Here is a 110,740-nt window from a genome sequence, read left to right on the forward strand (position 1 = left end):
TTTCACGATTAATGCTTCACTCGCTTCCGGTATGAACTCATCCCAATTCACCTCTTCGCCCTCTTCCGCACAGCGGATCAGATGATTCTCAACGGTAACCCGGCTCATATCGCGAAGCTCTGCTATTTGTGCCAAGGAGTGCCCGGCATGCAGCAGCGCAAGGGTCTGCAAGTGGCTGGCCAGCTCTGAAGTATCAGCCAGAAACGCAGCCTTCTCATCCTCGCTTACGACAGCTCCCCTATCTCTATCTATCTCACGAGATGCCGCTGCTTGATTGGAAGCCGCGGACATTGGCTGAGGACTCGCATCTACTAACGCTGATGAAGGCGACTCTCCTGCCGGAGCGCGGAATCCGCGGACGATCGAAATCACATCGGTCCCGTACTTCGCCACCTTAGCGGCTCCGACTCCTTTCACCGTTAGCAGCTGCTCGGTGTTGAGCGGCTGTCGATCGGCAATATCGCGGAGAGTGGCATCGAAAAACAGCATGAACGGCGGTACTTGCTCGCGTGCTGCCGTTACGCGGCGCCATTCCCGCAGCGCTTCGAACAACGGACTGTTCGCGGCGGCTTGAACCGTCGTCTTCCTCTTAACGGACGTGCTCCTTCTGCGCATCACCTGCACGCTGCCTTCCAGTACAGGAAGCGCCTCGGCAGTTAAGGATACAGTCGGATACTCACCGTCGCTAATTCTCATATAGCCTTCCGCCACAAGCCAATATAGCCAGTCCGTAATTTCTTTTTCGGGCCAATCGCGAAATAAGGCATAGGTCGACAGCCGGTCGAGACCCAGCTCCAATATCCGTTTCTCCCTCGATCCCTTCAGCACTTTGGCAGCTAATGATATTCCGAATCTCCCCTTCAGCCGGCCAACACAAGAAAGCGCCTTGCGAGCCTCCTCGGTCATATCCACCTTCTCAGTCTGATCCAGGCAATTGCTGCATTTGCCGCAAGGAGGGACATCAGCTTCACCGAAGTAACTGACAATAAATTGGAGGAAGCATCGATCGGTCCGGCTGTAGTGCATAATCGTGTACAGCTTGTTCAGCTGAATGGCCCGTCGTTCTGGATCGGCCGTCCCCCGTTCGATGAGGAAACGCTGCACCTGGACATCCTGGGGCTCAAACAGCAGCACGCATTCGCTTTCCTCGCCATCGCGGCCAGCGCGGCCTGCTTCCTGGTAATACGACTCGACGTCGCCAGGCATCTGCCAATGCACGACATAACGAACATTCGGCTTATCAATCCCCATTCCGAACGCATTCGTGGCCACCATCACTCTGACGTCGTCGAAACGGAATTTCTCCTGAGCGTCCGCTCTCTCCTCATCGTTTAACCCGCCGTGGTATTTACTTACGGAAATACCCTGCTTCTGGAGATCGCTGCAGACCTCCTCCGCCTCTTTGCGCGTCGCTGTATATACGATGCCCGACTGGTCCAGCCGCTGTTTCACATAATCACGCAGAAACTTCTTTTTATCGATACCGGTAACGACCGATAGCGACAGATTCGTACGGGCAAACCCCGTTATGAACACATTCGGCTCACGGAGTCCCAGCATGGCCGCGATATCACGCGAAACCTCGGGAGTGGCCGTGGCCGTGAAGGCAGCTACCGGCGGCCGATTCTCCAGCCTTCCGATCCAGCCGGCAAGCTGCCTGTAGCTCGGACGGAAGTCATGGCCCCATTGTGACACGCAGTGAGCCTCGTCGATTGCGATCAGCGGAATGTGCATTTGACTCGCCAATGACTCGAACATCGTACCGTCAAGACGCTCCGGCGCGACATACAACAGTTTATATACCCCTTGTGCAGTTTGGCGAACTACGTCCCGGTACGAAGCCGCGTCGAGAGAGCTGTTCAAATAAGCGGCCGATACCCCTAACCGGGACAAGGCATCTACCTGGTCCTTCATCAGCGAGATTAACGGTGAAACGACGATAGTCGTTCCCGGCTGCAGCATCGCAGGAAGCTGATAACAAACCGACTTGCCCCCGCCGGTCGGCAGAATCGCTAGTGTATCCTTTCCTTGAATCAGGCCTTCAATGATTTCGCCCTGTCCTTTGCGAAAGCTGTCAAAGCCGTAAACCTGCTTCAACAGCCGCTGCGCTTGCTCCATCATGATTCCAGCCTCCTTCTATCCCAAATAAATAACGAAGACCCTGACACCGATCGGTCAGGGTCTCATGTGCTTCACGAGTAATCTTCTATTTACCGTTAACTACCGCGATGACATTGCGCACGGAGTCCGCTGATTTCTCAAGTGCAGCCTTCTCGTCAGCAGTCAATTCGAGCTCGAATACTCTCTCGATACCATCGCCGCCAAGTACAACCGGAACACCCATAAATAAGTTGTTGTAGCCGTATTCGCCTTCCAGCAGCGCGATAACAGGAAGGATGCGTTTCTTATCTTTCAAGATCGCTTCGGTCATCTGAACAAGCGAGGCAGCCGGCGCATAATATGCGCTGCCGTTACCGAGCAGGTTAACGATTTCGCCTCCGCCAACGCGCGTACGCTGTACGATTGCCTCGATGCGATCTGCCGGAATCAGCTTCTCGATCGGAATACCGCCGACATTGGAGTAACGCACAAGCGGTACCATGTCATCGCCATGTCCGCCAAGCACGAAGCCGCGAACGTCTTCAGTCGAAACGTTCAGCTCTTGTGCGATAAACGTACAGTAGCGTGCTGTATCAAGTACTCCCGATTGGCCAATGACACGGTTCTTCGGGAATCCGAGCGCATTGTAAGCTACATAGGTCATCGCATCAACCGGGTTGGAGAGGATGATGACATATGCGTTCGGGCTTGACGCCTTGATGTTCTCGCATACGGATTTCACAATGCCAGCGTTTGTGTTTACAAGGTCGTCGCGGCTCATGCCAGGTTTACGGGCGATGCCTGCTGTGATGATGACAACGTCGGAATCTTTCGTATCCGCGTAGTCGGAAGTGCCGATGATAGTCGAGTCAATGCCTTGAACAGGCGTCGATTCCATCAAATCCAGTGCTTTACCTTTAGTCGGGTTCTCCAGCTGGGGAATGTCGACGAGTACAACGTCACCGAGTTCTTTCTGTGCTAGCATAAGCGCGGTTGTAGCGCCTGTAAAGCCAGCACCGACAACAGAGATTTTATTCCGTTTAATTGCCACTGCGAATACTACCTCCTAAAGATGTTTTGGATTCACTAAACGATCGAATCGAGGCGGAAAGCGGGGTTACAATAAGCCCCGCTTTCCGTTCCATATTCAGACCCTTCTATGAAACTACATATTTTTGATGATTTCGTCCGCAAATGCCGAACATTTCACTTCCGTTGCGCCTTCCATCAGACGGGCAAAGTCATACGTAACGGTTTTGTTGTTGATCGAAGCTTCCATCCCTTTGTAGATCAGGTCAGCCGCTTCCTGCCAGCCAAGGTGCTCAAGCAGCATAACGCCGGACAGAATGACCGAGCCCGGGTTTACAACGTCGAGGTCCGCATATTTAGGTGCAGTACCGTGTGTTGCTTCGAATATAGCATGTCCGGTCAGGTAGTTGATATTCGCGCCTGGTGCGATACCGATGCCGCCGACTTGTGCTGCAAGTGCATCAGAGAGGTAGTCGCCGTTCAGGTTCAGCGTTGCGATCACGTCAAAGTCTGTAGGACGTGTCAGGACTTGCTGCAGCGCGATGTCGGCAATAGCGTCTTTCACAATCAATTTGCCGGCAGCTTCCGCTTCCTTCTGAGCTTTGTTTGCCGCGTCCGTACCTTCTGCTTCTTTGATGCGGTCATATTGACCCCATGTGAAGGTTTGATCTGCGAATTCTTGCTCTGCGACTTCGTAGCCCCAGTTTTTGAACGCGCCTTCTGTATATTTCATGATGTTGCCTTTGTGTACGAGCGTAACCGATTTGCGGCCATGCTTGATTGCGTATGTGATTGCTGCACGTACCAGACGCTTGGAGCCTTCAGCGGAAACCGGCTTGATGCCGATGCCGGAAGTTTCGGGGAAGCGGATGTTCTTGGCACCCATCTCTTCTTGCAGGAACGCAATCACTTTCTTCACGGCATCTGAGCCTTCTTGGTACTCGATGCCGGCATAGATATCTTCTGTGTTCTCACGGAAAATAACCATGTCTACCAGTTCAGGACGTTTCACCGGTGAAGGTACGCCTGTGAAGTAACGAACCGGACGCAAGCAAGTATACAGGTCCAGCTCTTGACGAAGAGCAACGTTCAGCGAGCGAATTCCGCCGCCGATTGGCGTTGTCAAAGGTCCTTTGATGGCAACGATATATTCACGAATGGCTGTAAGCGTATCAGCTGGCAGCCATTCGCCGTAGTTGTTGAATGCTTTCTCGCCGGCAAACACTTCGTACCATGCGATTTTCTTCTCACCGTTGTAAGCTTTCTCAACAGCTGCGTCAAGAGCGCGCTTGGAAGCTTTCCAGATATCACGGCCTGTACCGTCACCTTCGATAAACGGAATGATCGGATTGTTCGGAACCTGCAGAACACCATTGTCGATTGTAATTTGTTGACCTTCGGTCGGAAGCGCGAATTTTTCGAGTTTCATGAATAAATCCTCCTTGGATATCTGTGGGATGGGATAAAGATACAAAGCATGCAAAAGCAGCTTTCCTGCCGCTAGAAGGGCCGGTAAGCATACTAATTCGAGAGGCGCCTGACATAGCACGACGGGAGCCAGCTGCACAGACAATCACCAAATGCGCGGACAACCCGTCTATATGAGGTATCTCAAGAAGTTAATAATTTGAATTCGTAAGCCTAGCCGCGTTGTGCGATCGGCGTTACTTTCTGGTTAACCGGTCCGACGTATTCGGCACGCGGACGGATGAGGCGGTTATTCTCGTACTGCTCGAGAATATGAGCGGTCCATCCCGATACGCGGCTGATCGCGAAGATCGGTGTGAACAAATCGCGTGCGATCTTCAATGTAGTATAGACGGAAGCCGAGTAGAAATCCACATTAGGCTTCAGCCCCTTCTGGCCGGTAACGATTTCCTCGATCTTAATGGACATCTCATAGAGCTCCATGTTGCCTGTCAGTTTGCCAAGCTCACGGGACATCTTCTGCAGATGCTTCGCGCGCGGATCGCCATTCTTATAGACACGATGGCCGAAGCCCATGATCTTCTCTTTATTGGCAAGCTTGTCGTTAATGACCGATTCCACATTGCCAAGCGTGCCGATCTCCTCAAGCATAACCATGACCGCTTCGTTCGCGCCGCCATGGAGAGGGCCCTTCAAGGCGCCGATTGCCGACGTTACGCCGGAGTAGATGTCGGAGAGCGTCGCTACTGTGACACGGGCAGCGAATGTCGAAGCGTTCAGCTCGTGGTCGGCATGCAGCACAAGCGCTTGATCGAGCGCCTTGACCGCCACTTCATCCGGTTCTTGTCCAGTTAGCATGTACAGGAAGTTGTGCGCAATGGATACGCCGGCTTTAGGCGCTACCGGTTCTTTGCCTTCACGGATGCGGGCAAACGCCGCAACGATCGTAGGCAGCTGAGCCTGAAGCTTAATAGCTTTGTTCAAGTTAGCTTCCGGCGACATATCATTGGCCGAAGCATCATAAAGAGCGAGACTGGACACCGCTGTGCGAAGCGCTGCCATGGAATTGGTATCTTTAGGATAGAGCTTTAGTTGTTCGAGTACTTGTGCGGGAATTGCTGCATATTCACCGAGCCGTTGGTTTAACCCATCCAGTTCGGATTGTGTAGGGAGCTTGCCGTACCAGAGAAGATAAGCTGTTTCTTCGAAGGAAGCATGTTCGGCAAGATCGTCTATATCAATACCACGATATGTCAGAACACCATCGATAATCGAGCTGATCGAGGATGTTGTGGCGACGATGCCTTCCAGACCTTTGGTTGCTGTCATGTCTCTCTCTCCTTTAACTTCAAATATTTCCATATTTTCTCAACAATAAATGGATTCGATTCCGTATCGTCCTTTCAATCATATCGGATTTTGATAACGAAGTGAACAAAAATGGACATAAAAACTCTTTATCGCCATCATAAAGTTTTTTTCTGTCGATATATGAGCAAGATTTTTCCCGAAAACGGTTAATTATAACCATGTTAAATCAATACTTTTTGCTGCGTGCCCCGAGTGTTACACTATTTATATAAAAAAATCAGTATGACGATATGATTACCGGAGGCGAATTCATGACTGAACAACGAATAGGCATCATCGATATCGGCTCCAACTCGATTCGGCTCGTCATCTACGAGCGAACGGGAAATGGGGCTCACCGTGTCATTGACGGCAGCAAGCGCGCAGCGCGGCTGAGCGAGCAAATCGACGAGCAGGGCAACATTCCCGTCTTGGCGGTCCGTGAGCTCGTTGATACATTGAACCACTTTCGTCTCATCTGCGCCCACCATCGAACCGCCCTTATACGCGCGGTTGCAACTGCTGCCATTCGGAATGCAGGCAACCGCAAGGAGGTATTGCTGCAGATCGAATCCGATACCAGCCTGCGGATTGAACTGCTGTCCGGAGAAGAAGAGGCCGGTTACGGCTTTCTGGGCATGATTAATTCGATGGATGTAAAAGACGGATTCCTCATTGATATCGGCGGGGGCAGCACAGAGGTATCGCTGTTTCGCGACCGTTCCCTCGTGCAATCCGTCTCGTTTCCATTCGGGTCAGTCAGCTTAACCCGCCGTTTCGGCTCGAAAGGCCTGCTGGAGGGCGATGAGCTGCGTGAGCTGGAAGCCTATGTTCAGGAAACCGCAGCACGTGAGCCATGGATCGGAGAGTCGCCCGGTCTCCCGCTCATCGGGGTCGGAGGAACCGTCCGCGCCCTCGGGAAGATCCATCAGGCCAAGCTTAAGTATACATTCCAGAGCAATCACAACTATCCGATTCCCGGGCAGGATGTCAACGGACTGTTCGATCAGCTGCGCAAGCTCCCGCTTAACAAGAGACGCCAGGTGCCTGGACTATCTAAGGATAGGCTGGATATAATCGTTCCCGGAATCGCCATCCTTCGGGTGCTCTATTCCATGATGCAGGCTGAGCATTATATCGTCTGCGGCTCCGGACTTCGTGACGGGCTTTTCTTTGCTACCCGGTTTCCAGAGCAGCCCCGATTGGATGATGTCCTCTCCTACAGTGTGAACAATTTGGCTGCCCTGCACCCGGAGGTGCCCCGGCAGCATGTCACGCATGTGAACCAGACTGCGCTCCTGCTATTCGATCAGCTCCAGCACCATCATCCTTTTCCCGATCGTGCACGGCTGTGGGTCGATACGGCTTCCATTCTGTTCCGAATCGGGACGAGCATTGACTATAACGACTATACGAAGCATACCTTCTATCTGATGATCAATTCGCATATCTACGGCTTGTCCCATCGCGAAACATTGCTCTGCTCCGCGATCGCATCCTACAAAAGCAAGAACCGCGCCAAACAATTGGCTTCGGTATATAAACCTCTGCTGGATGAAGCCGATGTGGCCTTGATCGGCATGCTCGGCACACTGCTTCAGCTTGCCGTCGCACTAGACCGCAGCGAGACCCAATCCATCGGGCGGCTGGAAATCGAGGTATCCGATGGGAAGCTGGTGCTGCAAGCCGTCCGGGCAGAAGGCTCCCTCGCAGTCGAACGCCAGGAGGTCAGTGCTCTTGCGGGTGAATTCAAGAAGGTATGGGGACTAACGCCTGTCCTACTGCCACCTGCTTACAGATAGCTTTTCCATCTTGGAATATCTTTAGCTTCCACTTGGCTGCGCATTGGCGATAGACCATTGCTGACCGGCACATAGGTGCCGCTCGGCTGCAGCTCGCGCGCCTTCACGTTATCATTAAGGCTCAGCTGAAGCATGTTGATCAGCATCTTACGCAGTTTAGGATCGAACACCGGGCACATCAGCTCGATACGGCGCGTCAAATTGCGCGTCATCCAGTCCGCGCTTGACAGATAGACCTCGTCATCCCCGCCGTTATGAAAAGCCATAATTCGCGAATGCTCCAAGTAACGGTCTACGACGCTGATGACCCGAATGTTTTCGCTTCTGCCGGGGACGCCCGGGCGCAAGCAGCACACACCGCGAACAATCAGTTCAATCCTCACCCCCGCTTGCGAGGCTTCGTACAGCTTATCGATCATCTCTTGATTCGATAAGCTGTTCATCTTCGCGATGATATGGGCAGGACGCCCCGCCGCGGCATTCTCCTTCTCCCGATCGATCAGACCGAAGAGCTTCTCCGTTAGTCCGGTCGGCGCCACGCCGAAGGCCTTCCACTCATAAGGCGCCGAATAACCGGTTACCTCATTAAAGAGTGCCGAAGCATCCGCTCCGATAACGGGGTGGGACGTAAACAACCCGAAATCGGTATATAGCTTGGCCGTATGGTCGTTATAATTGCCTGTCCCCACATGCACATATCGACGCAGCTCATCCTGCTCTCTGCGAACGACGAGCATTATTTTGGCATGAGTCTTCAGCCCGACCAGCCCATAGACGACATGACAGCCTGCCTTCTCCAGCTGCCTGGCCCAGGCGATATTCCGCTCCTCATCGAACCTTGCTTTTAATTCCACCACAACCGTCACCTGCTTACCGGCTTCCGCTGCCGTGGAGAGCGCCTGTACGAGCGCGGATTGACCGCTGACCCGGTATAGCGTCATCTTGATGGCCAGTACGTCCGGATCATTCGCCGCATCGGTGACGAAATCGTTCACCGCGTCAAATGACTCATAGGGATGATAGACAAGCACATCCTGTTGGCGGAGAACCGCGAACATGTCATCCGTTTCCTCGAATTCATACGGGTAAACAGGCTCCATCCGCTCGAAGCGAAGGGCATCGTACCCTTGAAGCGAACTCGCAAAGCGCATCAGAAAGCTAAGATCGAACGGTCCATCGATCTCAATACTATTCTCGCCAAGCTCCAGCTCTTCCTTGAGCAGCTGCAGCGCATAAGGATGCATATCTTTTCCGTATTCAAGCCGGACCGGCATTCCCCAGCGGCGGCGGCGCAGCTCCTTCTCGATTTCCTCGAGCAGATCCTCGGCACCCTCCTCATTCAACGTCAAATCAGCGTTGCGCGTCACTCGGAAAGGATGCACGGCAAGCGGAGTATATCCATTGAACAATATATTGATGTGGCGTTCGATCAGCTGCTCGAGCAGAACGAATTCCGCTTTCTTGCTCCCCGTCCGTCCAGGAACGGCGACAAAGCGCTGAAGGATCGATGGAACCTGCACAATAGCGAAGAGCGGCTCTTCTTCCGGCGGTTGATGATCTCTGTTTAGAAGGACGGCCAGGTAGATCTCCTTCGTATGCAGCAGAGGGAAAGGTCTGCTCTGATCGACAGCCATCGGCGTCAATACCGGGAAGACAATTTCATGGAAATAGCGGTCGATCGCTTTGGTCTGCGCTGCGTTCAATTCATCCACTCTTCGAAAGGAGATCCCTTCCTTGGACAGCCCCCGCATGACTTCGCGGAACGTCCGGTATTGATCCGTCACGATCTCAGTCGTCCGTTTGATCAGCCTCTTCCACAGACCTGCCGGCGTGTAGCCGGTAAAATCCTTTTTGGTGTAGCCAGCTTTCATTTGATCCTGTATTCCGGCCATTCGGACACTCATAAACTCGTCCAAATTGCTCGATACGATGGACAGAAATTTGACGCGTTCCAGGAGGGGGGTATTCGGATCCTGGGCTTCCTCAAGCACCCGCCGGTTGAATGCAATCCAGCTCAAATCTCGGTTGACATAGTGGGGCAATGACTTGTTCATCGGTAATCCTCCTAAGACATCGCATCGAAATAAGACGCTTCTTGTCTCATTATGCAGGATCTCTGTTCGGTTGATGTTAATGAATCGTAAATGGAGCGTAAACTGCGAATTTAACTTGCTTTTATTTGGCAATAAGACAGGCGTCAGTGATACAATATCATAGAGACGTTGTATAGGGGGGATGTTCAATGGATCGTACCGTCTGGCGGCGCACCGGCCGCGCATTACTCGTCCTTGTTGCGATGGCAGCGCTTATATGGCTCATTGTTTTCGTAACGCCGCTTGTATATCCGTTTATTTTCGGCTGGCTGCTGGCTTACATCATTAATCCGATCGTGAATGTCCTGCAGCGGAAGCTGAAGGTTCCAAGGTGGCTTGGCGTTACCTTCACCCTGCTCTTATTTGCCACCGCTATGCTCACCATTGTCTCGGCCCTCGTAACGCGAATCGTCGTCGAAATCATTCATCTGTCCAAATCGCTGAACAGCACGATCGATTGGTGGAAAAACGAGTTCGAACGGATTGTCGCTTCTCCCGAAATTCAAGACCTGATTGAGAAGCTGAACACCTTCTACAAGGAAAACCCCAACTACCAAGAAACGATTAACTCCCGCATATCCGACACCGCGAATTTACTGGCCAACAAAAGCTCAGGCATTATTAGTTTCTTCTTAAACGGTATCGTCAGTTTAATATCTTCGCTGCCTAATTTGGCCACGATCCTGATCGTCGTGCTGCTTGCCGCCTTCTTCATTAGTAAAGACTGGTACCGGCATCTCGCCAAAATGGTCGGCTGGTTTCCCCTTGGCATGCGCAAATCAACCTCTATTGTCTGGAACAACCTTCAGAAAGCATTATTCGGGTATGCCCGGGCGCAGCTTATTATGATTTCCATCACAGCCTTCGTCGTCACGATCGGATTAATGATCCTCGGTGTCGATTACGCCATCACCATCGGTATGCTGATCGGGTTCATCGACCTGCTTCCTTATCTCGGCGTAGGTGCCGCTATGGTACCTTGGATCGTGTACACCTTTATTTACGGGGACGTCTCTCTTGGCATCGGGTTGACCGTGCTTTACGGCATCATTCTAGTTGCTAGACAAATTCTCGAGCCGAAGGTGCTCGCCAGCAGTGTTGGGCTGGATCCGCTCCCCACCTTAATCGCCATGTTTGTCGGACTTAAGCTATTCGGCGTATTCGGGCTGATTGTCGGGCCGGTTTCGCTCGTTATTCTGGCCGCGGTTCATCGTGCCCATGTGTTTCGTGATTTGTACACGTTCGTGCTAAGAGGGTCGAAGTAATCCCGAAGACCATGGACCTCCAAGATGATTAGCGCCTGCGAATTGTGAACTGACCGGAGCGAAGCTTCTTCTCGATCCAACGGAGCATTATGGCTTTGTAGAATGGTCTTGTTAACGGGAAAAGCAGCGTTATGCCGATGATATCGGAGAAAAACCCGGGCAGCAGCAGGAGCAGGCCACCGATTAACACGCAGAGTCCATTCAGCATGGCATGTCCCGGAGGCTGGCCCGTCTGCATCTGACTCTGCACCTCTATGAGCGCTTTACGTCCCTCCAATCGGGCAAACTGGGCACCGGCGAAGCCGGTCACCAGAATAAGGAGGAATGTCATCCAGCCGCCGACGAGATGGCCCATCTGAATGATGCCCCACATCTCTACGGCAGGTATGATAATAATTGCGGCAATTAGCCATTTTAGCATCTTCTTGCTCCCCCCTTATTATATATTGCCCTTAGAGACGCGCTTCAGCAGGGCGTAGAGCTCCGGCAATGACTTATCAAGCCGAGAGGGCCGGAACTCCTTGTTCACCCATACGTGGCTTGTACCGCCCTGAACGAGCAGCTCGCCCGGAGGCCTCTGGCCCCGCCATTCAGCCGGGTATTCCTCGCCTTGCCGGATGCGCCGTACTTCGGAGCGGAACGACAGGCGAACCGGAGAAAATTGCTCGATCGTCGTACATATAAGCACGATATCATCATAACGTGCTGGAGATACATACTTACATTCCAGATCGACGACTGGCAGCAGCAGTCCCTCTCGTTCGATCTGCACATAGGGCATCCCAAGCTGTCTGACCAGCTCGGTCCTGCCGATTTCGAACCACGTCACATAATTACCGTGAAAGACGATACCCATCTGATCGGTTTCCTGATACCTGACCCTTATAGGATGCAAATACCAGACCGCTGCTTGATCTGTAACCGCCATGTAACCACAACCTTCGTTCGGACAGCCCATGGCCGCGACCGGCTGTTCCTTTTGTTTGGATGAAAGAGCAAGAAGAAACGGCTCGTCCGTTATCGGCGGCGACGCGAGTTTCTTGTTTGGAATCCTACACTGCCTTAAATTTGAACAAAAGCGACGGCACCTGCGCACCATCGCTTTCGTCATTATGCTATTCAAGTTTACAAGGTGCCTCGATTAGAGTACCCTGGCTTGTCCGGAATAAATAACGCCGACCTCGGCGTATACCGTAACTTCCATTCCATCCTGGAGCTGATCCAGGGCGTTGTGGACACCAAGAATGACTGGAATTCCAAGGTTAAGCGCAACAATCGCCGCATGGCTGGTTACGCCGCCTTGCTCGGTAATGACCGCGGCCGCTTTCTCCATCGCCGGCATATAGTCCTTATCTGTAGAGCCGGTAACGAGAATCGAACCTTGAGTCGTCTTCGCAACCGCTTCTTGCGCAGAGCGCGCTGTGACGATTTTGCCGGTTGCGCTTTGTGTGCCAATACCTTGGCCTTTGGCGAGCAGCTCTCCGATGGTATGAATCTTGATCAGGTTCGTCGAACCCGAACGGCCAACCGGGACGCCTGCCGTAATAATAACCGTATCTCCCAGCTTCACGATCCCGGAATCAATACCGCCGCGGACCGCAATATCGAACATCTCATCCGTTGTTTCGGCCGCAGTTCCTTGGACTGGAATAACGCCCCAGATGAGCGACAGACGGCGCATCACCTGCTCGATTGGCGTGACGGCGATTACAGGCGATTTTGGGCGGTACTTCGAAATCATCCGGGCCGTGTAGCCGCTCTCCGTCGAAGTAATAATAGCTTTGGCCTGCAAATCCAAGGCAGAGTTCGCGACCGCTTGACTGATTGCTTCGGTAACGGTAGTTTGCTGCGCGTTGGCTTGCTTCGTGAATATCTCGCGATATTCCAATGCCTCTTCTGCACGAACCGCGATTCGTGACATCGTTTGAACGGATTCAACCGGATATTTGCCTGCTGCTGTCTCTCCGGACAACATTATGGCATCCGTGCCGTCGAAGATCGCATTCGCGACGTCGCTTGCTTCCGCACGTGTTGGACGCGGGTTCCGCTGCATGGAATCCAGCATTTGTGTGGCCGTAATGACGGGTTTACCGGCACGGTTACACTTCTGAATCATTTGCTTCTGAACGAGCGGCACCTCTTCAGCTGGAATTTCCACGCCAAGATCACCGCGCGCCACCATCAAGCCGTCGGATACTTCGAGAATTTCATCAAGGTTATCCACGCCCTGCTGGTTTTCAATTTTGGATATAATCTGGACATGTCCCGCATTATGGCGCTCGAGCAGGTCGCGAATTTCCAATACGTCGCTTGCCTTACGAACGAACGATGCCGCAACAAAGTCAATCCCTTGTTCAACGCCAAAGACGATGTCGCTTGCATCCTTCTCGGTAATGCCCGGCAGGGAGATATGAACGCCGGGCACGTTAACGCCCTTCTTGCTCTTAATTGGACCGCTGTTCACGATGCGGCATACAATTTCCGTATCCTCTACAGATTCTACGGTCAATCCGATCAAGCCGTCATCGATGAGAATCGTCGAACCGATATGCACATCTGCAGGCAAATTCGAATAGGTTACGGGAATGCGATCCTTGTCACCAAGAATCTCTTCCGTCGTAAGTGTAATCGTCTCGCCCTGAATGAGCTCGATCGGCTCTTCTTTCAGCTTGCCAAGACGAATTTCCGGTCCTTTGGTATCCAGCAAAATGGCAACCGTCGTGCCAAGCTCCTGGCATGCTTGCCGAATGTTCTTGATCCGGTTGCCGTGCTCCTCGAAATCACCATGGGAGAAATTGAGGCGGGCAACGTTCATTCCCGCGTTGATCAGCTTCTTCGTATTCTCAAGTGATTCACTGGAAGGACCGATTGTACATACTATCTTCGTTTTACGCATGTGTAGTTTTTCCCTCCGTCTAACTATTACATCGACTTCACGTACATGATTCAACTATGGCCTGGATCTCGCGATCCGCAGGCCGGGTTATCTATTATACTTGACCAGAATCAACCGTTTCAAGCGTTTCTGGTAAATCCTGAATGATTTCAGGCTCCACAGCCTTCACAGGCTCCCGATATCTGCCGATTTTGCGGAATTTATTATAACGGTCCGTCACGAGCTCCTCTGAAGAGAGAGGTGTCAGCTCCTGAATATGACGCCATACCGCTTCTTTGATGAGCTCCGATTGCGAAGCGTAATCGCGATGTGCGCCGCCTTGAGGCTCGGGGATGATCTCTTCGATTACACCGAACTCGAGCAGATCCCCAGCTGTAATCTTCATAACCCCGGCCGCTTCATCTGCTCGGGATGCATCCTTCCATAGAATGGAAGCTGCCCCATTCGGCGAAATAACCGAATAAATCGCATTCTCGAGCATCAGTACCCGGTTGCCTACGCCCAGCGCGAGCGCCCCGCCGCTGCCCCCTTCACCAATAACGACGCAAACGATCGGAACGCCAAACGTTGCCATTTCGCGCAAATTGCGCGCAATGGACTCCGAGATGCCGCGTTCTTCCGCGGTATTGCCGGGATAGGCGCCCTTCGTATCGATAAAGGTAATGATGGGACGGCCAAACTTGTTCGCCTGCTGCATAAGCCGAAGCGCTTTACGCAGTCCCTCCGGATGCGGACTCCCGAAGAACCGGGCAATATTATCCTTCGTATCCTTGCCGCGCTGGTGACCGACAACCGTCACAGGCATCCCATTCAGCCTAGCTAGTCCACCAACAATCGCCAGATCATCCGCAAACAGGCGATCGCCGTGCAGCTCAATAAAGTCGGTGAATATCGACTGTATATAGTCAAGCGAAGTCGGACGCTGGTGGTGGCGGGCAATGTGCATCTTCTGAGCGGGCGTCAGCTCGCTGTACATCTCTTCTTGCAAAGCCTTACAGCGCTCCTCAAGCCGCGAAATTTCTTCCGAAAAATCGATCCCCGACCCTTGGCTAAGCTTATTTAACTCTTCGATTTTGTTTCGAAGATCGTTCAAAGGCTTCTCAAATGGCAGATCAACCGCCATAGGTCGTATCCCCCTTTACCGAATGCATGTCAACCAGTCTGGCCAGCAGTGATTTCAGATCCTTGCGGTGAACAACCTTGTCGAGTTGACCGTGCTGCAGGTTGAATTCAGCCGTCTGAAAATTGTCCGGCAGCTTCTGGCGAATGGTCTGTTCGATAACCACACGTCCAGCAAACCCGACAAGAGCACCGGGCTCGGCCAAATTAAAATCGCCAAGAGTCGCGAAGCTTGCGGAAACCCCGCCTGTAGTCGGATCAGTTACGACCGAGATATACAATCCGCCATCCCCTTGGAATTTAGCTAATGCTGCGCTGGTCTTTGCCATTTGCATGAGACTGATAATGCTTTCCTGCATCCGGGCACCGCTCGAGGTGGAGAAAATGATGAGCGGCAGCCGCTTGGAGTGTGCATATTCGATGGCACGTGTAATTTTCTCGCCTACGACGGAGCCCATGCTGCCAGCGAAGAAATCGAAGCTCATCACAGCGACGACGACCGGCAGTCCGCCGATCAAGCCTTCACCAGTAACGACCCCATCAAGCATGCCGGTTTTCTTCTTCTGCGCTTCAAGCTTAGCGGCATAATCCGGAAAACCCAGCGGGTCTTCCGACTCCATCTCGGCATCGAATTCATTCAAACGCCCGTCATCAAGCGTCATTGCGATTCGTTCCCAGGCATTCAAACGGAAATGATAGCCGCAGCTTGGGCAGACCTTTAAATTCTTTTCGATTTCCTTGCTGAATTGAATATTGCCGCACTGCGGGCATTTTGACATCAAGCCTTCGGGTATGTCCGGTTTGGTCCGCGTTTGCCCGGAAGGAATCGTCGCATATTTCTTTTTATGAAATAAGTCCTTGAACAAAAGAGACACCTCTTCGGGGAGCAGCAGGTATCGTTACCGCTGCGTATTCAAAATGTTGTTGAGCACTTCCTGTACTTCTTCCAACTCACCGGATGGAACCAATATTTCAAACTGCTGTTTGGATACATTAATCGGGCGAATTTTTACGAGAAACCCTTCTTGCGTCAGTCGATTTCTAATGCTTTCCGCGATTTTGGCCGTTGGCGCGATATAAATGACCGTCCACATGAAAGGTACCTCCTGAACATATTAGCTTGCTTGCCGGTATAGATTGATCGCATGCGCGCTGTGTTTTCTTAACATGATTTCCACGGTATCCGGGCATATGATGTCATAATGATATCATAAATGCTATTTTCATCGCAACGATGCACGCGGGTATGTTTGCAATCGCCCGGTACCGTGAAACTCCTGCTATAAGGCCGAGCGTTATGGAACGTCGGGAATCTGGTAACGGTTCGCTTTGGGATCCTTATGCGCAATGCGTGCCGATGCCGCGGCTGCAAGGCCGGCAATCAAATCGTCAAGAAAAACATGAACATGCTTGCCTTTCTCATTCAGCTTGCGAATAATGCCCGGCTTCACTTTATCTAAATAACCAAAGCTGGTCAGTCCAATCATGCCGTATACGTTCGTAATCCCTAGCGCAAGCGTCTCGTCCACGCCATACAGTGATTCATCCGCCTCCATAATCGCTTGCAGCGGCTGCGGCAGCAGCTTGCGCTCTGCCAGCTCATCTAGGGCGATTCCTGTGAATAATACGTATTGAACCTCGCGCTTCGCCAATACCGCCAGCACGCTTTCCGCACATTCTTCCAAGGTCAAATCGGCATTATACGGCCGCTGCAGCGAATAGACAATGTCCGCTACATCACCGACAGTCACGCCCCGGCTCAGCAGCCAATTTTCCATCTCGGACAACAATGATTCATCCCCCCGCATCAGCTTGTACGAGAGGATGCGACGTTCACCGTAAGCCGGAATTACGTCGAGCTCCCGCCCAAGCGGCGAAATGACGAAGGCCCCGCTTAGCAGCGGCATGACCACTTTCTTCGAGAGCTCCGTGTCTCCTAAATGTATGCGGACAGGGAGTAAGTTGTGCATATAAAATATCGTGTCGACGGCAAATTATTTCACCACCGCAGAGCCTTTTCCAAACAATGCCTCGATACGAGCAATCAGCTGCACCGACGGTTTGACCCGGTAAGCATCGCTGAGTGCGACTGTTTTCTGCTGCGATTCATAGAACAGCACCGTCTCAAGCGGGCCGTTATTTCCCGCCAGCAGCGCTTTAAGCTGCTCAAGCGCAGCCGCCTCTTCCCGGCCGGAGGCTATCTTGATGTACATCCGCTGCTGCCGCTTGCCTGAGCCTGCTGCTGCCGGTGCGGGTGCGGCCTCGGACCGCAGCCCCGCCGTGCTCGCCGGCGCTGACGGGCGGCCCCGACGCGCCGGCTGCTGCGCTGGCACAGCAGCGCCAGGCGCTTGCGCCAGAGGCGCACCGCCTCCGCCCCCGCTTCTGCGGGCGCCGGTCTGCGCCTCTGGCGCTGGAGCGCCGGCGCCTCGCGATGCCCCCCGCGAATTCGCCTGGCGCTGAAGCCGCTGGACCTGCTCTGCCAGGTTCAGGTCCGGGCGGCCGAGCGGGACGACGTCCTCAAGCAGCAGCTTGAAGTCGTCATCCTGATGCTGCACCGTCGCCAGCATAATGGCGAGGCTTCCCGGTTCGAGCAGTGACGCGTGACGCGTCCAGATCGTCGGGAAGGCTACGGCCTCGACGCGCATAATGCGATCCTCAAGCTCGAGGAACGCCATGGCCTGTCCTTTCTTCGTCGTGAAGCGCTTCGCCGACACGATCATCCCCGCAATCAGAGCCGATCCGCCTTCCGGAGCTTCAGCCAAGTCGACGAGTCTGTCAAGCGGAAGCTGCTCTAAAGTAGACTCATAATCATCCAATGGATGGCCGGACAGATAGAGCCCCAGCAGATCCCGTTCCAGCGCAAGAAGCTGTCCGGTCGTGAACGGCTGCACGTCCGGAAGCTCCACATCCCAGTTCTGAATCTCGTCAAAGCCGAACATCTCGAGCTGCAGCTCTTCCCGCTCCTTGCGCCACTTTGACGCTGCATCCACCGTCTCGTCTAGCGCTGCGAACAGCTGCGCCCGGTGTCCGGAGAGCGTATCGCATGCGCCTGCTTGAATAAGCGATTCCAGCACACGCTTGTTCACAACACGCAGGTCTACGCGCCGGCACAGATCGAGGAGACTGTCAAACGGTCGTTCAGCCCTCTCTTTCATAATGGACTCGATCGCCTGACTTCCGACATTCTTGATTGCAGCCAGTCCGAAGCGGATCGCTCCCCCCTTCGGCGTAAACGATATATTGCTTTCGTTGACATCAGGCGGCAGAACATCAATGCCCATTCTGCGGCATTCGTCCACATATTCAGCCGTCTTCCGCTGATTACCGGTTACCGAAGCGAGCATAGAGGCCATGAAGGGCACCGGATGGTTCGCCTTCAACCAAGCCGTCTGAAAGGCAAGTACGCCATAAGCAGCCGCATGCGCGCGAGGAAAACCATAATCGGCGAAGCGGACGATCATATCGTAAACCCGGTTCGCGTCGTCCTCCGAGAAGCCTTGTCCCAGACTGCCCTGCACAAAATGCGCCCGCTGCTCATCGAGCACCTCGCGCTTCTTCTTCGATACCGCGCGCCGCAGCAAATCCGCTTCTCCTAGCGAGAAGCCCGCCATCGATGAAGCAATCTGCATAATCTGCTCCTGATAGACGATGATGCCATACGTATCGGCGAGAATCGGCTCGAGTGACGGATGCGGATACTCGACCTCCACGATCCCGTGCTTGCCCTGGATGAATTTCGGTATGAATTCCATCGGGCCTGGCCGGTATAGCGCGACAACGGATACGATGTCTTCGAACTTCGTTGGCTTCAGCTCCCGCAGCACCCGGCGTATACCTGCGGACTCCATCTGGAAAATACCGGTCGTATCCCCATGACTAAGCATCTCGTATGTTAGCGGATCATCGTCGGGAATAAACCGAAAATCCACTGTAATCCCGTGCTGCCGCTTCACCCATTGCAGCGCCCGCTCCAGAATCGAAAGCGTCCGCAGGCCCAGAAAATCCATCTTCAGCAAGCCGACGGCTTCCAGGTGCTCCATCGAATATTGCGTTAGCGCCGTCTGCTCCGTGCCCGCCTGAAGCGGAACGACATGCGTCAGCGGCTTCCCGGAGATGACGACGCCCGCGGCATGAGTGGAAGCATGCCGCGGCATGCCCTCCACCTTCACGGCCATATCGAGCATCGCCCTCGTCTTCGGCTGGCGCTCATACGCCTCGCGGAGCTCGGAGCTGACACGAAGCGCTTCCTCCAGCGTCATGCCCAGCTGGCCGGGAATAAGCTTCGCCGCCCGGTCCACCTCCGCGAACGGCACGGCCATCGCTCTTCCTACGTCACGGACAGCCGCACGCGCAGCCAAGGTGCCGAAGGTGATGATCTGAGCGACATGCTCCTCGCCGTATTTGGCCGATACATAGGCAATAACCTCGTCCCGCCGTTCATCGTTAAAATCAATATCAATATCCGGCATCGAGATTCGTTCCGGATTAAGGAATCGTTCGAAAAGCAGCTTATACTTGAGCGGATCGACATCCGTAATCCGAAGCGTATAAGCGACCAGGCTTCCCGCCGACGAGCCACGGCCCGGACCGGTACGAATGCCTTGATCGTGAGAAAAGCGGATAAAATCCCATACGACCAGGAAGTAATCGTTAAAGCCCATGCTGTCGATAACAGAAAGCTCGTAGTTCAGCCGCTGCTCAGCACGCTCCCGGTACGAAGGATCCGATGTCCATTCGGGATTTCCCGCATAGCGGGCTTCGAGCCCTTCCCGGCACAGTGCGTTCAAATACGAAGCACTCGTCATTCCTGCGGGTATCGGACCGAATGAAGGCAGCAGCGTCCGCCCGAAGGTCAGCTCGAGCTGGCACTTCGCGGCGATCTCAACGGTTCGGGCAACGGCCTCGGGCGCCTGCCGGAACTGCCTCGCCATCTCATCGGCACTCTTCAGATAGAGCTGGTCGGTCAGAATCCGCAGCCTGCCCTCATCCTCGACGGTCTTCCCGGTTCCGATGCAGATGAGCACATCCTGGACCGCTGCGTCGGCGGCCTCGATATAGTGGACGTCGTTGGTTACCGTAAGCGGAATACCCGTCTCCTGCGAGAGCGCAATCATAGCTTGTACCACTTTCTTCTGATCAAGCAGCCCGTGATCCTGCAGCTCCAGGTAGAAGTCCTCGCCGAATATATCCCGGTACCGGATTGCCGCTGCATGCGCTTCCTCTGTGCGGTCGTGGAGCAGATGCCAGGAAACCTCGCCTCTTAAGCATGAGCTCAAACAAACAAGCCCCTCGGAGTAGGCGGCCAGCACCTCCATATCGATTCGCGGCTTATAATGAAAGCCTTCCAAATGGCCGATCGAGCATAGCTTCATTAAGTTCTGATAGCCGGTCTCATTCTTAGCCAGAAGAATCAGATGATACGTTGGATTGTCCTTCCGCGAGCCCTTCTCAAACCGAGAGCCCGCCGTCAAATAAACCTCGCATCCGATAATCGGTTTAATGCCGTGTTTCCTGCATTCTTTATAAAACGGAACGGCGCCGTACATGACCCCATGATCGGTCAGTGCCAGCGCCTTCATTCCAAGCTCTGCCGCCCGGGCGACAAGATTCCGGATGCGTGCAGCGCCATCTAACAAGCTGTATTCGCTGTGAACGTGCAAATGCACGAAATCGTGTGCGCCGCTCATGCATTCCATTCCTTCCTTCGATCGAAGCATCATTTTATACTAGTTTATCATATTGAAGGGCCTCGCGCCCATAGAATGAGATATGGAGGGACAAGTGTCCTCCTAAGATCCGCGAGGCAGGTGGTACCGATGTTCAATCCTTTCTTAACTTGGGCAATCATTGACTTCTTCATTGCGTTCGGGGTTGTATTCGGCGGCTCGATGCTGGCCGGCATCGGCTCCGTCTTCCTTCTTATGCCGCCGGCCTCCATCATGCTCAATACCGCTTCACAGCTTAAAATCTGGGCACTCGTTGCTGCTGTTGGAGGATCGATTGATCCCATGCGCGTCATTGAAAGCAATATTATCGAAGGACATCTGTCACCGGTTGCCATGCAAATCGGTTATATGCTGTGTGCCTTTCTTGGCGCCCATCTCGGCACGGAGCTCATCCGGTGGCTGTGCAGAGGGGCTGTCTGATCATGCGTGTGCCCCAATTTGAACGATACCACGCCTTTATGCAGGGAGCAGCCGGCTTCGTCATAGGGATGATCGTCGGCGCTATCGTTTATCATTCCATTTTCTTGGTGAACTTCGAAGCGATCAAGAACATGAACGGCCAGCTGGAGGAAAAGCTGAACCAATATGAAGAGGACATGAAACAACTCAAAAAGTTTAAAACCCAGCATACCGTCATCAAAAGCATATTACCCATTCTGGAGAAGGATTCAAAGTCCCCGCTCGATGAGCTGACCCAAACGGCTTTGAAGAAGGAGCTGAGGGATAATCTGACGGTCTTGATCGGCAGAAGCATCTACGAGATTGATTCCGACGCCAAGATGGCCCGGCTGCTGCTGAGCGGGAAGGTCTATGCAGATATTTATAAAAAAGATTACACTGTCGAGATCAAGACGATGCTTGTTGTCGATAATGTACTTCAGGTGTGGTTTAAAGCGAAGGTATTAGAGCGGTCATCCGGGTAATCAACTCCGCTTTCGCCAGATGTTCCACTCATGTTACAATGAGGCAGAATCCGTCCACTGCAAAGGAGCTGTACCCTTATTTATGGTTAACTCATTAAATTGGTTATTGGTAATCGGCGTATTCGCCTCCTTATTCGCGTCTCTCTTCTTCAGCTATAAGTCGCGCCGCGCCAGAGATGGACGCCAGCGCGGCATGAACGCCGCCAAGATGAACATATTTATGGGAGTTATGCTGATGCTCGTCGCGCTGTTGTTTATGCTCGTATACAGCGGTTCGACGGTTAAAGTGATTATCGGCACGCTCTTCATCGTGATCGGCTTGTTCAACTTGTTTGCCGGTCTGCGCAACCATAGCGTCTATCGATCAATGAAATAACTAAAGAGGCTGGCACGGCAAGAGGAGGAAGCCGATTGACTTAATCGGCCACCTCCTCTTTTCATTGCACTGCCGTTTAAAAAGGATCCATAAGCTGTGCCGTCAGCATGGCTTTGGCGGCCAGTCCGCTGGAGTCCGTCAATTCAACCTCCAGCTTCGCATTCTTACGGCTCATCTCCAGCAGCTTCGGCACGATCGCTACCTCGCTTTCCAGCTGCACCGGACGTACAAAATAGGAAGTGAGGCTTTCCACGATATGATCGCGTTTGCCCAGATCCCGAATCAGCCCGCGTGCCGCAAGCGTCATCAGCGTCACGATCACACCTTCCGAAATGGTGCCGAACGTTCCTGACATCTGGGGGGTAATCCTCCCTTTGTACACCCACTTTCCTTCTCCCGCAATTTCTGTCTTGGCAAAACCCGCGCTAATCAAATCATCGAACGTGTCGCCCGATTCGGATTGCCTTCCCGTATATCGCATCGCATCCAGCACTTCGCTGCGGCTTATGGCTGCAAGCAGCTTCCGGTTCTTGTCGACGATCGGCAGCAGCTCGATGCCTTCCGCCACCATCGTATGAGCAGCCGAAGCGATCGGAATGTTCAAAGCTGCGGTGATGAGATGCCGCGTCATCAGCTTGTCCACGAGCTGTCCTCCGGAAGCTCCCTCCGCATCCTTCATCGTCATCATCCCGACGACCCGCCCACGATCGTCCAGAACAGGAAATCGCGATCCCCCGTGGCGGGCTGACAGCTTATAGAAGTCGTCGACCGTTTCACCAAGGCGCATCGTCTCCACAGGCCTGCTGTAGGTAACGATATCCTCAACCAGCATAATTTTCTGCTTAATAAGCCGATCGAACATCGCCCGGTTAATCATCGATGCAACGGTATACGTATCATGCTTGGAGGAGATGATGGGCAAGCCCAGTGAGTCCGCCAGCCGATTGACGTCCTCGCTCGTTCCGAATCCCCCTGTGATCAGCACCCCGGCGCCCTGCTCCAATGCACAGCGATGCGCCTTCTCCCGGTTGCCGACAATAAGCAGGCTTCCAGCGTCAATATACCGGACCATCGCATCAAGCTCCATCGCGCCAATAACGAATTTATGAAGCGTCTTGTTGAGGCCCGTTGCACCGCCATATAACCGGCCTTCGACAATATCGGCCACTTCGGCGAAGGTTAGGCGGTCCAGCTTCCCCCGTTTCTTGCGTTCAATCCGGACCGTCCCGATTCGTTCCTTCGTGCTGACAAGCCCAAGCGTTTCGGCCTCTTTAATAGCCTTGTATGCCGTTCCTTCGCTGACGTCAAATTCTTCAGCCATGGAGCGCACAGACAGCTTGGTCCCAATCTTGAGCTTCCCGATATATTGAATGAGCCTCTCATGCTTCGTAAGCGCCTCGTACTCTTTGTCCTCGCTTGTCATTGTACATTCTCCCCTTTATCCAAAAGCGGCACGAACCTTACTATTTCTATCTTACCAGAAAGCCAGTCGTCCAGCAGACAGCAAGAGCCCGCAGAAGGCAAATTCACCATTTCTGCGGGCTGTTTGGAGTCGGAGTTTTCACTATTCTACGATGGAACGCAGTGAATCCGACATAATCCGATTCACGTCGTCGAAGATGACGCTAAACCGCCGCTCGGCTTCAAACAATCGGCTTACATGGGGGTTTAACGAAATGACCTCATACAGCTTGTTCATCTTCTCCATCTCGCCGGGGGACGGCTCTTCACCTGACATGATTTGCTGCTGCAGCTCCGCCTGCCGCTCGCGGAAATCATCCATCATCCGCTTCGCGTCAGGGTCAGCCTCCACAGCCTGAAGCGCGGCCTTGAGCGCCTTCGCCTCATCGCCTTGCTTCAGTGCTTCCGCTAATTCGTAAGCCTTGTCATACACATTCATCGTCATTCTCCTCCCGTATCCTATCCAGCCTTAAAAAAAGATGTATTATAGAGGACCTCTTACCTTCATTATAGCTGCTGCCGCCCTTCCCTAGCCATGTTATCCCGACTTCAAAATAAATTCAGGCTTATTCATGCGGAAAGAGGAGGCTGAGGCTAATCACCAAGGTATAGATGTCCTCATATGATAAATTAATTCGTGTAAATCACCCAAGGCCGCTAGCTATTCGTCGCCATCCCCCAGCTTGGAAGGAGATTCCCATGCTGAAATCAAAAATCGCCGTACAAGTGATCAGTTCAGGCATATTGCCCGAAGATACGGTCATGCTTGGCGAAACTTATTTGAAACAGCGGAAAATCCCGCTAGGCCAGCCGGTCACGCTGAAGTTCGGCGCATTGCGCCAACCCATTAAAGTCGTGCCGGTCGAAAAGTTCGACGGCATGCGCATCGGTCAAAGCTTGGCAAGACGAATGGGAATCTATTCTAACACGTCGCTTCGCCTCCAATACCGGAGCGATTCCGCCACACTAGCGCTCGGTCCTCTCATCGGCGTGCTTGTTAGCCGCGACGATCCCAGTATGCCGGATAAACCGTTTGGTTCCATCACGTTGTTTTGCAAGGAGCTCGTTGACGCATGTGTCGCACAAGGCGCTCATGTCTACTTCTTTACCCCGAATCATATCGGAGGGAACTTCAATACCGTCGAAGGCTGGGTTTACGCAGATGGCTGGCGCAAGGCTTCCGTGCCTGCCCCAGATGTCGTCAACAATCGGCTTACATCCCGTAAGCTGGAGAATAAGCCCAGCGTACAACATTTTCTGAAAGAAGTAAAATCCCGTTACAACACCGTCGTCTTCAACGAAAAGTTTCTGGATAAGCCGGAAGTATTCGAAGCACTGAAGCGGGACGCATCGCTTGTCAAATACCTTCCTGAATCCCATGTTCTCCGTAATTACACGATGTTGAAATCGATGTGCTCACGCTACAATACCGTGTTTCTAAAGCCGGTTCGCGGCAGTCTCGGGAAAGGTATCATCCGCATCTCAAGACAGGACAGCGATAATTATCAGGCGCATTATGCGACAGTAGGCGGTACCCGGAAGCAGCAGTTCTCCAGCCTGCTGAAGCTCTTCAGTTCCATTTCCGGCAAAATGAAAACCATCCGCTACCAGATACAACAAGGGCTGCAGCTTATCGACATCGGCGGGCGTCCCGTTGACTTTCGGGCACTCGTACAAAAGAACGAGACCGGCAAATGGTCGCTCACCTCAATCGTTGCACGTACGGCTGGCAGTCATCACTTCGTCTCCAACCTGGCTCGCGGCGGAACGCTCAGCACCGTCAAGGAAGCCGTCGCCAAGTCCAATTTGTCCGGATCTCAGGGTCATGATGCCCCAGCCCGGCTGCAGAGAGCTGCACTTGATATCGCCAAAGGAATCGATACGCACATCCCCGCCCATTTTGGCGAGCTGGGAATTGATCTGGCGCTCGATACCAGCGGCAAGGTATGGCTGCTTGAAGTAAATTCGAAACCGTCCAAGAACGACAATACCCCGCTGCAGGAGCAAAAAATACGGCCTTCGGTCCGCAATATGATCCGCTATGCGAGGCATGTGGCTAAATTCCAATAACTGGAACACTAGGCTCCACAAAACTTAAGCTTATGCTTCCGAAGTAAGTTTTGCTGCGAAGAGTATCTGGGGGCTATGCTCCACAAAACTTAAGCTTATGCTTCCGAAGTCAGTTTTACTGCGAAGAGTATCTGGGGGCTTATGCTCCACAAAACTTTTAGGAGGTTGCGATGAACATGACTCAGCAGAAATCCGCGATCGGCATTCTGGTCAGCGAACCGGCCGAAGATCTACCGATGGACGCAGGCGCTCCGGAAAGGATGCCGGAGAACAGCTTCTGCCGCGATTTATGCCGGCTTGGCCGAGAGCTAGGGCTGCTCGTATACGTGTTCTGGGCGTCAAGCGCCCAAGCAGCCTCCGGTACAATTCAAGGATTTGTCCATCGCCAAGGCAAGTGGAATGCTCAGGATTGCCCGCTGCCGGACTTCATTTATGACCGGACCTTATGTAAGAGTACCTCGGATCGGAGAATCCGCAGTGCGGTGCTCTCCACGCTCAAAGAGAATCACCCCTTCATTCTGCTGAACGGCGCGCTGCCGGGAAAGTGGGACGTGTATGAAGCCATGTATTGCGATGAGCTGCTCCGTCCGCTGCTTCCGCCTACGTATCGATATGAAGGCATAGAATCGCTGTCTGAGATAATGAGGAGCCACCAATCAGGCTTATTTCTAAAGCCTGCGGCAGGTTATCAAGGGCGAGGCGCTTTCCGGCTTGAACGCATCTCAGAGGGCTGTCGCATTGACGGGAGAAGCGGCAGCAATATGCCGCTGCATAAATCATTTGGCCATATGAACGACTTCACCCTCTGGTTTGACCAAATTGCCCATTCGGCAGCATATATTATCCAACCTTATTTACAGCTTACCGATCTTGACGGGTATGCATATGATATTCGATCACTCATCCAGAAGGATGAACGAGGTCGTTGGAACATGACTGGCTCCGCCCTTCGCCTAGGCGAAACAGGCAGCGTCACGGCTAATCTGCACGGTGGCGGCAGTGCACATGACGCGTTCAATGGGCTATCGAAGCGATTTGGCGCTGATCAGGCACGTGAGCTTCTCATCCGAATGAAACGAATCAGCGAGCGGGCGGCGGTATTATTGGAACAGCGATTCGGACGTCTTTGCGAGCTTGGGCTCGATTATGGCATTGAGCCAGATGGCCGGCTGTGGCTGCTAGAAGCGAATGCAAAGCCCGGCCGGCAGTCGTTTCAGGAAAACCCGGAAACCGCAAGGAACGCCGTTTTGCGCCCGCTTCAATACGCGCTGCTGCTGGCGAACAGCCGCACTCCCCTTTTTCAGTCGACCGTCCAAACATCCGTAGCAGCGCGATCGCGCTGATGCTGCAGCTGCTCGAATCCAGAGGAGATCCAACCAGGAGGTTCATCCATGAGTTTGACATCGTGTCACGTTCACTTCTCGCCGCATAGCGATAAAGTCATCCACTTGTCGGGTTCGCTCCTTAAATCGTTGAAACTGTCGGGAAAGAAGACGGTTCATCTAAGGCTCGGCAAGGAAACGATAACCGCGACGGTGAAACCCATCCAACGTCAAGGCCATCACCTGTATTTGTCCGCCGGAGTGCGTCAATTGATCCGGGTACCGAAGACGGGCAGCATCTCACTGCTGCAGGCGGCCGATAACGAAGTGAAGATCGGTCCCTTGGTCGGGGTATTAACCGACGTGGTCTCCCGTAGTATGGTCACACCATTCGGATCCCGCACCGGTTATATCAGACAGCTCTTGCGTATCGGAGAGAGCAAAGCCTACTTCTTCGCGTTTACACCACGCGACATCAACTGGCAGCAGGAGACGGTCAACGGCTATTTCCTGAACAGCCAGAACAGCTGGTATCGCAAGGTCGTCCCTCTCCCCGACGTTGTATATAATCGCTTGCCCAGCAGGCGGGCAGAAACGACAACCAGCATCGTGGGATTAAGAGAACGTTTCATTAAGAACAAAATTCCTTTCTTCAACTGGAGCTTCTTCGATAAATCGGATGTCTATAAAATGCTCGATCAGGATGTCGAAGCGTTAGAGCATCTTCCTGAGTCGGTCAACAATCCGAAGCCGGAGAAGATCAAGGAGATGCTGGAGAAGCATCAGTTCATCTACTATAAGCCGACTGCGGGCAGTCTAGGGATCGGTATATACAGACTGACCTATCATCCTAAACGGGGATATTTCGCACGTTACCGGCGAAATGGTTCGAATGTTCTTCTGCGTTTCACGAACTTTCAAAGCCTGATGCGGATGCTGCAGGCCAGGCACGGAAACGCGCTCGGTCGTTATGTGTGCCAGCAGGGAGTCAGGCTGATCGAAATCGACGGCTGCCCCATCGATTTCCGGTTTCACATGCATAAGAATGGCAATAACGAATGGGTTCCTGTCGGCATAGGAGCTAAGAAAGCCGGACGCGGCAGCGTGACAACCCATATCAAGAACGGCGGCACGCTGCTTACACCAGAGCAGGCGCTCAGTCGGACATTTGAAGGTAGCTCCGGTGAGATGCTTGAGAAGGCCAAGAAGATTTCCATCAAGCTGTCGGAGGCAATCGAGCGGAACTTCCCGCATACACTTGGAGAGCTGGGGCTCGATATAGGGATCGATAAAGACGGCAAGGTATGGATGTTCGAAGCGAATGCGAAGCCGGGAAGATCCATCTTCAGTCATCCGTCACTCCGCTCGCAGGGACGCGATTCCTTCACCCATATCGTCGAACACTGTATGTATTTGAGCAGGTTCAAGGGAGGCGGTAGTTGATGCCTATCGAACTCCAGGATCCGCAGGATGGGGTGGACATTCAAAACAAGCGTCCTGTGCTCGCTATCCTAACGATCGAAGACGACATCCAGCTGTTTCGGGGGAACCGCAGCAATTACGCCGATCTGATACGCATTGGCCGCGAGCATGGTTTCCTTGTCTACGTGCTGACCGTCAAACAATTGAAGCTCAAGCGTAAACTGCTCGAGGGCTACACTTACGAGGAGCAGACCGATACGTGGTCACTGCAGCAGTTTCCTTTTCCCGATTTAATCTATAACCGAATTCCGCTCCGCGAGGATGAGTTCCTGCCGAACGTCCGCCAGAAAATTGCAGCTTGTATGCGCAGTCCGCGCGTGCATCTGTTCAATCCGAAGTTCTTCAATAAATGGAGTCTATTCAAATGGCTGCGGCAGTCAAGAATAACGAGGCCATATATTCCAACGACACAGCGGATGTTGACCCGGGAAGGCCTGGCAAACATGCTGCGTAAGCATACGTTTCTTTATTTAAAGCCGGTTAGCGGCAAAGCAGGCAGAGGGATTATGACCATCAAGGTACATCCCGAGAGGTCACTCCCTTTTATGCTCAAAATTCAAGCAGATAAGAAAAGCCTTAGCTACAATTGCGGAAGTATACAGAAGCTCTGGGTGCGGGTGAAGAAGGAATGCGGCGGCGAGCGGTACATCGCCCAACAGGGCATCATGCTGGCCGCGTACCATGATCGGCGGTTCGATCTGCGCGCACTGGTACAAAAAAACCAGCGCGGCCTTTGGGACCTCTCAGGCCTTGGCGCACGCGTCGCTGGTTCACGCAGCATTACGACGCATGTACCGCGTGGAGGCAGTATTGAGGACCCGGAGAAACTGCTTGTCAGCGCATTTGGCCAAGATGAAGCGCGTAAACTGCTTGTGAAGGCACGCAGCACAACCCTGCTGATTGCCAAACAAATCGAACGCGGTTCCGGGTACACGCTCGCCGAGATGTCGATGGATCTTGGAGTTGACCAGCATGGCAACCTATGGTTTTTCGAAGCCAACGCCAAGCCAATGAAATTCGATGAGCCGGATATAAGAAAACTCTCGCTGGATCGCATCTTTCACTATGGCCGCTATCTAATACGAACAAAAACCAGATAATATCGAGGTGATCCCTTGGATTTCAAGCTGCTGCCCCCAACCCGTTGGCACGCTATGCGTGAGAAGCTGCTTGCTTTCGCAGGTCGTTATGGCAGCGGCCGCTTGTCTGCCGAAGGTCTGTCCCTGCTGCGTACGATTGCAGCTGTCGAGCCCATAACCAGTGCAAGCCGCAATAATCCCCATCGTATCCGCACCGCTGAACGACCAGCACCGCCCACCATCGCTGAGAACGGGTCGGCCGCTATCGCCATCGCCCTCGAAGCCGGCAAACTGGCCGGCTTCGCCTTTGCGGCGGACGCTGGCGAGCGCGCCTGCATCGTTGTGGTCCGCCCTGAGATGCGCGGACGCGGCGTTGGCAGCGCGCTGCTATCACAGCTGCGGCAGCATTACGGCCACCTCTCATGCAGCGTCGCCGCCGACAATCCGGCAAGTATGCAGATGTGCTTCCGTGCTGGAATGACAGCTGTCGGGATGCACCGCGGACCCACTGGCAAACCGACGCTTCGCTTTGAATTTAGCCGTTAAAGCCTTAGTTATACAAAGATGCGTTTTCCCTCGAAAAACGCTTTAGGAGGAATCCCCGTGGGATTGCCCGTGCTCGGGATACTGACCCTTTATTTGAATGATAACGGTGCGCTTGAGGAGAGGCCGATATACCAGAGGATGTCCTTAGCCGGTAAGAAGCTTGGGCTCGATGTTTTCGTCTTTACCCCTCAGGATGTCAATTATAAGCAAAACCGGATTCATGCCCATGTCTATAACCCTGCGACCAAAAGCTGGACGCGCAGATGGAGCTCATTTCCCAATATGATTTATGACCGTTGCCGGATCCAACGGAGTCACCGGTTTCAACAGCTTCTTCATTTCCGGAAGCAATACGGCCATTTGACATTCCTCAACCGGGTATTGCGGAACAAATGGACGGTCTACAAAACCATGCGCAAGGAAGCGCGGTTTCGTGCCCATCTGCCGCTTACTCGAATGTACGAGAGCCCTCAGGATTTGACGGAGATGATTCGCAAATATCCACTGGTTTACTTGAAACCGATCAATGGCACGGGAGGACGTGGCATTCTTCGCATCGAGCGGCATCAGGACGGCACTTACCTCATACAAGGCCGTGACCAATCCCGGCGAATCATTAGCCCTCAGCGTGTTCCTCTCTCCTCGCTGCATAAGAGACTCGCCTCATGGAATTTGAAGAGCAATCGTTACTTAGTTCAACAGGGCATTCAACTCAAGCTTTCGAACGGCCGGGTTCACGATTATCGGATGCTGGTGCAAAAGAACGGCGAGGGTATCTGGGAAGTAACCGGCTGTGCAGGACGCATTGGCGCACCGCGAAGTATTACATCCAATTTGCACGGGGGCGGCGAAGCCGTCACGATGAAGGCATTGCTGGGCCGATGGATCGGCAACGAAGAGACAGCCGAGAAGGTCAAGAAAACCGCCGAAGAGCTGGGCGTGCAAATCTCTTCCTTCTTGGAGCAGTCCTACGGGAGACTATGCGAATTGGCGCTGGATTTGGCTATTGACCGCAAAGGCCATATTTGGCTGCTTGAGGTCAATCCCAAACCTGCACGGGAGGTATTTATTCAAGCCGGCGAGAAAGAAACCTACCGGCGGGCGATCATAAGACCGCTCGAGTATGCGCTTTGGCTTCACGATCAGAAGAAGCTGCGGAAAGAAAAATCGACCATACGCGACGAAACAAATCCCGACACGTAATTACGCGCCGGGATTTGTTCTTCTTTCTATTCAATTCGAGAATGCTGCAGTTCGAGCAGCTCGCGGAAATCACGAATGAGCACATCAGCACCCCGCAGCTCTTCCTGCCGGCCATAGACCGCATAAGCGCACCCGATTACCGGCAATCCATTGCCCTTGCCAGCTTCAACATCGGAGGAACGATCTCCAACCATCCATGCCGCCCCGATTCCGTGATCCTTCATCAATCTGGCCACAAGCTCCACCTTCGTCGCTGTCTTATATTCGCCTGCACTGTACAGGCCATTGAATAAACCGGCAATCCCTCTATGCTCCGCTACGCCCTTCACATAGTCCTCCAACCCGTTACTGGCCACAAACAGCTTGCAGCCGCGCGCTTTGAGTTCACGAAGCGTCGTCTCCACATGAGGATACAAGGTCCCTTCACCAGCCACCAGACCCTCCAGCTCGTACTGTAGCATAAGCTCGTCCGCCCGCTTACGGGCAGCCTCCGAGCTATCCGGCATCACGATATTCCATATATCCTCCAGCAGCATGCCCAGACATCCCAGCAGCTTCTCTACCGGTGGCGTCGGTCCCTCATGCAGCCCTTCTTCCCGCAAGGTTGTAAAAATACGTTCGTGCACGCCGATCAACAGCGTATCTGTCTCGAATAATGTGCCGTCCATATCGAAGATGAGTGCCTCTGGCTTCGGCAGCTTGTGATTATCGTTCAGTTCCATTCTCTCCCTTCAAAGCACTACCTCCTATTCTACCACTTCCCGGCGTCAATATCCTGCGGTCTTAATCCTTCCCACACATTAGGCATCTCCACCTGCTCCGGATGCTCATAAACCAGCCATGCAGACGGCAAATACCTGCCCTCTCCGCTCTTGGAGGACGGTTTATTCATAATAACGTGATCCTTGACGAGAATCGAGGATGATCCGCCATCCAAATTAGCAGCGATCACCGCGCCCCGCTCAAGCATGATTTGTTGGACATCATATAGGTTTGCCCCGATGCTATGCTTTTGACGCCCGTCGATGATCACGAATATAATGGCCCCGTCTTCACGCTGCCCCATAGCCGTGCGCGGAGCGATCCCCCATCCATCCTTCGCGCTCTTAATCAGCCCCTTGCCATTAACAATAATACGCGGCTGGAAGGTTACCGCTTCGCGTACACCCAGATCGATCATCTCCTGAAGGGAGTATCGCCCTGCGATCATCTTGCCTTGCTGGTCAAGACCGACGATTTGCGTCGATTTCTTCTTGCCAAGATCACTGTAATACACATTTCCCTGAGAAATGACGACACCGATGGGCTGAAATCCGTTCCCCTGCCAATTCGGATCCGCAAAGCCGCCAGCATTGACCCCGGCCACCGCTCCCGTACGTTCGACCATGCTCAGTACCCGTTCCCCCCGTCCTTGCTTTGCGGGAACCCCGAGCCTGATTTTGGTGGGATCGTTAACGATCATGACAAACCCCTGGTACCCTTTGCCCGATATTTCCTCCACTTCAACAAGCGGCTTCTTCTCTTCCTCCGGCGATGTCACCTCCGGGGTTTCGATCACATGCGTATCTCGTTCATCCCCCATCGACTCAAACCGCTGATTGTATTCTGCGACACGCTCATCAAGCGCCTGCTGTCCAATGATATACTTCGCCCAATGCCGATGCTGTGTGGTTATGAGCGTATCTGCCATTAGATACCGAAAATTATTGCCTGAAGGCGTAAAAAAAAGCCATCCCGCTGCTAAAGCTCCTGTTAGCATGCAAAATGTCATCACATATAGCAGCAATCGAACGAACCTGCCTTTACGCCGCTTAACGCGTCTTGCACTTCGCGAGGGCGTAAACTCCGGCTTCGTGGATTCGGGAGTCACTCTCATATTCATACCTCATGTATCGCTCCTTACTCGATTCGCCTTGTAATTCACCCTTTAAACGAGCGAATACGAGGAAAGGTTTCACAGCCTCCGCTCAAACGACAAAACCAGTCTTCACTTCGGCAAAAGCTTCCCTTGCGTCCGCTCTCCACGCCTTTTGTCAAAGAAAATTTTTACTATTGCTATTTGGTTCAAAGTACACTAAAGTAAAACGTAATTGAATATTTAAGGTTTTCTAGGGTTCCGCGGCTTAGTGGCTGGTCTGGTCCGAGGGAAAACGCACGGAAGCCATTTTTCGTGAATACACGGAGGGACAAAAGCCCGGGAGATATCGTTATACGATATTTCCCGGGCTTTTGTGCTTTTATGGCCAGCTTTTCACTAAGGTCATTAATAGCTGCTGCTGAAAGGCTGCGATTCGTGACAAACTATAGGCAAAGGAGAATGCATCCCTATGAAAATGAAATCAGATTGGTTAAAAGTGATTATCGCCGCTCTTTTCGAAGTAGGCTGGGTAATCGGGTTGAAGCATGCGGATTCCTTCCTGGAATGGGGCGGAACAGCAGTGGCGATCTTTGTTAGTTTCTATTTGATGATCACGGCAAGCCGTCATATCCCCGTCGGTACCGTCTATGCCGTCTTCGTCGGTCTAGGGACGGCCGGAACGGTTCTAGCCGAGATGCTGCTGTTCGGAGAAGCCTTCAAGGCCGCTAAAGGCATTCTTATTCTGCTTCTGCTTGCCGGCGTTGTCGGCCTAAAGCTTGTTTCCAATAAAACCGAAAAGGAAGGGGCGGGATCCTAATGGCTTGGACCTATTTAATCCTCGCTGGCCTATTCGAAATGTTCGGCGTGGCCATGATTAACAAATTGAATCGTGACCGGAATTGGAAAGCCTTCACGCTGCTTCTGGTTGGCTTCGGGGCAAGCTTCTCCTTCCTCGCCCTTGCGATGAAGACGCTGCCGATGGGTACGGCCTATGCGGTATGGACAGGGATCGGCGCCTCTGGCGGAGCCATACTTGGCATGATCCTCTATGGCGAACCGAAGACGTTACTTCGTATCCTCTTTATTGCGATGGTTCTTGGAGCAGCGGTCGGTTTAAAGCTCATTTCCTAATTGCGGACCTTTTTTATATATCCAGCTTTTGCATGTATTCCCTGTGCTTTTGACATCCTAAGCTAGAGTGCCGATATCATGGTAAATGCAAAGGATGGGTCGTTATGCTTGCACGTATTGGATTGATTGGGATGATAAGCCTTTCAGTGCTGCTGATGGCTAGTGATGCTGACGGAGCCCCGATCAAGAAAGACCGATTTTATTATGAGAACAAAGGCGAAATGATTTGGGAGGTCCAAACGGATCAAAAAATGATTGCCTTGACATTCGATGATGGACCTGACCGCGTTCAGACGAATGAAATTTTGGATCTGCTCCATCGCTTTGATGCAAAAAGCACGTTTTTCGTGGTCGGAAAACGGGTCGCCCAGTACCCTGATCTGTTGAGACGAGTGGTAGAAGAAGGACATGAGGTGGCAAACCACACCTACAATCACATTTACTTCAAACTTCCTGCTTCAGAGGAAATTGTCCGGCAAGAAATTGAAAGCACAGAGAAGGAAATTTTTCAGGCGACCGGACTGAAATCCTCTTTATTCCGCCCGCCAGGCGGAACATACGATGATCGCATCGTCCAAGTCTCGAACCGCATGGGATTAATGCCCGTCATGTGGTCATGGCATCAGGATACACGTGATTGGAGCCGGCCTGGGATCCGCAAGATTGTGGATAAAGTCCTACAGAATGCAAGGAATGGAGACATCGTCCTATTTCATGATCACGTACAGGGGAAATCACAAACTATCCCCGCGCTGGAGATCATTCTTCCGGAATTAAAAGCGCGGGGATTCCGTTTGGTGACGGTATCCGAACTAATCAAGTCATCTGTTTCAGAAATCAATCGAAAACTGCCAGCAGGTGGCAAGAGTTCTTAATATTGCTTCAGTATGGTTCCTCACCTCCCCGCACATTCTATCTGCAGGAGGTGATAAACCAAATGTTTAAATACTGCGGAGCCTTGGTTTTATCAGCAGCTCTAATTATGACTGCGACAGGTTGTACAATGAACAACAAAGACGGTGTGAGAACAAACCAGTACAGAAATCGTTCTGTACAGGATGGTGTCATGAGGGATGGCTTTAAAACACGTTCCACTACGGACGGAACCCTGATGGACGGCAACAGAACGCGTCCCACCCCGAATGGAACGACGGGCCCTTTGATGGATGGAATCGATGGTAACCGAACAGGTACAAACATGAATGGCATGGATGGTATGAATGGCATGAATGGCACGCACACCACTTCGAATAAGGATGCTTCCGACAAAATTGCGAAGCATATCTCATCCGTCAAAGGTGTAAGTAAAGCGACGGTTGTCGTTCATAACAATGACGCTATCGTTGGACTGGATGTCAAAGCCGGCGAAAACACGTCCATGGTTGAAAAAGAAGTTAAACGTGCCGTAGAACGCGTCCACCCTGGATATACCGTGTACGTCACAACGGACAAGAACCTTCATTCGCGGATCAGAGGCGTTCAATCGCAAATGGTACCGTTAGACGGCCATCCGATTAGAAATATGACAGAGGACGTCGGGACCTTGATCCGGGATATGGGCCGTACGATCACCGCTCCTTTCCGTTAAGCCTCTGGCTGCAGCATCCATTGAAACAAAAGGGCAATCCAAGCTGGTTTCAGCTTCGGATTGCCCTTTTGTTACGGATGGACGGTTTGGTTTAGCCTCTGAAAAATTTCTCGGCTTTATCATAAAACACTTTATCTTCGTCGGTCATTTCATCTTCCCATACGACCGCGTCTACGGGGCAAGCTGCTTCGCAAGCACCGCAATCTATACAAATTTCTACATCGATAAAATATTGATCGGGTCCTTCTGCAATGCAATCTACGGGACATACGTCCACGCAATCGGCTGCCTTCTCATCTATACATTTAGCTGTAATTACGAATCCCATGCTGTCTCATCCCTTTGTATGTTAAGCGTCTAGTTGTTTAATCACCTGCTGAGCAAGGTCCGAATATATCGATCCGTTCTTCGTGTCCGGTTTGTAGATGGACGTTGAGAAATCAGGGTCCTCCTGCTCATTCTCAAGCGTATCGATCGGAATTTGCGCGAGCAGCTCGGTCTGGAGCCGTTCAGCCAACTGAATACCGCCGCTCCGTCCGAATAAATAATGCTTTTTACCAAGCTCATCCTCGTAATAGGACATGTTCTCGACGACACCCAGGATGCGATGCTCGGTTTGGATGGCCATCGCTCCCGCCCGGGTTGCAACACCGCTTGCCGTCGCATGTGGAGTCGTTACAATAATCTCCGAGCATTGCGGAATTCTACGATTAACGTCGAGCGCGACATCCCCGGTTCCAGGAGGTAAATCAATGATCATATAGTCCAACTCAGGCCACTTCACTTCATTTAAGAAGGTATTTAGCATCTTCCCGAGCATAGGGCCACGCCAAATGACCGGATTGTGTTCGGACACAAAGAATCCCGTTGAGATGATATGCATACCGTAACGTTCAATCGGAACGAGATTATTCTTATCGGTTTGGCGTACTTCCTCGATCCCGAGCATACGCGGAATGCTGAATCCATAAATATCGGCATCGATGATCCCGACTCGCTTGCCTGCTCTATGCAGGGCTGAGGCTAGGTTCACCGTTACCGTAGATTTCCCTACGCCGCCTTTGCCGCTTGCGATAGCAAGAAATTGTACGCCGGAATCTGGTGAGGCAATGGGCGCAAGCGCCTGCTTCGCCGCTGGAATACGGGCTGTCTTCGGCGTGGTAGCCCCTCCACCGCTCGCGATTTCGTCCTTCTCCTGCTTCGTAATAACCTTGAAGCGGACGTGAACGTCGGGAACACCGATTTTCCCTAATATCTCCTTAAGCTTCGCTCGATAATTATCTTCTTGGCCGCTTTCTTCCGAATGCAGCAGCAGCGTTAGTGCGACATAGCTCTCATTCACCATTACATCGCGAATAAGACCCGCCTCCAAGAATGGTCTTCCGCTTTCTTCATCTATTAATTCGGCAAGTGCGTTCTGTACCTGTTCTCTTTGCATTGGTTTCACCTACTGATCCCTTCAACATGTGGCTGGACGCCACAATTATTGCTGAAATAAGCTCTCTAAAGCTATTAACGCCTGTATTATACCACCCGTAGAATTGGATATGCAAGGGTCGCAGGCGGGGTTCAACGGCTTGGCGTTACGGGTGAAAATAAGGGTGCTTCCCTCGTCTTTGCTGACTAGGAAAGCACCCTATAGTAAGTCAATTAGCTTAATAGACTTTTTTCGTTTCACGGTCCGCCTTAATGATCTCAACGGCTTCTTTGAACCGCAAGGAATGAACAATTTCGCGTTCACGGAGATATTTCAGACTATCCTGGAGATCCACATCATCCGTCATATCAATGAGCCATTGATACGTTGCGCGTGCCTTCTCCTCCGCAGCAATGTCCTCATATAGATCCGCCAGCGGATCGCCCTTCGCTTGAATATAAGCAGCGGTCCAAGGAACACCCGAAGCATTGTTATAGAACAGGGCACTGTCATGAGCAGCGAAATGCGCACCCAGCCCTGCCGCCTTCAACTGATCCGGCGTCGCATCCTTCGTCAGCTTATAAATCATCGTTGCGATCATTTCTAAATGGGCGAATTCTTCTGTTCCGATATCGGTCAACAAACCGATTACCTTGTCAGGTATCGTATACCGTTGATTTAAGTAGCGCAATGCGGCAGCTAGCTCACCATCGGCTCCTCCGTATTGCTCGGTCAGATATTTGGCCATTTGCGGGTCGCACTTGCTGACCCGCACTGGATACTGCAGCTTTTTATCATAAATCCACATGAATGCACTTCCTCCCTATTTCCCCGTCGACTTAAACTTGCCAAGGCCACGGCGTTTCAATCCACTGCCATGGATATTTCGAAAAGCTATGCCCGAATTGAAGCAGCGGCCCATATTGCATCTCGAATTGATACGCGCATTGCTGGCGCTGCTGAGCCAATTGATTGAATTGCTGTAGCGCCTGCATATCATTCGGATGGGTATCCAAATACAGCGTCAGCTCGACAAGCCCGAAATCAAGCTGCTGCAGCTCCTCCAGCTTACGGTAGTACTGTTCATCCAGTTTTGTATTCATGTTAAGTCCCCTCTTTTCCGCATTTGGAATCATAAGGGCTGTATAAGGCAGGCCATAACGTGCCACGCCTTAGTGCTTCCTGCAGAGAAAACTGAGGTAAGTTCATCGGCTGAAAGGGAATGAATTGATTGGGCGGAACAACATACGTCTTCACGTATTTCGGCGGACAAGGATCGAACGGTCCGACAAACGGGTACCATTCCCGGGTTTGATTGCTTACGTTCACGTGCTCTTCCTCCTAAAAGTTTTGTGGAGCATAGCTTCTTCGAGTAACTTCATAACAAAACTACTTCGGAAGCATACACCTAAGTTTTGTGGAGCATAGCTTCTTCGAGTATCTTCATAACAAAACTACTTCGGAAGCATACACTTAAGTTTTGTGGAGCATAGCTTCTTCGAGTAACTTCATAACAAAACACTTCGGAAGCATACACTTAAGTTTTGTGGAGCATAGCTTCCTCGGATAACTTCATAACAAAGCTGCTTCGTAAGCATGCGCCTATTCTTAACCCATCTTATGACAGATGCCCATAATTGGTTCGACATAACTCGTGAAGATTTCCCGGGTAATAAATGGACTTGCAGGTCAAAAGTCTCGAAATCGAGACCCTTTGGGATTTGATGAGCACAAAAAAACCAGTCTGCGCAAAGGGCGCAAACTGGTTCTACTCGATCTATAATCTTATTTTCATTTGGAAAAGGCCGGCTTTACGTGCCGCCATATAAACGATGACGACGAGCGGCCCGAGGAATACTCCGATCACGCCTACCAGCTTAAAACCAACATAAAGACTGATTAAAGCCGACAACGCTCCTATTCCAACCGCGTCACCAAGCACTTTAGGTTCTACAATTCGGCGGAAGACCGTGATGACAATAAATAGAACAATAAGTCCGATCCCTTCGAATGTACCGCCAGTCAGCAACAAGTAAGAGGCCCAAGGAACCAGCACGGAACCGGTACCTAGAATCGGCATAATGTCCACGATGACAATAAGCAGCGCGATGGCGAGCGGATACTTCAGTCCAAGGATGAGCAGTCCGATCAGCGTAATGATATATGTCAGCACGCTTAAAATAAGCTGCGAACGTATAAAACCAAAGATTGAGCGGCGCAAATTTTGAAGCACTTCGTCGACCTGCTGTCTTGAACGCTCGTCGAACACGGATAGGAATGATGTTTTTATCGTGTGCAGGCTGTAGCTGAACAAGTAGACAGCCACTAAAAAAACGATGAAGAAAATAAACATGCCCGGTATGCCTTTGGCAAAGCCTACAAAAGAACGGGATATGGACGTTATCATGCTGAACAGCGCATTCGTTAATCCCTTCAACCAGCTTTCCAGCTGCGCAGCAGCATCCGGCGGCATATGCGAGTAGAAATCCTTGGCGCTATCCAGCGTGTTCTGGATATAATGATTGGCTTCACCGACGACAGTCGGCACCTTGTCCCAGAAGGCAATCAGCTCGGCAAACACCTTGACACCGACGATGGCCATCAGCCCGATAAGCAGTACCGTAAATATCGTACTGGATACCGTAGCGGAGGCCAGACGGTTCAGCCGCATCCTGCGCATGAACAGCTGGTTAAGCGGTTCGAGAAAAATGGCCACCACGAGCGCTAATAGGAACGGTGCACCAACAGTGAAAAGCAGGTACAGAAAGATTAAGCCTGCAGCGGCTATGAATAGTTGCTTGAACGACATCAGCCTTCCGATCCCCCTATTTCTCCCCGATTCTAATTCTCTGGATCGATAACCCTCAGCAGAGGCTCCTGGGCTTTACGCCGATAAATATGTACGCGCAGCACCCGAAGCTTCGCACTCTCCGCTACTTCGAACACGTAATCGTCGTACTCGACCTTCTTCCCCTTCACCGGGTTCCCTTCAAGTCTAGTGAACAGCCATCCCCCGATTGAATCGACATCTTCATCCTCAATATCGAGATGGAACAAGTCATTCACCTCTTCAATGAGCATACGCGCGTCCACGGAGGTTATGTCCCCTTTTACAACAACAGCCGGTTGATCGTTATCAAATTCATCATGAATTTCACCAACGATTTCTTCCAGAATGAGCTCTACGGTGAGCATCCCCGCGGTTCCGCCATATTCGTCGACGACGATGGCAAGCTGTGAATGCTTCCGCTGCATGAGCTGCAGTACGTGACTAATCTCCATCGATTCCGGCACGTTAAGGATGGGACGCAAGAACATCTTCAAATCATGTTCTTCGTCCGGATCGGCTGTCAATAGATCGGTAATATGTACAAACCCAATCAGTTGATCCTTGTCTTCGATGCATACCGGATACCGGGTATGCTTCGTCTTATAGACAACCTTCATATTCTCCTCGTAGGACTGGTCTGCATATAGGCAATCCATGTCTGTGCGGGGGAGCATGACTTCCCGGGCAAGCCGGTCCGAGAATTCAAAGATGTTATCAAAGAGCTTCAGCTCGTCTTTGTCGATAATGCCGCTCTTTGCGCTTTGATCCATCAGAATGCGTATTTCTTCTTCAGTGTGAGCCGATTCATGCTCGCTTGCAGGTTGGATGCCGATCAGCTTCAGAAGTTTATTAGCCGCTCCGTTCAGCAGCCAGATTGCCGGCAGAAACAAGCGATGGAACCAGAGCAAGGGCAAAGATAGCCAGAGCGAGGTCGCTTCCGACTTCTGAATCGCTAATGATTTTGGAGCCAATTCACCGAGCACAATATGCAGAAACGTGATGACAAGGAAGCCGATGGCTACCGAAATCGTAGTTGTGACGGAATCGTGGTTCATGCCGAATTGATGCAGCAGCGGCTCAACAATCAGATCCGATATTGCCGGCTCCCCTACCCAACCTAAACCAAGGGAAGCCAATGTAATACCTAGCTGAGTTGCCGATAAATACGCGTCAAGCTTCTTGTTCACTCGTAGAGCATGCCGTGCACGGGTATTCCCTTCGTTCGCCAACTGCGTCAATCTGGACTGACGCACTTTAACGAGTGAGAACTCTGCTGCAACGAAAAATCCATTCATAAAGACTAGAACAAGAACAATCAATAGGTTCAGCACTATGGGACCGGCTTCCAACACAACTCACTCCTTATTTATAGACGTTATTTATTACATAACCGCCTGACGCTTGTTGAAATCCGTTTCTTTATAATACATGTCTTTAACGAGCAGATTCGGCCCGCAGCATGAAACGGCCGGACAGTGGCAATCTACGCTGCGCGCAAGCGGATCGGCGAGCCAGCGGTCGAATAGATCATCCAGACGGTCATGGCTTACATTGCCGAATGCAGGGACGTCGGAGAAATCGGTGACGTAGACATCGCCCGAAAATAAATTGACATTAAGCCGATTGCGGCCGTCCGGATCGTTGCGTACGGTTACGTTCGGCTCGTTCGCCAGCCTCTCCAGAAGCATACGCTCCCCGGCATCCTCACTGCAGCGGAAGAACGGCAGTGTTCCGAACAGCATCCAGACATTCGGGTCGCGATTGTCCAGCAGCTGGGTTACGGCGGCTTTCATCTGATCCTTGCTGATAACCGGCAAATCCGCCGCGAATGAGCTTGGGTACATCGGATGAACCTCATGTCTTTGACAGCCCATTTCGACGATTAACCGGTGAATATCCGCTACCTTCTCATGGGTACGGAAATTAATCATCGATTCCGCAGAGACGAGCAATCCACCCTCGGATAGCCGGCGGGCATTGTCGATCATCCGTTCATACATACGAGCGGCCGCCTCATACGAAACGGCATGACCGCTCTTCGCGAATCCCACCTGATGAAAATCTTCCGTAGTCGTGTAGTTGAACGAAATGTGCATCACGTCAAGGAATGGCGCTATCGCTTCATACCTGCTGTAATCTAATGTGATGTTGGAATTAATTTGGGAACGGACTCCTCTACCGCGGGCATATTGAAGCAGCGGGATCAGATATTCTTTAACCGTCCGGTTAGAGAAAGTAGGCTCTCCTCCCGTAATACTGATGGTTTGGAGATGCTCCACTTCCTCCAGCTTCTTCAGCATAGTCGCGAGCGGAAGCTTGGCTGGCTCCGCTAATACGAGCGTATCGCCTACGGCACAATGCTCGCATCGCATATTGCATAAATTAGATAGGGTCATCTCTACGCTGGTTAGCCGATGCCGGCCGAATTGCCTTAAGGAAGCAATCGGGTCCCATGGGTCGTTCGTAGGAGATAGTGCAGGAAGCAAGCTTGGATGTTTCATGGCTTTCATTATGTTCAGCACCTGACTTCATTGAATTAACAGTATTCCTTATATTTTAATGTCCAATGCCGTCCGTTGCAAATGATTGCAAGAAAAAAGAGCCTACCAGGGGCTCCTTGTCCATTGATCTCACATGTATGCTTGCGTTTATACGGGTGTATTAACCAACAGCTGTTCATCGTTGACGCTGATGATCATGGCCGTCAGCTCTTTGGACAAATCGATTTCGAAGGGAACCTTCAGCTCTTCCCCTCGTTCGTTATACAATACACGCACGATCGGCCGGTGCGGGCAGGTGGCGTTGATGTCTACGACAACGCCGGATTCGCCGCTTTGCAGCTTGACGGTAATGCCTAGCGGATAGATCGCCACCTTATCGCGGAAAATCTGAAGCATCCGCTGTTCATAGAGCGTTCCTGTCCCCGCATACAGCGCTTCTACCGCCTGATGCGGCAGCATCGGATTACGGTAAATCCGCGTTGAGGTCATCGCATCATAAGAATCGACCAGACCGATCCATTTGGCATATTCATGGATTTCATCGCCCCGAATGCCTCGCGGATAACCGCTGCCATCCAGCCGTTCGTGATGCTGGAAAGCGCAATGAGCGACGATGAGCGGCATGTTCGGCTCGTCCTTCAATAAATAATAGCCGCGCTCGGTATGGCGCTTCATTTCTTCAAACTCTTCGCGTTCTAAGCTGCCTTGTTTTTTCAAAATATTCATACTGATTTGTGTTTTTCCGATGTCATGAAGCAGCGCTCCAAGACCAAGTGTCATTAATTCATCGCGCGAGTAACCCGCCGCCACGCCAAGCAAGGTCGAGTAGACGCAGACATTCAATGAATGCTGGAATAGATAATCATCGACGATGCCCATGTTCATAAGCATGATGAGTGCGTCTTTCTGACTAGATAAGTCGTCAAGCACCATATTCATCACTTGGCGGAATGGTTTCGCGATATACGGATAAGTCACGCCGCTCTTCCGATTAGGCCGTTCCATAATATCACGAAAATTCGAGCGGATTTCTACTAATGCTTTACGCCTGGTTTCTTCTGAAATCATATCCGGTATCTGCAGATCCGCTGTTCGGGGATCTTCGATATAAACAAAGCTGACGCCGCAATCGCATAAACGAGAAATCAGATGACTCGTTAATTCGACATGCTCCGCCAGTAGGACCAAGCCATCCTCGGAATATATTTTTTTTGCCAGTCTCATACCGGGCTGACAAACCTGAGTGGGCAATAATCGCATTGTACCGACCCCTGCCTTGCTTCTATTTTCCTAACCTTCATTTGGAAAAAACTTCGTAATGTTAATGTAAGGTATTTTAGGAAAAAGAGCAATAACTCTTTTCGTCAAAACTCGACAAGAACTAGTAAAATTCGATCTTACTGCATGACAAACACCCAGAATAAAGCAGCCAATACAAACCGATAGAAGGCAAAATATTTCAGCTTTATTTGTTGGATATACTTCAGAAAAACAACAATGACCAACCAAGCAACGACAAAGGATACGATAAAACCGATGATGAAGAACATCAAATTATCGCCTTGTATATATTTGTAATTTTCCAGCAGTTCATAGCCTGTAGCGGCTGCCATGATGGGGATTGCCATGATAAAAGAGAAATCCGCAGCAGCTCTGTAGCTGGTGCCGACCAGCATCCCTCCTGCAATCGTCGAGCCTGAACGCGAGTATCCCGGCCACAGCGACAGACATTGAAGAAGGCCGATCAGGAACGCTTGCTTGTATGTAATGTCATCCAGTGTATCTGAAACGGTGCGGATCCGTTTCGTCTCCACGAGCCATTCAGCAGCCCACATATAGAGGCCGCCGACAACTAGGGAGATCAGCACCGGGGTTTGGTTAAAGCCTTCGCCCTTAATGACATCCCGCAGCAGGAAGGCAAGCAGCAATGCCGGAACGATACCAAGTGCGATGTGAATCAGATTCATCTTGCGCCGAGAACCGTCCTTCGAGGAAAAGTCCTTGAGCTTGATGACCTCTGTCTTACGCGATACGCCGAGAATGCTTGCAATCTTCTCCCGGTATACGAGCGCAATTGCCATAATGGCCGCAAGCTGGATAATGATTTCGAATGTAATGATCTGTTGGTTATCCGGTAAATAGCCCAGCAGCTTATTCGTCAGAATCATATGACCGGACGACGAGACCGGCAAAAATTCGGTAAGCCCTTCAACAATGGCTAGAATTATCGCGTTAATGATATCTCCCATGCGCTATTCATCCTCGCTCCTTTAGCTTTGACTCATCCATCCTTAAGCTTCCTCAGGTATCCAGCGTTGTCGGCGGCAGTCCGCAAGCGCATCATTGCTGCGCAGCTCCTCTGCAAGCACATTGCGAATAAACTCTGGAAGAAAATACCTGATTTCGGTGCCGCTTTTGATTGTCTCATAGCCAACTCCGAACGTAAACATGTCAATCGTCCCAACCGTATACACACGGTTACTGTCGAACGGTTCATCATTTACTGTAATGGAAACGATTTTGTCAAATGCCGGCCGATCCGGATTCCAGTGAATGTTCATACCATCCACCGCCAGCGTACCGAGCACCGAGCCGCGGAAGCCGAAGCCGCGGATCGGTTTATCGATATATTCACTAAGAAGCGACTGCTCCAATGCGCGCAGAATCGCACGGCCGGTCAGCCTCATTCCGCATGGATTGATCGGAGAAGGACAGAGAGCGTGAATCTCGCCCTCTGTCACGTCCCCTTCTGCTAAACCGCCAAGGAGCTGGCCTGTGTTAACGATCCCGATTTCGGCCCCCGCCCAACGGCGCAATCCCGCAGCCAGCAGATTGCCAAGCGGCGACTCACGGTCCATACGAACAGGCATCGGTGACGCAAGCTTCGTAACGACAATCGCCAGTCGCTCGGCAGCCGTATTCTTATAGCTTTTAATGATATCAGATGCCTCAGGCTGCTCTTCATACGCTGCGACGGGCACGCATACTGTGCTGTAAGACGGTCTATCGGTTACAGGATCCATCCTGATCTCAATCCGGCCGATATATTCACCGAATTTGCCTGCCGCGCATACCCTAGTTGTCCCAATCAGCTCCGGTTCCTCCAGCAGATGATGCGTATGCCCGCCAAGAATAAGGTCTATTCCGTTGACCTCCTGCGCCATCCGCCTGTCCAATGTAAGGCCAAGATGCGACATCACGACCAGGACATCGACCCGGCTCCGCAGCGCTGACACCTGAGCCTGTACCTCTTCAAGCGGATCGGTGACATCCCAGCCCAGTAAGGTGTAGAAATCGGAGAATGCCGCCGTCACCCCAATCAGACCGATCTTCAGGCATCCTTTGCGGATAATCGTGGAGGGCTGCAGCCATTCGGGCTGGTCGCTTTTATCCGTTCGCCTCATATTGGCGCAGATCGTCATAAACTTCGCTTCGCGGCTATAAGCTTGTTCGAGCTGTTCGACTGTAAATGTAAGGCCTTCGTTGTTGCCTAGGGTGACCGCTTCATACCCTGCTTCATTGAGCAGCTCAATATTGACCAGGCCATCGCTTCCTTCTGTTTCGAGACGCATCCGATCCATATGATCGCCGATATCGATCGCCAGTACACGATCAGTGCCATGCATTCTCCGCGAATCTGCGATGTAGGAGGCCATCTTGGCAGCCTGCTCCAAGCGGCTATGTATGTCATTGCTGTACAACAGCACGACTTCCGGCGCATCTTGTGACGTTTCGTTCATGATTGCCTCCGTCTTCTGGAAGAATTACGGTTTTTTCAGCAGTTCTTGCGTGGAAACCGTGTTTTTAAATCCATATGCGACATAATCACGATGATCGATATCCATAACAAACAGGAACTTTACAATACTCTTTACATTCAAGCAGGCGCTTGATCCATTCGGCGCATATAATCTGACCGGTCCACCCTTGACAAGCGGCTTGCCTCCAATGGAAAACTGGATTGCGGCGTCTTTCAATTGCTCCCATGGAATAATGGCCTCGAAAGTATCGGCAGCCTCCACCTTCAGATGAGTAGGGTGTGGAGCATCTGCTCCCAAGCCGTTCAACTTCCGCCAAGCCTCGTACCATTTTGCAAACTCAAATGCTTCGCCAATACCGTCCTCGATGCGCTTGGCCAGCGGGAACACGCTTCCCGCCAGCCCGGCCATTGCCTCGGCGCTCGTTAATGCCGGTTCTGTTCCTGGATGCTCGATTCGAATTGCCCCATTAGTCATGGTCCCCATATGATATAGATACTCCTTTCCACTCAAAAAGAGACTTGTTTAAGCTTCGCGCAACTTCATCCGCCGATCTGTGACATCCGCCTTGCGGTCGGTTCGTGGCTTTGCGCTTCATCGGACAGCTTCGCGGCCATCTCATGGTTAAGCGGCTTAATATCGAGCGCCCGCATGAACAATTCGCGCAGTGCCGACGCATCGCCGAGCGCATTCTTGACGTTCAACTCGTCTACCCAATACAAGCAAGGCTTCAAGCTTCCATCCGCCGTTAGCCTTAACCGGTTGCACCTCTCGCAGAAGTGATCGCTCACCGGATGAATAAGCCCGAACGATCCCTTGCCGCCGGCGATCCGATAATCCTCGGAAGGTCCGTTGCCCACGATATCGTGCAATCGAGCGACTTGGAATTGCTGCTGCTCAGCAATTTCTAGAACGCGGGATAAAGGTAAGTAGTGCGTCTTCCAATTTTCATCCGCATGGCCTATCGGCATATATTCAATAAAGCGGACATGCAGCGGTTGATCAAAGCTCATTTTGAGGAAAGAGGCGATTTCATCCTCGTTGATGCCTTTTAATAAGACGCAATTCAGTTTAATCGGACCAAATCCAACACGTACCGCGGCTTCGATGCCTTCCATGACTCGCTTCAGATCCCCTCTTCTGGCAATCATACGAAAACGAGCGGGATCGAGCGTATCCAAACTGATGTTGACCCGATTCAAGCCAGCACTGCGAAGCGCCTCTGCGCGCTCAGCAAGCATGATGCCATTGGTCGTCATCGAGATATCTTTGATGCCAGGTATGGCTGAGAGCTGGCTTATAAGACCGTCCAGTCCGGGGCGCACGAGCGGTTCCCCGCCAGTAATCCGAAGTTTAGAGATGCCAAGGCTTGCCGCTGTCTCGACGACCTCGACAATCGCTTCGTATGTGAGCAAATCCGAAGATGGAGCAAACTCAACGCCTTCTTCCGGCATGCAGTATAAGCACCGTAAATTGCAGCGGTCTGTTACGGAAATTCGCAAATAATCGTGTACGCGGCCAAAGCGATCCGTTAATGCGGACATGGTTTCACTCTCCCCTTACGTCTTTGCTTTCAGCATAACATTTTCAAATATATTATGGTATGCTATTAGAACGAAAACGAGTCAAATTGAGGGGTTCCCTGCCATGACATTTGAATGGAAACTACAGTTATTCGCTGGTCTTGCCGAGCGGTTCGGCACACCCAATATCACGATAATGCTTGAGAAGGAACAATTAACCGCAGCTCAGCTGAAGCAGGCGCTTATCCGCGAATATGCACAGCATGAATCGCTTCTTCTCGTCTCCTTTATTGCCTGTAATCAAGCCTATGCGGCAGATGACGAGCTCATCCATGCCACGGATGAGCTCGCGCTGCTTCCTCCGGTATCCGGAGGGGAAGAGACGGCCGCGCTTGCCTCTGATGCGAATGAAGACAAACGGTATGCGATTACACAGAATCCTATCTCCGTTGAGGCCGTCACTGCCTTGGTCATCGTGCCCGAGCACGGCGCAGCACTGACCTTTACCGGTACGACCAGGGAGTGGACGCAAGGCAAACGTACGACGCGCCTTGAGTATGAGGCCTATATTCCGATGGCGATCAAGACTCTCCGCCAAATCGGCGACGAGATCTCTGTGCGATGGCCGGGTGCCTTATGCGCCATTACCCACCGAATCGGTGTTGTCGACATTGCCGAGATCAGTGTCGTTATTGCGGTATCGGCTCCCCATCGCGGAGATTGCTATGATGCAAGCCGCTATGCTATCGAGAGATTGAAACAAATCGTGCCGATCTGGAAACGTGAAATATGGGACGATGGTTCAGAGTGGAAGGGTCACCAGCTCGGTCCATGGAACCCTGCTGCCTCTGCCGAGCAGTAGGCACAAAACTGATAGCATATCCTTCCGCAGCGAGTTTTGTTCGCGCTCCTTCGGAAGCGCTTTGCTCACAAAACTTTAAGCTTATCCTTCCGCAACGAGTTTTGTTCGCGCTCCTTCGGAAGCGCTGTGCTCACAAAACTTTTTGCATATCCTTCCGCAGTGAGTTTTGTTCGATTCCGCTCCTTCGGAGGCGCTGTGCTCACAAAACTTTTGGAGGTGTCCATTTGTCTCATTCCTCCCAGTCGGATTCTAGTCGTGCTGACGACAGGTACTCACGTCAAATCCGGTTTGCCCCCATCGGTCAGGAGGGGCAGCGCAGCCTCTCCGAAAGCTGCGTTGCCGTTGTCGGAATGGGTGCCCTCGGTTCCGTTGCCGCTCAACATTTGGTGCGTTCGGGGGTAGGATGCGTCCGGATCATTGACCGTGACGTGCTTGAACGCAGCAATTTGCAGCGTCAGGTTTTATACACCGAAGAAGACGTCAGCCTTGCGCTTCCGAAGGCTGAAGCCGCAGCTGCTCATCTGCGTGCGATCAACAGCTCGGTACGCATCGAATCCACCGTCGCGGATCTTACGTCTGCAAACGCGGACGCTTTGCTTGCCGGAGCCGATCTTATTGTAGACGGGTCAGACAATTTTTCTGTCCGCTATCTCATGAACGACTACAGCTTAAAACATCATATTCCTTGGATTTACGGAGGTGTCATAGGTGCCTCCGGAATGACCATGACCTATATTCCAGGAGAAACTGCCTGCTTCCGCTGCCTCTTCCCGAATCCGCCTGCGGCAGGCGCTGTCGATACTTGCGATACGGCGGGCGTTATATCCCCTGCTGTCGATATCGTGGCCTCCTTACAAGCCGCTGAAGCTTTAAAATGGCTAAGCGGCAATCGGGCTGCGCTTCACGGGACGCTCTTTCAAATCGACCTCTGGCAGCATCGCTGGATGCCCCTTAAAACAGATGGCTCGAAAAGAGCAGACTGCCCTGCTTGCGCGAAGCGTGATTTCACGTTTCTGGAGCACGGTCACCCGGAGACGGCCGCACTTTCTCTATGCGGCCGCAATACGATCCAAATATCGCCGCAGAGCACGCTTTCGCTCTCATTAGACGAGCTTGAGAAAAGACTGGGGCGAATCGGCCGCGTGGAACGAAACCCGTTTCTCCTCCGTTACCATCGCGATGATCACCATCTGATCGTTATTTTTCCAGACGGTCGGGCTTTAATACAAGGCACCGAGGATCCCATTACCGCTAGACGGATTTATACGGAGATTCTTGGTAATTAATAATAACTCCCATTGGACCGGCCATTATATTCCAAAATGCATATACTTTATCTAAATTCAGGACTTTTCGCCTATTTATTTTCGTAGTATGATGATTAAACGTATTATTCCTATTTGCTCTTATTGCCAATTCTTTGATTTATTGCTACCATAGACTTAATTAATGGAGAGAAACGAGAACGTTCGAGGTGGATCATGAGGGTACATGTAACAGAAATTAAAGATGGCGATAAGTTGGCAAATGATGCGTTCAACTCCTATGGTTTGCACGTATTATCGAAGGGAACAACCTTGTTCGCGAAAGAAATATCAGTTCTGTTCCAACATCAGATCGATTATGTCGATATTGAAACCCGGCAAGCAGATGCACCTTTAAACCGCACAATTGAATCAGGCTTAAGTCCTAAGTGGCTGCCGACGGTTGAGCCGATCTATCAAGAGGTTATCTTAGGATGCGAGCAATTGTTTTTGAATGCGCTTCAAAACGGGGTTATCGCCGAGGACGATGTTTCGGCTACCTTCCAGCCGCTTGTCGATAATTTCAAGATGGAACGCGATGTCGTGTCTATGCTGCTCCTGCTCAATACCAAGGATGACTATACATACCAGCACTCGGTTCAGGTAGGCATGCTTTCGTATTACTTATCTTCTTGGCTCGGATATGACGAAGAGGAATCCGTCAAGATCGGTCAGGCCGGTTTTCTGCATGATATCGGGAAGTGCCGCATTACGGATGATATTCTGAATAAGCCGGACCGCTTAACGCCGGAAGAGTTCGAATTGATCAAGCGGCATACGATTGACGGCCATCAAATTATACAAGCCTCCTTCGGCAAAGATTCTCTGGCTGCTATAGTAGCTCTTGAGCATCACGAACGCATGGATGGCAGCGGTTATCCGTATGAAATTACCGGCGATGAGATGCACCCTGTCTCCAAGATCGTCGCGGTAGCCGATGTGTACAGCGCCATGATCTCATCCCGTGTCTATCAACAGAAGCGAGACCTGCTATATGTGCTCCGCGAGCTGTACCGGATGAGCTTCTCGGAGTTGGATCCAACGACCACCCATACATTCATCAGGCATATGATACCGAACTTTATCGGCAAGAAGGTGGAGCTGCATAGCGGCGAAGTCGGAACGATTATTATGACGCATCCCTCCGAATTCTTCCGTCCACTTGTCCAAATCGATGAACACTTCATTGATTTGTCGCTGGATCACTCCTTCGAGGTGAAGCAAGTTTATATGTAGCCATAACAAAACTCCGGTGCGCGATTACAGCGTACCGGAGTTTTTTGCTATTCGTTCAATACCCATATCAAGGAAGCAACTGACATTCCGAAGTGCTATTCTATCGCGATACCAGCACTGGCATATCCACTGACTGTACTCACCAAGCTGAGCCCGGTTGCTGTTGCAGAGAAGACAAGAAGATAACGTGTCTCGGCAGATACAGGAATATTCCATTCAGTAGTATTTATGCCGTTGGAGACGGTTCCTAGAGGTATAACACCAGTAAGTGATGGAGCCAACGTGACTATAGCTCCAGGAACTGGAGTGAATGTATTATTCGGAGTATCCGATTGATACAATTGTGCAGTAACGGTAATTGTCGAACCAACCAGACTCAATGCCGTCGTCGTGCTGAAATAAGCTGAAATGGACGTTAGTTTTCCTGAACGCGGCACCGAGAACGCATAATTGATGCTGCTGCCGTTATAATCACCTGTAAGATCGATTGTTCCCCCCAGTGGTTGTATGCCTGTAGCAGAGTTCCCGAAACCAACCACACTGCTTGTTCCACTTAACCCACCAGCAATCGTAGTCATCGAGATCGCTGAGCCCGATGCAAATGGAATAATGGATGAATATCCTGCTGGGCCTGCTGGGCCTGCTGGACCTGCTGGACCTGTTGCTCCTGTAGCTCCTGTATCTCCTGCTGGACCTGCCGGGCCTGTAGCACCTGCTGGACCTGCTGGACCTGCCGGACCTGTAGCCCCTGTATCTCCTTTATCTCCAGCTAGGCCTGCTGGGCCTTGTGCTCCGGTAGCACCTGTTGAACCAGATGATCCAGAACCAGCCGGGCCTGTTGCTCCAGTCTCCCCTTTGTCCCCTTTATCACCTTTGTCACCTTTGTCTCCTTTGTCTCCTTTGTCGCCCTTATTGCCTTTGTCACCTTTGCTTCCTTTTTCACCTTGGTCGCCTTTCGTTCCTTGTGTACCAGATGAGGAGCTGTCAAGCGATGTGATAATAACGGACTGGAGATTCTTGTTCCACTCCACTTTTGCTCCTAATTGATCTGCCAGGAACCGAACCGGAACCATAACCCTGTTATCAATGATTTGACCCGGCTGATCAAGTGTTACTTGGGATACTTGGGAACCAACCTTAACAGTTGCAGCCTTGTTGCCAAGAATAATTGTGATTGTGACATCGCCCTTAACAGCAGTCACTGATTGTGTAGCAGCGTCCCAATTCAACGTTGCTCCGAATGTATCCATCACATGTCGTACGGGGACAAGCATCGTTCCTTTTATGAACGTGGGTTGAACATCACTTTGGACGATGCTGCCGTTGATATTCAGGGAAATGCCCGCCGCCTGTGTGACCGGTACGGAGATCAGTGTCATGGCAAGCGTAGATATGATTGCGAGTTTCGTCCATCTTTTCTTAAACAATTAAATTCCTCCTTGGCTAAGTACATGTACAACGCAATAATCCAGTTAAAATTGTGAGCCTTTTCTGTAAACCTGCAACACAACGATACATGTACATCAGGAAACTCTAATTGATTGCAGCCTCCCCATTTTTTTAGTCCTACGAAAGTAAACAATAATAATTATTTCTATTAACTATTTCCTGATTCATAATAACATTTTATTCCATAAAATGTCTCAACAAATTGTGACAATCTTCGGGTTTATTTTCTCAAATTCAACAGGGTTATGTTTCATCTAGAGAAAAATATTTGGGATTATTTGGAGATAGGAATGTTAGGTATCCATTCACGCACTATATTTGGATTTGCTATCAGAAATAAAAAGAATCCGCAGAAAAAATCTACGGATTCAATGATAGTTATGATGCGTTAGGCAAATGAGTGATTTGACTAAACGGTATCAAAAAGGTATCACGATATTTCAAATGACCCAATAGCTATTACAATTGAATTAAAAAAGCCTTGCCCACAGTGATTTATATCACTGCAAGCAAAGCTTTCCCATACTACAATTAGCCAATGGAGCCTTCCATCTCAAACTTGATGAGACGGTTCATTTCTACGGCATATTCCATCGGAAGCTCTTTCGTGAAGGGCTCAATGAAGCCCATAACGATCATCTGCGTCGCTTCCGCTTCCGTCAATCCGCGGCTCATCAGATAGAAGAGCTGGTCCTCTGAAACCTTGGAGACGGTCGCTTCATGCTCCAGCGTAATATTATCGTTCAGGATTTCGTTGTAAGGGATCGTATCTGATGTGGACTGGTTATCCAGAATCAGTGTATCGCATTTGATATTTGCTTTGGAGCCTTCCGAATTACGTCCGAACGAAGCCAGCCCGCGGTATGTTACTTTCCCGCCATGCTTACTGATCGACTTCGAAACAATCGTGGACGTCGTGTCCGGTGCCAGGTGATACATCTTTGCGCCTGCGTCTTGATGCTGCCCTTTGCCGGCAACGGCGATGGAGAGCACCATTCCTTTTGCTCCGCGGCCCTTCAGTATAACGGAAGGATATTTCATTGTCAGCTTGGAGCCGATATTTCCGTCAACCCATTCCATCGTCGCATTCTCTTCCGCTACTGCACGCTTCGTAACGAGGTTGAAAATATTCGGTGCCCAGTTCTGAATCGTCGTGTAACGGGCGCGCGCGTTCTTCTTCACGATGATCTCAACGACCGCGCTATGCAGCGAGTTCGTGCTGTAGACAGGCGCCGTACAGCCCTCAACGTAGTGAACGAGGCTGTCCTCGTCCGCGATGATGAGCGTACGCTCGAATTGACCCATGTTCTCAGAGTTAATCCGGAAGTAAGCCTGCAGTGGAATTTCGCACTTCACGCCTTTTGGAACGTAGATGAAGCTGCCGCCTGACCAAACAGCGCTGTTGAGTGCCGAGAACTTATTATCGGATGGAGGGACAACAGTAGCGAAATGCTCGCGGAATAGCTCTGGATATTCTCGCAGCGCGGTATCCGTATCCGTGAAGATTACGCCCTGTTTCTCGAGATCCTCCTGCATGCTGTGATAAACGACTTCCGATTCATACTGTGCGGAAACGCCGGCAAGGAACTTCTGCTCCGCTTCCGGAATACCCAGCTTATCGAACGTCTCTTTAATCTCAGACGGTACTTCCTCCCAAGTCTTGCCTTGCTTCTCGGAAGGCTTCACGTAGTACTGAATATCATTAAAGTCCAAGTCGTCCATATTGCCGCCCCAACGCGGCATAGACATCTTGTAGAACTGCTCCAACGATTTCAGACGGAAGTCCAGCATCCATTGCGGTTCGTTCTTCATCTCCGAAATCGTGCGTACGATTTCGGGAGTCAGCCCCTTACCGGATTGAAAGATCGATTTATGCTCGTCACGAAAACCATACTGGTATTCAGATAAATCAGGCATTTGTTTAGCCATTGAAAATAGCCTCCCTTTGGTGGCGCACAAGGCGCCCCATTATTATTGCTGCTGCTCGATACCTTTACGCAGCGCATTCCAAGCGAGAGTGGCGCACTTGATTCGCGCCGGGAATTTACATACACCGGAGAGTGCCTCGATATCCTCGTAATCCTCGAATTCCGCCGGTTCACCCTTGACCAAGGAAGAGAACTGATCGGCAAGAGCCAGCGCCTCTTCCAGTGTTTTGCCTTGGACAGCTTCTGTCATCATCGACGCCGAAGACAAGCTGATCGAACAGCCTTCACCCGAGAATTTTGCTTGCTTCACCTTTCCGTCCTCCACCTGCATCTGCAGCGTAATGCGGTCGCCGCAGGTCGGGTTATTCAGGCTGATGGAAATCGCATCTTCTTCTAAAGTTCCGCGGTTGCGCGGATTTTTGTAATGATCCATAATGACGCGGCGGTATAAATCATCCAATTGCATAACCGAAGAACTCCTTTGTCTGATGGAGGGCGTCCGCAAGACGGTTAACGTCCTCTTCGGTATTGTATAAATAAAAGCTTGCACGAGCTGTAGCAGAAGCATTCAACCAGCGCATAAGCGGCTGACAGCAATGATGTCCGGCACGAACGGCAATGCCTTTCGTATCCAGCACCGTCGCAACATCATGAGGATGAACATCGCCGATATTAAACGTGACGATTCCCACACGATTCTGGTTCGGCCCATAGATCGTGATACCATCGATCGCACTCAACCGTTCATAAGCATATGCTGACAAAGCGTGTTCATGCGCTTCAATGTTATCGAGTCCGATTTCTTCCAGAAAATCAATGGCTGCGCCGAGACCGACAGCGCCGCTGATAATAGGCGTACCGCCTTCAAACTTCCAAGGCAGCTCCTTCCATGTCGACTCATACAAGTCGACGTGGTCAATCATTTCGCCGCCGAATTCGATCGGCTCCATCTCTTCCAGGAGCGCCTTCTTCCCGTAAAGAGCACCGATACCTGTAGGCGCGCACATTTTGTGTCCGGAGAAAGCGTAGAAGTCGCAATCCAAATCCTGAACATCCACGCGCATATGCGGCGTGCTCTGAGCGCCGTCGACGACCATCTTCGCACCGTGGCGGTGAGCGATCGCCGCAATTTCCTTCACCGGGTTGACGATGCCAAGCACGTTCGAGACATACATAACGGAGACGATCTTCGTCCGTTCGTTAATGGTCTCCTCGACGTCCTCGAGCCGAATGGTTCCGTCCGGCTGAAGAGGAATGTACTTGAGCGTCGCTCCGGTTGCTTTGGCCACCTGCTGCCATGGAATAAGATTGCTGTGGTGCTCCATCGGCGTTAGCACGATCTCGTCACCTTCCCCGCATACAGAACGGGCATAGCTGCTAGCAACCAGGTTCAACGCCGTCGTCGTCCCGCGGGTAAATATAATCTCCTGCGTACTGGCCGCATTCAGAAATTTTCTAACCTTCTCGCGAGCGCCTTCGTACGCATCCGTCGCCCGGGAACCAAGCGTATGGACACCCCGGTGAACATTGGCATTATCCAGCTCATAATAGCGCATAACTGCATCAATGACGGAACGCGGCTTCTGAGAAGACGCCGCGCTGTCCAAGTAAACGAGCGGATGACCGTTGATCTCTTGATGCAGAATCGGGAATTGCTCCCGAATCGCAGTTACGTTCATACTTCCAGCTTCCTTTCAAGCAGTTGCTGAAGCTGCTCTCGCACCGCCTTGATTGGTATTTCCGAGACGACGGGAGCTAAGAAACCATGAATGATAAGCCGCTCCGCTTCCTGCTTCGAGATACCGCGGGACATCAGGTAGTAGACCTGTTCCGGGTTTACTTGACCGACGCTCGCCGCATGTCCGGCTTTCACGTCGTCTTCATCGATCAATAAGATCGGGTTCGCGTCTCCGCGTGCTTTCGGGCTAAGCATGAGCACTTTCTCCGTCTGCTGCCCGTTCGCCTTCGTTGCACCCTTCTCGATCTTCGTAATGCCGTTAATGATCGCTGTCGCCTGATCCTTCATAACGGCCCTCGTCACCATTCCGCTCTCCGAGCTGCGGCCGAAGTGAACAGCGCCTGTCGTCAGGTTCATCTGCTGTTTGTTCTTACCGATGCTGATCACTTTCGCATCCGATGTCGATCCGTTTCCTTTCAGCAGCGATTGCGTATCCGACAGGGTATGTCCGTCGTGCAAATCGCCGATAACCCATTCCATGCGTCCGTCATTCTCGATGAGCGCGCGGCGTGTTGTCAAGTCGATGACATTCTCGGCCATATGATGTACAGCCGCGAAACGAACCTGTGCGCCTGGCTTTACGATAACTTCAACGACTGCTTGCTGAACGAGCGACTGCGCTTCAGCCGTGTCCGAATAGTCGGTTACGACATTCTCTACATAGGTTACCTTGCTGTGGCTATCGGCGATGATCAGCACGTGCCGGGAGAAACTTGCTTCTACATCGTCACTGAAGAACAAGGCTTGCAGCGGCAGCTCCACTTCGACGTTCTTGGGCACATATATGAATACCCCGCCGCTCCACACAGCCGAGTGCAGCGCAGTCAGCTTGTTCTCATCCTGTGCCACCACAGTGTTCAGATGCTTCTGAACAAGGTCTGCATGCTCTCGCGACGCGGTCTCGAGGTCGGTGAACAGGACGCCCTTCGCTTGAAGCTCTGCTGACAGCTGCTTAAGCACGACACCGGAATTACGCTGTACGATCAGACCGGCAGGCGCTTCCCCGCTCAAGTTTCGGACGGCTTCCGGCAGCTCGTCTGTCGAAGAGACAGTCGTCTGCGGCTTGTATACGCCAATAGCATTTAAATTCCAACGGTCAATCCGGGTCTTTTGCGGCTTTGGCCATTCCAGCGTTTCCGCAAGCTCCGCACCCTTGGCGCGCAGTGCCCCGAGCCAATCCGGCTCGCCTTTACTCCGGGATAGCGCTTCGGCCGATTGACGATTTACCGGAGTAGTTAATTGTGTACTCATAGTCGATGCTCCCCCTCCGTTAAACCTGGCCAACCGTTTCGTCGACGATACCCAGTTCTTCTTTCACCCAATCGTAGCCTTCGCTCTCCAGACGCTCCGCAAGCTCCGGTCCGCCGGATTTGACAATACGGCCTTGCATCATAACGTGTACAAAGTCAGGCTTGATATAGCCAAGCAGACGCTGATAGTGAGTAATAATCAAGAACCCGCGGTCCTCGGAACGCATAGCGTTGACGCCTGCTGCAACAATTTTAAGCGCGTCGATGTCAAGACCGGAATCGATTTCGTCCAGAACGACGATTTTGGGCTCCAGCAGCAGCATCTGCAAAATTTCGTTACGTTTCTTCTCGCCGCCGGAGAAGCCTTCGTTCAAATAACGGTGAGCGAACTCGGGGTTCATCTCGAGCTCCTTCATCTTGCTCTCCATCTGGCGGATAAACTTAATCAGCGAAATTTCTTTTCCTTCCTCGCGGCGCGCGTTGATCGCACTGCGCAAGAAGTCCGAGTTGGTGACGCCGGCAATTTCACTTGGATACTGCATCGCCAGGAACAAGCCGGCGCGTGCGCGCTCGTCCGTAGCCATATCCAAGACGTCCTCGCCATCCAGCGTGACCGCTCCACTGGTTACTTCATATTTGGGATGCCCCATTAGTGCCGATGCAAGCGTGCTCTTGCCCGTTCCGTTCGGACCCATGATCGCATGGACTTCGCCACCTTTAATTTCAAGGTTGATGCCCTTCAAAATTTCTTTATTCTCGATCGCGGCCTTCAAGCCATCAATCACAAACTGCGTTGCCATGTATACTGCTCCCTCCGTGGTTCGGATGTCTCTATGCGAGGATCCCTCAATTATAATTATTCTAAAATGATTCTCATTGATTCTCAATAATCATTTTAATATGAATCCCATTATAAATCAATCAACACCTCTCCCCAAAGTCGGAAAAGTGACGTCTTTACAGCCCTAGAGCTCCTTTAATTTCGGACACGTGCGCATGAAATTCTCGATCGCTCAACACAGGCCGCGTCCCCGGTCTCAAGAGATCTTCTTCTAGAGAAACCCATGATTTGCAGCCGGTGTATGCCGCCTTCATCGGGATATCGATCGGCTTGTTCAGAAGACTTACGCGGAGCAGCAGCAGATGAAGCGGCTTAACTCGTCTCCACTTGAGCCTTTCTTCCGCGAATGCATCAGTCCAAATATGGTATTCCCTTATTCTGTTAAGCTTAGTCTGGTCGTGAATCTCAATATCGTCCACAACTTCGGCGTAAGCACGAATACGCACGGTTCCCGCTTCCGGGCTCCATTCATCAAGCGTTCTGGCGATGCCGCCCCGATATGCCTCTTTAAGCAGCTCCGGCTTCTGGTGCTCATAGGCAGGCAGCAGATAGAAGTGTGGGCTGACGAGTCGAAAATCACGCGTTTCCTCTGCGATCCCGCCTTTGCGCAGCACCAGGATCTGCTTGCCTTCCGAGAGGGCTTCGACTGCGACCGCCCATTCCTTCAACGCCACGTCTTCATTTATAATGGTCATATTCATCCCTCGCCGCTCTTATCATTCCCTTCTATTGTACCAAACGAGGTATTCCAACGCGAAAAAGAATTCGCTATACTTGTTTAAGGTCAAACGTACGAACGAAGGCCCTTATCTATTACCCATTATTGGAGGTGGACAAGCAGTGTCTGCTTATCATCCATTAAACGAAGAAGAAGCGATAGAAATCGCCCGATCCCTAGAAGGCTTTTTCCCGGGCTCCGGTCCATTGAATTGCCGCGAAATCGGCGATGGCAACTTAAATCTCGTTTTTCATATCAGCGATCCGGCCAGCGGGCAAAGCTTGATCATGAAGCAAGCCCTGCCTTACGCCAAGGTCGTTGGCGAATCATGGCCGCTTACCCTTGACCGTGCCCGCATTGAGAGCGAGGCTCTCCAGCTGGAAGGCAAGCTTGCGCCTGGCCTGGTTCCGCAAGTGTATCTATACAATCCGGAGCTCGCCTTGACGATCATGGAGGATCTGAGCGACCATGTCATCATGCGCCGCGGACTGATCGAAGGCGGACGGTACCCGCTCTTTAGCGAGCATATTTCCACCTTTATCGCACAAACGCTGTTCTTCACGTCCGATCTGGGCATGAATCAACAGGATAAGAAGCTGAACGTCGGCCGGTTCATTAATCCGGAGCTGTGCAAGATCACAGAGGACCTTATCTTCGACGATCCATACACCGACGCGGAGAATAACAGCTTCGAAGACGCCATCCGCGATGAAGCGGAAGCCCTTTGGAACGATGGTCAGCTGCATGTTGAAGTGGCCCTTCTCCGTGAAAAGTTTCTGACACAGGCCCAGGCGCTGCTGCACGGCGATCTCCATACCGGAAGTATCTTCATTACGCCAGAATCGACGAAGGTGATCGATCCTGAATTTGCTTATTACGGGCCAATGGGCTTCGATATCGGGGCGGTCATCGCTAACCTTCTCCTGAACTATGCTGCCCGCGAAGGCTGGGATCATGATGACGATGCGGTCCTTGATTACCAGAATTACCTGCTCGAAACAGTACGCGAGGTCTGGACCAAATTCGAGGCCAAATTCCGCGCCTTGTGGGACGAGCACGGCCAGGATCGTCTAGCCAAGACCGCACCGGGATACAAGGACGACTACATGCTGCGTCTGCTTAGAGATACGATCGGATACGCAGGCTGTAAGATGGTGCGCCGTATCGTCGGTCTCGCGCATGTGGCGGACATCGACCGCATCGAAGATGCCGCAGTACGGGAACAAGCCCAGCGGGCAGCGCTGGCAATTGGTAAATCGCTCATCAAGCTGAACCGTCAAGCCAGCTCCATTGAGCAGCTCATTCAAACCGCTCAAACCGCTTCTGCTGCGGCGAAAGCTTAACACGAAAGGAATGAAACAAGCATCATGACCCAAACGAACAGCAATGCTCTGCAATCACTCATCTGGACCGACAACAGGCTTGACCTTCTCGACCAGCGGCTTCTGCCCGAAGAAACGGTCTATCTGCCGCTCACCGGTGTGGAAGAGGTATGGGAAGCCATTCGCCACTTGAAGGTCCGCGGCGCTCCAGCCATTGGAATCGCTGCCGCATACGGCGTCATCTTTGGCAGCCGGTCAGTCGATGCCGGTAAGTCGGAATGGCTTGCAGCAGTGAACGAATCCGCTGCGAGGCTGGCAACTTCACGGCCAACGGCCGTCAACTTGTTCTGGGCACTGGATCGGATGAAAGCCCGTGCGGCTGAACTGGCAGGCAGCTCCCTTGAACTGGAAGCCTGCAAAGACGCGCTGCTTATAGAAGCAATCGCGATTCAAAGCGAGGATGAAGAAACGAACCGGTTGATCGGTGAACATGCGCTTACGCTGTTCGAGGATGGAATGGGCGTATTGACGCATTGTAATGCCGGCGGTCTGGCAACGGCTAAATACGGAACCGCGCTCGCCCCTTTCTATCTCGCTCAAGAAAAGGGCATCTCACTCAAGGTATTCGCGGATGAGACGCGGCCTGTGCTTCAAGGCGCACGCCTGACTGCATTTGAACTGCATCAGGCTGGTGTCGATGTGACGCTTATATGTGACAACATGGCCGGCATGGTTATGAGCAAGGGCTGGATTAATGCCGTCATCGTCGGCACCGACCGTGTCGCTGCCAATGGCGACGTGGCTAACAAGATCGGCACATATAGCGTGGCCGTGTTGGCGAAGGCGCATGGCATTCCGTTCTATGTGGCGTGCCCGCTGTCAACAATTGACTTGAATACGCCATCTGGCGATCAAATTCCGATTGAAGAACGCGACGCTGAAGAAGTTACGGAAGGATTCGGCAAGCGCACCGCCCCCCGCGGTGTCAAAGTGTTCAATCCAGCGTTCGATGTGACTCCGCATGAATATGTAACGGCTATTATTACGGAGAAGGGTGTCGTTCGGGCTCCGTTCGATACGAATCTGAAGAAGCTGTTCGAAGCCTAATCTACCCGGACACACGGGAGTATATCGCAATCAAATGCAAAAAAGGGCTGCCATCCAAACGCTCGGTCCAATGAGCTTGGGTGACGGCCCTGTTATGTTTTTGCAAACGCTTATACCATAAGACGAACTGCATCCGCACCCTTCATCCCCGTTGTGATGCCCAGCGCTTCTGCTGCTACGGTGACGGATTCCAGCGGTGCTTCCATCAGCTCTTCCAGTGTGCGTACGCCTACCGCACGCCCGGCAACGATTCCTCTGTCTCCAAGGCGCTCATTCAATAAGGCGACATCGAGCGCTCCGCACATGATATATCCTTTGTCTGTCGCGACCGCCAGCAGCGTTGTCTTGGGCAGCTTCACTTCGACGCCGAGTACGGTGACTCCGCTCTCCAGTGAAATGGGAACCATACGCATCATCCGAAACCACCTCCTTCGCAAAGGAATTACCTTCGATATGCATTGCGAAATCGCGTATTATACGCTTCTTCACTATATGCCAAAAGTCTGATTCGGTGTGGGTCTATACGCTCATCCGGATAAGCCATAATGAGCCCTTCAGAATCTCAGAGGAAGCTACTATTCTTGTCCATTTAATGATATGATACATATATTCATGCAATTGATGGAGGCCTTATGAAACCAATCAACAACGATGATGATACAGGTCAAATGACCTATTTGTTTAATGTCGACATTCTCGTTGAAGGCAAGACGAATGCTGTCGCCTTGGAGCGCTTGCTTCATCTCTTGAACAACTCCGGGGCCAGCGATTTTCGCGTCAACAGCGGTATTCAACTAGGTGAGATCATTCGCGAGCTGGAACAACGCAGTGCGCCCGATAAAGTCGCTATTCCTATCCCCTTGCATGCCAAGAGTGGTGCGGAAGCCCCGGAAACTGTAATCGAAGACACATCCGCAGCTGTTGCCAGCCCTAATATAAGCGAACGGATTAAAGGCTACATCGCCGAGAACCGATTAATCCGACTTAGCGTGAACAAAGGCCACGGAGTTAAGCTCAACATCCCGTGCAGGGTCATTCAATTTGATGAAAGCACCCAGCTGATTACCGTGTATCATGTGGATGAGAAACAGGTGTATGCCTTCAACTGGAATGAAATAGACGATTTTGTCGTCTGATGGATAAAAACTGCAAGAAGGAGCCGTCCAGCATAGGACGGCTCCTTCTTCATTAAGGCAAGATGAGTATTCGTACTCATGTCGCAGCACAATATCTAAAGCAGCCACTCAGCGGCTGCTTGACCGCCAGAGCGACATCGCCGTAAGCGCCCATGCCGCAATAAATGCGACACCGCCGAACGGCGTAATGGGACCGAATACGCTCAAATCCGTAAGGCTTAGCGCATAGAGGCTGCCGGAGAACAGAAAGATACCGATATGCATCAAGCGCCCGGCCCACAGCATTCTCTTACTCGTACCGATCCGATCCGCGATCAGTGCCAGCAGGAGCAAGCCAAGTCCATGGTACATATGGTAGCGCACACCTGTTTCGAAAACATCCAGCATGTCATTCGAGATCTTCCCCTCTAGACCGTGCGCGCCAAAAGCGCCTAAAGCCACGGCAAGCAGGGCGTGAATAGCACCGTAAGCACCTACTCTAGAAAACATAATTGATTCGCCTCCATTGATGTAGAAGAAAATAGACTTTCTTAACCGGGAACAAATCGGTTACAATCGTACGAGAGCAACTATAATGAGATACCTGGTAAGGAAATAAACAACATGAGGTATAAAGGAGTTATGTCCTATGTACGAGAATGAAAACAACAGCAATTCTCCCGGCGGCTTTAGCCCTGTTCAAGAGCCGATGATTTCCGAACAGCCGGTAAAGACCTCGGGTCTTGGTATCGCTTCTTTCATCATTGGACTCGTTAGCATCATTACGTTCATTATCTGTATCGTAGTCGTGACCTCTTCCATTATGGACTACATTACGGAAGACGGCAAGATCATCCAAGATGTCGAACAGATCAGTTCCAATGTATCCCTTCTCCTATCGGGGCTCTTCCTGATCGGCAGTCTCGGTCTATCCTTTGTCGGGCTTGTTCTGGGCATTATCGGGGCTTGTATGAGAGACCGCCGCAAAGCGTTCGCCATCGTTGGAATCGTCTTGAATGGGCTGCTTGTCGTCGGAACGGTTGGACTATTCCTGGTCGGAATCATCTTCCAATGAGCATCACCTAACGGTTCACTCTGAAATCCGCATGACGTTAACGTCATGCGGATTTTTCGCGTGTGCTCTGCCTTTGAAGCGGATAACAAGATGAACAGGCGCATTTGCCTCACATAACCGTTCGGGACTTGAATACAATGATTAACAATAAGAGTAAACGCCAATAAGCTTGTCCCCTATGCTGCTCCGAAGGCCGCCAGATCTGCTCGGCACAGTTACTTAACGAATCGAAATTGGGGTGAACCAATATGACAGAACCGTTGTTCATCGTGTCCCGTGAAGATTGGGCGCTGCATCGTAAAGGGTATACGGACCAAACCCGGCACCAGGAGAAGGTACGCGAAGCCATTAAGCAGAATCTTCCTGACATTGTCACCGACGAAAGCATCATCTTATCCAATGGCAAGCGCACGATTAAAGTTCCCATTAAGAGCATCGACGAATATCGCTTCGTCTATAATCACAACAAGAAGCAGCATGTCGGACAAGGCGACGGCGACACGCAGGTCGGCGATGTGCTCGGGGTCGATCCGCAAGAGGCGAAGGGGCCCGGCAAGGGCGAAGGGGCCGGCGACCAGCCCGGCGAAGATTACTTGGAAACCGAAATCAGCATGGCCGAACTTGAGGATATGTTATTCGAGGAGCTCGAGCTTCCCAACCTGGAGCAGAAGCAGAAGGAACAGGTCCAGACAACCGATGTCGTGTTCCAGGATATTCGCAAGAAAGGCATCATGTCCAACCTGGACAAGAAACGGACGCTCATGGAGAACCTGCGTCGCAATGCCAATGCAGGCCGGGCAGGAATCGGCGGCATTACGCCGGACGATCTGCGGTTCAAAACCTGGCAGGAGGTCATCAAGCCCGAGTCTAATGCGGTCGTGCTCGCGCTTATGGATACGTCGGGCAGTATGGGATCTTTCGAGAAATATTGCGCCCGCAGCTTCTTTTTTTGGATGAGCAAATTTTTGAGACGCAAATATGAGCATGTCGAGATGGTCTTTATCGCCCATCATACGGAAGCGAAGGAAGTGACGGAAGAGGAGTTTTTCACCCGCGGCGAGAGCGGCGGAACCATCTGCTCCTCGGCCTATCAGAAGGCATTGGACATTATCGACAGCCGGTACCCGACTGCCAACTGGAACATCTACCCCTTCCACTTCTCTGATGGCGACAACCTCACCTCGGATAATGAGAAATGTGTACGGCTGATTGAAGAGCTTATGAAGCGGTCGAACATCTTTGGCTATGGCGAAGTGAATCAATACAACCGGAGCAGCACCCTGATGTCGGCCTACAAGCATATCGGCAACAAAAAGTTTCTCTATTCGATCATTCGTGAGAAAAGCGAGGTCTACAAGGCACTCAAGACCTTCTTCTCCAAGCCTGCCAGCGTATAAACAAACAAGCCCGTATGCGCCATGAGCGATACGGGCTTGTTTCATTGCGTTCATGCAAGGATCGCAGTGTATTCGATAACATTACGATTGGGCAAGCTGCTCCTGCCCTGATTCGGTTTGGGCCGCAAACCGTGCCAGCTTGGCGAACAGATCTCTAAAGACCGGATCACGATGAGCATAATGCGCCGAGCGGATCAGATGCCTGGACGTGTCCCGGCTCCATGTGACCTGATCGGTTAATACGGGACTATGGATGAGCGTCGTCGGGATCCAGCTTGACTCGATCAGCCAGGCCACGACAGAGATATCCCAGATGACCCGGGAAAGGGCAAAATGGTCGCTGCTGCAGCCCTCGTACCGCTCTGCCAAGAAATCGCCTATCGCGCCTTGTCCCTTCACATAGCGCTCGACTTCAGGCAGTGTAGTATGTAGATGAGATGCGACGCCTAAGCAAGGTACAAGTACCGTTGGCACGCCGCTGTTGAAGATGACCTGTGCGGCAGGCACATCTTGAATGAGATTGAACTCCCTTGCATCGTTCCAATCCAAGGCGTTCCCGCCAAGCCATAAGACGACGATTTTCTCGATAATGGCAGGTTCTATCAAGATGGCGGAAGCCACATTCGTGATTGCCCCGATCGCTACCACATAGAGCGGTTCATCGTCTGGCGCGGCAAGCGCCTTCGCAATCAGATCGCGGACCGCCTCGCTGTCTACCGGCTGCTCCTTGCCTGGCAAATATCTGTCGGACCCGCGGAACACAAACCCATCGACAGGCTCATTCATCCGGGTAAGAATACGGACAATCTCATCATAGCTCTTTTCCATGCCGTCCTTGGGGCCCTCGGATAGTTCATTGAAGAAGGGCGCGGCGTATACAGCCTGGAGGTTAATACGCTCCTTAGACAGCAGCGCATACACTAGCGCAAATTGATCATCAATTTCATTATAGGTGTCGGTATCGAGCACCATGTTGATCCGGCCGGTTGGCGGCCGCAAACGGTGAAGACGGACTTCCTCGGTTATAACAGGATATTGAATAGCCATGTGCAGGACTCCTCTCTCATGTACCTACCCTCATTCTATGCGGTTACAAGCTCTTCCACTATTACGAACTGGCTCTCTTCTTATATAAGTTGGCGGCGAATTATAGATCCAGCCATCAAGTGAGTGCTGACGATGGGAGTCTAGTCGTGCTGCACCCTAAGAACTTCCTCCAGCGTGGGCATGCCATTCTGGGCTCCAAATTTCTGCACGGATAGCGAAGCCGCCGTTACGGCAAATTTGACAGCATCGCCTACTTGGCTGCGCTGGGCAAGTGAATAGGCTAATCCCGCATTGAAACAATCGCCGGCACCGGTTGTATCCACAGGCTTCACCCTTGGCGCCGAAACGGTTACTAACCGGCCGTTAACCGAATAAGACCCGCCCTTCTCGCCTCGCGTTACAATGACATTACAGCTATAGCGGCTCTGCCACTCCATGATGGAATGAGCAAGCCGTTCCTCGTCCTGATCGCTTGTGCCGCTAATGAACTCCCATTCGGTTTCGTTCGGAGTTAAATAGTCCGTCAGCTGCAGCAGCTCGTCTGGAAGCGCCCGGGCAGGCGCCGGGTTCAAGATCGTAAGGGCTCCGCTGCTCTTTGCCAGTGCGAATGCCTCCATGACCGCTTCCAACGGCACTTCCAGCTGTGCCATCACAATATCAGCAGACTGGATCGCATCCTTGTGTTCTTGCACATATAAGGCCGTACAGGATTCATTGGCTCCTGATACGACCACGATGCAATTATTGTCAGGTGTATGCATGATATGAGCCGTGCCTGTCATCTGGTCTTCCACGGCTTCCAGCGCTTCGACCCGAACGCCATTCTCCTTCAACTGCCGCAGCAGCGTCTCGCCGAAGACGTCTTGTCCGACACAGCCGATCATTCGGGTATCAGCCGTCAGGCGGCTTGCGCCAAGCGCTTGATTGGCGCCCTTGCCTCCCGGTACATAGTGCACCGCTTCCCCATGTATCGTCTCACCTACCTTCGGCATCCGTTTCGTAGAAACGACGATATCCATATTCAAACTGCCAACCACCGTAATTCGCGGTGTACTCATTCATACTTCATCCTTTCAGCCTATCAGCTCCTACAGCTCACAGCGGCTTTCGATCCGCCCCTTGTGTTCCGTGATAATAATCGTACACAATGGATGGCTTCAGAAGTATCCGTTTCTGGTCGTTTTTTTATAGGTTTTGGTGCAAGAAGTGTTCACGATAAGCTCTTGGAGAGCTACCGGTATCCTTCTTGAACATCATGCTGAACTGCGGGGCGTTGCTAAAGCCGCATTCGAGCGCAACCTCGGTCGCGGTCTTATCGGTATAGAGCAGCATCCGTTTGGCCTGCTCCAGCCGGTTGCGGATCATATATTGGGTCGGCGAATAGCCCGTTTTTTGTTTGAAGAAATGGCGGAAATGATCATAGCTGTACCCTAAGCTGCCCGCTAATTCCACCATGTCTATCTTATCCGTGCAGTACTGCTCCATATATTTCTTGGCGTAGATCACCTTGTCGCTCGTTTCTTGCTTAAGAGGACCGCTCACAAGTCTGACGGAGGCTGCTATCAATTGACACAGTAAGCCATGCAGCGAAATATCATAGTAATTCTCCTTGCTTCCAAGCTCGCTCAGCATCTGCTCCAGAAGCCCCCGGATCGTCCCTTCCCGGTCCTCATAGAGACCATTGTCGAAGCGCACCCGATCATTGTCGTAATAGAAGCAGATGAAGATCACTTCCGTATCCGTCTCGCGATATTCATCATGCTTGCAGCCAGGCTGTATGATTGTGAAGGTCCCCCCGGAATACGGGTAGCAAGTATCCCCGATCTTCGTCGTCCCGGTGCCGTTCACATAATAAACCAGTTCATAATTCGCATGACTGTGATCGTCGATGCGGCTCTGCCCTTCCCTCACCGTATGATGCAAAAAATCAAAGGAGAAGTTCACCTTATCCCTCCTGGTTCAATACTGCTCCCATGCAGCAACTTATCGTTATCCCCATTATAAGGGATAAGGACGGATTCCTTCCATAATCTCTATGAGGCGTCCCGCCGGATCCGTCGAATGCTATGGCAAAAGGGACTGCCCCGTAAGTCGCTTACGACTCACGAGCGCAGCCCCTATTATGTTTCGACAGCCCGTATTCTAGACAACCAATCAGCTATCTCAAGCCGATAAGCTTCCAGTCTTATGGCGTGCTTGTCCCATGTATACGAACACCAGGACACCTACCCAGCCGATCATGGAAGCGCTGGTCAACAGAATAGGCAGCGGTACGCTCCCTGCAAGCAGCGTACTGAGAATCGGCGCAATCGTCCCGCGAATGCCGAACAGCATCAGATGCAGCCCGAAGACGATCGCTTCCCTTCCGGGCGCCAGCCGGAACACATAGGCAAGAATCCCGATATCCCAGATCGCGTCTCCGATCCCCTGAATCCCGCTGCCGACCAATACGGCGGGGTAATTGCCAAAGATCGCATACAACAAGGGAACGACTGCGAAGGCTGCAATCCCGTATACCATCGTATGCTTGGCTGAGAAGCGGTCAATAACCCATCCTACAATAAAGTAGCTGGTTAATAGGCACGCATAGTAAGTGGCACGCGCATATCCGATATCCAAATTGCTCAGATGCAGGCGATCTACCTGAATAATTTGATAGAGCGGGCTCGCCAATATATTACCGAAACCGGAAAAGAACGTCGCGAGCATAAAGACGCCCAGCTCCTTGTTTTGTTTGATCATCGCCATCTGCTCTCTCAAGGAAGCCCGTTTGGCGGTCGGGGCTGGAATGGGATCCGTCCCGCCGCCTTCTCTTAGTCTCGTAAATACGATGATCGAGATGACGCCCGTTACAGAAGCGACCAACAGCGGACCGGAAGGACCGGAGGCATCCATCCAGCTGCCGACTAAGAAGGCCATAGGGATCATCAGCATCCCCATCATAATACGCACATTCGCCATCAGCTTCCCGCGATGCTGCGCAGGATATACGCGTGTTATCATGGCTGCATATGCGGGTGCCTGTATACCCATTAAGATTTGAAATACGAGTGCCGTGAGCACGTAAACGATCGGCACGCCGAAGAAAGCCGGGAACAGGATGAGCGCACGGCCAATCAAATTCGGAATGATCATATAGGGCTTTGGATTCGATCTCTCGATCTGGGCTGCCCACAGCGGCGAGAAGAGCAGTCCAATAGCCGGCGCCGCTGCAAGTAATCCGACCTGCAGATTCGTAGCGCCTTCACGGATTGCCATCGGAATGTAGAACTGATTGAAGACTACGTTAAACATACTGAACAAGACGGAAGCAATTGCATCGATTCGGTAATTATGTCTAGCTGTAGGATCCAACTGAAGCTTCAATCGGGACATGTACATCGATCTGCCCGCCATTATCCATCCTCTGCCCTTCTCCAGTGACTTATACGTTAGTAGTGCCGCATGGATAACTGTCCGCGATGCTCCGTTATGCGGATTTCTTTGTCAGAGCATGATGATCATCATTCACGTCAGCTAAGCAAGCTATTCATCATAGATTCTATCGGATAAAGCGCTCTATACTATGAATAATAGTTTACACAGTAATAGTCAATAGGACTCTTCAATATACCAGGGAATTCACCGCTTTCATTAGGTAAAGATTACATTAAAGTTTATAAAAATGGTGTTCAGTCCGACAACATTCTGCTATTATGTTCCTCTGTGCCAAACATATCACGAATAGAGGTCAATGGAAACGATGAAAAAAAAATTACGCCACACGACTTTGCTGTACATGATGCTCATGGCAATCCTGGTTACCTTGTCCCCGAACGCAGTCCATGCCGAGACCGGCGCTGTCGCCGGAAATGCTCCCGTCCCTGAATTGAATTGGGTGATGGGCTCAGGTCAAACGGTCGATCTGGGGGATAATCTTGCACAGCTGAAGCTTGATGAGAGCCTGGTTTTCTTGAACGGAGCGGATACGGAGACATTCCTTATCAATGCTGGAGGCAAACCGACAGGCAAAGAAATCGGAGCTGTCTTCCCGACCGCAGAGGATCAACAATGGGTCTTATACTTCGACTATGACGAGACAGGTTATATCGATGAGGAAGAGAAGGACGAGATTGATGCCGAAGCGCTTCTGCAAAGCTACAAAGATGGTACCGAAGAGGCCAACAAAGACTTGGCCGAGCAGAATCGGATTTATGTAGACAGCTGGGACGTTGCCCCTTTCTACGACGAGAACCTGCACAGTCTGGCATGGTCGCTGCTGGCACATGACGCATCGGATAATAAGCTCATCAACTACAATGTCCGCCTGCTGACACGTCAGGGCGTAATCTCCGCTGTATTGGTCTCCGACCCGGAGCATCTCGCAGCAGACCGTAAAGTAATGGAGCAGCTGGTTCTCTCCTCGTTCAGCTTGAAAGAGGGAAGCCGCTACGAGGATTACGATGCCGGCACAGACAAGAAGGCAGAGTATGGCTTGACAGGACTCATTCTAGGCGGTGCCGGTCTTGTGGTCGCGAAGAAAGTCGGTCTGATCGCCACAATTCTCTTGTTCGCGAAGAAATTCTGGATCATTTTCATTGCAGGAGGAGCCGCCATTTGGAATTTCCTGCGCGGCCGTTCGAAGCGGCAAGCGGCGAAGCAGGACCAGGATGACAAGGAAGAAGCTGGACGCGAAGCGGAGCTGGAAGCAAATCAGGCCGTGCACACAACCGTACAGGAGAATAAAGTGCCGAAGGAGATGTAATGCGCCTTGCTCCAAGTATGAAATCTCCTATTAAACCTGCCGTTTATAAACAAAGGGACCTCCAACACGAGATGCGCATGTTGGAGGTCTTCTCTGTTCATTCATTGAAATTCTTGAGCTTCGCTCAGAGAACGATAAGATGCTTCCATCTTATTTCGTTTAGCCGGTGTCACGGGCGTTTTTCTTGAAAATCGATGGTGATACGCCAGTATACTTCTTGAACGTCTTCGAAAAGTAGGTCAAATCATTGAAGCCGACACCGTAGCACACATCGGTTACGGTTAGATCGGATTGGAGTAAAAATTCTGTGGATTTATTAATGCGCACATCGGTTAAATAGTCGTTGAACGTTTTTCCGGTAAATGACTTAAACAAATGACAAAAATAAGTTTTCGATATTTTCGAGTATTTGCAAATATAATCCAATCGGATTTCTTCGTCGTAATGCTGCTGAATATACTCGACCGCTCGATTAATATTGGGCCAATACTTGTCGGATTTGTCATCCTGCAGCGTACCGGTGTTCTGTCCATTCTCCCGGTTAATGTAGGACAACAGCTTAAGCAGGCTGCCTTTCAGCACAAATTCGTAATAATCCTTGCTTCCCTCGTACTCATCCACCATATCTTGAAATAGCATTTGAATCCGGTGTACGTTAGCGCCCGATAGCGTCAATTTCGGGATTTCGGTCAGTTGGCTTATCCGGCACGGATAATCGAAAAACTCCGAGTGAAACTCGCACCCGTAAATTTCCAGCTTGTCGGTGTCGAATTCAAAGCCGTGTACAGCATAGGGCGGAACGACAAACATGCTTCCCTTCATCATGGTGTACTCACGGCCTTGAATGATGTGTTTGAACGTTCCCTTGCTCACATACCAGATTTGCACATAATCATGAGCATGAGGCAGCTCAATACTTCCGAATGTCTCATCGATTTTATACAGCTTGCAAGACATGTTCTCCCGCATTTCATACTTAGCTGAGAAAAACCGGATTCCGGCCATACGTATCACTCACCTCGCATGTTTCCAAGAGTAGTTGGACTTGACCAGAGTGGCGGCTGTATCTCGATTACTGCTTGACGTATGTGCCCTTTACGAATTGGTACATCAGATCATAGTTCTCGCGAACGGCCGGGTCTTGGCTTCTCGCGCTGTCCAGCAGAGCCGTATTGCCTTGATAGTACGCTTTGTACGCGCCTGTCATATAACCGTAGTCGACCCCTCCGTTCAAGTAATGGATGTACCGTTCCTTGAACACCGCATCGGTATTCATCCGTTCATCCAGCTCCATCTCCATGCCGATGCCATACTGCTTCGCGAGCCCGGCCGCATCTTGGATGCGCGACGGATCCATCTCGTCGAAGAAGAAGTTTGGCTGGTACGCTACAGCGTCAAAGCCCAGCTCCTCCCAAGCAAAGATGCCGCCGCCGTAGAAATAGGGGATCCAGAAAAACTTCTGTTTCTCCTGATGCACGAGCCCGCTCGTATACTGGATAATGTTCTTATCATTGGCATCGTACAGATCGGCGCCTTCGTTCAGCCAGTACATGCCGGACAATTCCAGATTGGAGTAGTTCTTCTCCGCCCAGCGCTGCTTGACCTGGTTCATATACCATGTCACGGCTTTCTGCTTATTCAGATAAGCCGATTCCATGCCAACCTGGTCCGGATTGAAATTCTCCATTACGCCGTCGCCGTCCACGTCCCCGAACTCCCCTACCGCATCGCCCGGGTTCGGAACCATCAGCACGACCTTCACCTTATGCTTGCGCTCTCCCAGCTTGCCCGCGACCTCCTTGGCGGCTTCACTGAGCTGCCACATATCCCCTTGCGCCGCAAACGTCTTGTCCAAATACCACTGCCAATCTGCAAATTTGGCATTAATGCCAAAATCCCGCTGTCCGTCCTGCGTCCGCAGACCAAGATACAGCACGCCATCGTAGAACCAGTCGACCGGTTCGCCTTGACCGTCTACATAGCTAATGTAAGGGATGATGTTGTCTTTCGTCCAGTCCCCCGCTCCGCTGGCGTAGTGCCCATTGTACAGCAGCGCCAAATTGCGGATGCCGTCCGTCGCTTTGCCCGGCTGCAGATAAGCCGGCTGCTCAGGCTTCAGCTTAGCGGCATGGTTTGCTTTGCCGTCGACGCCCATAATCTCGATTTCGTCGATGAAGGTCCATACCTGTGTCATAAACGTTATTTTTACATACCGCGTATAGACCGCTTGCGCATTCTTATTCCCTTTCGGCAGACCGTCTTCCGTGATGTCCCAGACGAAATCCTGATCCGTCGCAGGGCCCGGTGTCCAGAGCGGGATGACGGAATTCATGTCCTTCAGCGTCGCCCAATTCACACCGTCATCGGACACGTACATCGAAACGGTATTCGGATAGAAGATGCCGACGCCTGAATCCTGTATGAAATGCGCCTTCACGGCATGAATCGATTTATAATCCTGCAAGTCAAAGACAAGTTCACGCGTAATCCCTCTAAGATGACCCTGCCAAGCCGGATCCATAAAGTCTAACGACCCGTACACGCCATCGGTCAATTCGTTACCGGAATCCGGATAGGACTCGTAGGCACCTTCCGACAATTGATAGCTTAAGCCTGCCGCGAGATTCCGAGGGCTTGCCGTTTCTTTCTTGGCCAGCGCAGTCGAAGCAAGCGCAAACAGCATGACGACAACGAGAGTGAGGGAAAATCCTTTCTTTGCAGAAATCATCAAATTACCTCCCAAGATTCATATGGATTGCTTCCTCTTCCACTTGCATGCAACCGGCTCGCGCTCCTTAACGTTGAGCGTTCATATCCACCTCCTTTCGCTGCCGGATGGCTTCAACAAACCGCTTCGTAATCTCCTGCGGCCGTGTAATCGCCGTTCCGATCACGACGGCATGCGCGCCGGCTTCGAAGCAGCGCAGGCATTCACTTACCGTCCATATACGGCCTTCGGCTAGTACAGGCACCCTCTTGAGGTCAGCCAGTTTACGCACCAGCTCAATGTCCGGCGCCTGCTGCTGCGGGCTATAAGAGGTATAACCCGACAAAGTAGTGGACACCAGATCGGCCTCCAAATCCATCATTCTGAGACCTTCCTCGAACGTGGATACATCTGCTACGATCGCGACCGAAGGGAACCGTTCGCGCAGTGAGCGAAAAAACTCCTCCAGCGTAAGACCGTCCGGCCTCGGCCTTGCGGTCGTATCAACTGCGACAAAATCGGCTCCGGCGGATACGATTTGCTCGACTTCAGTCATCGTTGGCGTGATGTAGATGTCGGAATTGCCATAGACTTGTTTATACAATCCGATGACCGGAAGCGAGCAGCGCTTCTTAATCACTTCGATGTCCTTCGGCGTATTCGCACGAATGGCGACAGCCCCGCCTTCCTCGGCGGCGCAAGCCATGCCTGCCATGATATCCGAGCCGAATAACGGCTCGTGCTTCAAGGCTTGGCAGGATACGATGCAACCCGCCTTCAATCGATTAATTAGTGCGGTTTCCATCCCGTCCACTCCTTCATCTGTAGAAAGATCATCTTACCCCACAAGCCCTGTACGCTCTACGCTTTCGACGAAATACCTTTGTGCGAACAAGTACAGCAGGAAGATCGGCGCAATAGCCAGAAGCGTCGCGGTATTAATAAGCAAGGATACATAGGAGTACTCATCCCTTATGGCGAGCAGGTTGGATGGGAGAATATACAGCATTTTGGACAAGACGACGGAATTGGCCATATACAAGTTGGTGAAATAGTCGTCGTTCCACTGCCATACGAAGGAGAACAGCGCCACGGTCGCCATCGCCGGAATTGCATTGGGCAGCATGACTTTGAAGAATGACTTCAGAATTCCCGCTCCGTCCACATAGGCGGCTTCCTCCAGCTCCTTCGGCAGTCCCCGGAAAAATTGCCGGAAGATATAGATGTACAGGCCGTTCTTCATCCCCATCGCCGTAGCCGACGATATAAAGAACGGCCAATAGCTTTCCAGCAGGTTCACACCCGGTTTGCCGGTGAACAGGCCGTATAGCCCGAATACGTCGAAGAAGCGAAAATGCAGATAGGTCGGCGCCATAATCGTTTGCGGCGGAATCACGATCGTAAATACAACCAGCGCAAAAACGATGCCGCTGCCCTTAAACTTCAATCTCGCAAATCCGTAACCCGCGAGCGCGCAAGAGATGACTTGGAGCACCGCCGTACCGGCGCTCAGGATGAAGGTGTTCGTCACAGCCTCGAAATAATCCAGCAGCTCGATCGCCTTATAAATATTGTCCATCGTAAAGTGCCGGGGGATCCAGACGATCGTCGAATCGAAAATATCGCCGCGGTCCTTGAAGGCAATCGACAATTTCGACAGAATCGGGTAAATAATGATAAAGCAGATACCAAACAGAAGGAAGCTTCGGGCGATCACCCACAAGACATTCTTCACTTTGTCGACCGGCCGGTAGGTGCTGTTCCACTCTCTCACAGTGGCGGCGGCAGAAGCGCCGCGGTTAGGGGTTGCTGCTTTCATACGTATCCTCCCGCCTAATCATAGTAGAACACCCGCTTGGAAATGATGGTTGTCGAGATCAGCAGAATGATCGATATCAAGACAAAATACGCCCAGGACATCGCCGAGCTTAAACCGAAATTCAACTGCCGGAATGCAATGTCCTTGATGTAATTCGTGACATTGTTCTTGTAGAACGAGTCGACGATCGAATAAACCGTATTCGTTAAGATAAGCGGCGTCATCATCGGAAACGTTATTTTCCAGAACGATTCATACCCTGTCGCCCCCTCCATCTTGGAGGCTTCGTACAAGGAAGGCGAAATCGACTGGATCCCCGCCAGGAAAATGAGAATCTGTACGCCGGAAGACGTCACGATCTGATAGATCCGGTCGACCGCCTCGGCAAAATAGAATACGATGGATCGGCTCATACCGGCATCGAGCAGAAAAGGAATCAGGTCGAAGCCGCTTAGGCCGGTATAGTTTCCTTCCATATCGTTAGCGGCTTCCCCCATCATGGATGCCAAATAGTTGCTGCCGTCCAGGCCCGCGATAACCCCCGACGCCATGACGACGGGGAGGAAGATGATCGACCGCGTCAGCATCCGTCCCCGGAATTTTTGCGAGAGCAGCGTCGCCGTAAACAAACTGAAAAATATGATCAGCGGCACGTTCAGCAGCATCTTCGTCACCGCTTCCGTCAAGCTCCGGTTAAACCAGGTATCGACGAAGAACGCTTTATTGAAATTAGCCCATCCGACATATTCTAGCGAGTAGCCTGACGCGTTAATGGTCAATTCGCTGAAGCTGAACCGGATCGATTGGTATAAGGGGACAGCCATCAGCAGCAAGAAGCCGATGATCCAAGGAGAAATAAACAACACGCCATAAACCGATTTTTTCCTTTCCAAGCTGAGCAAACGTTTCTTTGCCAATGTGCATTCACCCCTTCACCTTATAGTGCTCGGCTTCAATCGTTTCGCCGCCGACCGTAACCGCTTCATTGCGGTAATTGACGATGACAGACAGACCGTTCTCGTAAGTCGTCCGGTAGACGTCATCATCCAGCTTCTCATGCTTGATCATGCGCTGCCCCCGAACCTGCTTCAGAATGCCGTTCACCTCGTGATAGATTTGCAGCGCTTCATCCAGCCAATCTTTGTAATAGGTCGCATACAGCTCTTTATAAATATTGGGATTGATCGAAGCCGGATCCTTGTACATCCATCTGTAGAAGACGTTCGAACCCGTCTCTAGCGATTTCAGCACCAGCTTGCGCATATTCTGATCATCGTTATAGTTGAACGGCTTGCCGGCATAATCGACATATCCGTGCAGCGCCAGCTGATAGAACGGAATCGATTCATCCGCCAGCATATAACGGTTGCTCTCAAGCGGCACATGGAGCAGATGGCTGGCATAAGGCAGCACATAGGCATTGCCCCCGCTGACCATCAGCTCCGGCGCTTCCTTCTGCAGCCGGCCGGTCTCTGCGGTTATAGTTCGTACTGCAAGCTGCCTGTCGACCGTTTCAGAGGCCGTGAAGTCCGAATTGACTTCCTCTCCCAGGTCGTGCAGGGACAGGGCGCCCGGATTATAGTCCCGGTAATCCGCTAGAAACTCGTCTACAAGACCGCCGAGCTTATTCGGAGACAAGTTATAATGCGAGAACAGGTCATAGTTCTTCTGATAGGTTGCCAGATCGTACGTATAGATCTTCGTAATTTTGCGCGACAGAAACTGTGCGGCATCCCGGGAAGGGCTATAGCCTGACTTGCGGTATACCCGCAGGAAGGAAGCATCGGGATACAAGCCTCCGCCGCCTTGCTTCAGCCGCTCGGCAAGCGCCTTCCATTCCTTGCGGGTGCCGAGGACGCTTTCGTGACTCACCTTGGTTGGAATGCGATGCTCCAGACCGCCGTTAAACCAGCCATTGTAGCTGACTCTAACATTGCGGATACCCTGGGCGTTCAGACTGTCCAGCACCTTGTTCGCCTGCTCGAAATCGGTTAAAGGCTCCTGCGAATCATATGGAATTCCAAGAAAACTGTCCGGCTTGGACATGCTGCCAAGCAGCTCCAAGTAGAACGGGGCATCTCCCTTCGCCTGCATCGTCTTCATGCCGTATTTCTGTTCGAGATAATGGCGGTAATAAGCAGCCATGCTGGAATAATCCGCTTGCTCGCCGTTCAGAAATCCATACCGGATTTGCAGCTTGCCTTGGTACATCCGATTAGGCGTCCGGATCGTTTGCTCCGAGTTGCTCAGCTGTACGACATCTTTGGGCAATACGGTAAAGACGTTGCTCACCGTGTTGTATTGATGCAGCCGGCCGCTTATATCTGCCGTCATCTTGGCCAATGCCTCGCCATCCTCGATAATACCGAAGAATGCGGCACCGCTGCGTTTCATTCCGAATACCGGCAGCCGGCTCGACTCGACGGTTACCGCCTTCTCCGTCTTGCTCATCGACCCGTCGTCGCCATAGATCGGGAGGATCAATGGCTGGGACAGCAGCTTTCCGTTGTTTAAGTTAATCAATGCTCCCGACCCGTCGGGCACAAGCATGTAGCCTTGATCGCCCAGCCCCATTGCGCCGAAGCTGCCGAGCAGCCCGATCGAATGAATGCGATACGGCTTGCCATCTTCAATCTTGGCTGTATCGACCGAGGCGATTAAGCTGTCGCCATCGAGCGAATATTGCAGCGGAACGGTAAATTTGGCGGCGCCTCCGCCTTCATCGGACGCTTCCACGCCGTTCTCTTGATTGTCCGCAGCCAAATCCTCGTCGGAGTAGCCCGCTAACTCAAACAGCGCGATCAGCCGCTTGAGGGCAGCCTTCGGGATTTCCCGACGCTCGTAAATTTGCGTCTCCTTGTTCAGCTTGAACCTTGCGTCAAGCTCTTCCTTATCTGCTTCATCGTCCAGCTTGTTCAACAATTTCTCTTCGAACCTCGCTTTGCTGATTTTCTGCGGGATCGATTCGATTCCTTTCTCCGTGCTTCCGAAACGGTAGGTTACCGTAACGCTGCTCTCCGACTGCTCGATATCGAATTGATTGTACTGAACACTGTCCGTATAGCTGTCATAGCTCTGTGTCTGATTGTTCCGGACCAGGTAGACGAGCTGCAGCTGGGAAGATAGATTGGATAAAATTTGCGGTGTCGCGAGCGGATCCTTCTCGCGGTCTTCCGGATTCGATCTCCAAATTTGGCCGCTTCGTTTATCCAATACCGCCACTTCGGTCGTTTGCTTGTTCATGAATAACCGGAGCGTCCCGTTCTCCAGTACAGGCTCCATGCCTGCTGGATGGCGCAGCTCGGACGGCGGAGCCGTCACCGACTCGTCAAAAACCGGAATGCTCTTCTGCGAGGCCAGCTCACTACCCGCCTCCAGCAAGCTGCTGGAGCGAATCGGAACCGGAGCTAGGAAGGTTCCGTAGATGATGACCGCCACAACAATTACAAGCAGGGTCGATACCGTTATGATGCGTTTCCAATAGGCTGTCACCTTCCTCACCCCTCCCCGATCCGGAACCGGATCTCTTGGTATATCGTCGTTCCGAACTGTAAGATTTGCTGCGCAAGGCTGGCCGCCAGCATGCCCAGGAAGACGATGATTCCCATGACCAGCAAGGTCAGCAGCATCGTGACGACCGTCTTGAATACATTGTATTGATGCACGGTCAGCATCCCGATGAATAACAGCAAGACGAACCACAGGTATGCGAACGATTCGATCAAGCTATAGAAGGATACTTCCTTCAGCGTAATGACTCTGGAGAACAAGAGGAGCGGTCCCTGGACAAGCAGCAGCGGAATCAGCGCCAGTCCGGTCGCCATGACGATTTCCTTGAACTTGCCCTCACCGTCCATGAGCGTCGTAATCGACCAGTTGGACACGCACCAGAGGAAGAACGGCAGCACGATAAATTTCAGCTCATCCAGGCTGTTGACGACCATATCATTGACCGGGTTAATGACGAATCCGGAATATTGGCGCCTCAAAATCGACATGATCGTGAGCAGCAGCAGAATGAGAAGGGTGAACCACACCCTGCCTTTCTGCTCGTATTTCATCGCCCAGAACCCGTTGAACGGTCTGAATAACGTCTGCCATGCCGAGCGGACGACGCCCGGTTCCGAATCGCGGACCCGGATAAGCTTGAATGCCGCGATCAGCAGCAGAATGGCGACAACGCTGACAGAAGCAATAGTAGGAAAGTGATCCCACAGCCATTCCTTCCGGTACCTGTCGAATGCCTTGGAATAATAAACCGGATGCGTGCCGAGCTTAAAGTTTCCCATCGCTGCGTAGTTATTGTTCTGTATAAGCTCGCCTTTGCCGATCCCGAGATAAGCCATTTCCAGATTCCGGTTTAATTTCAATGCCTCCTGCCACCATTTGACGGAATTGCTCTCTTCGCCGAGGTCGTTATAGATGACGGCATTGCGGATGGCTTCCCCGTACCGCGTCGGCTCGAATACGGTCAGATGATTCAAGCCCCGATCCAGGACAATGATGCGGTCGCCGAGCACGCTCACTTCAACGGGGGTCTTGAATTGCCCGAATTGCTCGCCGAGCGCTCCGAACTGGTACATCAATTTACCGTCCTTGTCGTACGTAAAAATCCGCCCGCGTTTCGTGTCCAATATGCTGTAGATCCCGTTCGTATCCGAGGCTACGCTGACGATCGTAGAGCGTCCCTGCCTGGTTCCTCTGAATGATACCTTGATGTCGCCGGTCGGCGGGAACCAGCCTTCGCGGCGCAGCACGTCGGAGCCCGAGGGATTCAACCTGCGCACCGGCTCCACTGAGGTGCCGTCGCTCGTTGTTACATATAGAAAATCTTCTTCGTCGATATCGATATTGTTGAATTCAACGGGGATAAACAAGGCCATCGCTTCCCGCTGCGCTTTGGTCGATATCTGCTTCCAGAACAATTCAACCGGGTCGACCATAACCTTGTTCACGCCGATGAATCCGGTGAAATTGCCTTCCGAATCGAACTCGATGACGCCGTCAAATACCCCTTTGCTGACCACATATAGCCGTCCTGCCGTATCGACAACCAGCTTGGTCGGCACGTAGGTGAAATTAGCGCGCAGAATACTCGCCTTCGGCGGGCCGATCTCGCGGATGAATTCGCCGTCCGTCGTCAGCTCGACGACCCGCTTATTGCCGGTGTCGGCCACGAACAGGCGGTTCCGGTCGCTGACGAAGATACCTAGCGGCTCCTTGAATGTATCGGTCTTGCCGCCGTTATCGAAGCTCTCGATCACGTTCAATGCGTTCCCGCTGCTATCGAGCTCGACAACGCGATGATTTCCCGAATCCAATACGAAGATATGGCCTTCCTTCGTAATGTACATATCCTCCGGCGTTTTGAAGGAGCCGGCATTCAATCCGCCGCCGGTGATCAGTTTTGCCGGCAAATAGGGGACCGGGGCCGAGTCGGCCGTGCCTTCGTCGGAATAGTTATATCCGTCATAGGGGGCTGCATAGGCCGCAGGCACAGCCCCAGCCGCAGCAAGCAAGAACAGGAAAAGCGTCACAATCCTCCGTATTCGCTTCACGATAGGCTTCTCCTTTTCCACTAATCTTTCATGCCTGAGGTCGACATCGTCTGCAGCACATTGCTCTGCGTAATGACGAAGATGATGATCGGAACGCTGATCATAAGCAGCGTCGCCGCCATTGAAGGACCTGTGCGGATGATGCCCCCGGCAAGAATTTGACCCAGCGCGTAGTCAATGGTTTTCAGCTGTTCGCTGTAGATATACATCGATCCGGCAGCGCCGCCGGCTCCCCATAAGCCCTGGAAGGAGAAGATGATCAGGGTCAGCCACGCCGGCTTGACCACAGGCATGACAATGCGCCAGAAAATACGGTACTCGCTGCACCCGTCAATTTGCGCCGCTTCCAGCAGCGCATCCGGGATTTGCTCCATGAACTGCTTCATCAGGTACAGCCCAAGCGACGAGCCGATCGCCGGGATGATGACCGCCCAGTAGGTATCGATCATGCCGAACCAGGACATCGTCATATAGTTCGTCACCTGGGTTACCGTACCGGAGAACATGAGCGACAACACGACGATCGTGAACAGCACCGATACGCCCGGAAATTTGCGCTTGGCCAGCGGGTATGCGGCAAGCGATGCGATGATGACATGGCCTGCCGTTCCGACGAATGCAATGAAGAAGGTGTTAAACATATATCTCGTAAACGGCACCCACGTGCCCGACATCAAATTATACAAGTCGGTGAAATTGTTCAGGCTCGGGTTCCGTACGAGAAACTTCGGCGGAAACTGCAGGATTTCGTTGATCGGTTTAAAGGCGTTGCTGATCACGAATACAAGAGGCAGCGCCATAAAGTAGCCGAGCGCCGCGAGGAACAGAAACAGCAGCAGATCGCCTGCGCGGGACCGGTTGATTTTATTGCCCCTTAATAGCTTGGCTGCGGCACCCATCTTATTCACCAACCTTCTTCAACAGCTTTTGCACGAGCAGATTGGAGCCAAGCATAATGCCGAACAAGACGGTTGCGATCGAGGACGCGTAGCCCATCTCAAACCGGATATTGCCATAATCCATTAAGTGCGTCACGATCGTATGTCCCGCGTACTGCACGCTCGGGAAGCCGGCAAGCGTTGTCGCGACCTCGGCAACGGCAAACGACGAGGTGATCTGAATAACCGCGCCGAACATCAGCTGGGGCCGCATCGCAGGCAGCGTAATGAACCACAGCTCCTGCCACCGGTTGCGGATGCCGTCGATCGCGCCGGCCTCGAACAGCGTCTTATCCATGCTCTGCAAGCCCGCGATAAAAGCGAGAAAGCTGGTGCCAAGGCTGAGCCATAGCTGCACGATAATAATGATCGCCATAATGTATTGCGGATCCTTGAGCCATAAGATCGGCTCCGCGATCAAGCGGAATTTCAGCAGGAAGGCATTGATATAGCCGTAGGAATCCCCGCTGAACAATAACGTCCATACGATGAAGGCGTTGCCGGACAATACCGGAGCGTAGAAGATAAGGGTCGCCACCGCCCTGACCTTGGGCGACAGCTCGTTAATGACCCACGCCAGCACGAAACAAACGATATAACTGATCGGACCGGTAATTGCCGCAAAATAAATCGTGTTCTTCACGGCGAGCAGGAAGATATCGTCCCGGATAAACAATCTCGCGTAATTTTGCCAGCCTACCCAATCGGGAAATTCCAGCATATTGAAATTCGTAAAGCTGACCGTGAGCGACAAGAAAACCGGGAGGACCGTGAAAATAAAGAAAATCATAAAATAAGGCGCAATCATGACATACATGTGTTTGTTTTGCTTCACTTCGCTCATTTTCTTCGCCCAAACCGATGGTCTCGGCTCCCTTTGCACAAGTTCTCCCGGTTTTCGGCTTAATGGAATCATGCTCATGCCCGCCCTCCCTTCTACTCTGTCGGCAGCTTGAATTCTTTGCGCTTGATCGTAATTTCTTCATTAATCGTGCGAACATAATCAAGCAGCGTTTCCCTTGGATCGGTCTTGCTGTTAATCACCGAATAAAAGGCGTTCTGCACATGCCGTGTCAGCGAATAACCGCCGGGAACATCAGGCATTCCGCGCACCCATTCCCACTGCGACAATAACTGATTGTACTCCCTGGCTGACCAGGGCAGCTGTTTCATCGCATCCTTGTTCGCGGCCGCATACCGGCCGGATTCGCCAAGGAGCGCTTCCAATTCGCGGCCGAAGGTCGCCTGGGCTTCCGTATCGGTCCACCAGTCGATAAATTTCCAAGCCGCATCCTTGTTTTTCGTATTCTTGAACATGACCGTTCCGATGCTCGCCGACAGCGTCTCGCGGTGTATCTCGCCGTCCTCGCCCAGCACGCCCGGTACAGGAGCGAAGCCCCATTGCCCGCGGATTTCCGGCGCGAAGATGGTCAGCGTGTTGTATGTCGTATAGTCCGCGATTCCAAGCGGCATCTCGCCAGTCCGGAAGCGGTTCACGAATTCGAATTCCTGCGGCAGCTTATAGTTGTTGTACAGCTCCGTCCACTTCTTGAACGCCTTGATTCCGACGGGCGAATCGAGATCGGTCCTTATACCTTCATCCTTGTAGTACTGGCCCCCGTTCTGATAGAGGAGCATCTCGAATACAGGCGTTGGCGTCATGCCAACCTGCATATGATGCTTCTGCAGCTCGGGGATGACATGGTACAAATCGGTCCACGTATCGGGGACCTTCAGCTTGAGCTCCTCTAGAATGTCCTTGCGGTAGAACAGCATCGGGAAGGACTGCTTCTCCGGAATCGCGAAAATGCCGTTCTGGTACGTAAAGCCGACGAAGGCGCTGCCCATGAACCGCTCTCGAACGCTGTCGAAGCCAGGGTATTTCGACAAATCTTCCAGTGCATGCCGCATCGCGAAATTGACGACCTCTCCCGTCGACAGCGCGACATCGGGACCTTTGCCCGCCAAGGTCGACGGCAGCAGCACTTTGCTGTCCACCAGCTGCAGGTCGATCTTGATCCCTGTCTCCGGTGTAAACGTGTTATCGATCATCGACCGGAGCAGCTGCGCCTGATCACGGCCGCCGTTCACCCACACGACGACGGAGTCATCCTTGAAGCCGCTTCCGACATTGTTGTAATTCTCGGTGAACGAGGACGTGAAGGAAAACAGATCATGCTTCAATCGGCTGAAAAATCCCTTCGTCGCTTTAGGTGTATCGACATCCGGCGATTTCACGAACAAATAATCGAGCTCAAGCGGCTGTTGATTGACGCCAAGCAGCCATGTTCCAAGCGATGTTACGTTGTCCTTGAAGTTCTTCAGGCGGCCGGTCAGCGTCTCCGGCCGGCTGCCGAGATCGCCCAGCTGATAGGATGTCGTGCGCAGAATCGTCGCGCTTTCGCTTGCCCCTCCGATCAACTGGTCCATGCGGTCTGCTGCTACTTCGAGCGAGTTACTCTGCTTCAGAAACATATCCGCCATTCCCGGAATCAGCTTCTCCAGCTGATAGTCGCGGAAGGCATCCGGCTCCGTGCCGGTAATCATAATAATTTGCCGGTACAGCTTGTTTAGATCCTGAATGCTCTTGCGCACCGATTGGATGACTTCCGAGAGCCCGCCCATCGTCACCTCGAGCTTGATTTCATGCTTGCCCTTGGTCATATAGAATAAGTAAGGCTGTTCCTCCGAGCCGGCAACGCCGACCTGCCAGGCGCCATCGTATTGGAAGGTGATTTGCTCCGCTTCCTTGAACGGGATTTGATCGTCGATATACAGCTTGCGCACGACGTTCACCCCACGGGACAGATTCTGTTTATAACGGAAACCGATCTCGTATAGGCCGTCTTCGGGAATGTCTGTCTCCCAAGTGATCCATTGACCGGGAATTTTCCAATTGATCCCGCCGATTGTATTCATCCGAATCTTCGACACATGGTAAGGCTCCGTTCCCGGACTCGACCGGTCGTTGATCGGATACAGGGAAGGGCTCGATTTGTATAGCGCATCTTCGCCTTGCAGCTTGATCATAACGTCATTCGTGACCTTATAGCCCTGCGCGTCATATCCGCCGGCAAGCTCCTCATAGGAAGGAAGCTGTTTCTCTTGATAGAACTGCAAATAATCAATCACCATCGGTTCGCGGAGAGAGACCAGCTCAATCCGGTGCATGCCTTTAGTCAAATAAAAGGAAAACGGCTCCTGAAAGTAGCTCTCCGCATCGCTAAAGCTCTTGTCCTGCCACTTGGGACTTTCGACTTGCCTTGGCCTCAAGTCGTTCTCGTTGCGGTCGCGCTGCACATCCGGCCGTTCATTGCGCCATACCCGCGAAAAAACGAGTCTGTTCGCTTCCTCGAACGGAAGTACACCATCGATCCGGAATTCCCGTTCAATGGGCGAGCTATTCCCGGCAACCGGAAAATAACGCAAACCGAAGTGATACAGCCCGTCTTCTTGAACTTCAATGTCCCAGTAGATCGATCCCGATTCTTCCGTCCGCACGACAGGGCTTGCCGCTTGCTCGAATGAATTCAGAATATCCGCCTTCATTCCTTCCGTACCCGCAAACGCTTCCGCTTCGATCCGCTCAGTCCCATCAGGACGGACCGCATTCGGATAACGGGCTATATACTGTTCATAGCGAAGTGTTGACGACGAAGGGATATCCAGCTCAGCTTCCGGCTGGTTTGCCTCCGTCCCGGCTTGCGCCGGCTCCTTCGCTTTCATTGCCGGCTTATCAGCCGATATGAAAGAGGTGACGATCCAAACGACAACAATCGCGAATATGGAAACAGCAGCAATATGCTTTCTCTGTAAGATCCGCACGCCCAGCTCTCCTTCCTTAACTGCTCCACCACTGTCCCAAGGCGTACCCGAAGGTGATCCCCATCCGCTCCGTAATAAGAGCATCCGCGCTTCATTCATCCAAGCTTATGCCGCCCCTAGCGGGCAGATGGGGATAGGCCACTTCTGTCCGGCACTCTAGCATTCTAAAACTCTAGCCGACCTGCTATCGGTTATGGTTTCGCTTTGTTCAGGATATCGTCCAATGATTTTTGGACCGGCTGCTTGATTTTTTCCATTTCGGATTCCGGCGTACTGCCGTTTCGAACAAAGTTCCATACCGCAGGAGACAAGTTCCCTCCGATATCGCCTACACCGGCCCAAGGCACCGGATTGACCCAATCGGAAATCGTTAAAGCAGCTTCAACGTCTTCGGCCCCCTGCAGATTGCGCTCGTTGAATTCCTTGCGGATGTTGCGGGTTTCCTCCCACAGCACGAGCTCATCCCAGATTTGTGCGACGATTTCGGGCTGCTTCACGTTGGCAGGCATGAAATAGACCGAGAAATTCTCAAGCGAATTGGCATATTCGGTCGCCTTAGGCCCTTTCGGGAAGTATACGAATCCGAATTCGTCCGTCATTTCCTTGCGTCCTCCGGCTTCCCACAGCTCGCCGGTAACCATAGCCGCTTTGCCGGTGTGGAACGCGGTTTGTGAGTCGACCCAATCCTCGAAGTTGCCGTTTTTGTTCGGCATCATGACTTTATGTGTATTGACCAGGTCGTACAGGAACCGCATCGCTTCAACGGCATTCGGCTCATCGCCGGTGAATACCCAATTGCCGTCGCGGTTTTCAACTAACGCGCCATTGTTGGCGTACATAATAATGCGGGCTATGATTGGAGCATGGTTCGCAATGCCCCACTGATCGATATTGCCGTCGCCGTCGGTATCCTTAGTCGCTTTCTTCAAGATGTCCAGGAAGGTATCCCAGTTCCATTTGTCCTCTTTGACCAGCTGATGCGGATCAGGCAAGCCTTCGCGCTTGAACAAGGTCTTGTTGTAATAAATGCCCGAGCCGGCATTGACCGAATCGGTGAATCCGTACATTTTACCGTTCCAAGCGCCGAAGTTCTGAATCCCTTGCGGCCATTTCGAATCGTTGAAATCGAATAGATCGCCGACCTCGCGAAGCAGGCCCTGATTGATCAATGGAATCGCAAAATATTTGTCGATGGCAACGATGTCGGCAACCGGTTCACCGGCCAGCCCCGACGCAATTAATTTCTCGTTGACCTGCCCATACGCGAGCGGTTCATATACGATTTTCACGTTATACTTCTTCTCGACTTCCTTCTGTCTCTCCATCCGCATATCCCCATACTTCGTGCCTTCAACCGGACCGCCCAGACCGCGCTGCTCGGCATCGTCGAGCAGAATCCGAATTTCACGTCCGCCCAAATCAACCTTCGGCTCCTCCGGTTCTTTTGGTTCCGGTGTATTCTCCGGAGCAGCTGCATCGTTCTTAGGCGTTTCTGCATTCTTATTCGTTGCTGGATCATTATTAGGTTTATCAGACCCCGAGCATGCCGTAACAAAGATGAATGCAAATACGAGCATCACAGTTGCAAACGTTTTCAATTTGCGCATGAACAATAACCTCCCTAGTTTGTTGTCGTATGTGGAAGACCGACCCAAAAGCATAAACCGTACCGTTTACATCACGCGAAAGGTGCATCACCTCCTAATCAACCTGGTTTGATTGGTTTTTTTCTTTATCATCTTAATAAATAAAGAAAATCTCCTTTTTATAAAGCCGCATAGATGCATAAACAAGATTAAGCGCTTGCTTTATCTATTATAAAGAGTGTTCTACCGGGATGATGGAACTATTGTCCAAAAAAGTTGTACTATCATCCATAGTTTCCCACATAGACAAAACAAAGAAACTCAAGCCATGAGTCGGCTTGAGTTTCCGGTGTGCTTCGTTTATCTTGCTTTGTATGAATTCACAACATTAATACCATTCTTTTGAAAACTTTACGAAGGGGACGTAACAACGGAAGCGTTCAATTAGTTTTTCAGAAACCACTGAATGGACTCTTGCAGCATATCTTCTGTGAAACGATGGGCAACCTCCGAATGCTTCCGCACGACGAGTCGATCCGGACAACTCCGGTAAATATCCGCTAATGCTTCAATGAAACGTTCCGCACCGTCCGGCGGCACCTGGGTGTCCAGTTCCCCGCATTGGAAACAAATAGCCGGGAGATGCGAGTAAAGCTGTGTATTCGTCAACGGATTGCGCCGCGCATAACAGGCAAGCGCATAATCGTCAGCCGCTCCAGGGGGCTCGTGGCTGCCCGGTCTTAGCCAATCCGGCGTAGCCAGGCAGGCGGAAACAGCTGCAATGCGGCGATCCACCCCTGCCGCCACGACTGCGATGTCGCCCCCCATCGAAATCCCACCGATCATGATCGGCCCCGAATCTCCGAACCGCTGAATCGCCCAGTCGATAATACGTGGAATTTCTTCAGCTGTCAGCGTCAGAATCGGCCAAAAGTACCGCCGGATATTACCCGTGATCCGCTTGACAAGCTCCTCTTGGGGCTCCATCCTGCGTTCACCATGCTGGTAAGGGTCGAATCCAATTGCGATAAATCCGGCTTCGGCGAATTTTCGAAGCTGAGGCTCGACGCTCTCCTTCGTGCCGGAGAATCCCGGCAGCCAAATGACCACTCCGCGGGAGGAGGTATGCTCCGGCTCGCACCATACAAGCGGAATGTGTTCCACGACAATACTTTGCATGATCATACCCTCCGAATGTCATTGTACAAGTATTCGCTTTCGCTGCAGCATGCTAACTTGATATACCCTCTTCAACTATGGATTTGTCGAATGAGTTTTGAGCTTTTTTAATTTCTCAACGGTTTCAACCATCGTCATTTGCCCTTCGTACAAGTGCTGCTTCAAGGTCGCGACCGCCTCATCAATTTTGTTTCGATCCAGAAACTCGATGATTTTCGAATGGTCTTGTACGATTTGCTCGCCTCTTGGATAACCCTGATTCGTGATTTCCAGAATGGAGTGAATCGTCTCCCCGATGCCAAGCCAGGATTGCAGCAGCGATTTATTTCCCGCTAATCGGATCAGCTGTTCGTGATATTCCATATCCAGTTCGGAAAATTCGCCGGAGCGGACAAAATTCAGGTTCATTCGCTCGAAACAATTCTTCAATGGCTGCAGCGGCAGCCGTTCGATTTGTTTCGCCCAAGCCGCCAACGCATGACTTTCCAATATAAAGCGAACCTCATACAGGTTTGTAATATCCTCAGAGGAGATACCCTGAACGACAACGCGGCCACTTGATAACTTGGCTACGAACCCTTCCCGTATCAATACCATTAGCGCATCGCGAACCGGCGTTCTGCTTGTGCCGAACCGTTCCGCCAAGGCAGGCTCCCGCAAATGCTCATCCAGCGCAAACTCTCCAAGCAGTATCGCTTTTCTCAGTTTATGAACGATATTGTCACTGAGTCTATTCCGTTCAGTCAGATCCATGAGGTATACCATCCTTTAACATTCGTTCATGCTTTTTCTTGACCTCTATGATGTATTCGAAGTTAATTGCTTCTTGTATTGAACTGGGCTGACCTGAACGAATCCATGCCGATCACAGATGCCAATACGAAACACTGTCGACAGTTAAGATTATCAGACTGATTGTAAAACGGGGTCCATAATTTGTCAACAACTGATAATCCAACAATTTTATTACCTATTTAGAAAAAGGATTGCATTTTAGCCCTATGATGGTATTATCTAACTGTCGACAGTTTAATAAAGTAAAATGTCCTTCTTTAAAATGTTTTATTGCAGTGTTCTCACTTTTGAAATGTAAATGAATAGAACTATTTGAAAGGAGAATTAGAAATGGAACAAACAAATCCAGATTTGAACATGCGTTTGAAAGCGTTTAAAGAACAGGGCTACACCATTTTCAAAAACGTGTACGATCAGGACACAATGGCTTCCTGGATTCGCAAACATAAGCAATTGCAAGAAGACAGCTTGGTAAAGCAGCAATGGTGGTTTGCAAACACGTGTGAGCTGGCGCCGAAACTGATGCTGCCGGCTGTCAACAATCCACTCATCCTGGATTTCGCCGAGATGGTCATGGGACCCTATGTGCAGTTGGATAATTTGACGCTCGCCGGGTTTCCATCCATATCCAAGCAAGAGGCGGAGAATAAAGTAAGCGGCTGGCACCGGGACCGGTGGGCACATGTGCCGCTTGGTGAGGACTATACGCATCCGCTCTCCATTAATGCCATCAGCTATTTGCAGGACTTGACGGATGAGTATGGGCCACTTCGCATCATTCCCGGTTCCCATCGCAAGGAAATCGTCTTGAAGGATGAAGAACGAGGGATTCCTCATCAGGATGAAGTTGTCGTACACATGTCAGCAGGCGATGTGGTCGTCACCCATAATGGTTTGCTGCATTCGGGAACGCCGAATACATCAGGCAATATCAGATATTTCTTCAGCGTGTATTACAATCGGACCTGGTTGAAGCATACGGATAACCACAATGGCCCCAATGTTCAGGAGATTATCAGGAAAGCACGGGCGAATAACGATCATCGCTTGCTGCGATTGTTCGGCGTCGACGATCACCTTCAAGCGCGGGCGAATTCCGGGTTTCTTCAGGCGGATGAAGTCAGGTGGGCAGAATGGGCGGCGGCCGATAAAGCGGCTATAGTGAAGAAGTAAACATGGTGTCTTAAGTAAGCCTGGTGCGGTATGGACGATTACGATTAACTATCAAGCCTACCAGTTGAGCAATTATTCATCCATAAAAAACCGGCATCCGGAAGGCAGCCTCAGCTCCTCCGGATACCGGTTTTGTTGTTTCGTTCCGATTTGAACCTGCTTTATATGTTCAACAAAAGATCGTCCCCTGTAAGGATAGAGGAAGGAATTTAAATCGACGGGAGAGAATCGATTCCCAGCAAGAACTAGAACGCCGTATGAAGAAAGAAAGAAAGAAAAAGACCGCAAGATGTTCGAGCGTTATCAAGCTGCATTACACGGACGATTACGGAACAATCAGCTCACGGTTCACATAAGCGCCATTCTCCAGCGTTGCCTGATCCGGCTCTGCTTCCGCGAATGCAGATTCCTCTTCGACCATAATCCAGCCATCGTAATCATGCCGACGCAGTAGTTCCGTCACGTCCTTGTGCGGCAAGCTGCCGCGCCCCATCGTCCGCCACTCGCGAGAGACAAGGTCGAAGTCCTTGTAATGCACATGCTTGATTCGCGAAAGCTGCGTACGGAATACTTCGAGCACGTCCATGCCGCCGCGTGCGATATGCCCTGAATCCGGGCAATAGCCGATATAGCGGTAATCGAGCCCTTCAAACATCACTTTATAATCTTCCTCCGATCGGAACACCGAGCCGGTGGGGGAGTTCGGGTGATAAGCGCAGACGAGACCAGCCGTCTCCCAGGCGCGCTTCGCAACGGTATTTGCGCAGGATATAGCCGATTGCTGTCTCTCCAGCAGCCGGGAGCGGTCCTTCCCCGGAAGCTGAACAAGTATTAATTTCGCGCTCGGAAAATGCGACAGATATTGGATCAGCCGATCGGCATTTGTCTTCTCTTCCTCTGTCTCCCGAAGGCCCAACCAGGGCTCCGCCAGCGTTAGGGCGGACAGTTCCAGCCCTCTAGCCAAGAGCTCCTCCTTCAGCAGGCTCGGGTCGTCGTAGAAGCGCCCGAGCATGCACACCTCCGCCTCCACGCCGCGGAAGCCAGCTCGACCGACAATATTAAGAATGGAAGAGAGCCGATCATTGTACTTGGCATACGACATTTGCCACGTATACGTCTGGCAACCGAAAACCATGGTCATCCGAGTCCCGCCTCCTTGATTTTCCGGTGAATGAACGGTACTGCTTGCCGCCCCCACGCTTCAACTTCGGCATTAAAGCAGAAGTCGACGCACCACCATTCGCAGCGGCTGACGAGGTAGCCCGTCTCGCGCAGAAAGCGGGTAAAATCAATATGCCCTTCGCCAAAGGCGGCATGCGTGCTCGTCTCTTCGTCATGAAGTGTTCCGTCAGAGTCGATCAGGTGGAAATGTCCGATATGGTCGCTCAGCATCATCGCGTATGCCTCAATCCCGCCGGCGAGAATTTCCTTCTCCCCATCATGTCTCGCTCCGATTACGCCGCTCATATACGCGTGACTCGTATCGAACAGTACTTGGAATGCAGGGTGGCGGACCTCGCGCACTGCGCGAAGCGCTTCGCTCGGCTTGTTCATCCAGAAGCCCGGCTCGAACTCCCAGACGATTCGCTTGCCGAAGCTTGCCGCCAGCTCAGCCGCCGCATGCCACGTATCGACGAGCCGGGCGAAGCGATCCACATACACCTCAGGCGCGACCGGAAGCGGCGGCAGGACAGTATCGACGCGCAGCAGCTCGGTTTCCAGATCACCGGCGAAGTCAAGGTAGCGCTTGGCCAGCTCCAGATACGCCGCCTTGTCCGCCACCGCCGGCGGGGCGGCGCGGAAGTCGGGTGCGTATGCGGACACACCTAGGCCGTGCGCCTGAATGTCGCCCAGCAACGCCTTCCGCTTCGCCGGCGTATCATATGTCTCGGGAACAGGATGCGGCAGGAAGCCGTTCACTTCGACCCCGTCGTAACCCGCATCGCTAGCATAACGCAATATATCCCGGAACGGCCAAGGACTTGCTTCAAACGGACCGAAAGCAAACGCCCAGGTGCCGATCGACAGCTTGGGATTCATTTTCGTGCTCATACGGAACCTCCTTCAATTTGGTTCATAAACGCCAGCGTAATTTCATTAAATCGCACAAGTTGATCCCAATGATGGGTATGGCCGCTCCCTTCGAAGACGACCAGTTCGGCGCATGGCATTAACTCAGTGATCGTTTGCGAAAGCTGGAGCGGAGTGAAAATATCCCGATCTCCAACCGTAATGAATGTCGGGGCGGTAACCCCGCCAAGTCGGCGGACCGTGTCGTGGGTGATACACGCATCGCACTGCGCTTGGAATGCATGCACAGGCATTGGGTTGCCGCTCTCCACCGCTCCTTGCTGGCGCGCCAGCAAGTCTGGCAGATGGCGTTCATGGTAAGCGGGAGTGAAAATAAACAACTGCAGCAGCTTCTGAAAATCGGGCCTCGAAAGCAGCTCGTAACTGCAGCGAAACGTCTCGAAAATCCGCGTCGTGTAGATGTCGCACGCTGCCCAGGGGCAGTTCAGCGTAAGCGACTTTACTCGCTCCGGCGCAAGCAGCGCCAGCTCCTGGGCGATAGCGCTGCCCATTGAGATCCCGCTCACATGCGCCTGCTCGATGCCGAGCGCATCGAGCAGGCCTAAAGTGTCACGCGCCATCTCCGCCGTCGTATACGGCCCTGCGGGCTTATCCGTATCGCCGGCGCCGCGGTTGTCGACGAGCAGGCAGCGATAGCGGTCTTCGTACGCGCAAACATGCTCCTCCCATAGTGAGGCGTCCGCGCCAAGACCCATCAGAAGCACAAGAGGAGCACCGCTTCCGCGCTCCTGATAGTGCATCGTAATCCCGTTGCACGTTACCTTCGGCAAGCTATCTCCTCCTCTCGGACCCGGCTTTCACGAAGCGGCGAATATATTGAATCCCAAGACGCGCGGCATCTTCCGGATGCTCCGCATAAGCCCGCCAAAGATGCAGTCTCGAGATCAGACCCGGCACCGACTGATTGAACGCCTCAATCGTTACCCACTTGTTGTAACCTATCTCCTGCAGAACGCCGAAAATTTCCGCCGGTACGGCATGACCGCTTCCGGGCACGCCTCGGTTATTCTCTGAGATATGGACGTGGCGAAGATAGGGTGCCGCCTCCCTCCACGCCAGGGCGACATCGTTCTCCTCGATATTGCCGTGATGCGTATCCGCCAGCAAGCCCACGTTCGGCAAATCCACCTCGCGCACGAAATGCGCGCCATCCCGCAGTGTATTCACCATGTACATCTCGATCCGGTTAAGCGGTTCAAGCGCTAGCGTTACGCCCGCCTGCCGTGCATATTCCCCGGCCTTCCGTAATGTCTCTACCGCATACGCCCATTCGTCAGCCTCCGGACCTCTTCCGCTGAACCGCCCCAGTCCCTGAAAAAGAGGCCCGCACAGCACCTCCGCGCCGAGCGTCCGGGTATTGTCGATCGCGCGCTTGAGCATCTCCACGGCGCCACTACGCAGTCTCGGCTCGCGGCTCGCCGGGTCGGCAACCTGCGCATCCAGCGCGGAGATGGCCGTGCAGCCGAGACCGAGCTCATCCAGCTTGACTGCAAAAGCAGCCGCATCCGCTGCGGCGAGCCCGTCGACTGGGAACTCGACGCCTTCGAAGCCCCAATCGCGGATTTGCGTCAGCAGCTGCCCGTGCTCGCCGGGATTCGGTCTATCCGTCCAAAGCAGCAAATTCATACCTATCTTCATAATGCCGTCACTCCCAAGGCTTCACTATTATTTTTCCGCATTGGCCGGAAGCCGACACCTCGAATGCCTCCTGAATCCGGCTCATGGGGAAGGTATGGGTGACAAGACAATCAAGCTGCGATTCGGAAGTATTTCTAATCATCTTCATAATATTCGGGAAAACGTTCAAGTTGTAATGCCAGGAGCCGATCAGGGTCAACCCCTTGCGCAGCATGTCGCTGCTGATATGCAGCGGGGTTTCGTGATAAGATTCGCCGACGAACGCGATTTGGCCCCTTCGTCTCACCGTATCGATCAGCAGTCGGTGCGCGGAGACGACACCGGAACAGTCCATTCCGCAATCGGCGCCTTTACCGTTCGTTAACGCTTTAATCTGCGCCGCGGCGTCCCCGTCCCGCGGATCGATGATATGATCGGCGCCAAGGCGGCGCGCCAGATCAGCGCGGTAATCGTTCATCTCGACTCCGATCACTCGAGCCCCCCGGTATTTCGCGGTCAGCACGGCGCCAAGACCGACGGGACCGAGGCCGGTGATAAGGACTGTATCGAACGCGCTCACATTCATTCGTGTATACGCTCCATGCGAAGGACCGAGCGCACAGCAAGCGAGCGATGCCCGCTCATAGCTCACTCCGTCCGGAATACGGGGAAGGAGCCATGACGGCTTGGCGATGTATTGAGCCATCGTCGGCTCCGCGTGAGGCATGTTATTTTCGCAGTAAATGTAGTCACCCGCTGCACACAGGTCGCACTCGCCGCACGGATATTGCGGCATGACGACGACGCGTTCGCCTACAGCTACCTTGCTGCCGGGTGCGGCTTCTACGACCTCCCCGGCCGCCTCATGGCCGAGACAATGACTCTGATGGCCTTGCAGAAATCCCTTGTACTCCGCACACATGGGAGCCGCGTGAATTTTGACGAGCGCCCAGCCGTCGCGCAAGGCCGGCCGCTCTTTGTCAATAAGGACCGCTTGCTTTTCGCCCGTTATGGCTGCTATTTTCATGACTTTGACCCTTCCTTCTTCTCGTTTGTCAGACCGACCGCCCATGAGATTCCGTTGCGAACGAGCGTACGGAAAGACAGAACCTCGAAATCCTCCGGATGTCCCATTGTCGTCATAAACACTCGTCCCCCCCACTTATTCGTTCTCGTCCAAGCCACCGGATGGATGCGCGGTGCATCCTTCGGACAGTCCGTCAGCTCTGGGGAAACCGCATATCCGTTCAGCAGGATCGTTGCGCCCTCCAGCGGGTAAGGCAGGACGTGATACAGCCACGACCTTACGGTGAAACGCGAAGGCACGTCATCAAGAATCGGGTGCTTCTCTGCCCCGTAAGCGACTGCAACCTCGGTCGACGAGCTATGTCCGAAGTGCCGGATCCATGGCGCCCCTAGCACGTCGATGCCGAAGGCGTCATTCCAATCCGCAAGCGGATGCCCTTCCGGATATTGAAAGGCGTGCGTGCTGGTACGGAATGCCACTATCGCCTTGCCGGCTTCAACATACTCGCGAATATGGCGGAACTGCTCCTCCGGCAGCGTTCGGAATCGCAGGTAAAAGACAGCCAGATCGGCGTCCTTCAGATTCTCCAGCCCCGGCAGATTGGACGATTCGCGCGGATCCGGTTCCGCCTGGAGAAATTCGGTCTCTGCCCCTTGCTCCTCCGCTTCCTTTAGAAGCTGTTGCAACGTCTGTTCGGACGAATATTCATCTTCCCCAGCCACAAAAACGATTCGCTTGCCGCCAAGCAGCCGCTTGCTCTCCATCATGAGTTTCGATCCTCCTTAATCACTTGCACTTCTTCCATCTCTCACTCTCATCTTATCAGGATTATTCTGGATGAAAATAAACTTACGCTTTGAATATTTGCACTTTTCCTTTGCCTTCGAAGCGCTTATCATGGAAAGGAACATTTGAACGAAAGGATATGAAACGATGAGCGCTGCGATCACGGTCAAGCTGCTTGATCTGGATACCCCGCACGAACCTTCCTTCGTTGTCGATCGGCCGCACGGCTTCGATTCCTATGTTTTGATGGGCTTCACGACCGGCTATTTTTCTCGAACCGTACGAGGGATCGAGACCGGCAGGCCGGGTGATATCATCCTGCACGATCCCGCCTTCCCGCAGCATCATGGAACGCCGGCAGGGCAGCAGCGCGGTTTTCGAAACCATTGGATTCACTTAGTGGGAGAAGCGGTAGGAGAACTGGCGTCGAAATACGAATTGCCATTGAACGAAATCATTCCGACCGGAGAAGCCGGCATGATCTCCCCCTACCTGAAGGCGATCAAGAAGGAGCTATTCCAGCGAAGACCGTACTACCGTGATAAAATCAGCCTGCAGGTCGAGGAAATGTTCCTCGCGATTGGACGATCCCGCCGGGATGCAGACGACTTGAAGCGCTTGACTCCCGTGGAGCAAGAGCTTTTGCCTCAGTTTGCGGAAGCTAGAGCCCTTTTTCATCGCACGTACAACAAGCCCTGGACGATTCTGAAAATGGCCGAAACATTGAACTTAAGTCCCGATCGGTTCGGTGTGCTATACCAGAAATTTTTCCATGCGACGCCGAAGGACGAACTCATCGGGAAACGTCTGGAGGAAGCCAAAGTCCGACTTATCGCGGGCAGTCAGAGCATCGAGATTATCGCCCACGACTGCGGATTCTCCAGCTTGTACTACTTCTCGCGTTTGTTTAAGAAAAAAGTCGGCTGCACCCCCACCCGATTCCGGCGAACGAGCCCCAAATAGGCCGTGAAGCCGCAACCTATGGATACAACTAAGAAAAACCGGACCAAGTATAGACTACGGTCCGCTGATTCCTTCGCTTCCCCTTCGTGTACATATATCGAACGAACAAACCGCAGGCTGCTCCTGGTATTCCGGGAGCAAGCCTGCGGTTTGTTTGTTTTCTCGTTCAGTGAGGGAGAACGCTTTAACGCTTCGCATCCAATGATTATTGCCGTGCTATCCCCCTTGCTCCCGGCCATCGTCGGCGAGCGCGCGCTCGCCGATATATAAACTCGAAATCGGGGAAATCCATCGACTTCTAGTCCCGTACAGCCCGCAATTCAATCTGGTTGAAGGTGTGAGAATGGTTGAAGGCGATGTCTTCAACAACGCGTTCTATTCGACTATTTCCGAAATCCGCCGGAATGTGACTCCGTTCCTGGAACATGAACCTCAAGCCATCATTGATCGCCTTTGCCTCCGTTTGGAAGACGGTTACCTCAAGGAGCTTCTTTAGTTGAACTTATTAGTTCTTTAATTTCGAGTTGAAAATGTCAAGGATGTTCCGGGCGTAAGCGATGTCGGCGTACATCCGCTGCTTCACCTCCGGCTGAATGGAGCTGGAGAGCTGAATGCTGTTCTCCAGCTTATCCAGCCGTTTGCCGGCCTGCTTCGCCGAGCCGCGGCTAAATTTGCGGTCATCCTTCGCTTTATTTGCGGCATCTTCGAGGTCATCCTTCACCTTCTTCGCCGTCTGCCGATCCATTCCCCCGAGCGGTACATACACCTCGTCGATCTTCCGCTTCATTTCCTTCAGGATGGTGACAAGCGGCTTCGAGGTCACGTAATCCGGCATGATGGCTTCCGTGCGATACAAGCCCAGCTTCAGCTCACGGTCATAGCCGTTGTTGAACAGCGACTCGAACTCGAACAGCGCGCTTCCCGATACACCAGCTTCATTCACTTGGCTGATTTGCTCGGCGAGCACCGATTTGGTCAGATTAATGAAGGTGCCGACGCCGGAGCTTACGAACGCTCTTCCGTCAGCCAGCCGCAGCGAATTTTGCGCATCGGCGACGATCAGCGACGGGTCCGGCACATAGGACATGTGGAACAGGTGATCGATGTAGCCTTTGTCCAGCCACGCCTTCGTATTTTGCAGCACCTTCTGCGGCGCTTCCTCATAATTCGGCCATACTGCGGCCGTCAGCTTCATGCCCGGACGGAGCGGCATGACTTCTTCTACGATGCGGCCGACAAAGGAATCGATTATGCCGCTGCGGAATTTGGTCCAGGCTTCCCACAACGGATCGCCCGGATTAATGCCGATCGGATCGACGCCATATTCATTCTGGAACAGGCTCCGCGTATAGGTGTCATACGAGAAGTCGTTCGTGTAGTCGCCGGAATCGGGATAACGGGCAAAGTCGAGGTGAATGCCGTCCACATCGTATTTACGGACCATTTCCTTATAGATGGAGAGGACGAATTCCTGCGCTTCGGGCAGCGCCGGGTTGATGAAATAAAATTTCTCGCCGTTAATATCGTCGTAGAGGTCGCCCTGCTTGCTGACCATCGTCCACTCGGGATGGTTGACGTATACCGGGCTGACGTGATTTTGACCGACATAGAAATTTTCCACCCAGGCAAGAATCTCGATCCCGAGCTTCTTTCCTTCCGTGATGTATGCCTGAAGAACGTCAAACCCTTGATAAATCGGGTTTAACGCCGTATCGGGATTCGTAATCGGGAATGCCGTATGTCCGTCCCACCACGTCTCCAAATAAATCGAGTTGATGTTGGCGGATTTGATTTTCTGCAAATGCTCTCGCACCTGCTCGATATTCGTTTCTTTTGGGCGGAGCCACAACCCCCGCGTTTCGACCTTGCGCGATTCGAAATTCATGAAATTGGCATCGGTCACATCGCGGTCCAGCGTATTCAGCAGCTCGATCAAGCCGTCATAGGAACTGCCCGCCAGCTTGCTCCTTACTTGATCGAGCGTTGCCTTGACATGGATGAGCTTCTGCTCGATTTGTTCGTATGGCACGTCAAGGAAGCGGCTGCGGGAATCCGACAGCCCTTGCTCCGCCTGGGCTATCGCGATCTCGGCTTTATCGGCATACGATTCCGGCGTATAAATAAACACGACCTGCTTGCTCGCCTGATTAAGCGTTACGGTGGATCCGATCCAGACGTTATTCGACAGCCAAGCGGCTGTCGTCCCAACGCCGGACACGACGAATCCGCCCTCCGGAATGACATTGTCGTTGCCGCCGTTGCTGATGACCTTGCCGCCGGCATTCACGACGATTTCATTGCCCCATGGGTTCGTACCTGTCCGCTGCTGGCCATAGCCGCTGTCATAGATGATGAGCTGATCAGGGCCGCGCAGGCCCGGGTATGGCGTATTGGTCGGATCGTGCCAGCCGCCGGGATTATCCTCCCGCGTGCGCGGATTGACCGCATCGTAGCCGATTTTCCCAGCCCGGTACGCTAATGTGTCGAGTACGAGCTCCACGCTGTCTCCCGCCGCTACTTTTCCGTTCAGCTCGTTATAGAATGGACTGGCCGTTTGAATGGACAATACATATCCGTTCGCAGGAATCGGCGAGTTGTTGTCGATAAAGTTGCCCGAAGCGTCGGCTGTAATCGCAACAACCCTCGTCACGATGTTATCCGCCACGGTAATCTCCATCCCCCAAGCATTCGCCCGGGTCGAGGAGCCGTAGGATGGCTGATAAAGGACCACCTCGGCCAATCCGCGTCCTCCGTTGATTTTGTCGATGCCGACAGCAGTGCCGTTGACCTTGGCATAGGAAGCCGGCAGAATCGGAATGTCGAGATTGAACGACTGCACCGATTGCCCGACCACCAGGCCGGCCAAGGCTTCCACAGCCGTCCCGCTCGCCGAGACGACATAACCCGTTGCCGGAATGTACGTCCCCGCCTGACCGTTCGTATTGACGACAACGACCACGCCTCCGGAGATGATATATTCCACGGTATCGGTCCCGAAAGGCTTCGTAAAGCTGCCATATCGGGTTGTATAGATCGTGGTATGGTCCGTCTGGCGTTCCGTATCTGTTGCATCAACGGTTATCCCGGTGCCGTCCTCCAATACGAGCAGCTGGCCCGTAACGGGCTCCGGCAGGTCGTAACCGCTGATGGTTACCGCATCGCCGACCTGCAGGTTGCTCAACACCCATTGGCCGCTGTCGTTATTGGCAAAGAGGACAAAGCCGTTGCGCGGAATGTTAACGGCGCCTTCCTTATCTTTAATGGCCGTCACGACATAGCCGCCATCGACGTAATCGGCGACTGCTGCCGTGGACCATTCATTCGAATCGGTTACGGGACTGCTGTTATCCCGCGTATACAAGATCACGTCGTTGACCGTTTGAATCGGACGGTTGACGGCCGTTATGGCTAGCGTGCTTCCGCTGGGCGCTGTGGCTGTAATGACATTCGCGGCAGCCGGATCCGGCGGCGGATCGGTCTGCTCTGCGTATACATAGGTGATTGTTCCTGAGAGTAAGAGCATGAAGCACATGATGAAAGAAAATGATTTCTTCATAATATTGACCTCCATCTCAATTATTCAGGTGCTATGACATGAATGCATCACTTTAGCAAAGCAGGCAGCAGCCCCCACCACTGATAATATTCCAGGTAGCATACATCGAATAACATGACGCCGTGCGACCGCTCGCGGCACAGAGCAACCGCTTTCGCAAATTGCTCCGGATTGTTCTCGTAATCATGCAGATAAAGGCTCGCGATAAAAGGAACTGGGCCGTTCATAGCGGCAGCGCTGACTTCGATCCCGCCTTCAACACTGTACCAGAACGCAGGCCGGCCATTATTCGCGGCTTCTTCCATATAGACTTCCGGATAATAGCAGCCGGTCATGAGAAAATCCAACTCATCCGCATATCCCGATTCTTGATAAGATGGCGATGCCCACTCCAATCCGGCATCATACGTGGTGCTGGCCCAGTTAACTCCCTCCTCGTAATAGAGCGGGTACCAGGACCCGACATAGATGCAGAACAACGCGTCCGGCCGCAGCGATTTGAACGCCGCCTTGGCTTCCTGGACGAAGTGCTTGATGTTCATGGCCCGCCATTTGGTCCATTCCGCAAACAGAGCGCCATGACGAATGCGGTCCTTGCCCTCCCCGCTGCCCTTCGTAAAGATATCCTCCGGCCAACTCTCCACCTTGGCACCGATATGGGCTTCGAACCGTTCCCGGCTCAAGTCGCTGAAGTCACCGTATATGTTCGGATATCTGCAGCGGTCCAGTACAATGCCGTCAACCGGATAGTTTTCGGCAAGCTCACGAATGACGGCAAGCTGATGGGCGCGCACCTCGGGATGAAGCGGATTCACGAAGATGCTGTCCTCGTGTCCGTCTTCTGCCTTGATGAATGCCGGGACTTCTCCTTCGGCCGCGGGCTGATAGTAGGTCACCTGCCAATCCTTATGCTCGTATGCGAGCCCATCCCGGCTGCGGATCGTACCTTCTGCGAATACATCGATATTGGCGACGACCTTCAACCCTGCCTCATGCGCTTTGCCGGTCAGTTCCCGCAGAAAATCACGCCCGGCCCATGCGCCGAAACGCCCTTCCGACCATTCGCTCACATGCGGCGCAGCCGTCGAGCTCGCGAACGTCACATGCCCGTACGGAATCTTGGCATCGACAATCAGATGCGTAATATGCGCGGCCTTCGCCTGATTCACCAGCTTCAGCTGTTCCTGCGGGTCCGCCAGCCGCTTCCCGTTTGCCAGAAAATCCACCCATAACACATTGGAACCCTTCTCAATCCGTGCACTCAAACTTCATTCCACCTCGCTTAGTATGATTATGTGTTCCTGTCTACATCGTAAGTTGGGGGAATCTGGCAGTCAATATATTTTCGGAAAATATTTTTGTTTTGTTTTGAGAAAAAGAAGGAAAATTTCTTAATATATAAAAAGGATGCAAAGATGAGAATTCACACTTTGCGGTCAGGTCGCAGAGAATGGAAAAACCGACTCCACTAGGAATCGGTTTCAGCTCTATTTGTATGAAGGTAAGATCACATGCTGAATAGTTTATCCTGGGGAATGGTTAGATCTGCAAATATAGCGGATTGAACCGCATCTTGTTTCGCATTTAATGCCCTGACGGAGTAGCTTCCATCCTGCTAGCCGAATTATCGATATGCACTCAATTTAACTAGTACTACTTTTTGAGGAGGTGTTTTAATGGATAAGAAGTTCATCATCTTTATTAGAATTGTTCTGATAGGTGCAACGACTAACTTTCTTAGATATTGGTATGACGGGGATTTGAATTGGGATGATATTTAGGGAGCCGTAATCTTATTTTTGGCATCGATTAACGAAATCTATTATCGAAAACACTTTTTCAAAAAAAATGAGTAAAGACATCTTTCTCCCAATATCGCTTCTTGGCCACATTACCTTCAATATGGAAAATACAGAACAAACCCGTTCCCCACTCCCGCGTATATTGGCCTGCCTTTTCCCATACGTATAGATATGAACCACGAATTCGACCTATATTGAATGAACGAAATTGCCTTCTGCCTGCGCGGCGGCTTGTGTTCCAATCATTCGTTCAATCCATATAGCAAGGGGGAAGCAACATGCACCAGGATGAAATCAAGGCGCTGGAGAGGGCCATCGATGAGATAACGGAAGTCGCCGTAGGATTCGGTCTCGATTTCTACCCGATGCGGTATGAGATATGTCCGGCAGATATTATTTACACCTTCGGCGCATATGGCATGCCGACCCGTTTCAGCCACTGGAGCTTCGGGAAAACGTTCAACCGGATGAAAATGCAGTATGATTTTGGCCTCAGCAAAATCTATGAGCTCGTCATCAATTCCAATCCGTGCTACGCGTTCCTGCTCGACGGCAACTCGCTCATCCAGAACAAGCTCATCGTCGCTCACGTGCTCGCGCATTGCGACTTCTTCAAGAACAACGCACGCTTCGGCGGTTCCAACCGCAATATGGTTGAGAGCATGGCCGCTACCGCGGAGCGGATCAGCCAATATGAGATGGATCATGGCAACGAAGAGGTTGAGAAATTCATCGATGCGATCCTGGCCATTCAGGAGCATGTCGATCCGACGCTCATTAAGCCCTACCAGCTGGACAAAACACGCTATATCGAGCTGTTGACCAAGGAGCAGAACCGTTCGTCGCAGGCCCCTCTCAAAACCGGCTATGAGGATGTTTGGGACTTGGAGGCAGATCCGGAGGCCGAAGAGGCTGAACGCAAGAAAGCTGCCGAGTCCAAGCGCTTTCCGCCGAAGCCTGAGAAGGACCTGGTCTGGTTTATCGAGGAGTATTCCCCGAATCTAACCGAGTGGCAGCGGGATATCCTATCCATGCTGCGCGACGAGATGCTCTATTTCTGGCCGCAAATCGAGACGAAAATCATGAACGAAGGCTGGGCCTCCTACTGGCATCAGCGCATCATCCGCGAGCTTGACCTGACCAGCGAGGAGACGATCGAATTCGCGAAGCTGAATTCATCTGTCGTGCAGCCTTCGCGCCACAGCTTGAACCCCTACTATCTCGGCCTCAAAATCTTCGAGGACATCGAGCGGCGCTGGGATAAGCCGACGAAGGAAGAACAGGAGCGGCTCGGACGCCAGCCGGGACTTGGGCGGGATAAAATATTCGAGGTGCGCGAATTGGATTCCGACATCTCCTTCCTGCGCAATTATTTGACCAAGGAACTGGTAAGGGATCTAGACCTGTACATCTTCGAGAAGAAAGGCGCCGAATGGAAAATTACCGATAAAGGCTGGGAAAATATTCGGGAGCAGCTCGTCTACTCCCGCGTCAACGGCGGCTTTCCAAGCATTGTCGTAGCCGATGGCGATCACAACCGGGTCGGTGAGCTGTATTTGACCCATCAATTCGAAGGCGTGGAGCTGGATTTGAAATACGTGGAGCGAACGCTGCCTTATGTCGTACAGCTGTGGGGCAAGTCCGTGCATCTGGAAACCTATGTCGAGGATAAGAAAATCGTCTTCAGCTGCGACGGGAAGAAAACGAGCCGGAAGTTTATTTGATACCTGTTTCTGCCGCAAGGACAACATCGTCATCTTTATTCCCGTTTAACTATTAGCCCAATTGCTGTTTCAGTTTCCGGCAGGAAGGTTATGGTATACGTAAATAGGGAGGAAACCCTCCCGGAACGAAGAGGTGAACAGACAATGCAGTTTTTGCTTATTGTCATTGGTGTCGCGGTGCTCTTGTTCCTTGTTGCCATGATGTTCCGGTCGAGCCGATGGAAGACGATTCTATCCGCGCCGTCCGGAGAAAAGTCAGATGAACTGCAGGATAAGCATGCTTATTTGCATAATAAAGGCGTACGCTGCCGGGTTCGCGCCGAGGAAGGCCAGCCAGTATCGGGCATCGCCGGAGGAGCAAATTACGGAGCTTCGGGCTCTAACCGCAGCAACAGCTTGAAGCTTCAGGTGCATCAGGAAGATATGCGCAAGGCCGCTGAAGCCTTGGAGGATTTCGACCGCGAGCGTTACACTACGCATACACCAATCGTATAATGAGTCATACAAAGATCGCCTGCCGGCCAAGAGGTCCGGTCAGGCGATCTTTGTAGTCCTGGTCTTACCAGAGAACAAAAGGGCATCCCGCCACGCTGCGGGGATGCCCTTTCACTAGTACAGCTTCATGCTAATCATTAAGCTGTTTCAAATCATTAGTGACTTTCTCAATCGTCGTGACGAACGCCGCGAGCTCTTCCGATCTTGCCGCCTGCTCACGCGCTTGAATGGAAGACTCTTCGGATTCCTTGCGTACGACCGTGACCTTCTCCTCAATCTGCTCAAGCCGATCCTGAATAGAAGACATCGCCTCTCGCGAAGACGCGGCAAGCTTCCGGACTTCATTAGCCACGAATTCAAAGCCGCGGCCGTGCTCCCCTGCTCTTGCCGCTTCAATTGCAGCGTTAAGTCCAAGCAAATGGGTCTGATCCGCAACGTTCCGAATGAGCGTCCCAACCTCGCCGATGTTCTCGACGTCGGTCATGAGCTCGCCGAGCATCCGGTTGGAATGATCCTGCGATTCCGCCGTCAAGACAGCCGAATCCGCCATCGTCTTGGCACTTTCCTCTAGATCCACGATCATGCCCGCCAGCTCCTGTACCGCCTGGGTCACAGAGCTTAGCATATTCTGCCTGGAGTCTGCCAAATGCTGCACATGCTCCTGCTCAAGCTTCTGATAAGCCTCCAGCACAAGCTGGGAGTCATAATTAAACATTTTGGAAAGGGCAAGAATGATATGCTGCCAACGATCAGGCATCATCCGCTTAAACACTTGGGTTGCCAGATCTAAATAGATGGCATAAGACCCGAGATACCAATCCGTATTCAAGCCAATCTTCGAATGGACGACGCCTACACGAACCCGATTTTCAATAAATTGTTCATCAATTTTACCTTCCGTGAGGGACATCCAATACACGCGCATCGTTTCCTTCAGCCGGTCGATACTACTGAATTTATTAATAATGGCAAAAAGCTCAGATTCCTTGCCAATCCGTCCATAGAAACGGTCCACAACCTCGCTTGCGACCTGGTCGAATATTTCCCGGTTACTGCTTAAGAGCGATAGATCATCATCTGTAATCCCTATAAAATCGAGCTGCCTCTTTCTTTCTGGCGAAACCTGAATCATGCTGCTTTCCCCCTAGGTCGATATCAAAGGTGACAAACCTTGTATGATTATATCATCGACTTTCCGAGGTGAAAAATTTACCTTTTCGTTGCGGTTACCCGAATTCGTTCATAATCTAAGATCCATTCCCCGTCTTGATAGAGTTTGGTTTGCTTCAATCTGCGCTCGGTACCGTCGATGACTTCACCGCGGCAAGCCTCATCTAAGGGGGTCAGCAGTCCATTGGCAAACGTATCGAGCCATATGCGAAGTCCCTCTTCTCCTCCCGTTAGCGGAGTCGGCCTCTCTATGCGTTCTGCCATTCGTACCGATAATCCATGACGTTCAAGAAGAGAGGTGTATTCGCCGATTGTTGGAAAATACCACGGGATACGGAGCAGCTCCAGCACTCCCGCGCTATGAAAGGATTCCTCAAGCGCCCGCCTGACCTCAGCGATGTTGCCCGCGGCTCCGAACTCCGCCGAAAACCGACCGCCATAGCGCAGCGAGCCAGCAATGCTCGCCGCCGTCGATTCCGCGTCGGTCATCCAATGCAGTGCTGCATTGCTCATAACCGCGTCTACTTGCGTCTCTGACCGGTACCTTTGCCCATCTGCTACGAAGGCAACAGCCGGATACTTCTGCTGCGCCTTCGCAATCATGGAAGCAGAGGCGTCAATCCCCGTCACAATGGCCCCCTGCTGGGCCAGCTGATCGGCCAAATCCCCTGTGCCGCAGCCCCAATCGATAATTCGCTCACCCGGCTTCGCCGCAACCAGATCCAAGACCCCTACGCCGTACTTGGAGACAAAGCTCATCGCCTGATCATATAATCCCGCTTCCCATCGTTGTTCCATCTTCTCGTCCTCCTTCGGAATCAGCTTCTGCTATGGTTATAGCATGAAAGATCAAATCGACGGAAATATATAAAGCTAATATCGATTATAGATATTACCTATTAATGAGACTTCGTTTTTCTTATTCCCGCAATTGGCGCGTAACCAACATGGCCGTTACGCGCCATCGTGCAGCTCCTGGCTACGCAGGAAGAGACATCTCCGACCACGAACAGCAACCCCTCGACTCACCTGACTTGGCAGCAGCATAATAGTCCTGCTTCTCGCTCTCCGATTCTCGGATCAGATGGCTCACCTTATAGCTGTTCGCTCCCGATACCGTTGCATATAAGCCTCCGCGGTTGGCCCCCTCCTCGTCATAATACAGCTTCCTCGCCATCGGATCGAATGAAACCGCCTTATTCAGATTGGCAATCACATTACGGTCCACCTGCTCAAAACCATAGGATTCGAACGCCTGCAGCAGCTGCGCTGCCGTAATCGGCAAACGATAGCTCCCTTCACCGGTTACAAACTCCGGACCATGCTTCATTGTCATCATCAGCAGTACATCCCGAACTTGAATAACACATGGATTTCCGTTCCTATCCAATACAACCATATGCATCAAAACCCCTCCATAATAAGAACATATGTTCTATAATACCACACTCTTCTGTATGAAGGCTATTATTGGGATAATGAAAAGCTGCCGCAGCGTTTGGTACGCCTCGGCAGCTTGTCAACTTCTTTGGTATGTCTATCTTGTAACGAATCGATCAAAATAATAATGCTAACTCCTCTTATTACGATTTCATGGATTCGTTGTATGCCCTCAGCAGCGTGTATCGATTCGGCCGGATATGATGCGCTTCCCGCAAGCTGCGCATCAGAAGCTCTTCGTCGATTCCAAGTTTCGCCGGATAATCGGGTCCTCCGACCTTGCGCAGCAGGCTGCTAATCTCATGCTCATCCGGCAGCTGGCCGATTTCATGTACAATCTTCGCCTGCTCGGTCCCAAAGACGGATGGCAGCTGCTCTGCCGCAAGCCGATGGTACAGCTTAGCGATTTCCGCACAAGCCACACCGACCTTAGCGCCATGCAGCAGCTGCCGGCGGCCAAGCTTCAGATACTCCATCTCCCAATAGTGCGAGAGATGATGCTCCGCTCCAGAGGCGGAATGCGATTGCCCAAACAGCAGCATGGCGAAGCCTGACTCCAGCAAAGCTCCGGTCAGGATCCGAATACCCGTGGTGCTGCGTGCTGCGATTTCATCGACATTATCGATACATCGCTGAAGCGCATTCCAGGTCAGCTCTGCTACGAGAGGCGAGTAGGGCTCGCCCCCGGCCAGGCTGCCGAATTTCCAATCCAACAAGGACGTATATTTGCCGAGCATATCGCCAAAACCCGCCGCAACGAGCTCGGACGGCGCATGGGTCAGAATATCCAGATCCGCGAAGATCGCGTCCGGTCCAATCGATGGGATTGTAATTTTCTCGCCTCGTACGATGACCGGTGCGCCTTTAGAATTAAATCCATCGACGGAAGGCGCCGTAGGCACCGATAAAAACGGAATGCCCGTCGTATAAGCGGCGAACCTCGCGATATCATGCAGGGTACCGGAGCCAGCCGCGATAACGACCTCCGAAGCATGCAGCCGAATATCAAGCAGAAGCTGGATCAACGATACTTCGTCCGCAATGACATCCCCATTCGGGTTAGGTTTAATAATCGTCGAATGCGCATGGATGCCTGATTCTATTATGGATGCGATTAAGGCGCTGCCGGCAATCTCATATGTGATGCTGTCCGAAACGACCGATACTTGCCGATAATTCATCTCTGTCAGATAAGGTGTTACTTCGCGAATCGCCCCAGATTCAATGCGGACAGGACCCATATCCAGCGCAGCCAGGTTTAGTCCTGCTTCCGCCGCCGCAACTGCTTGTTTCTTAATATTCGTTAAAATATCCGTCACGCGATCTCCTCATTTCGGCTCAATAGCATTTTCAAATCACCGATGGATTCCCAGACACAATCCGGCTTATCCATCACCGCATCAAGCTCATCACGGGTAACTGAACCGCTGAGAACAAGCGCAGTCCTTATTCCGGAACGCTTCCCAAGGCGAATATCGGACATTAAGCTGTCGCCTATAATCATACAACGCTCCGGCGGCAGACCCAGCACGCTGAGCGCCGCTTCGGACATATGTGCCGATGGCTTGCCGATGACGACCTCCACTTCTTGTCCGGTCGATGCCACGATAGCGCCGATCATACCGGCCACATCGATGGAGTCCCCCTCATCCCCGGGGAAGGTCTTATCATCATTCGTCGCGATTATCCTTGCCCCGTTCCGGACGGCTTTGAAGGCCTGATTCAGTTCTCTGTAGGTAAGCGTCTCATGCAGCGTGATCACAACCCAATCCGCCTCTTCCGGTTTCTCCGCCAGCTGCACGCCAGCTGCCGCCAGTTCATCCCGCAGGCCCGGATCGCCGAGCGCCCATGCCTTACAGCCGGGATGGCGCTGCATCAAATATCGCGCTGTCACCGTGGACGATAAAATGATTTCATCCTCGGGCACATGAATGTGCATCGCTGCCAATTTATCGCGGCACATCGCTCTGGATATGTTCCCGCGGTTGCTTAAGAATACGATTCGCTTGCCGATCGAACGCAGATAGTCAATCGTTTCCCCGGCACCTGCAATCGCTGTCGCTCCCTTGTATACCGTCCCATCCAAATCGATAATAAATCCGTCTATCGTATTCAGCATCGTTATCTGCTCCTCGCTTGCTTTGTGCCTTATTCTATTCTTATATTTTCCTCCCGTTTTTCTTTATTTGTCAACCTTTGTTTATTTTTATTGACGTTTATATTCGTTTATATATGAACGTTTATTTGTTGTTACATACTGTCTGTTTCGGCACTCGCCTATTTGCCGGCAATGATGATTTCCATACCGCTCAGCTGGCGCAGAAACTCCTTGTCAGCCTTTGAATCCGTTATTAGGGTATGAATCCCTCTAGCCTGCACCGAGGTCGCAATCGATCTTCGCCCAAGCTTCGTATAGTCGACAAGCGCGACCGTCTTGGTTGCATTCGCGGCCATCAGCTTCTTTAATTCGGCCTCGTACAAGCTGAAATCCGTCATTCCTTCTCCCAAGCTGAACCCTTCGGATGATGTGAAGAAGACATCGGCATGAATATCCTCCAGCATGGATTTACCCAGCACGCCTTCAACCGTTCTTGATCCGGAACGAAGGATGCCTCCGATCAGAATAACGTTGATTCGCGGATTCTGATTGAGGATCATCGCGGCTTCCAGCCCATTCGTAACCACCGTCAAGAAATCGTAATCGATCAGCGATTTGGCCAGCTGCAGTACCGTTGAGCTCGCATCAAGAATGACGCACTGCCCTTTCGTCACCAGCTCAGCCGCTTTCTTCCCGATAACGGCCTTCTCTTCGGCATTCAGCTCGCCGCGGGATGGATAGCGATCCACAGTGTAGGCCGACTTCGATTTTACCGGCACTGCGCCCCCGTGGGTTCGTTCAAGCAAGCCTTCATCCTCCAGAATCTTCAGATCCGTCCGGAGCGTCCCCTCCGATACCTGAAGCTCGCGCGCCAGCTCCTTGACAACGATTTGTTCCTGCTGCTGAAGCAGCTGTACGATCTTCTCCCGCCGATTAGCTGCAAACAAAGTATCCGCCTCCTCTTTATATATACTATTATATAGTAACAAACGACGATAAACATCAATAAAAGACAATAAAAAAACAGCCGCTCGGATGTTTGGGTGAATGCCCGTCCGGGCTAACCAAGCTGCAATGTTAAAATGCTGCGTTATAGCTCTCCCTTTCTGGTCTTACAGCACCTGAAAACCGACGGGTGATGCACGCCCCGAAGCTGTAACGGTAGAATATGGCGTTACAGCTCACCCTCATCGCGATTGGCGAGTCTGTAACGCCCTTTTCTGGTCTTACAGCACCTGAAAACCGACGGGTGATGCAAACCCCGGCGCTGTAACGGTAAAATATGGCGTTACAGCTCACCCTCATCGCGATTGGCGAGTCTGTAACGCCCTTTTCTGGTCTTACAGCACCAGATAACCGAAGGATGATGCAAGCCTCGGCGC

The 110,740-nt window shown here is 52.0% G+C and carries 99 protein-coding genes and 1 riboswitch (1 of these 100 running past the window's edge); of the genes, 29 read left to right on the top strand and 70 right to left on the bottom strand.

What is annotated here, in order from left to right; genetic code table 11:
- The 4 genes from recQ to citZ all read right to left on the bottom strand — a co-directional run.
- Positions 1 to 2,121: the 5' portion of a DNA helicase RecQ gene (gene recQ / locus NNL21_RS07450; protein WP_204817906.1), read on the bottom strand. The gene continues 126 nt to the left of window position 1, outside the view; 2,121 of the gene's 2,247 nt are visible here — the first part of the coding sequence; the start codon lies at positions 2,119 to 2,121; its stop codon lies beyond the left edge, outside the window.
- An 85-nt stretch (positions 2,122 to 2,206) separates the two neighbouring features.
- Entirely contained in the window at positions 2,207 to 3,151 is a 945-nt protein-coding gene (mdh, locus tag NNL21_RS07455; protein ID WP_204817905.1) for a malate dehydrogenase, read from the bottom strand.
- A 114-nt stretch (positions 3,152 to 3,265) separates the two neighbouring features.
- A complete protein-coding gene (gene icd, locus NNL21_RS07460) occupies positions 3,266 to 4,558 on the bottom strand; it encodes an NADP-dependent isocitrate dehydrogenase (protein ID WP_204817904.1) in 1,293 nt (430 codons plus the stop codon).
- A gap of 212 nt (positions 4,559 to 4,770) precedes the next feature.
- The gene (citZ, locus tag NNL21_RS07465; protein ID WP_204817902.1) at positions 4,771 to 5,886 is read right to left on the bottom strand and encodes a citrate synthase; all 1,116 of its coding nucleotides are present in this window, start codon (positions 5,884 to 5,886) and stop codon (positions 4,771 to 4,773) included.
- A 293-nt stretch (positions 5,887 to 6,179) separates the two neighbouring features.
- Between citZ and NNL21_RS07470 the strand changes: the two genes are divergently transcribed.
- On the top strand, positions 6,180 to 7,709 hold the full coding sequence (locus tag NNL21_RS07470) for a Ppx/GppA phosphatase family protein (RefSeq protein WP_204817900.1): 1,530 nt from the start codon (positions 6,180 to 6,182) through the stop codon (positions 7,707 to 7,709).
- Here the strand turns inward: NNL21_RS07470 and ppk1 are convergent.
- Positions 7,700 to 9,763, bottom strand: a complete 2,064-nt coding sequence (gene ppk1, locus NNL21_RS07475) for a polyphosphate kinase 1 (RefSeq protein ID WP_204817898.1) — start codon at positions 9,761 to 9,763, stop codon at positions 7,700 to 7,702. The two genes, NNL21_RS07470 and ppk1, sit on opposite strands and share 10 nt — an antisense overlap.
- Positions 9,764 to 9,951: 188 nt before the next feature.
- Here ppk1 and ytvI (NNL21_RS07480) point away from each other — a divergent pair, with 188 nt between their 5' ends.
- Positions 9,952 to 11,067, top strand: coding sequence for a sporulation integral membrane protein YtvI (ytvI, locus tag NNL21_RS07480; RefSeq protein ID WP_204817895.1), 1,116 nt, complete (start codon positions 9,952 to 9,954; stop codon positions 11,065 to 11,067).
- 28 nt (positions 11,068 to 11,095) lie between these two features.
- Here the strand turns inward: ytvI (NNL21_RS07480) and NNL21_RS07485 are convergent, their stop codons facing one another.
- The 8 genes from NNL21_RS07485 to NNL21_RS07520 form a co-directional block, all read right to left on the bottom strand.
- On the bottom strand, positions 11,096 to 11,488 hold the full coding sequence (locus NNL21_RS07485) for an FxsA family protein (protein WP_204817893.1): 393 nt from the start codon (positions 11,486 to 11,488) through the stop codon (positions 11,096 to 11,098).
- An 18-nt stretch (positions 11,489 to 11,506) separates the two neighbouring features.
- Positions 11,507 to 11,995: an acyl-CoA thioesterase gene (locus NNL21_RS07490; RefSeq protein ID WP_204817891.1), complete on the bottom strand. Its 489-nt coding sequence runs from the start codon at positions 11,993 to 11,995 to the stop codon at positions 11,507 to 11,509.
- A gap of 213 nt (positions 11,996 to 12,208) precedes the next feature.
- The gene (gene pyk / locus NNL21_RS07495) at positions 12,209 to 13,963 is read right to left on the bottom strand and encodes a pyruvate kinase (RefSeq protein ID WP_204817889.1); all 1,755 of its coding nucleotides are present in this window, start codon (positions 13,961 to 13,963) and stop codon (positions 12,209 to 12,211) included.
- 94 nt (positions 13,964 to 14,057) lie between these two features.
- A complete protein-coding gene (locus NNL21_RS07500) occupies positions 14,058 to 15,086 on the bottom strand; it encodes an acetyl-CoA carboxylase carboxyltransferase subunit alpha (RefSeq protein WP_204817887.1) in 1,029 nt (342 codons plus the stop codon).
- Positions 15,076 to 15,948 (bottom strand): acetyl-CoA carboxylase, carboxyltransferase subunit beta, encoded by an 873-nt coding sequence (gene accD / locus NNL21_RS07505; RefSeq protein WP_204817886.1) that lies wholly within the window; start codon positions 15,946 to 15,948, stop codon positions 15,076 to 15,078. The genes NNL21_RS07500 and accD overlap by 11 nt, the downstream gene beginning before the upstream one ends.
- A 33-nt stretch (positions 15,949 to 15,981) precedes the next feature.
- On the bottom strand, positions 15,982 to 16,176 hold the full coding sequence (locus NNL21_RS07510) for a glutamate decarboxylase (RefSeq protein WP_204817885.1): 195 nt from the start codon (positions 16,174 to 16,176) through the stop codon (positions 15,982 to 15,984).
- 201 nt (positions 16,177 to 16,377) lie between these two features.
- Positions 16,378 to 16,890: a phosphatidylglycerophosphatase A family protein gene (locus NNL21_RS07515; RefSeq protein WP_204817973.1), complete on the bottom strand. Its 513-nt coding sequence runs from the start codon at positions 16,888 to 16,890 to the stop codon at positions 16,378 to 16,380.
- 186 nt (positions 16,891 to 17,076) lie between these two features.
- Positions 17,077 to 20,769, bottom strand: a complete 3,693-nt coding sequence (locus tag NNL21_RS07520) for a DNA polymerase III subunit alpha (protein WP_204817884.1) — start codon at positions 20,767 to 20,769, stop codon at positions 17,077 to 17,079.
- Positions 20,770 to 20,898: 129 nt separating this feature from the next.
- Here NNL21_RS07520 and NNL21_RS07525 point away from each other — a divergent pair, with 129 nt between their 5' ends.
- From NNL21_RS07525 to NNL21_RS07535, 3 genes are all read left to right on the top strand, one after another.
- Positions 20,899 to 21,228 (top strand): YtrH family sporulation protein, encoded by a 330-nt coding sequence (locus NNL21_RS07525; protein ID WP_204817883.1) that lies wholly within the window; start codon positions 20,899 to 20,901, stop codon positions 21,226 to 21,228.
- A gap of 2 nt (positions 21,229 to 21,230) precedes the next feature.
- Positions 21,231 to 21,731 carry a sporulation membrane protein YtrI gene (locus tag NNL21_RS07530; protein ID WP_204817882.1) on the top strand — a complete coding sequence of 167 codons (501 nt, stop codon included), beginning with the start codon at positions 21,231 to 21,233 and terminating at the stop codon, positions 21,729 to 21,731.
- An 82-nt stretch (positions 21,732 to 21,813) separates the two neighbouring features.
- Positions 21,814 to 22,107, top strand: a complete 294-nt coding sequence (locus NNL21_RS07535; RefSeq protein ID WP_204817881.1) for a YtpI family protein — start codon at positions 21,814 to 21,816, stop codon at positions 22,105 to 22,107.
- Between the two features lie 76 nt (positions 22,108 to 22,183).
- Here the strand turns inward: NNL21_RS07535 and NNL21_RS07540 are convergent, their stop codons facing one another.
- Together NNL21_RS07540 and NNL21_RS07545 are read right to left on the bottom strand one after the other, a co-directional pair.
- Complete coding sequence (locus tag NNL21_RS07540) at positions 22,184 to 23,530, bottom strand: DRTGG domain-containing protein (RefSeq protein ID WP_204817880.1); 1,347 nt, start codon at positions 23,528 to 23,530, stop codon at positions 22,184 to 22,186.
- Between the two features lie 141 nt (positions 23,531 to 23,671).
- Positions 23,672 to 24,007, bottom strand: a complete 336-nt coding sequence (locus tag NNL21_RS07545; protein ID WP_204817878.1) for a YlbF family regulator — start codon at positions 24,005 to 24,007, stop codon at positions 23,672 to 23,674.
- A gap of 260 nt (positions 24,008 to 24,267) precedes the next feature.
- On the opposite strand from NNL21_RS07545, the gene NNL21_RS07550 reads away from it, so the two are divergent.
- The 6 genes from NNL21_RS07550 (at position 24,268) to NNL21_RS07575 (ending at position 31,270) form a co-directional block, all read left to right on the top strand.
- A complete protein-coding gene (locus tag NNL21_RS07550) occupies positions 24,268 to 25,638 on the top strand; it encodes a YheC/YheD family endospore coat-associated protein (RefSeq protein WP_204817876.1) in 1,371 nt (456 codons plus the stop codon).
- Positions 25,639 to 25,814: 176 nt separating this feature from the next.
- Positions 25,815 to 26,981 carry a YheC/YheD family endospore coat-associated protein gene (locus NNL21_RS07555; protein WP_204817873.1) on the top strand — a complete coding sequence of 389 codons (1,167 nt, stop codon included), beginning with the start codon at positions 25,815 to 25,817 and terminating at the stop codon, positions 26,979 to 26,981.
- Positions 26,982 to 27,029: 48 nt separating this feature from the next.
- On the top strand, positions 27,030 to 28,403 hold the full coding sequence (locus NNL21_RS07560; protein ID WP_204817871.1) for a YheC/YheD family endospore coat-associated protein: 1,374 nt from the start codon (positions 27,030 to 27,032) through the stop codon (positions 28,401 to 28,403).
- Complete coding sequence (locus NNL21_RS07565) at positions 28,403 to 29,542, top strand: YheC/YheD family endospore coat-associated protein (RefSeq protein WP_204817869.1); 1,140 nt, start codon at positions 28,403 to 28,405, stop codon at positions 29,540 to 29,542. The genes NNL21_RS07560 and NNL21_RS07565 overlap by 1 nt, the downstream gene beginning before the upstream one ends.
- A gap of 15 nt (positions 29,543 to 29,557) precedes the next feature.
- On the top strand, positions 29,558 to 30,067 hold the full coding sequence (locus tag NNL21_RS07570) for a GNAT family N-acetyltransferase (protein WP_204817867.1): 510 nt from the start codon (positions 29,558 to 29,560) through the stop codon (positions 30,065 to 30,067).
- Positions 30,068 to 30,124: 57 nt separating this feature from the next.
- Positions 30,125 to 31,270 carry a YheC/YheD family endospore coat-associated protein gene (locus NNL21_RS07575; RefSeq protein ID WP_204817864.1) on the top strand — a complete coding sequence of 382 codons (1,146 nt, stop codon included), beginning with the start codon at positions 30,125 to 30,127 and terminating at the stop codon, positions 31,268 to 31,270.
- Between the two features lie 26 nt (positions 31,271 to 31,296).
- On the opposite strand, the gene NNL21_RS07580 is transcribed toward NNL21_RS07575, so the two are convergent.
- Together NNL21_RS07580 and NNL21_RS07585 are read right to left on the bottom strand one after the other, a co-directional pair.
- On the bottom strand, positions 31,297 to 31,986 hold the full coding sequence (locus NNL21_RS07580) for an HAD family hydrolase (protein ID WP_373567546.1): 690 nt from the start codon (positions 31,984 to 31,986) through the stop codon (positions 31,297 to 31,299).
- A gap of 35 nt (positions 31,987 to 32,021) precedes the next feature.
- On the bottom strand, positions 32,022 to 33,152 hold the full coding sequence (locus tag NNL21_RS07585) for a phosphodiester glycosidase family protein (RefSeq protein WP_204817859.1): 1,131 nt from the start codon (positions 33,150 to 33,152) through the stop codon (positions 32,022 to 32,024).
- 215 nt (positions 33,153 to 33,367) lie between these two features.
- Positions 33,368 to 33,473: riboswitch (guanidine-I (ykkC/yxkD leader) on the top strand.
- Between the two features lie 130 nt (positions 33,474 to 33,603).
- On the opposite strand from NNL21_RS07585, the gene NNL21_RS07590 reads away from it, so the two are divergent.
- From NNL21_RS07590 to NNL21_RS07605, 4 genes are all read left to right on the top strand, one after another.
- Entirely contained in the window at positions 33,604 to 33,945 is a 342-nt protein-coding gene (locus tag NNL21_RS07590) for a DMT family transporter (protein ID WP_204817972.1), read from the top strand.
- The gene (locus NNL21_RS07595; RefSeq protein ID WP_204817857.1) at positions 33,945 to 34,259 is read left to right on the top strand and encodes a DMT family transporter; all 315 of its coding nucleotides are present in this window, start codon (positions 33,945 to 33,947) and stop codon (positions 34,257 to 34,259) included. Before NNL21_RS07590 ends, NNL21_RS07595 begins: the two co-directional genes overlap by 1 nt.
- Before the next feature lie 104 nt (positions 34,260 to 34,363).
- Entirely contained in the window at positions 34,364 to 35,134 is a 771-nt protein-coding gene (locus tag NNL21_RS07600) for a polysaccharide deacetylase family protein (RefSeq protein ID WP_204817855.1), read from the top strand.
- Positions 35,135 to 35,196: 62 nt separating this feature from the next.
- Positions 35,197 to 35,847, top strand: a complete 651-nt coding sequence (locus NNL21_RS07605) for a YhcN/YlaJ family sporulation lipoprotein (protein WP_204817853.1) — start codon at positions 35,197 to 35,199, stop codon at positions 35,845 to 35,847.
- 91 nt (positions 35,848 to 35,938) lie between these two features.
- Here NNL21_RS07605 and NNL21_RS07610 read toward each other — a convergent pair whose 3' ends face one another.
- The 13 genes from NNL21_RS07610 to moaA all read right to left on the bottom strand — a co-directional run bounded on the left by NNL21_RS07610 (position 35,939) and on the right by moaA (position 47,897).
- Positions 35,939 to 36,175, bottom strand: coding sequence for a ferredoxin family protein (locus tag NNL21_RS07610; protein ID WP_204817851.1), 237 nt, complete (start codon positions 36,173 to 36,175; stop codon positions 35,939 to 35,941).
- Positions 36,176 to 36,196: 21 nt separating this feature from the next.
- Positions 36,197 to 37,285, bottom strand: coding sequence for an Mrp/NBP35 family ATP-binding protein (locus tag NNL21_RS07615; protein ID WP_204817850.1), 1,089 nt, complete (start codon positions 37,283 to 37,285; stop codon positions 36,197 to 36,199).
- A 217-nt stretch (positions 37,286 to 37,502) separates the two neighbouring features.
- Positions 37,503 to 38,072, bottom strand: coding sequence for a manganese catalase family protein (locus NNL21_RS07620; RefSeq protein WP_204817849.1), 570 nt, complete (start codon positions 38,070 to 38,072; stop codon positions 37,503 to 37,505).
- A gap of 31 nt (positions 38,073 to 38,103) precedes the next feature.
- Positions 38,104 to 38,367, bottom strand: coding sequence for a spore coat protein CotJB (locus NNL21_RS07625; RefSeq protein WP_204817848.1), 264 nt, complete (start codon positions 38,365 to 38,367; stop codon positions 38,104 to 38,106).
- Between the two features lies 1 nt (position 38,368).
- On the bottom strand, positions 38,369 to 38,593 hold the full coding sequence (locus NNL21_RS07630; protein WP_204817847.1) for a spore coat associated protein CotJA: 225 nt from the start codon (positions 38,591 to 38,593) through the stop codon (positions 38,369 to 38,371).
- 448 nt (positions 38,594 to 39,041) lie between these two features.
- Positions 39,042 to 40,073, bottom strand: a complete 1,032-nt coding sequence (ytvI, locus tag NNL21_RS07635; RefSeq protein WP_204817846.1) for a sporulation integral membrane protein YtvI — start codon at positions 40,071 to 40,073, stop codon at positions 39,042 to 39,044.
- Positions 40,074 to 40,105: 32 nt separating this feature from the next.
- Positions 40,106 to 41,443: a hemolysin family protein gene (locus tag NNL21_RS07640; RefSeq protein ID WP_256555109.1), complete on the bottom strand. Its 1,338-nt coding sequence runs from the start codon at positions 41,441 to 41,443 to the stop codon at positions 40,106 to 40,108.
- Between the two features lie 33 nt (positions 41,444 to 41,476).
- Positions 41,477 to 42,604, bottom strand: a complete 1,128-nt coding sequence (gene yfkAB / locus NNL21_RS07645) for a radical SAM/CxCxxxxC motif protein YfkAB (RefSeq protein ID WP_204817845.1) — start codon at positions 42,602 to 42,604, stop codon at positions 41,477 to 41,479.
- A 138-nt stretch (positions 42,605 to 42,742) separates the two neighbouring features.
- Positions 42,743 to 43,855, bottom strand: a complete 1,113-nt coding sequence (locus NNL21_RS07650) for an HD-GYP domain-containing protein (RefSeq protein ID WP_204817844.1) — start codon at positions 43,853 to 43,855, stop codon at positions 42,743 to 42,745.
- 137 nt (positions 43,856 to 43,992) lie between these two features.
- Positions 43,993 to 44,844, bottom strand: coding sequence for an undecaprenyl-diphosphate phosphatase (locus NNL21_RS07655; protein WP_204817842.1), 852 nt, complete (start codon positions 44,842 to 44,844; stop codon positions 43,993 to 43,995).
- Between the two features lie 42 nt (positions 44,845 to 44,886).
- Positions 44,887 to 46,335 carry a bifunctional metallophosphatase/5'-nucleotidase gene (locus NNL21_RS07660; protein WP_204817841.1) on the bottom strand — a complete coding sequence of 483 codons (1,449 nt, stop codon included), beginning with the start codon at positions 46,333 to 46,335 and terminating at the stop codon, positions 44,887 to 44,889.
- A 24-nt stretch (positions 46,336 to 46,359) separates the two neighbouring features.
- Positions 46,360 to 46,839 carry a hypothetical protein gene (locus NNL21_RS07665; protein WP_204817840.1) on the bottom strand — a complete coding sequence of 160 codons (480 nt, stop codon included), beginning with the start codon at positions 46,837 to 46,839 and terminating at the stop codon, positions 46,360 to 46,362.
- Between the two features lie 56 nt (positions 46,840 to 46,895).
- The gene (moaA, locus tag NNL21_RS07670; protein WP_204817839.1) at positions 46,896 to 47,897 is read right to left on the bottom strand and encodes a GTP 3',8-cyclase MoaA; all 1,002 of its coding nucleotides are present in this window, start codon (positions 47,895 to 47,897) and stop codon (positions 46,896 to 46,898) included.
- Positions 47,898 to 48,000: 103 nt separating this feature from the next.
- Here moaA and NNL21_RS36190 point away from each other — a divergent pair, with 103 nt between their 5' ends.
- The 3 genes from NNL21_RS36190 (at position 48,001) to NNL21_RS07690 (ending at position 51,278) form a co-directional block, all read left to right on the top strand.
- The gene (locus NNL21_RS36190; RefSeq protein WP_204817838.1) at positions 48,001 to 48,738 is read left to right on the top strand and encodes a molybdenum cofactor biosynthesis protein; all 738 of its coding nucleotides are present in this window, start codon (positions 48,001 to 48,003) and stop codon (positions 48,736 to 48,738) included.
- Positions 48,739 to 48,962: 224 nt separating this feature from the next.
- Positions 48,963 to 50,024, top strand: coding sequence for a ThiF family adenylyltransferase (locus tag NNL21_RS07685; RefSeq protein ID WP_256555110.1), 1,062 nt, complete (start codon positions 48,963 to 48,965; stop codon positions 50,022 to 50,024).
- 195 nt (positions 50,025 to 50,219) lie between these two features.
- Positions 50,220 to 51,278 (top strand): HD-GYP domain-containing protein, encoded by a 1,059-nt coding sequence (locus NNL21_RS07690; RefSeq protein ID WP_204817837.1) that lies wholly within the window; start codon positions 50,220 to 50,222, stop codon positions 51,276 to 51,278.
- A gap of 95 nt (positions 51,279 to 51,373) precedes the next feature.
- On the opposite strand, the gene NNL21_RS36195 is transcribed toward NNL21_RS07690, so the two are convergent.
- The 7 genes from NNL21_RS36195 to NNL21_RS07730 all read right to left on the bottom strand — a co-directional run bounded on the left by NNL21_RS36195 (position 51,374) and on the right by NNL21_RS07730 (position 59,179).
- Entirely contained in the window at positions 51,374 to 52,705 is a 1,332-nt protein-coding gene (locus NNL21_RS36195; RefSeq protein ID WP_305880709.1) for an exosporium glycoprotein BclB-related protein, read from the bottom strand.
- 553 nt (positions 52,706 to 53,258) lie between these two features.
- A complete protein-coding gene (sufB, locus tag NNL21_RS07705) occupies positions 53,259 to 54,656 on the bottom strand; it encodes a Fe-S cluster assembly protein SufB (RefSeq protein ID WP_204817836.1) in 1,398 nt (465 codons plus the stop codon).
- A gap of 42 nt (positions 54,657 to 54,698) precedes the next feature.
- Positions 54,699 to 55,121 (bottom strand): Fe-S cluster assembly sulfur transfer protein SufU, encoded by a 423-nt coding sequence (gene sufU, locus NNL21_RS07710; RefSeq protein WP_204817835.1) that lies wholly within the window; start codon positions 55,119 to 55,121, stop codon positions 54,699 to 54,701.
- Positions 55,108 to 56,334: a cysteine desulfurase gene (locus NNL21_RS07715; RefSeq protein WP_204817833.1), complete on the bottom strand. Its 1,227-nt coding sequence runs from the start codon at positions 56,332 to 56,334 to the stop codon at positions 55,108 to 55,110. Before NNL21_RS07715 ends, sufU begins: the two co-directional genes overlap by 14 nt.
- Complete coding sequence (gene sufD, locus NNL21_RS07720; protein WP_204817831.1) at positions 56,331 to 57,644, bottom strand: Fe-S cluster assembly protein SufD; 1,314 nt, start codon at positions 57,642 to 57,644, stop codon at positions 56,331 to 56,333. Before sufD ends, NNL21_RS07715 begins: the two co-directional genes overlap by 4 nt.
- 19 nt (positions 57,645 to 57,663) lie before the next feature.
- On the bottom strand, positions 57,664 to 58,443 hold the full coding sequence (gene sufC / locus NNL21_RS07725) for a Fe-S cluster assembly ATPase SufC (protein WP_204817829.1): 780 nt from the start codon (positions 58,441 to 58,443) through the stop codon (positions 57,664 to 57,666).
- 157 nt (positions 58,444 to 58,600) lie between these two features.
- A complete protein-coding gene (locus NNL21_RS07730; RefSeq protein WP_309145314.1) occupies positions 58,601 to 59,179 on the bottom strand; it encodes a DUF1802 family protein in 579 nt (192 codons plus the stop codon).
- 145 nt (positions 59,180 to 59,324) lie between these two features.
- On the opposite strand from NNL21_RS07730, the gene mtnK reads away from it, so the two are divergent.
- Together mtnK and mtnA are read left to right on the top strand one after the other, a co-directional pair.
- Positions 59,325 to 60,545: an S-methyl-5-thioribose kinase gene (mtnK, locus tag NNL21_RS07735; protein ID WP_204817825.1), complete on the top strand. Its 1,221-nt coding sequence runs from the start codon at positions 59,325 to 59,327 to the stop codon at positions 60,543 to 60,545.
- A gap of 24 nt (positions 60,546 to 60,569) precedes the next feature.
- The gene (gene mtnA / locus NNL21_RS07740; RefSeq protein ID WP_204817823.1) at positions 60,570 to 61,631 is read left to right on the top strand and encodes an S-methyl-5-thioribose-1-phosphate isomerase; all 1,062 of its coding nucleotides are present in this window, start codon (positions 60,570 to 60,572) and stop codon (positions 61,629 to 61,631) included.
- A gap of 110 nt (positions 61,632 to 61,741) precedes the next feature.
- Here the strand turns inward: mtnA and NNL21_RS07745 are convergent, their stop codons facing one another.
- Positions 61,742 to 62,047, bottom strand: coding sequence for a YunC family protein (locus NNL21_RS07745; RefSeq protein WP_204817821.1), 306 nt, complete (start codon positions 62,045 to 62,047; stop codon positions 61,742 to 61,744).
- A gap of 216 nt (positions 62,048 to 62,263) precedes the next feature.
- Here NNL21_RS07745 and NNL21_RS07750 point away from each other — a divergent pair, with 216 nt between their 5' ends.
- On the top strand, positions 62,264 to 62,767 hold the full coding sequence (locus NNL21_RS07750; protein ID WP_204817818.1) for a hypothetical protein: 504 nt from the start codon (positions 62,264 to 62,266) through the stop codon (positions 62,765 to 62,767).
- A gap of 108 nt (positions 62,768 to 62,875) precedes the next feature.
- On the opposite strand, the gene NNL21_RS07755 is transcribed toward NNL21_RS07750, so the two are convergent.
- Positions 62,876 to 63,256, bottom strand: a complete 381-nt coding sequence (locus NNL21_RS07755) for a DUF423 domain-containing protein (protein WP_204817816.1) — start codon at positions 63,254 to 63,256, stop codon at positions 62,876 to 62,878.
- A gap of 139 nt (positions 63,257 to 63,395) precedes the next feature.
- On the opposite strand from NNL21_RS07755, the gene NNL21_RS07760 reads away from it, so the two are divergent.
- Together NNL21_RS07760 and yhbH are read left to right on the top strand one after the other, a co-directional pair.
- A complete protein-coding gene (locus NNL21_RS07760; RefSeq protein WP_204817813.1) occupies positions 63,396 to 63,821 on the top strand; it encodes a hypothetical protein in 426 nt (141 codons plus the stop codon).
- 248 nt (positions 63,822 to 64,069) lie between these two features.
- On the top strand, positions 64,070 to 65,218 hold the full coding sequence (gene yhbH / locus NNL21_RS07765; protein WP_204817811.1) for a sporulation protein YhbH: 1,149 nt from the start codon (positions 64,070 to 64,072) through the stop codon (positions 65,216 to 65,218).
- A gap of 81 nt (positions 65,219 to 65,299) precedes the next feature.
- Here yhbH and NNL21_RS07770 read toward each other — a convergent pair whose 3' ends face one another.
- From NNL21_RS07770 to NNL21_RS07785, 4 genes are all read right to left on the bottom strand, one after another.
- Positions 65,300 to 66,265 carry a nucleoside hydrolase gene (locus tag NNL21_RS07770; RefSeq protein ID WP_204817809.1) on the bottom strand — a complete coding sequence of 322 codons (966 nt, stop codon included), beginning with the start codon at positions 66,263 to 66,265 and terminating at the stop codon, positions 65,300 to 65,302.
- A 140-nt stretch (positions 66,266 to 66,405) separates the two neighbouring features.
- The gene (rbsK, locus tag NNL21_RS07775) at positions 66,406 to 67,323 is read right to left on the bottom strand and encodes a ribokinase (RefSeq protein WP_204817807.1); all 918 of its coding nucleotides are present in this window, start codon (positions 67,321 to 67,323) and stop codon (positions 66,406 to 66,408) included.
- Positions 67,324 to 67,450: 127 nt separating this feature from the next.
- On the bottom strand, positions 67,451 to 68,209 hold the full coding sequence (locus tag NNL21_RS07780; RefSeq protein ID WP_204817805.1) for an AraC family transcriptional regulator: 759 nt from the start codon (positions 68,207 to 68,209) through the stop codon (positions 67,451 to 67,453).
- Between the two features lie 219 nt (positions 68,210 to 68,428).
- A complete protein-coding gene (locus NNL21_RS07785) occupies positions 68,429 to 69,661 on the bottom strand; it encodes an MFS transporter (protein ID WP_204817803.1) in 1,233 nt (410 codons plus the stop codon).
- A 346-nt stretch (positions 69,662 to 70,007) separates the two neighbouring features.
- On the opposite strand from NNL21_RS07785, the gene NNL21_RS07790 reads away from it, so the two are divergent.
- Positions 70,008 to 71,009: a DUF2167 domain-containing protein gene (locus tag NNL21_RS07790; protein ID WP_204817800.1), complete on the top strand. Its 1,002-nt coding sequence runs from the start codon at positions 70,008 to 70,010 to the stop codon at positions 71,007 to 71,009.
- Between the two features lie 159 nt (positions 71,010 to 71,168).
- Here the strand turns inward: NNL21_RS07790 and NNL21_RS07795 are convergent, their stop codons facing one another.
- From NNL21_RS07795 to NNL21_RS07855, 13 genes are all read right to left on the bottom strand, one after another.
- A complete protein-coding gene (locus NNL21_RS07795; RefSeq protein WP_204817798.1) occupies positions 71,169 to 72,014 on the bottom strand; it encodes an AraC family transcriptional regulator in 846 nt (281 codons plus the stop codon).
- Between the two features lie 67 nt (positions 72,015 to 72,081).
- Positions 72,082 to 73,737, bottom strand: coding sequence for a DUF4855 domain-containing protein (locus tag NNL21_RS07800; RefSeq protein ID WP_204817796.1), 1,656 nt, complete (start codon positions 73,735 to 73,737; stop codon positions 72,082 to 72,084).
- Between the two features lie 67 nt (positions 73,738 to 73,804).
- Positions 73,805 to 74,521 (bottom strand): N-acetylmannosamine-6-phosphate 2-epimerase, encoded by a 717-nt coding sequence (locus tag NNL21_RS07805; protein WP_204817793.1) that lies wholly within the window; start codon positions 74,519 to 74,521, stop codon positions 73,805 to 73,807.
- 33 nt (positions 74,522 to 74,554) lie between these two features.
- A complete protein-coding gene (locus tag NNL21_RS07810) occupies positions 74,555 to 75,535 on the bottom strand; it encodes a carbohydrate ABC transporter permease (protein ID WP_204817791.1) in 981 nt (326 codons plus the stop codon).
- A 14-nt stretch (positions 75,536 to 75,549) separates the two neighbouring features.
- On the bottom strand, positions 75,550 to 76,452 hold the full coding sequence (locus NNL21_RS07815) for a carbohydrate ABC transporter permease (protein ID WP_256555111.1): 903 nt from the start codon (positions 76,450 to 76,452) through the stop codon (positions 75,550 to 75,552).
- A 7-nt stretch (positions 76,453 to 76,459) separates the two neighbouring features.
- Positions 76,460 to 79,027: a DUF5696 domain-containing protein gene (locus tag NNL21_RS07820; protein ID WP_204817789.1), complete on the bottom strand. Its 2,568-nt coding sequence runs from the start codon at positions 79,025 to 79,027 to the stop codon at positions 76,460 to 76,462.
- 5 nt (positions 79,028 to 79,032) lie between these two features.
- Positions 79,033 to 81,093, bottom strand: coding sequence for a YIP1 family protein (locus NNL21_RS07825; RefSeq protein WP_256555112.1), 2,061 nt, complete (start codon positions 81,091 to 81,093; stop codon positions 79,033 to 79,035).
- Between the two features lie 20 nt (positions 81,094 to 81,113).
- Positions 81,114 to 81,992 (bottom strand): carbohydrate ABC transporter permease, encoded by an 879-nt coding sequence (locus NNL21_RS07830; protein WP_204817966.1) that lies wholly within the window; start codon positions 81,990 to 81,992, stop codon positions 81,114 to 81,116.
- A gap of 1 nt (position 81,993) precedes the next feature.
- Positions 81,994 to 82,953 carry a carbohydrate ABC transporter permease gene (locus NNL21_RS07835; protein WP_204817787.1) on the bottom strand — a complete coding sequence of 320 codons (960 nt, stop codon included), beginning with the start codon at positions 82,951 to 82,953 and terminating at the stop codon, positions 81,994 to 81,996.
- A gap of 14 nt (positions 82,954 to 82,967) precedes the next feature.
- Positions 82,968 to 85,955, bottom strand: a complete 2,988-nt coding sequence (locus NNL21_RS07840) for an extracellular solute-binding protein (protein ID WP_204817786.1) — start codon at positions 85,953 to 85,955, stop codon at positions 82,968 to 82,970.
- Positions 85,956 to 86,047: 92 nt separating this feature from the next.
- Positions 86,048 to 87,463: an ABC transporter substrate-binding protein gene (locus NNL21_RS07845; protein ID WP_204817785.1), complete on the bottom strand. Its 1,416-nt coding sequence runs from the start codon at positions 87,461 to 87,463 to the stop codon at positions 86,048 to 86,050.
- A gap of 423 nt (positions 87,464 to 87,886) precedes the next feature.
- Positions 87,887 to 88,621: a dienelactone hydrolase family protein gene (locus NNL21_RS07850; protein ID WP_204817784.1), complete on the bottom strand. Its 735-nt coding sequence runs from the start codon at positions 88,619 to 88,621 to the stop codon at positions 87,887 to 87,889.
- Between the two features lie 75 nt (positions 88,622 to 88,696).
- A complete protein-coding gene (locus NNL21_RS07855) occupies positions 88,697 to 89,374 on the bottom strand; it encodes a GntR family transcriptional regulator (protein ID WP_204817783.1) in 678 nt (225 codons plus the stop codon).
- A 372-nt stretch (positions 89,375 to 89,746) separates the two neighbouring features.
- Here NNL21_RS07855 and NNL21_RS07860 point away from each other — a divergent pair, with 372 nt between their 5' ends.
- The gene (locus tag NNL21_RS07860) at positions 89,747 to 90,589 is read left to right on the top strand and encodes a phytanoyl-CoA dioxygenase family protein (RefSeq protein WP_204817782.1); all 843 of its coding nucleotides are present in this window, start codon (positions 89,747 to 89,749) and stop codon (positions 90,587 to 90,589) included.
- Between the two features lie 325 nt (positions 90,590 to 90,914).
- Here the strand turns inward: NNL21_RS07860 and NNL21_RS07865 are convergent, their stop codons facing one another.
- The 6 genes from NNL21_RS07865 to NNL21_RS07890 are packed head-to-tail and all read right to left on the bottom strand — an operon-like array spanning position 90,915 to position 96,091.
- Positions 90,915 to 91,730 carry a sugar phosphate isomerase/epimerase family protein gene (locus NNL21_RS07865; protein ID WP_204817781.1) on the bottom strand — a complete coding sequence of 272 codons (816 nt, stop codon included), beginning with the start codon at positions 91,728 to 91,730 and terminating at the stop codon, positions 90,915 to 90,917.
- The gene (locus tag NNL21_RS07870; protein WP_204817779.1) at positions 91,727 to 92,641 is read right to left on the bottom strand and encodes a sugar phosphate isomerase/epimerase family protein; all 915 of its coding nucleotides are present in this window, start codon (positions 92,639 to 92,641) and stop codon (positions 91,727 to 91,729) included. The genes NNL21_RS07865 and NNL21_RS07870 overlap by 4 nt, the downstream gene beginning before the upstream one ends.
- On the bottom strand, positions 92,638 to 93,450 hold the full coding sequence (locus tag NNL21_RS07875) for an alpha/beta fold hydrolase (RefSeq protein ID WP_204817778.1): 813 nt from the start codon (positions 93,448 to 93,450) through the stop codon (positions 92,638 to 92,640). Before NNL21_RS07875 ends, NNL21_RS07870 begins: the two co-directional genes overlap by 4 nt.
- A 1-nt stretch (position 93,451) precedes the next feature.
- A complete protein-coding gene (locus NNL21_RS07880; RefSeq protein WP_204817775.1) occupies positions 93,452 to 94,318 on the bottom strand; it encodes a sugar phosphate isomerase/epimerase family protein in 867 nt (288 codons plus the stop codon).
- Between the two features lie 7 nt (positions 94,319 to 94,325).
- Positions 94,326 to 95,324: a zinc-dependent alcohol dehydrogenase gene (locus NNL21_RS07885; RefSeq protein WP_204817774.1), complete on the bottom strand. Its 999-nt coding sequence runs from the start codon at positions 95,322 to 95,324 to the stop codon at positions 94,326 to 94,328.
- A complete protein-coding gene (locus tag NNL21_RS07890; RefSeq protein ID WP_204817773.1) occupies positions 95,321 to 96,091 on the bottom strand; it encodes a ThuA domain-containing protein in 771 nt (256 codons plus the stop codon). Before NNL21_RS07890 ends, NNL21_RS07885 begins: the two co-directional genes overlap by 4 nt.
- A gap of 166 nt (positions 96,092 to 96,257) precedes the next feature.
- Between NNL21_RS07890 and NNL21_RS07895 the strand changes: the two genes are divergently transcribed.
- On the top strand, positions 96,258 to 97,073 hold the full coding sequence (locus NNL21_RS07895) for a helix-turn-helix transcriptional regulator (protein WP_204817772.1): 816 nt from the start codon (positions 96,258 to 96,260) through the stop codon (positions 97,071 to 97,073).
- An 18-nt stretch (positions 97,074 to 97,091) separates the two neighbouring features.
- Positions 97,092 to 97,343: a hypothetical protein gene (locus NNL21_RS07900; RefSeq protein ID WP_204817771.1), complete on the top strand. Its 252-nt coding sequence runs from the start codon at positions 97,092 to 97,094 to the stop codon at positions 97,341 to 97,343.
- 235 nt (positions 97,344 to 97,578) lie between these two features.
- Here the strand turns inward: NNL21_RS07900 and NNL21_RS07905 are convergent, their stop codons facing one another.
- Together NNL21_RS07905 and NNL21_RS07910 are read right to left on the bottom strand one after the other, a co-directional pair.
- On the bottom strand, positions 97,579 to 100,629 hold the full coding sequence (locus NNL21_RS07905; protein WP_204817770.1) for a family 10 glycosylhydrolase: 3,051 nt from the start codon (positions 100,627 to 100,629) through the stop codon (positions 97,579 to 97,581).
- Positions 100,630 to 100,676: 47 nt separating this feature from the next.
- On the bottom strand, positions 100,677 to 101,894 hold the full coding sequence (locus NNL21_RS07910; protein ID WP_204817769.1) for an alpha amylase family protein: 1,218 nt from the start codon (positions 101,892 to 101,894) through the stop codon (positions 100,677 to 100,679).
- Positions 101,895 to 102,709: 815 nt separating this feature from the next.
- Between NNL21_RS07910 and NNL21_RS07915 the strand changes: the two genes are divergently transcribed.
- Both NNL21_RS07915 and NNL21_RS07920 read left to right on the top strand, forming a co-directional pair.
- Positions 102,710 to 104,155: a SpoVR family protein gene (locus tag NNL21_RS07915; RefSeq protein ID WP_204817768.1), complete on the top strand. Its 1,446-nt coding sequence runs from the start codon at positions 102,710 to 102,712 to the stop codon at positions 104,153 to 104,155.
- Between the two features lie 144 nt (positions 104,156 to 104,299).
- The gene (locus tag NNL21_RS07920) at positions 104,300 to 104,650 is read left to right on the top strand and encodes a hypothetical protein (RefSeq protein WP_204817767.1); all 351 of its coding nucleotides are present in this window, start codon (positions 104,300 to 104,302) and stop codon (positions 104,648 to 104,650) included.
- 130 nt (positions 104,651 to 104,780) lie between these two features.
- On the opposite strand, the gene NNL21_RS36200 is transcribed toward NNL21_RS07920, so the two are convergent.
- From NNL21_RS36200 to NNL21_RS07955, 6 genes are all read right to left on the bottom strand, one after another.
- Positions 104,781 to 105,782 (bottom strand): globin-coupled sensor protein, encoded by a 1,002-nt coding sequence (locus tag NNL21_RS36200; protein WP_204817765.1) that lies wholly within the window; start codon positions 105,780 to 105,782, stop codon positions 104,781 to 104,783.
- 77 nt (positions 105,783 to 105,859) lie between these two features.
- On the bottom strand, positions 105,860 to 106,618 hold the full coding sequence (locus NNL21_RS07935) for a class I SAM-dependent methyltransferase (RefSeq protein WP_204817764.1): 759 nt from the start codon (positions 106,616 to 106,618) through the stop codon (positions 105,860 to 105,862).
- Positions 106,619 to 106,799: 181 nt separating this feature from the next.
- Positions 106,800 to 107,225: a LytTR family transcriptional regulator DNA-binding domain-containing protein gene (locus tag NNL21_RS07940; protein WP_204817763.1), complete on the bottom strand. Its 426-nt coding sequence runs from the start codon at positions 107,223 to 107,225 to the stop codon at positions 106,800 to 106,802.
- 178 nt (positions 107,226 to 107,403) lie between these two features.
- Positions 107,404 to 108,579 (bottom strand): sn-glycerol-1-phosphate dehydrogenase, encoded by a 1,176-nt coding sequence (locus NNL21_RS07945; RefSeq protein WP_204817762.1) that lies wholly within the window; start codon positions 108,577 to 108,579, stop codon positions 107,404 to 107,406.
- Complete coding sequence (locus NNL21_RS07950; protein WP_204817761.1) at positions 108,576 to 109,379, bottom strand: HAD-IIA family hydrolase; 804 nt, start codon at positions 109,377 to 109,379, stop codon at positions 108,576 to 108,578. Before NNL21_RS07950 ends, NNL21_RS07945 begins: the two co-directional genes overlap by 4 nt.
- A 158-nt stretch (positions 109,380 to 109,537) precedes the next feature.
- Complete coding sequence (locus tag NNL21_RS07955) at positions 109,538 to 110,305, bottom strand: DeoR/GlpR family DNA-binding transcription regulator (protein ID WP_204817760.1); 768 nt, start codon at positions 110,303 to 110,305, stop codon at positions 109,538 to 109,540.
- Positions 110,306 to 110,740: the final 435 nt, after the last annotated feature.

Origin of the sequence: Paenibacillus mendelii (assembly GCF_024498075.1) — a bacterium.
Taxonomy (GTDB): domain Bacteria; phylum Bacillota; class Bacilli; order Paenibacillales; family Paenibacillaceae; genus Paenibacillus_Z; species Paenibacillus_Z mendelii.

Bases quoted from the DNA above. Each gene is read 5' to 3' on its own strand.
- NNL21_RS07750 (WP_204817818.1), top strand. From the start codon at position 62,264: ATGAAACCAATCAACAACGATGATGATACAGGTCAAATGACCTATTTG.
- NNL21_RS07665 (WP_204817840.1), bottom strand. From the start codon at position 46,839: ATGGGGACCATGACTAATGGGGCAATTCGAATCGAGCATCCAGGAACA.
- icd (WP_204817904.1), bottom strand. From the start codon at position 4,558: ATGAAACTCGAAAAATTCGCGCTTCCGACCGAAGGTCAACAAATTACA.
- NNL21_RS07595 (WP_204817857.1), top strand. From the start codon at position 33,945: ATGGCTTGGACCTATTTAATCCTCGCTGGCCTATTCGAAATGTTCGGC.
- NNL21_RS07895 (WP_204817772.1), top strand. From the start codon at position 96,258: ATGAGCGCTGCGATCACGGTCAAGCTGCTTGATCTGGATACCCCGCAC.
- rbsK (WP_204817807.1), bottom strand. From the start codon at position 67,323: ATGAGTACACCGCGAATTACGGTGGTTGGCAGTTTGAATATGGATATC.
- NNL21_RS07840 (WP_204817786.1), bottom strand. From the start codon at position 85,955: ATGAATGAAGCGCGGATGCTCTTATTACGGAGCGGATGGGGATCACCT.
- NNL21_RS07600 (WP_204817855.1), top strand. From the start codon at position 34,364: ATGCTTGCACGTATTGGATTGATTGGGATGATAAGCCTTTCAGTGCTG.
- NNL21_RS07535 (WP_204817881.1), top strand. From the start codon at position 21,814: ATGGTTAACTCATTAAATTGGTTATTGGTAATCGGCGTATTCGCCTCC.
- NNL21_RS07590 (WP_204817972.1), top strand. From the start codon at position 33,604: ATGAAATCAGATTGGTTAAAAGTGATTATCGCCGCTCTTTTCGAAGTA.
- NNL21_RS07660 (WP_204817841.1), bottom strand. From the start codon at position 46,335: ATGAACGAAACGTCACAAGATGCGCCGGAAGTCGTGCTGTTGTACAGC.
- NNL21_RS07940 (WP_204817763.1), bottom strand. From the start codon at position 107,225: ATGCATATGGTTGTATTGGATAGGAACGGAAATCCATGTGTTATTCAA.
- NNL21_RS07880 (WP_204817775.1), bottom strand. From the start codon at position 94,318: ATGAAGATAGGTATGAATTTGCTGCTTTGGACGGATAGACCGAATCCC.
- NNL21_RS07800 (WP_204817796.1), bottom strand. From the start codon at position 73,737: ATGATTTCTGCAAAGAAAGGATTTTCCCTCACTCTCGTTGTCGTCATG.
- NNL21_RS07615 (WP_204817850.1), bottom strand. From the start codon at position 37,285: ATGCAAAGAGAACAGGTACAGAACGCACTTGCCGAATTAATAGATGAA.
- NNL21_RS07555 (WP_204817873.1), top strand. From the start codon at position 25,815: ATGACTCAGCAGAAATCCGCGATCGGCATTCTGGTCAGCGAACCGGCC.
- NNL21_RS07790 (WP_204817800.1), top strand. From the start codon at position 70,008: ATGAAAAAAAAATTACGCCACACGACTTTGCTGTACATGATGCTCATG.
- NNL21_RS07900 (WP_204817771.1), top strand. From the start codon at position 97,092: ATGGATACAACTAAGAAAAACCGGACCAAGTATAGACTACGGTCCGCT.
- ppk1 (WP_204817898.1), bottom strand. From the start codon at position 9,763: ATGAACAAGTCATTGCCCCACTATGTCAACCGAGATTTGAGCTGGATT.
- NNL21_RS07530 (WP_204817882.1), top strand. From the start codon at position 21,231: ATGCGTGTGCCCCAATTTGAACGATACCACGCCTTTATGCAGGGAGCA.
- NNL21_RS07745 (WP_204817821.1), bottom strand. From the start codon at position 62,047: ATGATGCGTATGGTTCCCATTTCACTGGAGAGCGGAGTCACCGTACTC.
- NNL21_RS07540 (WP_204817880.1), bottom strand. From the start codon at position 23,530: ATGACAAGCGAGGACAAAGAGTACGAGGCGCTTACGAAGCATGAGAGG.
- yfkAB (WP_204817845.1), bottom strand. From the start codon at position 42,604: ATGAAAGCCATGAAACATCCAAGCTTGCTTCCTGCACTATCTCCTACG.
- NNL21_RS07755 (WP_204817816.1), bottom strand. From the start codon at position 63,256: ATGTTTTCTAGAGTAGGTGCTTACGGTGCTATTCACGCCCTGCTTGCC.
- NNL21_RS07850 (WP_204817784.1), bottom strand. From the start codon at position 88,621: ATGCAAAGTATTGTCGTGGAACACATTCCGCTTGTATGGTGCGAGCCG.
- NNL21_RS07510 (WP_204817885.1), bottom strand. From the start codon at position 16,176: ATGTGGACGGTCATTTATATCGCGCCAACGGCCAAAATCGCGGAAAGC.
- sufC (WP_204817829.1), bottom strand. From the start codon at position 58,443: ATGGCAACGCAGTTTGTGATTGATGGCTTGAAGGCCGCGATCGAGAAT.
- NNL21_RS07845 (WP_204817785.1), bottom strand. From the start codon at position 87,463: ATGCGCAAATTGAAAACGTTTGCAACTGTGATGCTCGTATTTGCATTC.
- ytvI (WP_204817895.1), top strand. From the start codon at position 9,952: ATGGATCGTACCGTCTGGCGGCGCACCGGCCGCGCATTACTCGTCCTT.
- NNL21_RS07855 (WP_204817783.1), bottom strand. From the start codon at position 89,374: ATGGATCTGACTGAACGGAATAGACTCAGTGACAATATCGTTCATAAA.
- NNL21_RS07885 (WP_204817774.1), bottom strand. From the start codon at position 95,324: ATGAAAATAGCAGCCATAACGGGCGAAAAGCAAGCGGTCCTTATTGAC.
- NNL21_RS07490 (WP_204817891.1), bottom strand. From the start codon at position 11,995: ATGGCGGTTACAGATCAAGCAGCGGTCTGGTATTTGCATCCTATAAGG.
- NNL21_RS07890 (WP_204817773.1), bottom strand. From the start codon at position 96,091: ATGATGGAGAGCAAGCGGCTGCTTGGCGGCAAGCGAATCGTTTTTGTG.
- yhbH (WP_204817811.1), top strand. From the start codon at position 64,070: ATGACAGAACCGTTGTTCATCGTGTCCCGTGAAGATTGGGCGCTGCAT.
- NNL21_RS07550 (WP_204817876.1), top strand. From the start codon at position 24,268: ATGCTGAAATCAAAAATCGCCGTACAAGTGATCAGTTCAGGCATATTG.
- NNL21_RS07920 (WP_204817767.1), top strand. From the start codon at position 104,300: ATGCAGTTTTTGCTTATTGTCATTGGTGTCGCGGTGCTCTTGTTCCTT.
- NNL21_RS07810 (WP_204817791.1), bottom strand. From the start codon at position 75,535: ATGAAAGCAGCAACCCCTAACCGCGGCGCTTCTGCCGCCGCCACTGTG.
- citZ (WP_204817902.1), bottom strand. From the start codon at position 5,886: ATGACAGCAACCAAAGGTCTGGAAGGCATCGTCGCCACAACATCCTCG.
- ytvI (WP_204817846.1), bottom strand. From the start codon at position 40,073: ATGTCGTTCAAGCAACTATTCATAGCCGCTGCAGGCTTAATCTTTCTG.
- NNL21_RS07950 (WP_204817761.1), bottom strand. From the start codon at position 109,379: ATGCTGAATACGATAGACGGATTTATTATCGATTTGGATGGGACGGTA.
- NNL21_RS07785 (WP_204817803.1), bottom strand. From the start codon at position 69,661: ATGGCGGGCAGATCGATGTACATGTCCCGATTGAAGCTTCAGTTGGAT.
- NNL21_RS07560 (WP_204817871.1), top strand. From the start codon at position 27,030: ATGAGTTTGACATCGTGTCACGTTCACTTCTCGCCGCATAGCGATAAA.
- NNL21_RS07690 (WP_204817837.1), top strand. From the start codon at position 50,220: ATGAGGGTACATGTAACAGAAATTAAAGATGGCGATAAGTTGGCAAAT.
- NNL21_RS07795 (WP_204817798.1), bottom strand. From the start codon at position 72,014: ATGGCCGGAATCCGGTTTTTCTCAGCTAAGTATGAAATGCGGGAGAAC.
- NNL21_RS07770 (WP_204817809.1), bottom strand. From the start codon at position 66,265: ATGGCTATTCAATATCCTGTTATAACCGAGGAAGTCCGTCTTCACCGT.
- NNL21_RS07935 (WP_204817764.1), bottom strand. From the start codon at position 106,618: ATGGAACAACGATGGGAAGCGGGATTATATGATCAGGCGATGAGCTTT.
- NNL21_RS07905 (WP_204817770.1), bottom strand. From the start codon at position 100,629: ATGAAGAAATCATTTTCTTTCATCATGTGCTTCATGCTCTTACTCTCA.
- NNL21_RS07915 (WP_204817768.1), top strand. From the start codon at position 102,710: ATGCACCAGGATGAAATCAAGGCGCTGGAGAGGGCCATCGATGAGATA.
- NNL21_RS07655 (WP_204817842.1), bottom strand. From the start codon at position 44,844: ATGGGAGATATCATTAACGCGATAATTCTAGCCATTGTTGAAGGGCTT.
- NNL21_RS07525 (WP_204817883.1), top strand. From the start codon at position 20,899: ATGTTCAATCCTTTCTTAACTTGGGCAATCATTGACTTCTTCATTGCG.
- NNL21_RS07715 (WP_204817833.1), bottom strand. From the start codon at position 56,334: ATGAACGTAACTGCGATTCGGGAGCAATTCCCGATTCTGCATCAAGAG.
- pyk (WP_204817889.1), bottom strand. From the start codon at position 13,963: ATGCGTAAAACGAAGATAGTATGTACAATCGGTCCTTCCAGTGAATCA.
- mtnA (WP_204817823.1), top strand. From the start codon at position 60,570: ATGACCCAAACGAACAGCAATGCTCTGCAATCACTCATCTGGACCGAC.
- NNL21_RS07520 (WP_204817884.1), bottom strand. From the start codon at position 20,769: ATGAGCGGCGCACACGATTTCGTGCATTTGCACGTTCACAGCGAATAC.
- NNL21_RS07470 (WP_204817900.1), top strand. From the start codon at position 6,180: ATGACTGAACAACGAATAGGCATCATCGATATCGGCTCCAACTCGATT.
- NNL21_RS36200 (WP_204817765.1), bottom strand. From the start codon at position 105,782: ATGATTCAGGTTTCGCCAGAAAGAAAGAGGCAGCTCGATTTTATAGGG.
- NNL21_RS07605 (WP_204817853.1), top strand. From the start codon at position 35,197: ATGTTTAAATACTGCGGAGCCTTGGTTTTATCAGCAGCTCTAATTATG.
- NNL21_RS07760 (WP_204817813.1), top strand. From the start codon at position 63,396: ATGTACGAGAATGAAAACAACAGCAATTCTCCCGGCGGCTTTAGCCCT.
- NNL21_RS07515 (WP_204817973.1), bottom strand. From the start codon at position 16,890: ATGCGGGGGGATGAATCATTGTTGTCCGAGATGGAAAATTGGCTGCTG.
- NNL21_RS07585 (WP_204817859.1), bottom strand. From the start codon at position 33,152: ATGAATATGAGAGTGACTCCCGAATCCACGAAGCCGGAGTTTACGCCC.
- NNL21_RS07620 (WP_204817849.1), bottom strand. From the start codon at position 38,072: ATGTGGATTTATGATAAAAAGCTGCAGTATCCAGTGCGGGTCAGCAAG.
- NNL21_RS36190 (WP_204817838.1), top strand. From the start codon at position 48,001: ATGACATTTGAATGGAAACTACAGTTATTCGCTGGTCTTGCCGAGCGG.
- NNL21_RS07805 (WP_204817793.1), bottom strand. From the start codon at position 74,521: ATGGAAACCGCACTAATTAATCGATTGAAGGCGGGTTGCATCGTATCC.
- NNL21_RS07730 (WP_309145314.1), bottom strand. From the start codon at position 59,179: ATGACCATTATAAATGAAGACGTGGCGTTGAAGGAATGGGCGGTCGCA.
- NNL21_RS07485 (WP_204817893.1), bottom strand. From the start codon at position 11,488: ATGCTAAAATGGCTAATTGCCGCAATTATTATCATACCTGCCGTAGAG.
- NNL21_RS07610 (WP_204817851.1), bottom strand. From the start codon at position 36,175: ATGGGATTCGTAATTACAGCTAAATGTATAGATGAGAAGGCAGCCGAT.
- sufD (WP_204817831.1), bottom strand. From the start codon at position 57,644: ATGAGTACACAATTAACTACTCCGGTAAATCGTCAATCGGCCGAAGCG.
- moaA (WP_204817839.1), bottom strand. From the start codon at position 47,897: ATGTCCGCATTAACGGATCGCTTTGGCCGCGTACACGATTATTTGCGA.
- NNL21_RS07650 (WP_204817844.1), bottom strand. From the start codon at position 43,855: ATGCGATTATTGCCCACTCAGGTTTGTCAGCCCGGTATGAGACTGGCA.
- NNL21_RS07830 (WP_204817966.1), bottom strand. From the start codon at position 81,992: ATGGGTGCCGCAGCCAAGCTATTAAGGGGCAATAAAATCAACCGGTCC.
- NNL21_RS07500 (WP_204817887.1), bottom strand. From the start codon at position 15,086: ATGGCGGTTGATCTGCCATTTGAGAAGCCTTTGAACGATCTTCGAAAC.
- NNL21_RS07625 (WP_204817848.1), bottom strand. From the start codon at position 38,367: ATGAATACAAAACTGGATGAACAGTACTACCGTAAGCTGGAGGAGCTG.
- sufB (WP_204817836.1), bottom strand. From the start codon at position 54,656: ATGGCTAAACAAATGCCTGATTTATCTGAATACCAGTATGGTTTTCGT.
- sufU (WP_204817835.1), bottom strand. From the start codon at position 55,121: ATGCAATTGGATGATTTATACCGCCGCGTCATTATGGATCATTACAAA.
- NNL21_RS07860 (WP_204817782.1), top strand. From the start codon at position 89,747: ATGGAACAAACAAATCCAGATTTGAACATGCGTTTGAAAGCGTTTAAA.
- NNL21_RS07865 (WP_204817781.1), bottom strand. From the start codon at position 91,730: ATGACCATGGTTTTCGGTTGCCAGACGTATACGTGGCAAATGTCGTAT.
- NNL21_RS07835 (WP_204817787.1), bottom strand. From the start codon at position 82,953: ATGAGCATGATTCCATTAAGCCGAAAACCGGGAGAACTTGTGCAAAGG.
- NNL21_RS07545 (WP_204817878.1), bottom strand. From the start codon at position 24,007: ATGAATGTGTATGACAAGGCTTACGAATTAGCGGAAGCACTGAAGCAA.
- NNL21_RS07870 (WP_204817779.1), bottom strand. From the start codon at position 92,641: ATGAGCACGAAAATGAATCCCAAGCTGTCGATCGGCACCTGGGCGTTT.
- NNL21_RS07565 (WP_204817869.1), top strand. From the start codon at position 28,403: ATGCCTATCGAACTCCAGGATCCGCAGGATGGGGTGGACATTCAAAAC.